The organism is Nereida sp. MMG025 (genome assembly GCF_021654165.1).
In the GTDB taxonomy this organism is placed as follows: Bacteria; Pseudomonadota; Alphaproteobacteria; order Rhodobacterales; family Rhodobacteraceae; genus Nereida.
Window position 1 is genome coordinate 392,824 of record NZ_JAKFZN010000003.1, and the last position, 113,607, is coordinate 506,430.

Sequence of the window (113,607 nt, forward strand, 5' to 3'; positions counted from 1 at the left end):
CAACCATGACCGTATTCGGGCTGACAATCATGGGCGGGATGCAGACCCTCTTGTTCCTTGCGTTCTTTGCCAGCTTTGCAGTGAAGATGCCGATGTGGCCGGTGCACACATGGCTGCCGGACGCCCACGTTCAGGCGCCAACAGCGGGATCGGTTGTTCTAGCCGCGATCCTGCTGAAAATGGGCGGTTACGGCTTCTTACGCTTTAGCTTGCCCATGTTCCCCGTCGGATCCGATATTCTTGCACCGCTGGTGTTGTGGATGTCGGCGATTGCGATTGTTTACACATCGCTGGTGGCGTTGGTCCAAGAGGACATGAAAAAGCTGATTGCCTATTCGTCCGTTGCACACATGGGTTTTGTCACCATGGGGATCTTTGCGGCGAACCAACAAGGTGTCGATGGTGCGATCTTTCAGATGATCAGCCACGGCTTTATTTCCGGTGCGCTGTTCCTGTGTGTGGGTGTTATCTATGACCGGATGCACACACGTGACATTGATGCCTACGGCGGCCTCGTAAACCGTATGCCCGTCTATGCGCTGGTGTTCATGCTGTTCACAATGGCAAATGTCGGCCTTCCCGGGACATCGGGCTTTATTGGTGAATTCCTGACGATCATGGGTGTGTTCCAAGTGAACACATGGGTCGCCATGGTCGCGGCAACGGGTGTGATCTTGTCTGCGGGCTATGCGCTCTGGCTCTATCGACGCGTGGTGATGGGCGATCTGATCAAAGAAAGCCTGAAGACCATTACCGACATGACCAAGCGCGAACGCGCGATCTTTGCGCCGCTTGTCTTTTTCACCCTGTTCCTCGGCGTTTATCCCGCGCCTGTTCTTGATGTGATCGGCCCATCGGTCGAAGCACTTGTCAGTCAATATGATACCGCGGTTGCGGCCTTTGAGGCCTCGACCCAAGTTGCAGAAAACTAAGGAGCCGCCGCGATGCTGGCCAACGATCTTGCAATCCTGACCCCTGAAATCCTGCTGGCCATCTATGCCATGCTGGCACTGATCGCGATTGTCTACACGGGCAAAGATGCAATGGCGCGCCTGTCGTTGTGGATGACAAGTGGTGTGTTCATCGGCCTTGCTGCTTGGATCGGCTTGTCGGGGCAGGGCACGAACATCGCCTTTGACGGTATGTTTGTGGATGATGCATTCTCACGCTTTGCGAAGGTCACGATCCTTTTGTCGGCTGCGGCTGTCTTGCTGATGAGCCAAGACTATATGGAGCGCCGCGACCTGCTGCGGTTTGAATATCCGTTGCTGATTGCATTGGCGGCCGTTGGCATGATGGTTATGGTCAGTGCGGGCGATCTGATGGCGCTTTACATGGGGCTTGAGCTGCAATCACTGGCGCTCTACGTCGTTGCATCGTTGCGCCGTGATAACCTGAAATCCACCGAAGCGGGCCTAAAATACTTTGTGCTTGGGGCGCTGTCGTCGGGCTTGTTGCTCTATGGTGCATCGCTGACGTATGGCTATGCGGGCACGACACTCTTTAGCGGGATCATTGAAGCGGCCAGTGGGGACGGGCCTATGTCGCTTGGTCTGGTCTTTGGCCTGGTGTTCCTGTCTGCAGGCCTTGCATTCAAAGTGTCTGCCGCACCGTTCCACATGTGGACGCCTGATGTTTATGAAGGATCGCCCACACCTGTGACGGCTTTCTTCGCAACGGCGCCCAAAGTGGCTGCGATGTGTCTGTTTGCCCGCGTGGTGCATGATGCCTTTGGCGGTTCGGTTGGTGACTGGCAGCAGATTGTTGCGTTCCTTGCCGTCATCTCGATGTTCCTTGGGGCGATTGCGGCTATTGGTCAGACAAACATCAAGCGTCTGATGGCTTATTCGTCAATCGCACATATGGGGTTTGCTTTGATGGGCTTGGCGGCTGGCACAGCTTTGGGTGTGCAAGCCATGCTGATCTACATGGCGATTTATGTCACCATGAACATCGGGACCTTTGCTTTCATTCTCTCGATGGAGAAAGAAGGTCAACCTGTCACCGAAATCGCCGCGCTCAACTCCTTTGCCAAGCGCGAACCGCTGCAGGCTTTGGCGGTGCTTGTGCTGATGTTCAGCCTTGCAGGCGTGCCGCCGATGGTTGGCTTCTTTGGTAAATACGGTGTGCTGATCGCAGCCGTTGATGCGGGACTAAGCTGGTTGGCCATCGCCGGTGTCATTGCCTCGGTCATTGGCGCGTTCTATTACCTGCGCATTGTCTACTACATGTATTTTGGCGATGATCGCGATGCTGTTGATTACAAGGCCTCGCCCGTTTTGTGGGGTATGCTGGTCGCATCCGCAGCGATCATGGTAATTGGTGTCCTGAATTTCTTCGGTATCGAAGCACCAGCGGCACAGGCGGCAGCGGCACTTGTCAACTAATCCACACGATGGCTTCGACCTTGTGATTATGGACAAGGTTGACAGTACAATGGCCGAGGCTGCGCGGATTGCGCCGCATATAAAACGCGCGACCTGGATTATGGCCCACGAGCAAACCGCAGCGCGTGGACGGGCAGGGCGCGCATGGGCCAATCCGCTTGGCAATTTTTCAGCGACATTTGTGTACCGTCCAGAGGCCACAGCCCTGCAAGCGGCGCAACGCAGCTTTATGGCGGCCAACGCCTTGTATCAGACGTTGGCCTTGCATGTGGATCCGTCGAAGCTGTCATTGAAATGGCCCAATGATGTCTTGCTGTCGGGCGGTAAAGTGGCAGGTATTTTGCTGGAAGCCTCTGGCGGCGCCAAGGTTGACTGGTTGGCGATCGGGATTGGCGTCAACCTGGCTGAAGCGCCCGAAGTGACCGACGCGGCGTTTCCCCCCGTAGCACTTTCGAAATTTTGTACCGCTCCTGATCCCGAGGACTTCTTGCGAGATCTTGCCAGCGCCTTTGCCACCCAGGAATCAAAGCTGAGCGCGCTAGGATTTGCACGTATCCGACGCGATTGGTTGGGACAGGCGGCACGTCTGGGCGAGGTGATTACCGCCAGAACGTCGCGTGACAGTTTTGAAGGCACGTTCCGCGATGTAGACGACGAGGGCAATCTTGTATTAGAGACCCCCAAAGGCACAGTGACCATCGCTGCGGCCGACGTGTATTTCTAGGAACGCGCCATGCTTCTTGCGATTGATTGCGGCAACACCAACACGGTCTTTTCCCTTTGGGACGGGCAGGATTTTGTCGCCACGTGGCGCACGTCGACAATGCACCAACGCACCGCGGATCAATATTACGTCTGGTTGTCATCGCTTCTGCATTTTCAAAAGTTGGATGTAGAGGTCACAGATGTGATCATCAGCTCAACGGTCCCGCGTGTCGTTTTTAATCTGCGTGTCTTTGCAGACCGGTATTTCGGGTGCCGCCCGTTGGTGGTGGGGCGGCCTGACTGTTTGTTGCCAACAGATCCCCGAGTGGACGAAGGCACCCAAATCGGGCCTGACCGGCTGGTCAACACAGTCGCTGGTCACAACCTTTATGGCGGTGATCTGATCGTGGTGGATTTCGGGACGGCGACCACGTTTGATGTCGTCGACAGTGACGGCGCCTATATTGGCGGTGCAATCGCACCGGGGGTGAACCTGTCAATTGAAGCCTTGCACAACGCGGCGGCGGCCCTGCCCAACATTGATATTACCAAACCTGACAAGGTGATTGGCACCAATACCGTTGGTTGCATGCAGTCGGGGGTGTTTTGGGGGTATGTCGGTTTGATCAATGGGATCTGCGCGCAGATCAAGGCGGAACACAAACGCCCGATGAAGGTTATCTCAACAGGGGGGCTGGCCCCGTTGTTCCAGCAGGGCCATGCCCTATTTGACCACTACGAAGAGTTTCTGACGATGCATGGTTTGACCGTGATTTATCAATATAACAAGGAAAACAATCCCGTATGAGCAGCAATAGGCTGATGTATCTTCCCCTCGGCGGCGCCGGCGAGGTGGGAATGAACTGTTATGTATATGGCTATGGCCCCGAGCATGATGAACGTTTGATCGTTGTCGACCTTGGCGTGACCTTTCCTGATATGGACAGCACGCCCGGTGTTGATCTGATTTTGCCAGACGTGTCGTGGTTGCAAGAGCGCCGCGATCGCATTGACGGTATTTTCATCACCCACGCCCACGAAGATCACGTTGGCGCCGTTGGCCATCTTTATGATCGTTTGAAGGCGCCGATTTACGCGCGTGCCTTCACTGCGAATATCGGTCGGCGCAAGTTGGAAGAACACGGCATTGATACGGATGTGCTGACCACTGTAAGCCCGTGGCCCGAGACTGTAGAGGCCGGCCCTTTCAAGGTGGGCTTTGTGCCGATTTCGCACTCGATCCCAGAAAGCAGTGGCCTTGTGATTGATACCCCCGCAGGGCGTATTGTGCACACGGGGGATTTCAAAATTGATACAAACCCCGGTGTAGGCGAGCCCTTTGACGCAGAGCTATGGTCATCGTTCGGGGCTGTCAAAGCATTGGTCTGCGATAGCACCAATGTCTTTAGTCACGCGGAAGGGCGTTCGGAAAGCACGCTGGCAGACCCGATTGCAGAGCTGATCCGCACGCAAGACGGTATGGTGGCCGCAACGACCTTTGCCAGCAATATTGCCCGCGTGAAAACGCTAGCTGAGGCGGGCGTGGCGGCGGGCCGTTCCGTGTGTTTGCTTGGCCGGTCTATGAGCCGCATGGTGCAAGCGGGAACCGAAACAGGTGTCCTTGCGGATTTTCCGGCGGTTATTTCGCCCGAAGACGCAACGCAAATCCCGCGCGAAAACCTGATGCTGTTGGTGACAGGCAGCCAAGGTGAACGGCGAGCGGCCTCTGCGCAACTGGCCAACGGGAAATACCGTGGCTTGCAGATGAAAGAGGGGGACACGTTTCTCTTCAGCTCAAAAACCATTCCGGGAAATGAGCGCGGTGTGATCAAGATAATCAACCAGTTCAGTGAAATGGGTGTTGATGTGGTCGATGATCATGGCGGCCTTTATCACGTCTCGGGCCATGCCAATCGCCCTGATCTGGAAGCGATGCATAAGATGGTCGGCGCCCAAGTGGTGATCCCTATGCACGGCGAACACCGCCATTTGCGCGAACATGCCAAAGTCAGCAAATCGGCGGGCTTTGACAGCATTATTGCCGTGAATGGCACGATTGTGGATTTGTCTGGCAACGCCCCAAAAATCGGTGGCTACGTTGAAACCGGTCGGACGTATCTGGATGGCTCGGTGCAAGTTGGTATGCTGGATGGTATTGTGCGGGACCGTATTCGCATGGCGTTGAATGGCCATGTGATTATCACGGTGATCATAGACGAAAATGACGACCCGCTTGGCGAGCCATGGTGCGAGCTAAAAGGTTTGCCCGAGGTCGGGGCTTCGAATGCGCCGCTGGTGGATGTGCTGGAGGAAGACCTTGGTCAATTCCTGATGCGCGCGGATGCAAAGACGCTTCGTGATGATGACAAGCTGGAAGAGCAGATGAAGCGCATTGCCCGCAAAACATCGCAGGCAGAAATTGGCAAGAAGGTCGAAGTGACCTGCGTTATCAGTCGTTTGTCGTAAACAAAAGGAGCGGCCCAAATGGGCCGCCCGTTTAATCTGGAATGGGGGCGCTGCCCCCAAACCCCCGAGGTATTTAGGACAACAATGAAGGGGATTACTCCTCTTCGTCGGAAACCTCTGGCTCTAGGGTCTCTGCCTCGTCACGTTCGGCGGCTTCTGTGATCAAGTCGACGGGATGGCCGCGGCGTTCATCAAAGCTCAGGGCAATGAAGGTTGGTGTGTGATCACCCAATCCTGCAACTTTTGGACCATTATCTTGGCGACCCCGACCACGTCCACCACGGCCGCGGCGTTCGGTTTGAGGTTTTTCCTTTGCAACGTCGACTTCGGCGTTAGCCGGTTTTTCAACAGGTTTCGGGGCGGCGGCTGTTTCTGTCTGTTCGGCGACGTCTGTGTCGTCGGATTTTTTGCGACCACGTCCGCCCCGCGTACGGCTGCGTTTTGGTTTTTCTTCGGTTTTGGCCTCGGTGGGCACATCGTCTTGCGTGGGCGATCCTTCGGGCAGGGTGCCTTTGGGAATTTCCATTTCGACGAGGCGTTCAATATCGGCGAGATTTTTTTCGTCGCGCGGGATGCAGATCATCATTGCAGTGCCCGTGTTGCCCGCACGCCCTGTGCGTCCGATACGGTGAACGTAGTCTTCTGCATGGCTTGGTACGTCATAGTTAAAGACGTGGCTGACGTTGGGAACATCGAGCCCGCGCGCAGCGACGTCCGATGCGACCAGAAAACGCAAGCTGCCATCGCGGAACGCGGCCAGCGTTTCCATGCGCTTTGATTGGTCCAAATCGCCGTGAATGGGGGCTGCATCAAGGCCGTATTTCTTCATGGATTTCGCCACGATATCTACGTCCATCTTGCGATTGCAGAAGATGATGCCGTTGCGGCACGCGTCGCCTTCGCTGTCGATCAACTGACGCAATAGCTTGCGTTTTTCGCTGTCCTGACGGTCACGGCGGGAGCCTTTGAACATAAAGACCGACTGCGTGATGTTTGTGTTGGTCGTTGCAGCGCGGGCCACTTCAACCTTGGCAGGGTTGGACAGAAACGTATTGGTGATGCGCTCGATTTCAGGGGCCATTGTTGCGCTGAAAAATAGCGTCTGGCGTGTGAATGGGGTCAGGCCGAAGATGCGTTCGATATCTGGAATAAAGCCCATATCAAGCATCCGGTCGGCTTCGTCCACGACCATAATCTTCACATCTGACAAGATCAGCTTGCCACGTTCAAAATGATCAAGAAGACGACCTGGCGTGGCGATAAGGACATCGACTCCTTTGTCGATCAACTGGTCTTGTTCCTTGAACGATACGCCGCCAATCAGCAGGGCTTTTGTCAGCTTGGTGTGTTTGGAATACGCATCAAAGTTTTCAGCAACTTGTGCGGCCAGTTCACGCGTGGGGGCCAGAACAAGGCTGCGCGGCATGCGTGCACGGGCACGGCCGCGTTTGAGCATTGAAATCATCGGCAAGGTGAAACCGGCGGTTTTGCCTGTGCCTGTCTGGGCGATGCCAAGGACATCGCGGCCTTCCAAAGCGGGTGGGATTGCACCGGCCTGAATGGGAGTAGGGGTTTCGTAACCTGTCTCTTCGACAGCCTTGAGAACCTTCTTATCGAGGTTCAGATCGCTAAATTTGGTCAAATCGTACCTTTCGCGGAGTTTGCAGCACTTAGGGCCGCAATCGTCACGCGGCCTGACAGACCGCATTGTCTGTCATTCGATATGCAGAGCGATACGCGTGGTTTGCACCAAGGTCAAGGTAACACAGATGAGCCGGTGGAAAGGTCGCAGTCCAGTTAGCTTTGTACCAGCTTGGCGTTTTTCATGATCACGCTTTGGAACGTCTCTGGATCCGTGATCGCTTCAAGGTTGCCTTGCAGTGTGATGCGCGTGCCTTCTTCAAGGCCAGCTGTTGCATCTGCCAATTCAACTTGCAAAGAGGTGCCGTGTTCGGGTGAGCCACAGAACGGGCAAAAGCCCATGTCGGACACCAGAATGAATTCGCGCGCTTCCGGTCCATCGGTCAAAGGCACGACATAGCCCGTGATCGCAAAGTCAGAAATGCCTGCTTCCAGCTTTTCCGGGAACGATTTGCGCACCTCATAGGTTGTCTCGGTCATCACTTCTTCGATTTCGACCTGGGCCAGAAGATCCCAAGCGTCATCAGCAAAAGCAGAGGTGGCGAAAACCGCAAATGGAGCGGCCAGTGCCAGGAACGAAGCTGTCGATTTCATCTTAAATCCTCAATATCTTTTGTCGCAACCTAGCAAAACATCGTTATCGGTCAACATTATAGCAGCACGCAGGCAGTTTTTTGCCCACATGTGCTTTTGCATCAGACCATCATTTCCTTGGTCGCGGTCAAAGTAACATCAGGATAGTCCCGCGCCACACGGTCAATATCCCACTGCAGACGCGTTAGAAAGACCGTGTCACCATCGTTGTCGGTGGCAATATGCTGTTTGTTTGCAGCGACAAAGGCATCAACCTTTGGTTTGTCACCCTGAACCCATCTGGCAGAGGTAAACTGGCTGGCTTCAAAGCGAACGGGCAGGCCGTATTCCATCTCGATCCGGCTGGCCAAAACTTCGAATTGTAGCGCGCCGACGACACCGACAATAAATCCTGAGCCGAATGTGGGTTTGAATATCTTGGCGGCGCCTTCTTCGGCAAATTGCATCAACGCTTTTTCAAGGTGTTTTGCCTTCATCGGGTCGCCTGCGCGGCAGGTCTGCAGAAGTTCGGGCGCAAAGGATGGAATGCCTGAGACGCGCAAAGCCTCGCCCTCGGTCAGCGTGTCGCCGATGCGCAGCTGGCCATGGTTGGGGATGCCGATAATATCGCCAGCCCAGGCTTCTTCGGCCAGTTCACGGTCTGAGGCCAGAAACAAAACAGGGTTGCTGATTGCCATGGGCTTGCCTGCCCGCACATGGGTTAGCTTCATGCCGCGTTTGAAATGCCCGCTGGCCATGCGCAAAAAGGCGACACGGTCGCGGTGCTTGGGATCCATATTGGCTTGCACCTTGAAAACAAAGCCGCTGACTTTCTTTTCGTCCGGCGCGATTTGGCGCGGCGTGGCGCGTTGGGGCTGCGGTTCGGGGCCGTAGGTCGCGATGCCTTCCATCAGTTCCTGAACCCCGAAAGAGTTGATGGCCGAGCCGAACCAGATCGGCGTCATCGTGCCTTCCAGCAAGGATTTGGCATCAAGCGGTGGCATCAATTCGCGGGCCATTTCGATTTCTTCCAAGAAGACTTCCAGCAGGTCAGCGGGCACATGCTCTGCCAATTTAGGGTCATCCAACCCCTTGATTTTCACCGCCTCGGCCACTGTGTTGCGATCTGCGCGGTCCATCAGTTGCAACTCGTCGCGCAGCAGATCGTAGCATCCGATAAAGTCGCGCCCCCGTCCAATCGGCCAAGAGGCGGGCGTGACGTCGATGGCAAGGTTTTCTTGGATTTCGTCAATAATCTCAAATGTATCGCGGCTTTCGCGGTCCATTTTGTTGCAAAAGGTCAAGATTGGCAGGTCGCGCAGGCGGCAAACCTCAAACAATTTCTGTGTCTGGCTCTCGACCCCTTTTGCCCCGTCGATCACCATCACGGCCGCATCTACCGCGGTCAACGTGCGATAGGTGTCTTCGGAAAAATCCGAGTGCCCTGGCGTGTCGACAAGATTAAACCGATAGCCCGAAAAATCAAAAGACATGGCCGAAGCGCTTACAGAAATGCCGCGGTCCTTTTCCATCTGCATAAAGTCCGAACGGGTGCGGCGCGCTTCACCTTTGGCGCGCACTTGTCCCGCCATCTGGATCGCGCCGCCATATAGCAGGAACTTTTCTGTCAGGGTCGTTTTGCCAGCGTCAGGGTGCGAGATGATCGCAAATGTCCGGCGGCGGGCGATTTCTGGAGGCAGGGTGGGAGCATTGTCTAACATGCGCGCAGCTATACCTGCGTGCGGGGTTAGGGGAAAGCCTCAAACATGCCTAGCTGCGTGAGGCCCGTTTCAGCAAATCAACGGTGTTGCCCGTCAGCATACCTTCGGAAATCTCAAAGCTGAGATGGGCCCTGGCGCTGGCGGTGTGATCATCCATTGACATGGATTGCGCCACCTCTTCGGGAAGCGTGCCTTTCACCTTCTCATCAAGGTGCAGCGACTCTGCTGCGATGCCTTCGGCAAAGATGATTTGGTGACGGTCAAAAAGTAGTTGGAAGTAGTCGACAAAGCCACCTTCCTCCTGGATGACGCTGTCACCGTTGATCAGGTATCGCGCGCGGACCAACACCTCTGCGCGTCCGGCTTTGAGCGTGTCGCGTCTTTGATAGACAAAAAGCCGATGATCGGGCGTAACCCTCAAGTCATTGATATTGTTCAGAACACCAGCCTTAATCCTGATCGGCGCCAGCGTGCCGGTGGCGCGCGCGGTTGCGGCTCCGATCCATCGCAATTCCTGGGCGCCCGCGTCGCGTGTTAAAATGCGGTCGCCGACCTTCAGATCTTCGATGCGGCGCTGTTCGCCTGTCGCAAGGGTGATATGGGTGCCGCGCAAGAACGCGATGCTGCCAAGTTGGGCAAGGCGCGACTCGGGCGTATCACGATCAATGCCGACAAGGGTGTAATCCTGTTTGCTGATTATTCGGGACATGGGCAGGACGAATACATCTTCGACGCCGCCGTCGATCAATTCGACCATAATGACCGCTTCGATCGTGGTGCCATCGGCACACATAAATGTCAGCGTGCTGTCCAAAACAACCTGTGCCCCGTGGGTGCCAAGCGTGCTGTCTTCTGCGATCGTATATTTTGAAACGCCATCATCTGTCACAACATTCAGCGCAAGCACGGTCGGGGCGGCCATGGGCGACAGGCTGAACACATCTTCCATAATCAGCTCATCTGCAAAGCTGATGGGATCGCCAAGGTTGACACCATGGCTGACCCGTAAATCGGTTGCGCGATGCACCGAATATGATTTTTGTGTCGCGCTCATCAGCGGCACTCCGTTGTTTGCGCTTACCTAAGGGTCAACGTAAAACTTCGCAATTCTTTCTGATGCTTTTTGGCAGATGATTGCGGCATTTGACGGGCATGTGTTTGACCGCAAAGCGACCTTTGGCTCTTTTCTTCCGCAGCGCGCCGTTATTTAACGATCATCGAAACAATAAGGAGCGCAACAATGGACTTGGGACTTAAAGGGAAAACGGCACTGGTGTGTGCCTCATCCAAAGGGTTGGGGCTTGGCTGTGCAGAGGCTTTGGCAGAGGCGGGAGTCGATTTGATCATGAACGCGCGTGGGTCTGAGGCACTTGAAGCAAGCGCCCAAGACATTCGGGACCGTTTCGGTGTGCGCGTCACCACCGTGGCCGCCGATGTGACAACACCCGAAGGCCAAACACAGGTGCTGTCTGCAGCATCTGATGTGGACATCCTTGTGACAAATGCAGGTGGGCCGCCCCCGGGTATGTGGTCGGATTGGGACCGCGACGATTTTGTTGGCGCTCTGGACGCAAACATGCTGACACCGATTGCCCTGATGACAGCCCTGTTGCCGCAGATGATGGAAAAAGGGTGGGGCCGTGTCGTGAACATTACCTCGCAATCCGTTAAAGCACCCATCGCCGTTTTGGGCCTGTCAAATGCTGCGCGTGCAGGGCTGACAGGCTATGTTGCAGGCACCGCCCGTCAGGTCGCGGGCCACGGTGTCACGATCAACAACCTGCTGCCTGGTATCCACGCAACAGACCGCGCGATTGCCCTTGATACAGGTGTCACCAAAGCCCAAGGCATCACGATGCAAGAAGCACAAAAGCAGCGTGAAGCCACAATTCCGGCAGGGCGCTATGGCACACGGCAGGAATTTGGCGCGGCCTGTGCCTTTTTGTGTAGTCAGCACGCAGGCTTTATCATCGGCCAGAACCTGTTGCTGGATGGTGGCGCCGTAAACGCCACATTATGACGGGCTTTTCGCTCAAAGATCATCTGTTCAACGCGGCAACAGTCAAGGGATTGGCGGACGAGATTTCATCCGCCCATCCCGATTTTGATGCCAAGCGCTTTCAATCCGATGCGCTTGCGGGGTTTGCGGAACGCGAGTTGAAGGCCCGTATTGAATGGCTTGCAGATTGCTTGCAGGCCCAAGCCCCTTCGGACTTCGCAGCTATGGCCGACTGGATTGAGGCGGCGCTACCACCCCCGTTGGATCCTGCCAAAACAGATGATGATTTTGGCCACTTCATCCATGCGCCTTATGGCGTGCTGATTGCGCGTCATGGGACGGGCCATGTCGAGCGTGCGCTAAGTGCGATACACGCCGTGACACAACGCTTCTCGATGGAGTATGCGGTCCGTTTCTTTTTGACCGATCACGCCGATCAAACCCTTGACCATATGGCCGATTGGGTCCGTGATCCCAACTACCATGTGCGCAGATTGGTGAGCGAGGGCACGCGGCCAACCTTGCCGTGGGCGCCGCGTATTGGACTGGATGTTTTGCGCCCGCTGCCGCTGCTGGATGCGTTGCATGCAGACCCCACCCGATATGTGACCCGGTCGGTTTGCAATCACCTGAATGACGTCGCCAAGGTCAATGCGAAAGCTGTCTATGACAGGCTAGATAAGTGGAGGGCAGAAGGCGATCAGAATGCGCCCGAGCTTGACTGGATGTCGCGCCACGCCTTGCGCACGCTTATCAAGCAAGGTGAGCCTGGCGCAATGGAACGGTTGGGGTATCGACCAAATGCAGAGGTCGATGTCACCATTGAAATGCCCGATGAGGCCATCATCGACGATGTGACCGAAATTGCGATCACACTTCTGGCGGACCAAAAGACGCCTGTCTTGGTGGACTACGCAATCGATTTTCGAAAAGCGGATGGTCGTCAAAAATCAAAGGTTTTCAAGGTGAAGCAATGCGTTCTTCAACCGAATGAGCCATTGCGTCTGGTCAAGCGGCACAGATTCAAGGGCGATGCCACGACCTTTCGGCTCTATCCAGGCAAGCATGATGTTCATGTTATGGTGAACGGCGTTGTGCGGGCCAGCCAGAGGTTTGATTTGCTTGAAAAGGCGTGAAACCTTGCGCGTTGTCGGGGCAGTTGTTATGTCCGCTAAAACCCGATTGTTTTGGTCGGAAATGACAAAGCCAGAGGCCCCGCCCGCGTGACCATGACCACCCCATCATACCGACTAGAGATCCTTGATCTGACGCGCAGCTTTGGAGGGCGCATCGTTGTGGACGGCGTGTCGCTCAAGGTGGCGGCAGGGCAGGTGACATGCCTTTTGGGGCCATCGGGCTGCGGAAAATCAACGACGCTTCGCATGATTGCCGGCGTCGAGATGCAAGACAGCGGCGAAATCTATGTGGATGGAAAACTGATTTGCGACACACGCACGCGCATTCCGTCTGAAAAGCGTGAAACGGGCCTGATGTTTCAGGACTTCGCTCTGTTTCCCCATCTCACGGTGGCCCAAAACGTCGCCTATGGTCTGAACGGCCCGAAAGAGGCGCAGCACGAACGCGTGAAACACCTTCTGGATCGTGTGGGCTTGTTGGCTCATTTGGACAACTACCCCCACCAGCTTTCGGGCGGTGAACAACAACGCGTCGCTTTGGCACGCGCCTTGGCCCCACGCCCCAAAGTTATGTTGATGGACGAGCCGTTTTCAGGGCTCGACAATCGTTTGCGTGATGACATCCGCGACGAAACCCTTGCAGTGCTCAAAGAAGAAGGGGCCGCGGTCCTTTTGGTCACGCACGAGCCTGAAGAAGCCATGCGCATGGCCGATGAAATCGCATTGATGCGCGATGGTCAGATCGTGCAGCAAGGGGCGCCCTATAACGTCCACAACCGCCCCGTTGATAAGCAAGCTGCAGCTTTTTTTAGTGATATCAATGTTATATCGGGTAAAGTTGAAGGGGCTTTGACGCAAACGCCTTTTGGCCGCTTCCTTGCGCCAGGGGTTCCGGACGGTGCAGACGTGGAGATCGTGATCCGCCCCCAACACATCAAAATCGAATTTGATCGCAATGGTCATGGCCCGTCCGAAACGCCTGAAAACGGCGCACCCGCACGCGGGCGGGTGGAACGGGCGCGGTTCATGGGCAAGGAAAGTCTGGTAGAGTTTCGAATGGAATTCGATGGATCGATCCTGCGGGCCAGCGTGCCGAACGTCTTTTTGCCAAAGCCTGACACACCTATGTGGCTGATGTTGCGCCGCGACCGCTGCTTCGTGTTTCCCAAAAGTTCAAGCTAGAGCGTCACGCGTCGGTTGGTGTAATCCGCAAGCGTCTTGCCTTGTTCTTCGACAAACAGGCTTGGCAAAATGCGGGCCGCGTCGATCAAATCGGCACGCAGTTCTGCGAAATCCGCAGCTGTTTCGTTCCAGACAACGCAGGTCCACACGCGCCCCCAATAATCCAGTTGAAGCGGCCGCGCGGTCATTTGCGTGCCATCATAGGACAATTCAAGTTTCTGGCGGCTGCGGATCGCTTGGCGCAGGGTTGGCAGGTGTTGAAACCCGCGTGCGGCATCTGCAAACGGGTAAATTGCAAAGCCCCATGATGCAGGCGCGCTTGTCCGTTCTTCGGGCAGGACCTGGTCAATCTTCTGGCTTAGGGTCTTTGCGGCGTCTGACAGGTCCGCGTCTGCGGCTTCCCCGACAACCTGAAGGCCTACGTGCAAAGCCTCTAATTCGGTCAGCGACAGGTTCAGCGGGGGCAGGGTGATCGCAGCCGTGACCCAATACCCCACACCGCGTTCGCCCTGCACAGGCACGCCACTGGCGGCAAGCGTCTCCATATCGCGGTAGATCGTGCGTTCGGACACATTCATTTTGCGCGCCAGATCAGCCGCACGATGCAACCGCCCGTCGCGCAATTCCGTGATGAGTTTGTAAAGCCTATCCGAGCGCATCTGGCCCCTTTCGATTCGCCTCAATTCCGACTGGTACAGCTGCACTCCTGACATTATTCTGTCACCTGACAATATAATGTCATGAAAGCTGTAAATTCCAAGCAAATATGACCCTTTCAGCGTAAGTTTTCCCTTTTCGCATCTGTGGCACAGGCGTAGAACTAAGCCTCAGAATTTACAGACGGGCCAAGCGCCCGAAAATGGAGAGATCTCTCATGTTGAACAATATCGGCCCTATGGGCTTTCTGCTGATCGCTGTTGTCGTGCTGGTCCTTTTTGGCCGCGGCAAGGTTTCATCCTTGATGGGTGAAGTTGGTAAGGGCATCACAGCCTTCAAAAAAGGCGTCAAAGATGGCACCGAAGAGCTTGAACAAGAAGCCAGCGACGTTGCCAAGGACGTGACACCGTCTGACGCGGCTGAGGAAAAAGACAAAGCCTAAGGGGCGCGCGCCATGTTTGGATTGGGTTGGGGCGAGATGATCGTCGTGGGCATTGTTGCCCTAATCGTCGTTGGCCCCAAGGAATTGCCAGTGATGTTTCGCACGATGGGCCGCTTTATGGGCAAGGCCAAGGGGATGGCGCGCGAATTCACCAGCGCCATGAATGACGCGGCGGATAGCGCAGGCGTGCGGGATATCGCCCGCGATATCCAAAACGCAACAGATGCACGCAATCTGGGCCTTGATAAGGTCAAAGAAGCCGCCACGAAGTTCGAAAGTTGGGAGCCCAAGGTAGATGCCAAAGACGGCTCTGAGACGGCCAAGCTAAGTGCGGAACGTGCCGAAGCCGCCAAGAAAATCCACGACTACAGCGCGAAAAAAGCCGCCGAACGCAAGGCCGATGACGCCCGCAAAGCCCTTGCTGATGCAGAAGCCGAATTGGCCCGTGCCAATACCTCAAAGTCGGCACCTGAGGAGCCCAAAGCATGAGCGACCATGTGAGTGATGACGAGATCGAGGACAGCGCCGCCCCGCTAATCGAACATCTGACAGAGCTGCGGACGCGCCTGATCCGCTCGGTCTTGGCCTTTGTGGTTGCGATGGTTGCGTGTTTTACGATTGCCGAACCGATCCTCAATTTTCTGGCTGAGCCGATTGCAGATATCCTGCGCGGCCGTGGCGAAGACCCCCGCCTGATCTTTACCGCGCCACAGGAGAAATTCTTTGTCCTGATCCGGATATCGGTCATTGCAGGCTTTGCGGTCAGCTTTCCGGTGATCGCCTACCAGCTTTGGCGGTTCGTGGCGCCTGGTCTGTATAAAACGGAAAAAAACGCCTTTTTACCCTTTATCGTGGCCAGCCCCGTTCTGTTTATGATGGGCGCGGCCTTCGCCCACTATGTGGTGACGCCGCTTGCGATGAACTTCTTCATCGGGTTCTCGGACGTCATCCCCTCCATCACAGCGATGGTGACTGGGGCCGAGATTGCGGCAACGGATAATGAACTCAGCACCGTCTTTCTGGGTTCTGTGCGTGAAAGCCTTGATGTGTCGCTCAAATTCATTTTTGCCTTCGGTCTGTGTTTCCAGCTGCCCGTTTTGCTGACCCTCATGGGCAAGGCAGGGCTGGTCAGCGCGGTGGGCCTGCGCGCCGTGCGCAAATATGCGATTGTCGGTATCCTAGTGCTTGCCGCCCTTGTGACCCCGCCTGATGTTGTCACGCAGGTGATCCTGTTTGTGGTGGTCTATGGTCTTTACGAGATTTCGATCTGGCTGGTACAGGGCGTCGAAAAGCGCCGTATCCAGAAGATGAAAGACGAAGGCCTATGGGACGAAGACATCTACGGTGAAGGCGCAGACGACGCTGATGACTGACCCGCTCGAGCGTATTGCCGCCGCCCTCGAAAGACTGGCGCCACCGCCCGTTGACGCGCCTGATTTCGATAGCGCCGATGGGTTTGTGTGGCATGCGGCCCCCGATAGGCTGGATGCGGTTCCACATATCAAACGGATTGATCTGTCTTTGCTTGTCGGTGTGGATCGCGCCCGAGAAACCCTTTTGGCCAACACACTCCAGTTTGCCAAAGGCCTTCCAGCCAATAATGCGCTGCTATGGGGCGCACGTGGCATGGGAAAATCAAGCCTTGTCAAAGCTGTACATGGTGCAGTGAATGCACAAAGACCTTGTAAGATCATCGAGATTCAACGCGAGGATTTACCAACAATCGCCCGATTGCTTGATATGTTGCGTGCCGCGCCCAAGCATCGGTTCATTCTCTTTTGCGACGATCTCAGCTTTAGCCATGATGACCAACACTACAAATCGCTTAAGGCGGTTCTTGATGGTGGGGTTCAAGGCAGGCCCGATAACGTGGTCCTTTATGCCACGTCCAACAGACGCCACCTGATGCCGCGTGACATGATCGAAAACGAGCGCGGAAGCGCGATCAACCCGTCCGAGGCAACAGAAGAAAAAGTAAGCCTTTCAGATCGGTTTGGTCTGTGGCTTGGCTTCCACCCGTGCGATCAGGATGCATATCTTGCCATGATCCGCGGCTATTGTGACGCTTACGGTGTTGCTATCCGCGATGCGGATCTGCGCGCTGAAGCGATCGAATGGCAAGCCACGCGCGGTGGACGATCAGGTCGTGTGGCGTGGCAGTATTTTACCGATTTGGCGGGGCGTAAGGGAATATCCCTCTAGTCTTCATTGTTGGATAAATACCTCGGGGGTGTGGGGGCAGCGCCCCCACGGCGTGACCGCGTTTGCGGGCACCCCCTTCTTTTTGTCGCACTAGTTCAAAAACGGGGTCGGGTCTGTGCTGTCCAGACCGCGGCGCACCTCGAAATGCAAAAAGCTCGGATCAGAAGCACGCACGGCTGCAATAACCTCGCCGCGCGCAACCTTGTCGCCCTTTTTCACTTTCAGATCATCGACGTTGGCATAGACCGTCAACAATCCGCCTGAGTGGCGGAGCACAAGGATCGGCACCTGATCTGTGTCGCGCGTAATGGCGGCAACTGTGCCCGCGTCGGCCGCTTTTACGGGCGTGCCCGCAGCGGCACCGATGTTGATCCCGTCATTTACACCCTTTTTGTAGTCCCGAATGATATTGCCCGAGACAGGATAGAGCATGCGGGCCTTGGATGTGGTCGCAGGCTTGGTTGCTGCGCCCAAATCAGGTGCGGGCGGTGTGGCCACAGCCACGTTTGCGGCGGGTGGCGTTTCTGCGGGCAATGGTGCGGACGCACTGGGCGGCGTTGGTGTCGGTGTGCCGGCCCCCGGCACCACGGCCGCGGCAGTTGCTGCTGGCGCATCTGGTGCAGCCACAGGGATCAACAGGAATTGACCTTCGCGCACATCCAGATCGCTGCCCAATCCATTCCATTCGGCAAGCGCACGGACATTTACACCGTAAAGCCGTGCCACAGAGAATGCAGTCTCACCGCGTTCGACACGGTGGCGGATCGGCTCAACACCGGTTTGCGGCAACTTGGCTGCGCTGCCTGCTGTGCTTTCGGCGCTATCGATGGCACTGCCTGCCAGTGCCGTCACGTCGACGCTGCTTGGCGGCTGGATAGGTCCAGTGGTCGCTGCACCCGTGGCAGGCGATGGCTCTGCCACGCGACGCGGAAGCGCCACGATTTCGCCCGCACGCAGGGTGTCACTGGTTTTGATCCCGTTAAAACGCGCCAGTTCGTCGCCGCTAAACCCGATGCGGTCTGCCACCGCTTGCAGCGTATCGCCACGCTGCGCGACGGCGACCTGATAGCCAGGGTAGCTGATGATGCCACGATCATCAGGGGCAGGGCGGGCGGATGTGGCCTGACGCGCTGCATTTGAGGTGTCGGCCCGGTTGCCTGTCACGCCCCGCAGGTCCAGATCCCACGTTTTCATCTCGTCGCATGCAGCCAAAGCCAGCATCGCGGTGCCCAAAAGAAGTCCGCGCATCACGCGGGTTTTTGGCAGAGCTTTTGATACGTCCTGCGTCGTCGTTGCGGTCATCGCCGTCATCCTCATGTCACGGTCTGGATCATTGATCGCCCAAACCTGTCCTACTCGTTCTTATCTACGGCCCCATTTTTGCGGCTCGTTCTTTTTTGTCCTGGTGTCAGGTTAGTCCCGACTGATCCCTTCCAGCAAGGGGACAAACCGCACATCGCGCAGCTCTTTGTAGTCCAGTCCCGATTCAGTGCGTTCCACGCGGATCAGGGTCTGCACCGTTTCTTCCTGTCCAACAGGCACAACCATGATACCGCCAATTTTCAGTTGCGCCAAGAGCGGACCGGGTGGGTCTTCGGCGGCAGCAGTGACGAGGATCCGATCAAAGGGCGCTTGATCGGGTAGCCCGTGGCTACCATCGGCGGTGAATACAGTCACATTGGGCAGTTCAAGCTGTTCGAAAATGCGCCGTGCATTGCTTACCAGCGCTTTGTGGCGATCAACCGTATAGACCCGCCGCGCCAGCAAACTCAGAATAGCCGCCTGATAGCCAGATCCCGTTCCGACCTCGAGCACCTTATCACGGGGTTGCACGTTCAGGGCTTGGGTCATCAGGCCAACAATCGACGGCTGGCTGATCGTCTGCCCACAGGCAATGGGAAGTGGCATATCCTCATAGGCCTTGTCGGCGAAAACACCGTCCTGCACAAAATCCGCGCGGTTGATCTGCTCCATCGCACCAAGCACACGCCCATCTGTCACGCCGCGCGAGCGCAGCGCAAAAAGGAACTGCATCTTGCGCTCGGCCTCGGTCATTTGGTGTCGAAAACCTTGGCAAGTGCGTCCAGCCTGTCATGCGCTGTCAGGTCGGCGCGCATGGGGGTGACGCTGATATAGCCTGCCAGATTGGCGTTTGCGTCTGTGCCTTCGGCCGTTGGTACGTTTTGCGGCCCGCCGCGGACCCACAGAAATTTGCGTCCCGCAGGCGAGGTTTGGGCCTCAACCCCGAAGTTCGTATCATGGCGAAAGCCTTGCCGCACAATGCGCGTGCCTTTGACATCTGCTGCCGGAACGGGTGGGAAGTTGACGTTGTAAAATGTGCGGTAGCCATCTTGTGGCGTGTCATCAAACCCATGTGCCAAAAGCTGGCGAACCACATGCGCGCCGTGCACGGCGGCCGCTTCAAACGAATTGTCGATATTCAGGTTTTGCGGGCCATAATATTGCGACATCGCAATCGCGGGCAGCCCTTGCAACGCCGCTTCGATCACCGCGCCGATGGTGCCTGAATAAAGCGTATTTTCAGCGGCGTTATTGCCGCGGTTCACACCTGACAAAACCAGATCGGGGGGCGTGTCTTTCATCACGTGATAGAGCCCCGCCAGCACGCAATCAGCGGGTGATCCTTCGGCGGCAAATCGCCGATTGGCAAGTTCTGCGATCATGGTCGGGTGAGTATAGCTGATGCAATGGCCCACGCCCGACTGTTCAAAGGCGGGGGCAACGGTCCAGACTTCACCTTGCGGCCCCGCGATCTCGGTCGCGATTGCGGTAAGAACCTCTAGGCCCGGCGCGTTGATGCCGTCATCGTTTGTAATAAGAATACGCATGGACCCCTGATAGGGGTGCGGTCCATGCGGGGCAAGCATTCGTGGCCGTGTCAGAGCCTCAAACAGACTGCGAAAGGATTTCTTTCAAAATCCGTTGCGCCTGTGCCGCAGGGTCGGCCAGTGGGCTGCGGTCTTCACCGGGGTAGAACCGCGCGCGCGTTGCGGTGGGCATTGGATCTGGCGTCACGATATGCACATGCGGGCCGGTTTTTGCTGTCTCTGCCGCCCATGCGCGGGCCAAAGCAATTTGCGCGGCCTTTGATGCGCCGTATCCTGCGCTGAACTTTTGACCGACAAGCGCATCATCAAAAAAGACGACATGGCCATCGGGTTTCATCAGCGGTGCAACCATCGGAATCAGTGCAGCGGTTGCATTTACGTTGATGTCGATGCTTTTGGACCAGTCTTTCGGACCCATCGCGTTGGCAGGGGCCAGTGGTGCCGCATGAACAGCCGTATGCGCCCAGATATCCAGCGCGCCCCACCGATCATAAATGCTGCGGCACAGCTGCGCCATCGCGTCCTCTTTTTGGATGTCCATCGGCGCAAGGGTTGCCTGCCCGCCAGCGGCCTGAATGCGATCATCCAGTTCTTCCAAGGCGCCAACGGTTTTGCCCACGGCAATAATGTGATGGGTGGCGGCCAATTCCATGGCGAGTGCAGCGCCAAGCCCACGGGAGGCGCCAGTGATCAGTGCGGTTTTTGTCATGGGGGCGTGATGCGTCGTGCTGCGTAAAAGGTCAAGCGGGGTTATGCGACGGCGCGTTGGACGGGTGCTGTAAAACTGGCTTCGCGCCAGATCGCATCAAGCGCGTCAATTTCTGCTGTGTCGTAGGCGTCTGGTGTTTTCCAATACCGTCCATCGGGGGTGGTATAGTTAAGTGCGGCTTCGCGATTCAGCGCCATTTGCATTTTCGCGGGATCATACAGCACAGGGGCAGTCTGATGGAGTGTGGACAGGGTGGCGCGTGGAAACACCAAGCGGCTGTCGGCATCTGACAGGTTTACCATCTGGCATCCCGCGATGGCGCCATGCAGCATCAATCGACTGGCTTTGGCTTCAAGCGACCGCAAGGTGATGTCTTCGCGCAGCGGGTCAGCGGCACCTGTGCCGTAAAAATGTGTATTGCCCGTCGGGGCATACACCATATCACACCCAAAAAATGCCATGACTGAGGGTTTGAGCGCAGCAAGCGCCCAGTAACCTGCGGTAAATGCCATCGTGCCGCCTGCGTAAACAAATCCGCCTTGGGCATTTTGCAGCGGCACATAGTCAGCCGCCGTCACGGTGATCTGGGTGGGCGATAGCGTTTGGGGCCGCTTATCGCGCGGGAAATCTTCTGGGTGGATCAAATGGGTCCAATCGGGGCGCACCCGCCACGCATTGTTGATCGCTACAATGTGATCAAATGCGGATACGTCCCATTCGGCGGCCTGCACCGCTTGCGGACCGCTGCCCAAAATCAATATCTTTGTCATTTGCCCGACCCTTTATGTCTTGTGACATATAGATAGACGTCAGACTTACCCTGTCCAATGAAATGAACGATCGAGTGGGGCTATTCCGCCGCCGTCTTCATTTGAAAGCCCTTTTGAATCATATCCGCAGGCTCAACGGGGTATTCGCCACTAAAACAGGCATCGCAATACTGGGGGCTTTTCGGATCGCGCCCATTGGTTTCGCCAACCGCACGGTAAAGCCCGTCTAGTGAAATGAACTTCAGGCTATCGACCTGCAAGTGGTCGCGCATCTCATCTTCGGACATTGTGGCTGCCAGCAGCTTTTCGCGTTGCGGCGTATCCACACCGTAAAAACATGGCCAAGCGGTTGGCGGACTGGCGATGCGGAAGTGCACTTCTTTGGCACCAGCGTCCAAGATCATCTCTTTGATTTTGCGGCTGGTCGTGCCGCGCACCACGCTGTCATCCACAAGGATCACGCGTTTGTCTTTGATCAACGCGCGGTTCACGTTCAGTTTCAAACGCACACCCATATTGCGGATCTGTTCGGTCGGCTCAATGAAGGTGCGGCCCATATACTGATTGCGGATGATCCCCATCGCATAGGGAATACCGCTTTGCAGGCTGTATCCGATGGCTGCGGGCGTGCCGCTGTCGGGGACAGGGCAGACCAGATCGGCTTCGACAGGGCTTTCCTTTGCCAATTCGCGGCCAATGGCTTCGCGCGTTTCATAGACACTGCGACCGCCAAGAATACTATCGGGGCGGCTGAAATACACATGCTCGAAAATGCAAAAGCGCGATTTACGTTTGCGGAAGGGGGAGCTGCTGTCCACACCTTTGTCGGTGATCACAACCATTTCTCCGGGCTCGATTTCACGAACGAATTCCGCACCGACGATATCAAGTGCGCATGTCTCCGAAGACAGGGCATAGCCGTCGCCCAGTTTGCCCAACACCAGAGGGCGCACGCCAAGTGGATCACGCACACCGATCAGTTTGGTGCGCGTCATCGCGACCACCGAAAACGCCCCTTCAACACGGCGCAATGCATCTTCCATACGCTCGGGAATGTTGCGTTGCAGGCTTCGGGCCATCAAATGCAGAATACATTCGCTATCAGACGAGCTTTGGAAGATGCTGCCGCGATCTGTCAGCTCGCGCCGCAACGCATCGGCGTTTGTGATATTGCCGTTGTGGGCAATCGCAGCGCCGCCCATCGAAAACTCGCCAAAAAACGGTTGGACATCACGGATGGATGTCTGCCCTTTGCTGCCGGCGGTAGAGTAGCGCACATGGCCAATCGCTAAGGGCCCGGGCAAGGTTTCCATGACCTTGTGGGATGTAAAGTTGTCGCGCACATAGCCAAAGCGACGCGCATTGTTGAACCCTTGTTCGGGATCGTGGGCAACAATACCGCCCGCTTCCTGACCGCGATGTTGCAAGGCGTGCAGGCCAAGCGCCACAAAATTAGCTGCGTCTTTAAGGCCGATAACACCAAAAATTCCGCATTCTTCCTTCAGTTTATCGTCATCGAAGGGATGCGCATAAAACTCGGGTGCATCGGCAAGCGAGCATGGGGCCTGCGCAGGCGCGGCGGGTGTTTTGGGCGATGACACGGCGGGCAGCTCCGAATCCGTTTCCAGTTGCGACTGTGTTTAGTCGCTGTCGCCTTTGATGTCACCAAGGGAATGGCATAGGGTGACGACATGCGGCGTTGCGGCGGGTATGGCGCTTAAATGACGTGCTGTTGGATCGTTGCGCCAAGGTCATTCAGAGCGACGGGCTTTGGCAATGTCCCGCTTAGACCAAGGTCGGTGGCCGATTTATCGCAGTGATAGGCCGTATCGGCGGACATCAGAACAATCGGTGTGCTGCGGGGCGGGTCAGCGTCCAAACCTCTGATCCAGGCCGAGGCTTCCAGGCCGGAAACCTCTGGCATATGGATATCCATCAAAATAAGCGCGTATTCAGCCGGATTGCGCACAACCTGCGCAATGCAGTGCGAGCCGTCATGTGCCAATTCATAATCATAGCCAAGCGCATCCATAAATTCAGCCATCATGAAACGCGTCTCAGGATCGTCTTCGACGATCAGAATTTTTCCACCCATTTTGCGTCCCTGTTTATTGGTTGCTTTGTCTAGCCCGCGTTTTGGCTGTGCGCTTGTGGCGATGTTGCGTCCGTACCCAACGGTAAGGTCAGTGTGAATGTGGATGACTTGCCAACCTCAGAGGTCACTTTGATCGTGCCGCCCATAAGCTCAGCCAGATCTTTGCAGATCGACAGGCCCAGACCGCTGCCCTGATGCGACCGCTTGACTGCACTTTCCAGCTGGTAAAAGCGGGTGAAGGTGGCCGCGACATCGCAACTGGCGATGCCGCATCCTGTGTCAGATACGGAAACCTTGATGGTTTCACCGTGATCTCCCAGACATATCCGCAGCCCGATCTGACCTGTTTCTGTAAATTTCACCGCGTTGTCGATCAGGTTGTTGAGGATCTGTGTGGTGCGATCAAAATCGATATCCAAGCTGCGCGGCACATCGGGGTCAAGCGTTGTGACAATTTCTATCGGCTTTTCACTCGATGCGATTGCGGCGGTCAGCTGTGTGACCCATTCGTCAAAGACCGCCTGCGTATCTACTGTGGTTTTATGGATTGTCAGCGAACCTGCATCCAAGCGCGACACATCAAGCACTTTCGTCAACTCGCCAAACAACCTGTTTGCGGCTCGGTGGCCGCTTTGGGCTTGTCGTTTCTGGCGGTCCGGGACATCCGCCCGTTCGATCAATTCAAACATGCCCATGATGGCGTTCAGCGGAGTGCGGATTTCATGGCTCATCACCGCCAGAAAACGCGATTTCGCTTCATCTGCTTTTTTGGCCTTTGTTTCGGCCATTTGGCGTACGTCCACCTCGGTCACCAAGGCCGCATTTGCTTGCTGTAGGGCTTGGCGGTTTTGATTGGCCGTTGAGCGGGCCTGTTGCAGCCGCAAACCGTTTCCAACCAATGCGAGTATCAAAAGGGATAAGACCGCAACAAAGCCGGTCATAATTTCGGGGCGTTTTGTATCGTGCAGCGCATCAAATTCGGGGTGCCGTTTGGTAAAAACCTCGAACGTCTGATCGAAAATTGTGTTCGGGTCGGATTTGAGCGCTGGCGCGGTGACCTTCCCAAAGGATTCACCTTCAAAAAGGACCACGCCGTTGAGCGTAATTTTCGTATAGTCTGGCGCGGAGATGACGGGTGTTTGGTCTGAAATAAACTGATCCAGCCATGTGTTGACCCGAAAGACAGTGGCAAGAATACCGCTGAATTCATCGTGTTGGAAAATCGGCGTGAAGATGAGGAATCCCACGCCATCACCGCCGACAAGTTCTACGGGGTTCGTCATCGTGGTTTGCCGTGTGTCGCGCGCAGCTTCCAACGCCAGACGCCTGTCTTCGCTTACTTCTGCGATATTGCGCCCCAAAGCGGAGGTGTTGGTGTTTGGCACCACGCGGCGGGCAACAAAATCATCGTCAAACACGCTTAGCGCCCAAAACCCGGGCATATCCGTAATATAGCTTACCGCGTCCTGAACAAATCCGTCGGCATAGGGCAGGTTTGCGCTGCGTTGAAGCCGGCCTGCCATGCGTTTTGTTGCGCGTGTGCGCAAGATCAAATCATGGTGCAGGGTTTCTGCGATTGCGTTCGTTTCGCCGCGCAGGGCCTCGTTGATCCTTTCTTCGCGGTCCGCATTCAGGATGACCCACGTCCCAATGGTCGCTGCAAGAAGTACCATCGCGATCAGGCCTAAAAAGGGTGACATGGGAAGGGGATAGAGCAGCCTTGTCATGATGCGCCGTAGACTTGGAGATCGGCCAAGCCGACATCTGTTTTCGGCTCATGTTCAATGTAGTCGATCAATGCACCGAGATCGTCGAGTTTTACCGGTTTGTGTAGCAGCCAATCCACCCCAGGCGCCTGTTGCAGGTGGTCGCCCTTCATGAATTGATGCGTGCCCGTGATCATGATGATCCTGCAAGCAGGTTGAATGGTTTTTGCGTAATGCGATACGCCAACCGAATTGCCATCGGTTAACAACAAATCCAAAAGCAAAAGGTCAAATTTGTTGAAGTGCAGCGCATCAAAGGCGGCGTGAACCGTGCCAACCGGGTGTGTGGAGTGCCCTTGGTCTTCTATGTAGTCACGCCAGACACTGCAAAGATCGGTGTCATCCTCCAGAATTAAAACATGCATGTGGTCGCCAATCGAAAACTATTGGTGCCAAACTACCTGCAATGTCTTAATTTCTGGTAAACGCCATGGCGCGGACCATTTTTTGAAGCTGTATAGCGGCTATTGTGCGCCGCAATCACCCACCAGGTTTTCATATTGCCCGGTGATCCATCCCAAGGCTTGTTCGGGGTCACGGTTTTCCACTTGCCCTGTCAGACGCCCGAAAACGACTGCGGAGCGGGAATTGTCAATTATTTCAAGGTCTTGGCTGGTCAGAACAACTTCATAAACAAAAAAGGCCACCGCGATCAGAAGGATGCCGCGGAACACCCCGAAGAGAAAGCCCAACCCCTGGTCCAGCCCGCCAAGAACCGAGCGCTGAACAAGGGATGAAAACAACGGCGTGATGATCGACATGACGACCAGTGCAATGGCGAATACGGCTGCAAAGGCTGCGATGATTGCAAGCTCACAGCTTTCACCGATAAAGCTGCCGATATAGGGAATTTCCTTAACCAGCGGTTCCATCTTGCCCGCAAAAAGAGACGCCAAAATCGCAGCCGCGATCCAGCCCGCAATCGAGAGCGCTTCGCGGACAAATCCGCGGCTGTAGGCCAAAAGGGCTGAGACAACGATAACCAGAGCTACGATACCGTCGATGATGGTGAAGCCTTCCATGTGCCTCGTCCTTTTCTTTTAGCGCATTTCGCGCTTATCTTTCGCCAAAGACCTGCGTCACAAATGTGGCCAGATCGGGCATTTGTTTAAGGGTCAGACTGGTGCTGCCCTGTTGTTTTGCAGCCTGCGCTGCGATGGCTTGGGTGAAACCAAGTTTTTCCGCTTCTTTCAACCGATTTTCGGTCTGTGCGGCGGGTCTGAGCCCACCTGAAAGGCTAATCTCGCCAAAAACAACACACTCGGCGGGCAAAGCGGCGTCCTCGCGGGCTGAAACCAGAGCAGCCGCGACCGCCAGATCGGCAGCAGGCTCTGAGACGCGCATGCCGCCTGCAACGTTCAGATAGACATCCAAGCCTATAAACGGCACGCCTGCGCGGGCCTCCAACACAGCCAAGATCATTGCCAGACGTCCGCCGTCCCACCCCACAACGGTACGGCGCGGTTGGCTATGGGGGGAGGGGGCGACCAGCGCCTGAAATTCGCACAGCATGGGCCGTGAGCCTTCGATGCCCGCAAAAACCACTGATCCTGCCGTGGGCTTGCCGCGCTCGGACAAAAACAGGGCCGAAGGGTTTTTGACCTCGGCCAGTCCTTTGCCAGTCATCTCGAAAACGCCGATTTCATCGGCAGGCCCAAAGCGGTTTTTCACGGCGCGCAGGATACGGAAAGGGTGGCCGCGCTCGCCTTCAAAATAAAGCACCGTGTCGACCATATGTTCGACAACGCGCGGCCCCGCAATCTGGCCTTCTTTGGTGACATGACCAACCATCACCACGGCGATGCCTTTGCGTTTGGCAAAGCTGGTCAACTCATGGGCGGCCGCACGCACCTGACTGACAGATCCAGGCGCGGCTTCAACATTATCGGCCCACATGGTTTGGATACTGTCGATGATGCACAGGTCGGGGTTTTCTTCTTCCAGCGTCGTCAGAATATCGCGCAGGTTGGTTTCTGCAGCCAGATGGACTGGGCTTTTGGTCAGCCCGAGCCGTTGGGCGCGCATGCGCACTTGGCCCGCGGCTTCCTCGCCAGAAACATAAATCACCTTCAACCCGTTACGGGCAAACCGTGCGGCGGCCTGCAGCAGCAAGGTGGATTTGCCAATTCCTGGGTCGCCGCCGACCAAGAGCGCCGATGCCTCAACCAAGCCACCGCCCAAAACGCGGTCCAATTCTCCCACGCCCGAAAGCGTGCGGGCAGGGGGCTCTTCTTGGGTTGCCAGATCGGTCAGAACCAGCGATTTGCCGCGCCGCGCGCCAAGCGACTTGCTGGCGGGACCAGACGACAGTGCCTTTTCTTCGGAAATCGTGTTCCATTCGCCGCAGTTTTCACAGCGCCCCGACCACTTGGTGAACTGGGCTGCGCATGCAGAGCATTTGAAAGAGGGGGCTTTGGCCATGTCGGACCCTTATAAGGTGGGCTTTCTTACTGCCGCATCGTCCGCGCGCTTGCAATCGACAAAGCGAGGCTGGCCAAAATGCAGGCCGTAAAGAGATAGAGCCCCCATGCGATTTCAACGCGGCCCACGCCGACACCTTTGGCCAAAACCACGTAAACCGCGATCAGGAAGATATCGGCCATCGCCAGTTTGCCCATCAACGTCAGCGCGGGCAACGCGCGGTTAGACAGAAGCTGGAACTGCACCAAAGCAAGCCCGACGATTTTGAGAAGGGGGGCGACAAGGGCAAAGAAGGTGACAACAATCGCCAAAAATATATCCGTTTGCCAAAGCGCCTGCAGCCCCGAAATAACGGAAATCTCGGACAGTTGGAAAAACGGCAAAAGACCGGCCCGCATCAGCGGGGCGAACCAAGCAATGGGAAAAGCGACCAGCAACGCAAGGTTGGCCAGTTTTAAAAAGACGTGCATGGCGGAATGTTATTCGGCCGCTGTGCTGGATGTCTCGTCTTTTGTTTTGGGCTTGAGCGCAACGACGGTTGGAACGGGCTTCATTTCGGCGGCTTCACGCTCCATGCGCAGGCCGATCTGGGGCAGAACTTCGGCCAGATCTTTTTCAAGACGCTGAATTTGTGCCTCGATCACGTTTTCATCCAACTCAACTTGCTTGATCCACTCGCGCATTTCGCTCGTGGTCTGGTGGGCTTTGAGAATTCGGTCCTGATATTCCTCAAGCTCTTGTTTGCGCTGCATCAGGAAGGTGCGGGCGCGGTCCACCTTGTCATTCGAATACACGTCGGCCAATTCGCGGCTTTCAAAGCTCATCTGGCTGGCCACTTCAAGCAACGCAGGCTCAAGATCGCCAAGGTTGGGGTGATCGCGCAAAACTTCCATGCGCTCGCGCACCGCATCAAATTCGCGGTTCAGCACAAAATTCCCTTCGCGGTCCGCTTGATGTGCGGTCCAGTAAGCACGCGCCACGTCATCCATGCTCATCTTGAATTGGCGATGGCTTGTTTCCAATGACAATATGCGCCCTGCAGAGGGCAGGAAAAAGCAAAGGAACGTCATCAGGATCGCAAAGCCGATTTGCAGGTAAATGCCGGCTTCAGGGACCACCGTATCGCCCAAGGTGGCCGTCAGCCCCAACCACGGCCAAACACCGATGGCCGCCAAAACACATGAGGAGATTGCCGCCAGTGTGCCCAGAACAATCGCAAAAATAGCAAGGCGCTGCGCGAAAATCCGCAAAGACGTCAAAGTCGATGTATTGGTCGTATTCATAAAAATCGGCCCCCAAGTATCCAAGTCACATTTTTACCTTAATTTGACTAAAGCACCGAATAAAAAGGGAAAAACGGGGAAAAAAGAAAACAGCAAATCACCATGTCGTGGTTTGGTGACGTTTGGGCAACAAATGTGCCATGGTTCAGCGGCTCATTTTTCACGAATTGCGGATGCGTATCGGCGAATCATTGCCGATTGCGCGGTAGGGCGGTCAGCGCACGGCCTCTATCGGTCCTGTGCTGCGCCCGTGGATGAACTGGTCCACATGCGGGTCTTGGGTGCTGTCCATCTCGACAACCGTGCCAGTCCATTTGATCACACCGTCATGCAGCATTGCCACGCGGTCCGCGATGGCGCGCACGCTGCTCATATCATGGGTGATGGTCATGGCCGTCGCGCCCATCTCGACCACAATCTCGCGGATCAAATCGTTGATTACGCCGGCCATAATCGGATCCAGGCCTGTGGTCGGCTCATCAAAAAAGATGATCTCGGGGTTTGCAGCGATTGCGCGGGCCAGACCGACACGTTTTTGCATGCCACCTGATAATTCGGCAGGAAACCTGTCGGCCACATCGGGCTTGAGGCCCACACGGCGCAGTTTCTCAATTGCAATATCGCGGGCCCGGGCTTTGTCCATGCCTGTTTGCGTCAGGCGGAAGGCGACGTTTTGCCAAACGGTCAAGCTGTCGAACAATGCGCCACCCTGAAACAGCATCCCGAAACGCGACAACAGGGCATCGCGGTCCCCTTTAGAGATGTCTTTGTCTGCCACGGTGATCGTGCCGACATCTGGTGTGACCAAACCAAGGATCGCTTTGAGCGTGACAGATTTGCCCGTGCCCGATCCGCCGATAATCACCATGCTTTCCCCTTTGGGGATATGCAGGTCCACGCCGCGCAGCACGTGGTTGTTGCCAAAGGCTTTATGAACATTGCTCAGACGGATCATGCGCTAAAAAACAACTCTGTCAGCAGGTAGTTGGCTGCAAGGATCATTACGCTGGCCGCCACAACTGCGGCCTTGGTCGCACGTCCCACACCTTGTGCGCCGCGTCCCGAACGCATGCCGAAATAGCACCCCATCAGGGCGATAATGAAGCCAAAGACAGCGCCTTTGACCAAACCACTGGCCACGTCCCAGAATTCAAGAAAATCGACAGTGTTCTGCAAATAGGCCGCAGGGTTAAACCCAAGCCGCGACACACCCACAAGATAGCCGCCCATGATTCCGATGATATCACCCACCAGCACCAAAACAGGCACGGTCAGGGTGGCGGCCAGCACGCGCGGCACTGTCAGATATTTCATGGGATTGGTGGACAGCGTGACAAGCGCATCAATCTGTTCGGTCACTTTCATCGTGCCGATCTCTGCCGCGATAGAGGAGGCAACACGTGCGGCCACCATCAGACCGCCAAGGACCGGGCCAAGCTCGCGCACCATGCCGATGGCGACGATAGAGGGAACCACCGCTTCGGCGTTAAACCGTGCGCCACCTGCATAAATCTGCAAAGCCAGCGCCCCGCCGGTGAACAGGGCCGTCAGGCCGACAACAGGCAGGCTGAAATAGCCGATCGTCATGCATGCGCTGATAAATTCGCGCCAGTAAAATGGGGGGCGCAGCATATGGCCGACGGTTTGGCCCGCAAACAGTGTGACCGCCCCGATGCTTGCAAGGATGGCAAGCGTGGCACGGCCAATGCTGGCAAGAAAAGCCGTCATCCCGCGTAGCGCCGCGCATAGCGCGCACCAAGAGAGGTCAGGATTTCATAGCCGATGGTGCCTGCGGCTTCGGCCAGATCGTCCACGCCTTGGTGGGCGCATAGCACATCCAATGTTGCAGGGGTGTCGCGCAGATCGGTGATATCGACAGTGATCAGATCCATCGAAACACGGCCGACAACAGGGCAGGCGGTGTCCTCATGATACATCAGCGCCTTGGGCCCCATCGCACGGATCAAACCATCGGCATAACCGCCAGACACCGTTGCGATGCGGCGATTGGACGGGGCGATATAGCTGTTGCCATACCCCACAGCTTCGCCTTCCACGACATCGCGCACCTGAACGACAGGCAGCGAAAGGGCAACAACAGGTGCCGCGTCAGCAAAGGGCATCCCCCCGTATAGGCCGATGCCCGGGCGCGTCATATCAAAGTGGTATTTCGGACCAAGCAATGTGCCACCTGTCGCCGACAAGGACAGCGGCGCCTGAACGCCCGCCGTCATTTCAAGAAAGTTGTCGCATTGAAATGCATTCATCGGGTGATCAGGCTCATCGGCGCAGGCCAGATGGCTCATCACCAATGTGGGGTTTTGCGACAACGCGATGTCACGCACGGCTGCCCATTCGCCGGCTTCAAGGCCCAAGCGGTTCATGCCTGTGTCCAACTGGATCCCAAATGGCGCATCGGGCAGGGCCTCAAGATGACGGGTCAGCTGGTTTATGCTGTTGATCATGGGCGTCAGCGACAGATCGTTGATCATGTCGGTATCGCCGCGCATATGGCCGCCGAAAATGTTGATGGTGACACCTTCGCCCAAAGCGCCACGCACCTCGGCACCTTCTTCGGCCATGGCCACAAAAAAGGTGCGCGCCCCTGCCTTGGCCAAGGCCCGCGCCACACGCGCGGCCCCAAGCCCATAGCCATTTGCTTTGATCACAGCCGCGGTTTGCGTGCCACTGCCAGACAGCGCATCAAGGCTGCGCCAGTTTTCGACCAAAGCGTCGAGCGATATTGTAAGATGTCCGGTTGCCATACGCGCCGTTTTCGCAGGTGTTGCGCCAAGGTCAAGGACCAATAAGGCGCAAGCCCCCTAGAACCCTTGTTCGCCACCGTCTTGTTGCCAAGCCTTGGCCAGATTGCCAAAGCGTGTGAACCGCCCTTCGAAGGACAGATCAACGCTGCCGATGGGACCGTGACGCTGCTTGCCGATGATGACCTCGGCCTTGCCGTGCAGGCGTTCCATCTCTTCTTGCCATGTGGCCATCTTCTCAAGATCGTGGTCACCTGGTTTTTCACGTTCTTTGTAATATTCCTCGCGGAACACAAACATCACCACATCGGCGTCCTGCTCGATCGAGCCTGATTCCCGCAGGTCGCTGAGTTGCGGGCGCTTGTCTTCGCGGTTCTCCACCTGACGGCTGAGCTGCGACAGCGCGACCACGGGGATGTCGAGTTCCTTGGCAATCGCCTTGAGGCCTTGGGTGATCTCGGACACCTCGTTCACGCGGCTGTCTTTGGCCGTCGCAGGGCGCAACAGTTGAAGGTAGTCCACAAACAAAGCGTCCAACCCATGTGTTCGTTTGAGCCGCCGCGCCCGCGCAGCCAACTGGCTGATTGGCAGGGCAGGCGTGTCATCGATGTAAAGCGGGCAGGATTCCAGCGATTTGGCGGCATCCACAAAGCGGCGGAACTCTGTTTCGGTCATGTCGCCGCGTCGGATCTGTTCGCTTGGCACCTCGGAGGCTTCGGACAGGATCCGCGCGGCCAGTTGCTCGGCGCTCATTTCAAGGCTGAAAAAGCCAACAACACCGCCATCCACGGCGCCTTGTTCGCCTTCGTGGGTTGTGCCTTTCTTGTAGGCCTTGGCGATGTTGAACGCCACGTTGGTCGCAAGCGATGTCTTACCCATCGACGGACGCCCCGCAAGGATCAGAAGGTCAGAGCGGTGCAGCCCGCCCAGTTTTTTGTCCAGATCGGTCAGCCCTGTGCTGACACCCGCCATGCCCCCGTCGCGCTGGTAGGCAGCATTGGCCACATTCACTGCATCGGTGACGGCCTTGAGGAACGACTGAAACCCTTGTTCCGCTTGGCCCGCTTCTGCCAGCTTATACAGCTTTTGTTCGGCTTCGACGATCTGTTCCTTTGGTTCGCTATCCACCTCGACCTTCTGGGCCTTGGCAGCGATATCGCGGCCCACCTGGATCAACTCGCGGCGGATCGCCAGATCATAGATCATCTGCGCATAATCACGCGCCGCGAAGCTGGCAATCGACGCCCCGCCCAGTTTGACCAGATACGCCGCACCGCCCAGTTCCTTCAGGCCTTCGTCGTCCTCCATAAAGGATTTCAGCGTCACGGGGCTGGCCAGCGCGTTTTTGGAAATCCGCGCCTTGGCCACATCGAAAATGCGCGCGTGCACCGGATCATAGAAATGCTCGGCACCGATGATGCTGGCAACGCGGTCGAAAATATCGTTGTTGGTCAGGATCGCGCCCAACAGCTGTTGTTCGGCCTCGATGGAGTGGGGCAGTAACGTGCCGTCTGCGTCCCCTTCAACAGGTGCCACTTGTCCGATTGTCGAAATCTCGTTCATCACTGCCCCTCATTTCACCGTCCCGCGTGTGATCTTTGATCTGTTTCGCGGTGTCCCCAGTGCTGTCAGTCTCTACCCAAAGAGGCGCGACAGACGCAATGTGCAAATCTTTGTGGATAACCTGAAGGCTACCACATCTGGGGCACAAAGCAAGAAAGCCCGCAATATGCTGCGGGCTTTTTCTGAAATCATTGGATTCTTTTTTTGGGCACTAAACGCGATCTTTGTTGCGCTCTTGCCACTCACGCGGGGCGTTCAAGAATGCCTCCACTTCAGTGATGGTTGTGTCATCAAACGCGCCTTGCGCTTTGGCCTCGGCCAGAACGTCCCACCATGTGCACAGGCTGATCAGCCCAACCCCATGATCGCCAAGGGTTTTCTCGGTCTCGGGGAAAATGCCGTAATAAAAGATCACGGCGGTCCAGTTGCACGATGCACCTGTTTCGCGGATCGCATCCACGAACGACAGCTTGCTGCCGCCATCGGTGGTCAGGTCTTCGACCAGCAGCACGCGCTGGCCTTCGCTCATCTCGCCCTCGATTCGCGCATTGCGTCCGTAGCCCTTGGGTTTCTTGCGCACATAGGTCATCGGCAGCGCCATGCGTTCGGCCACGAAGGCCGAAAACGGAATACCTGCGGTTTCGCCACCAGCCACGTTATCAAACGCCTCAAAACCCGCCGTGCGCATGGTTTCCACCACCAGAAAATCCATCAAGGTGCTGCGGATACGCGGATAGCTGATCAGCTTGCGGCAATCGATGTAGGTGGGCGAGGGCAGTCCACTGGCCAGTTTGAACGGCTCGGCTGCGTTGAAATGCACGGCCTTGATCTCAAGAAGCATCCGTGCGGTCAGGCGGGCGATTTCAGTGCTGTCGGGGAAAGAAGACGGGATCATTTATGCCTCTACATGCCAAAGAAGGGGAAAGCCCGGATCAAAGAGCGTCACAGGCCCTTCGCCGGTCATCAGTTTGTCAGGGTAGGCCACAGGATCGCCCTTGGTCAGGGTGATTGTGCCCTCGTTCACAGGCAGCCCGTAATAGGCAGGCCCATTCAGCGAAGTAAACGCCTCCAGCTTGTCCAACGCGCCCGCGTCCTCAAATACATGGGCCAGACAGGACATCGTGTTGGTCGCACTAAAGACACCCGCGCAGCCACAGGCCTGTTCCTTGTTGGGGTCGGTGTGCGGCGCACTGTCGGTCCCAAGGAAAAACCGTGCGTCGCCCGAGGTCGCAGCGGCCATCAGCGCCTTGCGGTGCTCTTCGCGCTTGGCGACAGGCAGGCAATAGTAGTGCGGTTTGATCCCGCCCACGAGGATATGATTGCGGTTGATAATCAGATGGTGCGTTGTGATCGTCGCGGCCAGATTGCGGTCGGCCGTTTGCACATAGTCCACCGCATCGCGGGTGGTGACATGCTCCATAATAACCTTCAGCTCAGGCACATCGCGGCGCAACGGTTCCAGAACGCGGTCGATAAAAACGGCTTCCCGGTCAAAGATGTCGATCTCTGCGTCCGTAACCTCGCCGTGACAGCACAATGGCACACCCGCCTCGGCCATCGCCTCAAGCACAGGGCGCACCTTGGCCATGTCGCGCACACCGCTGGCCGAATTCGTCGTCGCGCCGGCAGGATAGAGCTTGACCGCCGTGATGATCCCCGCCTTATGCGCCGCCACAACATCCGCCCCATCCGTCTCTTCCGTCAGATAGAGCATCATCAGCGGCTCAAAGGGCGCGCCTTCGGGCATCGCCGCATCAATTCGTGCGCGGTAGGCCGCGGCATCCGCACCCGTTACAACAGGCGGCACAAGGTTTGGCATCACGATCGCGCGCCCAAAATGGCGGGTGGTTTCGGGCAGAACGGCTTGCAACATGGCGCCGTCGCGCAGGTGCAGGTGCCAATCATCGGGGCGGCGGATCGTCAGGGTTTGTGTCATGCCTGTGCAGTTACCCAATTGTGCGCGGCGCTGCTAGTGACAAAATTGAGGCGTGCTTGCGTGCTTTCCCCACAAAAGCCCGACCACATATGCTGGACGCCCCTGTGTGAATCGTCCAATATGCTGCAAGCGCGAAATATTGCGCCAACCAAGTGTATTGCTCAAAAACCCTCGGCTCAGGGTATCGAAAAAAGGAAGTTCCATGCTTATCACTTTGCTCATCGGCGTCGCCTGCGGTTTGGCCGTCCCTCACGTAGAGGGTACAATCAAAGGGTTCATGGAAACAGTGACCCTCAAGTCGATCACCCTTGAAACCAACGAGATGGACATGCTGGCGTTGCTGGTGCTTTTGATCGGCGCGTCGATGATCTGCGGGCTGCTGGGCATCTCCACATCGGCCTTTCTGTTGGCTTTGGGCGCTTTGTTGGGGCTTTTTGGCAAACGCCTTGTCGCGGCCATCACCTCCGGCACGAAATCCTGAACTCCCAAAAGACTGTGCAAAGGCCCGCCGGTGCAAACTGGCGGGCCTTTTCGTTGCGGAGTTGGCAAATTCTTTATGGTTTCCTGCGTGTTACCGCCGAGCATTGCAAAAGATGCATGGCGGCTTTGAGCAAACTGCGTCTTCTCGCACCTGCAGCATTACGCCATATTAGGCCCAAGGGATGGCAGACACGCGAACAGGAGAGACCGACATGGCCTTTTATACCGACACAATCGACAGCGCCCCCCGCAAAAGCGTTTTGGGCAGCATCGCAACTTATATCGCGGGCGTTGGCGCGACATTGATCAAAGCACGCGAAGCATCGCTGCACATGGAAGGGCGCGTTGACAAAATGGCCGCGCTCCAAGCCAAATCTGACGAAGAACTGGCCGCGATGGGCCTGCGCCGTGACGACATCGTGCGCCACGTTTTCCGCGATCTGTATTATATCTAAGGCCCCTTGGGGCCACTGCGTTTAAAGAGTGAAATCATAAACGCCACAAAGACGCGGTCCCCTTACACGGGGCCGCGTTTTCTTTTGTAGCGCGGCGCAGTGGCTGCTAGCGTGACAGGTATGGTGTTCCACTACTTCGCACCGCGCTCGCATTCGGTGTTGTCACGGTCTCTGCGGGGCTTGCTCAAAGTGTTTGGCGGCTGCGACCTGCTGTGGCTGACTGTCCAATCCTTGCGGGCTGTGCGGGCTACATCGAGCGGGGATACATCTGCCGCGAAGGAAGCAACGGGGCAGCGGCTGCGGCTTTTGCAGCCGCGGGCCTGTCGTTAGTGCGATCCGCGTTCAGCCGTTAAGCCTGTTCGCGCAGGGCAGGTGGTAACTCGACCCCATTGTCCATAAGGCGTTGCAGGCGCTTGCGGGCCATGGGCATCTTGACATCTTGTAAAATGGCGCGGCACAGCTTGGCAGTCTGATAAGGTTTGTCCTGCGCGTCCATCCAAGCCAGCTGACGCCGCAAGCTGGGCAAATGACGGCGGCGCGCGCGCATCAGCGCATGAATGACCTTGGCGCTCAGTTTGCCTGTCCCTGCTTGGGCCAGAATACGGTAAAGCACCTGCATATCGATCAGGTCCTCTTCCATCTGCTGGCCCACATGCGGGCAGCGCACCAATGTCACATGATCTTTGGTGAACAAGGCGGCTTGGGCAAACTCATCGCGGTGCGTCGGATCAAACAGAACAAATGCCTGACCTGCCGCATCAATCATATCAGGCGCATAGCCGTAGCGGTCATCAAACGACAAACGGCGATGCTTGGCAAAGCGGTCGTCCCATCCTGTAATCCGCGGGTCCAGCGTGGCTTGGGGTTGCAGTGCGACCACCGTGCAACCAGGGGCGGCCACGCTAAAGGCGCAGGCCGCGTAACCACACATGCCAGATCCGTAAAACACCACATTTTCGAAATTGTCGAAAAAACCGTCATCGCCAAGGCGGTCGAAAAAGTCATACATATCCGCATCGCGAAACCAGGTGTCGCCTTGGGTCATCAAGCACAGATGTGACCACCCCGTAGCGCGCACCAGCTCAAAGCCGACAGGCTCACCCGTTTCATAGGTCTCGCGGATGTTCTCGACCGTCTCGAACGTGACCAAAAGGGTCTCGCCTTCGTCAATAAACAGGGCCGAGTGTTTGTCCCCAAGGCTTTCATACAGCCCATATTGCCGCCCCAGTTTGGCCATCGCCGCGGTCCAGTCGTCCAGCGACAGATCCTTCAGGTTCGGTTTAAAGACGTTCGCATCGTCTTGCATCAGGGCACTCCAATTCTAACCCGCCAGACATAAGTCGGGCTTGCCTTTGGTGCAAATTAGCCGCCAATTCAGGCGAAATTGCGAAACGATCATGTGTTTTTTAAGGGATTGTTCGCCCGACGTGCCAGCATACATGGCATTCACATCACATTCGGCTCAATCAACTGAAAAACCAATTCAGCGCGAAACGACCCGCACTTCATTGTTGCCCAAATACCTAAAAATGTAAGGTGGGTTTTAACCCACCTTGCCTAAAAGAACGCCTGCAAGCCCGTCTGCGCCCGTCCCAAGATAAGCGCATGCACGTCATGGGTGCCCTCATATGTGTTCACCGTCTCAAGGTTCACCATATGGCGCATCACCTGAAAATCTTCGGAAATACCATTGCCGCCGTGCATATCACGCGCGTGCCGCGCCACATCCAATGCCTTGCCGCAGTTGTTGCGTTTCATCAGGCTGATCAGCTCGGGCGAGGCGGTGCCGCTGTCCATCATCCGTCCCAACTGCAGCGATCCCTGCAAGCCCAGTCCAATCTCGGTCTGCATATCAGCCAGCTTCTTCTGGAACAGCTGCGTTTGGGCCAGCGGCTTGCCAAATTGCTTGCGGTCCAACCCGTATTGGCGCGCACCATGCCAGCAGAACTCGGCGGCACCCATCACACCCCAAGATATGCCGTAGCGCGCGCGGTTCAGACAGCCAAACGGCCCCTTCAGCCCCTCGACATTCGGCAAGAGCGCATCGTCGCCCACTTCAACGTCCTGCATCACAATCTCGCCTGTAATGCTGGCCCGCAGGCTCAGCTTGCCGCCCACTTTGGGTGCACTCAGCCCCTCCATGCCAGCCTCCAGCACAAACCCGCGGATCTTGCCGCCATGGGCCTCCGACTTGGCCCAGACCACGAACACATCGGCCACGGGGCTGTTGGAAATCCACATCTTGGAGCCGTTCAGCACATAGCCGCCATCGATCTTACGCGCGATGGTTTTCATTCCTGCAGGATCACTGCCTGCATCAGGTTCGGTCAAACCAAAGCAGCCCACAAGCGTGCCCGCCGCCAAACCCGGCAAATATTTCTGACGTTGCTCTTCACTGCCGTAAGCATGGATGGGATACATCACCAACGACGACTGCACCGACATCATACTGCGATAGCCCGAATCCACACGCTCCACCGCGCGGGCCACCAAACCGTAGCTGACATACCCCGCACCCAGACCGCCATATTCCTCGGGGATCGTCACACCCAACAGACCCGCATCGCCCATCTGCGCAAACAGCCCCTTGTCAAAGCTTTCTTCGCGGTAGGCATCAATCACCAAAGGCTGCAACTTATCCTGACTGAACTGCTCTGCTGCATCGCGCAACATCCGCTCGTCTTCGGTCAGTTGCTGTTCCAGCAAAAACGGGTCGTCCCATTCAAAACGGTTCAATTCGGGGCCTTTGCCCGTGGTGATTTTTGCGGGTGCATTCATAACAAGTCCTCCGTTTGGATTATGCCTAAACGCCTGCACCCTTGACGACAAGGGGTCAGAATGCAGCTATAGCACTCATGACAGATATACCCAAAAGCATCGACGCAATGGTCACCGCACTTGCCGACCAAAGCTATGTCTGCGATCGCAGCCTCGCGACTGTGGCGTTTCTTTCGCTCAAACTGGGCCGCCCGCTGTTTCTTGAGGGCGAGGCAGGGGTGGGCAAAACAGAAATTGCCAAAGCCATCGCCGCCATGTTGGGCCGCCGCCTGATCCGTCTGCAATGCTACGAAGGGCTGGATGCGGCCACAGCCGTCTATGAATGGAACTTCACCGCGCAAATGCTTGCCATCAAAGGCGAACAAGACGTCGATCTTTATTCCGACGACTACCTGATCGAACGGCCCCTGTTGCAAGCCATGCGGCCCGATCCCGCAGGTGCGCCTGTGCTGCTGATCGACGAATTGGACCGCACCGATGAACCCTTCGAGGCGTTTTTGCTCGAAGCACTTTCCGATTTCGCAGTCACGATCCCCGAATTGGGCCGCATCGCAGCACCTGAGCCCCCCATCGTCATCCTGACCTCCAATCGGACCCGCGAGGTGCACGACGCGCTCAAACGCCGCTGCCTCTATCATTGGGTCGATTATCCCAACTTCGACCGCGAGATGGAGATTTTGCAGGCCCGCGCGCCCGAGGCCGCAACCGCGCTCTCGCGCGAGGTTGTGGGCTTTGTCCAAGCCTTGCGCACCGAAGACCTGTTCAAAAAACCGGGCGTGGCCGAAACCATCGACTGGGCCAAATGCCTGCTGGCGCTCGACGTCATCAACCTGTCGCCCGAGGTCATCTCTGACACGCTTGGGGCTATCCTGAAATACCAAGACGACATCCAGAAACTGCAAGGCTCCGAGGCCAAAAAACTCCTCGACCAAGTCCGCGCCGAGATTGCCTGATGGTAGAACTCGCCGCCCTTGATCTGCCAGAAAACCCCAAACTTCTGGGCAATATCACCCATTTTGCCCGTGCTCTACGCAAGGCGGGGCTGCCTATCGGGCCGTCGGCGGTGCTCAATGCCACCCGCGCCGTGCAGGCCGCAGGGTTCACCGAAAAAGCCGATTTCTATTGGACCTTGCACGCCTGTTTTGTCACCAAACGCGATCAGTCATGGGTCTTTGCGCAGGTCTTTCGCCTCTATTGGCGCGACCCGCGCTATCTTGAACATATGATGGCCTACATGATCCCCGCTGTGCGCGGTGTGCAAGAAGAACGCCTTGCCAAACCCGCCGAAAAACGCGCAGCCGAGGCCTTGCTGGACGGGGTTGAACCGCCCGAAAAAGCGCCAGACCACGAGGGCGAAGAAACCGCGATCGAAATCGACGCCTCGCGTACGATGTCGGCCACCGAACGTCTGCGCACACTTGATTTTGAACAGATGAGCACAGCTGAAATGGCCGCAGCCAAACGGATGATCGCGCGGCTGTCGCTACCCGTCAAACCGCTGAAATCGCGGCGCACGCAGGCCGCCGTGGTGGGGGCCAAACCCGACTGGCCCCGCACCATGCGCGCGGCCATGCGCCACGGCGGCGACATCGCCGCCATCGCCCGCAAACGGCATCGCACGCGCTATCCCAACCTTGTGGCGCTCTGCGATATCTCTGGCTCCATGTCCCAATATTCGCGTGCCGTGCTGCATTTCCTGCATGCCGTGGCCAACGAAAAAGGGGCGGGTTGGGCCAAGGTCCATGCCTTCACCTTTGGCACACAACTCACCAACATCACCCGCCACATGCGCGCCCGCGACGTTGATGCGGCTCTTAAAGCCGCTGGCGCGCAAGCGCAGGATTGGGAAGGGGGCACGCGCATCGGTGACTGTTTGACCGCCTTTAACCGCGACTGGTCGCGCCGCGTGATGGGGCAGGGCGCCATCGTCCTGCTGATCTCGGATGGCCTGGACCGCGGCGACCCCGATGCGCTGGCCGCCGCCATGCAACGCCTGCACCTGTCGGCCAAACGTGTCATATGGCTCAACCCCTTGATGCGCTTCGAAGAATTCGCCCCCAAAGCCCGTGGTATCGCCGCCATGTTGCCCCATGTCGACAGCTTCCGCGCAGGCCACAACATCGCCAGCCTCGAAGGTATCGCCGCCGCCCTGAACGGCGACGCAGGCGACAAACCCCGCATGATGCAGGCCCTGTCATGACCCAATACGACGACATCCCCGCCATCGCGCTGGCCTGGCACCGCGCAGGCACCGCAGCCGCCATCGCCACTGTTATCGACACTTGGGGCAGTGCGCCGCGCCCCACAGGCTCACAGCTTGCCATCAACGTAAACGGCGAGATGGCAGGCTCCGTGTCGGGCGGCTGTGTCGAAGGCGCAGTCGTGGTCGAGGCGATTGAGGCTATTGAGACAGGCACGCCTAAACTGCTCGAATACGGGGTCAGTGATGACGATGCCTTCGCCGTCGGGCTGGCATGCGGCGGCACCATCCGCATCCTCGTCGATCCCGTCGGACCCGTGCTCGACCCGCAGATCCTCGAGGCGCTGATCACCGCGCGCGGCGCCCGCCAACCGGCCGCCCTCATCCACGACCTGACCAGCCCCGCGCGTCACCTGACTACTGACACCACCGCCCATGATGCACGTTTTCGCGCGGACAAAAGCGGCATCGACGCGGATCACTTCATCGCCATCCACAACCCGCCCCTGCGCATGATCATCACAGGCGGGGTGCACATCGCCCAAGCGCTCATTCCCATGGCCCGCGCCGCAGGATACGCCCCCACGCTGATCGACCCGCGCGAAGCCTTCGCCAGCCCCGCGCGCTTTCCCGACACAACCCTTGTCCACGACTGGCCGGATGCCGCCATGACCGCCGCCGCCCCCGATGCGCGCACCGCCGTCGTAACCCTGACCCATGACCCCAAACTCGACGATGCCGCCTTGCACATCGCCCTGAAATCCGATGCGTTCTACATCGGCAGCCTCGGCTCCACCCGCACCCACGCCAAACGCGTCACGCGCCTGCAAAACGAAGGCTTCACCGACAGCCAGATTGCCCGCATCCACGCACCCGTGGGCCTTGATATCGGTGCCAAATCGCCGGCTGAAATTGCGGTATCGATCATGGCGCAAATCACCCACACCCTGCGCCAATGACCTTCGGTGAAACCCCGACCCATATGGCGCTTGGCCATATCCTCGCCCATTCCACAGGCGGCATTCGTAAGGGCACGACCCTGACGCAAGACCACCTGGACAGGCTGATCCAGCAGGGCTTTGACAGCATCATCACCGCGCATCTTGCCCCAACGGACCTGCATGAAAACGATGCCGCTGGCCAGCTTGCCGATGCGCTGGCCGCTCGGGATATTCGGATCGCCACGCCCGCCACGGGGCGCGTCAACCTCTATGCGCAAACGGCAGGCCTTTTGCGGCTCGACACAGCAGCGATCACGCAACTGAACTTGGTAAACCCCATGATCACACTTGCCACATTGCCCCATAATGCCCGCGTGGCCGCAGGCACGATGATCGCGACCGTCAAAATCATCAGCTACGGCGTGGCAGCAGCAGATATCGCCACGACCACGGCCCTTGGGGCCAATGCGCTTACCATCGCGCGGCCCCGGTTCAAAACCGCCGCTTTGATTGAAACGCAGTTCGACATGCCGCCATCCGAAAAAGGGCGCACCGCTATTAAAACGCGACTCTCCCGTCTGGATGTCACATTGGCGCCACGCATCCTTGTGCCCCACACCACACAGGCCATCGCCCGCGCCATCGGCGCAACTCAGGCGGATATCATTCTCATTCTGACTGCGTCCGCCACTTCCGACAGTCAGGATGTCGCCCCCACAGCTGTGCGTCAGGCAGGGGGGGTGATCGATCGCTACGGCATGCCTGTTGATCCTGGCAATCTGCTTTTCCTGGGCTCCCTTGATGATACCCCGATCATCGGTTTGCCGGGCTGCGCGCGCTCACCTGCGCTCAACGGGGCCGATTGGGTGCTCGAACAAGTGATCTGCGGCCATCCGCCAACCGCAAAAGACATCGCAGCGATGGGCATCGGCGGTCTGCTCAAGGATATACCGCAGCGCGGGCGACCGCGCGAATAATCTGTCTTTCATTGTTGTTCCAATACCTTGGGGAGTTTGAGGGGCAACGCCCCTCATCATCATAAAAGACATGCCGCGCCAGCGGCACCGCTTTGCCGTATGCCCAAAGCCCGCCGCCTGCTGCATCGCAGCGACGAATTTGTTTCCCCTAGGGCAGAACACATGCTTAACTTTCATCCAAGCATACTCATAACACCTAGGGAGGAACGTCATGACACAGGTCTCCATGACCGTGAATGGAAAAGCCGTCAGCGGTGATGCCGAAGGGCGCACGCTGTTGGTGCAATTCTTGCGTGAAACACTCAATCTGACAGGCACCCATGTGGGCTGCGATACCTCGCAATGCGGGGCCTGCGTGGTGCATGTGAATGGCAAGGCGGTCAAATCCTGTGCGATTTTTGCGGCCGAAGTGGAAGGTGCCGAGGTGACAACGATCGAAGGCATGGCAAATGCCGATGGGTCCCTGTCCAAGGTGCAGCAGGCGTTTCAGGACCATCACGGCCTGCAGTGCGGCTTTTGCACACCGGGCATGGTGATGTCGGCCACAGCGCTGTTGGGCGAAAACCCCAATCCGTCTGAGGCCGAAATTCGCGCCTACCTCGAAGGCAATATCTGTCGCTGCACAGGCTATCATAACATCGTCAAATCCATCATGGCCGCCGCTGGTCAGGATACCAGCAAGATCGCGGCAGAATAAGCCGACTTGCGCCGCTGTTGCGCAATATGAAATCCGCCGAACGTCTGACGCATTGCCATACGCATAGCAGACGCTAGGCCATACATTGATTTTTCGCCCTTTCAGCAGGGCTCAACGGGAGGAATAAAATGCCAAAAGATGGAGGAATCGGCGCCGCCACACCGCGCCGCGAAGACGTCCGCTTTCTGACAGGAAACGGTAAATACACAGATGATATCAACGTGCGCGGACAGGCTTATGTCCACTTCCTGCGCTCTGATATTGCTCACGCGAAAATCAACGGGATCGATACGTCTGAAGCCGAAAAAATGGACGGTGTGATCCGCGTATTTACGGGCGCTGATTTCGAAGCTGTCGGCTCCATCCCGTGCGGCTGGCAAGTGACCGACCGCCACGGCGAAGCGATGCAGGAGCCGCGCCATCCCGTGCTGGCCCACGGCAAAGTGCGCCACGTCGGTGACCCGATTTGTGCAATCGTTGCAGAGACTTACGAGGCCGCACGCGATGCAGCTGAAGCGATTGATCTTGATCTCGAAGAGCTGCCCGCCGTTGTCGATATGAAAGAGGCGGTCAAAGACGGTGCGCCCAAAGTCCATGACGAACTGACGTCAAACCTGTGCTACGATTGGGGCTTTGTTGAGGACAATCGCGCCGCCGTGGACGAGGCGATCAAAAACGCCCATCACGTCACGACGCTTGAGCTGGTGAACAATCGTCTTGTGGCCAACCCGATGGAGCCGCGCGTGGCCGTGGGCGACTATGACCGCAGCGACGAAGAACACACGCTTTACACGACCTCCCAAAACCCCCATGTGATCCGTCTTTTGATGGGCGCATTTGTTTTGGGCATTCCCGAACACAAACTCCGCGTCGTCGCCCCCGACGTCGGCGGCGGCTTCGGGACCAAGATCTTCCACTATGCCGAGGAAGCCTTTGTTACCTTCGCCGCCAAAGAGTTGAACCGCCCCGTTAAGTGGACGGCCTCGCGCTCAGAGGCGTTCATGTCCGATGCGCATGGTCGCGACCATATCACGAAAATCGAGCTGGCCTTGGACAAAGACAACAATTTTACGGCCCTTCGCACAGAAACATACGCAAATATGGGGGCCTATCTTTCAACTTTCGCACCATCCGTCCCCACTTGGCTGCACGGCACATTGATGGCGGGGAACTACAAAACGCCGCTTATCTATGTGAATGTTAAGGCGGTGTTTACCAATACAGTGCCCGTGGATGCCTACCGCGGCGCGGGCCGGCCCGAGGCAACGTTCCAACTTGAACGGGTGGTGGACAAAGCCGCACGCGAGTTGGGCGTGGACCCGATCGCCCTGCGCCGTCAGAATTTCATCACCGAGTTTCCCTATGCCACACCTGTTGCAGTCGAATATGACACGGGCGACTACAATGCCACGATGGACAAGCTGACCGAGATCGCTGATCTGTCGGGATTTGAGGCGCGGCGCAAAGAAAGTGAAGCCCGCGGCAAGCTGCGTGGTCTGGGCCTGAATTGCTATATCGAGGCCTGCGGGATTGCCCCGTCGAACCTTGTTGGACAGTTGGGCGCGCGCGCAGGGCTTTATGATGCGGCCACAGTGCGCGTGAACGCCACGGGCAGCATCAGCGTCATGGTCGGCGCCCATAGCCACGGGCAGGGGCATGAAACCGCCTTCCCGCAGGTGGTGGCCGATATGATCGGCATTGACGCCAGCCAGATTGATATCGTGCATGGCGATACCGCGCGCACACCGTTCGGCATGGGCACCTATGGGTCACGCTCGCTTGCGGTGTGTGGATCGGCGATGGTCAAGGCCACCGAAAAGATCATCAACAAAGCCAAGAAAATCGCAGCCCATCTGCTTGAAGCCTCTGATGAGGACATCGAATTGGCCGATGGCCAGTTCACTGTCGCTGGCACAGATAAATCCGTGGCCTGGGGCGATGTCACGCTGGCGGCCTATGTGCCGCATAACTACCCGCTTGAAGATATCGAACCGGGTTTGGAAGAAACGGCGTTTTATGACCCTGCGAATTTCACTTATCCATCAGGTGCGTATGCCTGCGAGGTTGAGGTGGACCCCGATACCGGCAAGGTCACGATTGAACGGTTCGCCGCCGCAGATGACTTTGGCAACATCATCAATCCGATGATTGTGTCAGGGCAGGTGCATGGCGGCTTGGCCCAGGGGATCGGCCAAGCCCTGTTGGAAAACTGCGCCTATGACGAGGACGGCCAAATCCTGAGCGCGTCTTACATGGATTATGCGATGCCGCGCGCGGACGATGTGCCGTTCTACAGCGTCGATCATTCCTGCCAGACGCCCTGTACGCACAACCCCCTTGGCGTGAAAGGCTGTGGCGAGGCAGGGGCCATCGGATCGCCGCCATCGGTGGTGAATGCCGTGCTGGACGCCTTGAATGCCGCGGGCCATGACGTGCCCCATCTTGATATGCCGCTCACACCATCAAAGGTGTGGGATGCGATGAACAAAGGAGCGTAACCCATGTATGCTTTTGATATTGAACGGCCCACAACCATTGCCGATGCAGCCAAAGCCCTGTCGGGCGAGGCGCAAGCATTGGGTGGGGGGCAGACATTGATCCCGACCCTCAAGGCGCGATTGGCCGATCCCGGAACACTTGTGTCCTTGTCGGGTATCAGCGAAATGCAAGGGGTTTGCATGTCTGATGCGGGCGAGGTTTGCATCGGTGGTGGAACGACCCATGCTACCGTCGCGGCAGAGGCCACAGCCTATCCCGCGTTGGCAGAAACTGCATCGCATATCGGTGACCCTGCGGTGCGCAACCGCGGCACGATCGGGGGCAGCCTTGCCAATAATGACCCGTCGGCCTGTTATCCCGCAGCCGCATTGGCATCGGGCGCGACGATCATCACCAACGCGCGTGAAATCGCGGCAGATGACTACTTTCAAGGCATGTTTACCACAGCGCTGGACGAAGGCGAAATCATCACAGAGGTCCGCTTTCCAGTGCCAGAGAAAGCAAACTACCAGAAGTTTGTGCAGCCTGCGTCCCGCTTTGCATTGGTGGGCGTGTATGTTGCCAAATACGCGGATGGTGTGCGTGTCGCTGTAACCGGCGCCTCCGAAGAAGGTGTGTTTCGCTGGACCGAAGCAGAGGCGGCGCTCACGTCGAATTTCAGCGCGGAGGCGCTTGATGGGCTATCGGTAAGCGCAGATGGCATGATCGGCGATCTTCACGGCTCGGCTGACTATCGTGCGCATCTGGTCAAGGTGATGACAGGGCGGGCCGTGTCAGCCGCAGCCTAAGGTATCGACAAAACAAAACCCCAGAGACACCTCTGGGGTTTTGTATGTCTAAAACACGGCTTTGCGAAACAAAGCTGGCCAGGCTTACTTCGGGCTTACTTCGGGATCGGTCCGATAAGCATAACCATCTGGCGGCCTTCCATCTTGGGGAAGTTTTCGACCTTGCCCATCTCTTTGGTGTCTTCTGCGACACGTTCCAGCAGCTCACGGCCAAGGTTTTGGTGCGCCATCTCGCGACCACGAAAGCGCAGCGTCACTTTCACTTTGTCGCCGTTTTCAAGGAATTTGAACACGTTACGCATTTTGACGTTGTAGTCATTCACATCGGTGTTCGGACGGAATTTGACTTCCTTGATCTCGATAGTCTTTTGCTTCTTGCGTGCCTCGGACTCGCGCTTTTGTTGTTCATATTTGAACTTGCCGAAATCCATGATCTTGCAAACGGGCGGCGTTGCATTTGGCGAAATCTCTACCAGATCCAAACCGGCATCTTCCGCCATTGCCATGGCTTTTGCGGGAGAGACGACGCCAACATTGTCGCCATCGGCACCAATAAGACGAATTTCGATGGCCTTGATATTTTCGTTTACTCGGGGGCCAGTGTCGCGCTGTGGGGGCGCGTTATGAGGTCTGCGGGCTATGGGTTCGTTCCTTGAATTATGTCTGTTATCAGAGCAGAAACCTAACCTTTGTCGCCAAGCGCTTCAAGCGGCAAAAGGCAGGCAATCTGTCTGTTGGGGGAAAACACGACAGAGTTTGCCATATATGCTGCGATGCGGCGTTTCCTCTTTTATCCAAATGGTGACTATGGCATAGCATGTTCGATGCTCCCACGGGGGGTGTGTTGTTAAAAAAGGGATAAAGAGCATGAAGAAACTTCTGCTTGGTGTAGCGGCGATCGCAATCGCGGCTGTAGGATATTTTTGGTATTCGGGCACGACGCCTTCGGAGATGGCCGAACAAGCCACCGAAGCTGCTGGTGAAGCCACGAGTGCAGTTACAGAAACCGTGTCAGGTGCGGCTGAGGCTGTCACCGAAACCGCAACCGAAACAGCTGACAGCGCAACTGGTGCTGTAACCGAAGCTGTTGAAGGTGCTGTCGAAAGCGTCACGGAAGCCGCTGAAGGTGCCGTAGAAGCTGCGACAGAGGCCGCCGAAGGGGCTGCAACTGCCGTGACCGAAGCTGCCGAAGGCGCTGTAGAGACCGCAACAGAAGCTGCAGATGCGGCCGTTGATACCGCGACTGAGGCCGCTGAAGGTGCGATGGAAGCCGTTGAAGGTGCTGCAGATGCGGCAATGGACACTGCAAGCGACGCAGCAGATGCAACAATGGAAGCCGCAGAAGGTGCGATGGAAACGGCCGAAGGTGCTGTTGACGCCGCAACAGAGACCGCGACCGAGGCTGCTGACGCCGTTGCAGATACAGCGACAGAAGCAACTGAAGCTGCAACCGAAACAGCGACTGAAGCTGCTGACGCTGCAACCGACACAGCGACTGAAGCTGCTGACGCTGCGACTGAAACAGCGACTGAGGCTGCCGAGACAGCTACGCAAGCTGCTGAAGGTGCCGTTGATGCTGCGACAGACACAGCTGCAGAAGCAACCGAGGCCGCAACAGATGTGGCTGAAGACGCTGCCGACGCTGTTGAGACTGCGACAGACGAAGCGGAAGCTGCTGCCGACACTGCGACAGAGGCCGCAGAAGAAGCGCCGGGCGCAATGGCTGGCATGGCCGAATTGCTGACGGCTGATGGCTTCAATGCCGACAAGCTGATCGAAATGGTCGATGGTTCGGAACTGGGTATGGTTCAGAAAACAGCGATCAAAGCGGCGATTGAAAAGGCGGGTGAAAACCCTGACCTGATCCCGGGCGTGATTGATCAAATCAAAGGTGCGATGGGTCTCTAAGCCCTTTGTCTCTTAAACAGTAGAAGGCCGCCGCAGATATCTGCGGCGGCCTTTTTCGTAAGGTGGATTGAAATCCACCTTACCTGATGGATCAATCAAGAAATGCCTTTTCAACGACATAATGCTGCGGGTTCGAGTTCGCGCCTTCCACCAGGCCATAGTCCTCAAACATCTCCTTAAGCTCCAGATTGAACGCAAGGTTGCCGCAAATCATCGCGCGGTCACTTTCGGGGTTCAGAGGTGGAACGCCCAAATCCGCAAAGGCCTCTCCAGAGCGCATCAGATCAGTGATACGGCCCATCTTGGGGCTCTCTTCACGGGTTGTGGTTGGGTAATATTTGATCTTTTTCCAAAAGCCTTCGCCGATCAATTCATTGAGCAATTCATCGGTCTTGAGGCTTTCGATCAAATCGCGCCCGTAGCTGAGCTCTCCAACTTCACGGCAGGTGTGTGTGATGATCACCTCGTCGTAGTCTTCATAGGTTTGTGGCTCGCGCAACAGCGATGCGAAAGGCGCAAAGCCCGTACCCGTTGCAAAAAACCAGATGCGTTTGCCGGGCAACAAGGCATCATGGACCAGCGTGCCCACGGGTTTGGGGCGCAAGATAACCTGATCGCCCGCTTTGATATGCTGCAGTTTGCTTGTCAGGGGGCCGTCCTGAACCTTGATGGAATAGAACTCAAGCTCCTCGTCCCACGATGGCGAGGCAATCGAATAGGCCCGCAAAAGCGGTTTTTGCTTGCCGGTCTTTGGGTCGGCGTCGCCCATAAGCCCGATCATCACAAATTCGCCCGAACGAAACCGCAAGGACGCCGGACGCGTGCAGCGGAACGAAAAAAGGCGGTCGGTGTAGTGTTTCACCTCCGTCACGGTTTGGGCGTCGGGCAGGGTGGGGATGGCCTTGGTGGCGACTTCGGTCATATCAGCTCGTTTGTTCATAAGTGTCAGGCGGGGGGTACACCCCGTTCTCCGTTCTAGGCATTGATGTGGGTCAAGAAAAGGGGGGACTATCCGCGCAGGCGCGACTGATAGTCATGTGCGCGCCAATCAGCGCGGGCGCGCCATTGGTATTCTGGCTGACGGGCTGCAAGGGTGTCATCAATTTCGACCTCATCAAACCCCACGCGGCGTGCCATCGCATATTGATCCGCAATCACATGCCCCTTGGCACGCAGGCGTCCCATATACCCCATGCGGCGCAGTTCAACGGCGATGGAAAATCCGCGCCCGTCCGAAAAACTCGGGAAGTCCACGCGCACCATGTCAATCTCGCCAAGGCGGTCGCGCAGGGTCTCTGGATCGTCAGAGCTGGCCAGATCGATACCAGCGCAGTTGTTTGCGGGCAGGGAAGACAGGGGGCAAAAGCCGCCTGTCCAGTCATCTGTTTTGAAGCCCGTGTCTGTCACGATTGTCATATCTGTTGCTCCTTATGCCGCGCTGCCGCGGATCACTTTGCCATCCACGATATGGATGCCGCATTCTTCTTTGGTCTGGTCGCGCCAGCGTCCGGCGCGGGGGTCTTCGCCCACGCCAACGGGACTCGTGCACGGGGCGCAGCCGATGGAAGGGTAGCCTTGGGCTACCAGCGGATGGCGCGGCAGGCGATTTTCGGTCATATATTCTGCAACGTCCTCACGTGCCCAATGTGCCAAGGGATTGACCTTGAGCCGTTGTCCGCCGTCGTCTTCAAAAAACTCAAGGTCGGCGCGGCTGCCCGCCTGAAACCGTTTGCGGCCCGTGATCCACGCATCATATGGTGCCAATGCGCGTTGCAACGGCTCGGTCTTGCGCAGGGCACAGCAGGCATCGGGGTTGTGAAGGTGCAGCAGCCCTTCGTTGTCGTGAATGAACAGATCATCGCGCTTGGCCGTCACCGTTTGCACATTGCTGAGGTTGAGTTTGTCAGCCACCTCTGTCTGATATTGAAGAGTTTGAGCAAACAGCATCTCGGTGTCGATGAACAACACAGGGGTCGCGGCGTCGATACGACTGATCATGTGCAACAGCACGACGCTTTCGGCCCCAAAGCTGGAGACCAGCGCGAGTTTTCCGACCTCTGCATCGCGAAACGCACGTTCAAGAACCGACAGCGCCCCGTGGTGTTTGTAGCGCTTGTTCAGATGGGCTGCACGGATATGGGGAGGGGCGTTAAGCGGCATTTGCTTGGCTTTCGGGGTAGAGCGCTGCTTTGAACGGCGCCATTCCAACACGACGATAGGCCTGCAAGAATGTTTCGGACGGGTCCTGGCGCAGCTCAAGATAGGTGCGCACAATGCGCTCGATGGCGGGCAAAAGGCCATCTGCACTAAACCCCGGGCCGGCACGTTCGCCAAGTGTTGCGTCCTCGGTGCCGTCACCGCCAAGCGTGATCTGGTAATTCTCAACACCCGCACGATCCAGCCCCAGAATACCGATATGGCCAACATGGTGATGGCCGCAGGCATTGATGCATCCGCTGATTTTGATTTTGAGCGGGCCGATGTCATGTTCCAGTTTCAACGCGTCGAAATGCTCGGCGATGTCTTGGGCAATCGGGATGCTGCGGGCCGTGGCCAACGCGCAATAATCCATTCCGGGGCAGGCGATGATGTCGCTGATCAACCCGATATTGGCCGTGCCAAGCTCTGCCGCGCGCAGTTGCGCATAAACCTGCGGCAAGTCGGATTTGTGGACATGGGGCAGGATGATGTTCTGCTCGTGGCTGACACGCAATTCATCGTGGCCGAACCGTTCGGCCAGATCTGCCATCACCCGCATCTGATCGGCAGTGGCATCGCCCGGGGTCGCGCCATGTTTTTTCAGACTGATCGAGACGATGGCATAGTCTGGGTTGCGATGTGCGGTCAGGTTCGTATCGGCCCATGACCGAAACAAAGGATCCGTTTCATATGCCGCATCGAATGCGGATGTCGCATCAGCGCGATAAGTCGGTGGAGCAAAGGATTGTTCTATTTCGGAAAGAAAAACCTGATCGATACCGCTGAATGCCGGACGTATTTGTTCGAAACGTGCTTCTACGCGACGCGCAATATCTTCAATGCCATGCTCATGCACAGTGATCTTGATGCGCGATTTATATTTGTTGTCGCGGCGGCCCAAGCGGTTCCAAACGTTGACCGTGGCCTCTACATAGGGCAGCAAATCCTGCTTGGGCAAAAAGGCGCGCAAGACCTTGCCAATCATCGGCGTGCGGCCCAAACCGCCACCCACGATGATTTTATACCCGACCTCGCCGTTCTGCCGAACCACCTGAATGCCGATGTCATGGGCACGGATTACGGCCCTGTCGGCTTCTGATCCCGTGACTGCCAATTTGAATTTGCGGGGCAAGAATTGAAATTCGGGATGATCCGTCGACCACTGGCGCAACAGCTCGGCTGTGGGGCGCGGATCCTCAACCTCGTCTGCGGCGGCACCTGCAAAATGATCTGCGGTGACATTGCGGATCGTGTTGCCGCTGGTTTGGATAGCATGCATTTCCACCTCGGCAAGCGCGTCCAGAATGTCGGGAACGTCTTGCAGTTTGGGCCAGTTAAACTGGATGTTCTGGCGTGTTGTGAAATGGCCGTACCCTTTGTCCCATCGCTCTGCGATCATGGCCAGTTGACGCATTTGACGACCGTTCAGGGTGCCGTAGGGCACAGCGACACGCAGCATGTAGGCATGCAGTTGCAAATACAGCCCGTTCATCAGGCGCAGGGGTTTGAATTCGTCTTCTGTCAGCGATCCGTCGATACGGCGTGCCACCTGCGCGCGGAACTGTTTGTTGCGTTCAGCGACAAAGGCAGCGTCGAAGTCATTATATTTATACATTAATTCAGCTCCACTTGCTTGCCGTGTGCATAGTTGGACGGACCTTTCGTGCGGAAGGTTTCCCGAAAATGGGTGGGCTGAGGCAGGCCATTTTCAAGATGCACGTCGGCCAAATAGACCCCAACCGCGATGTCCGTTTGCGCTGACGCCGTCATCAATTGCTCATCTGCGATTGCTTCATCCTCGAACACTTCTGCTTTGGACAGGTGGCGGGTCCATGTGGCCTCTTCGGTCCAGTAAATCACGTCGCCTTCCAGCAATGCGTTGGCAGTTATCACTTTGGTAAATGGGCGGCTCATTGGGCGGCCTCCTGTTGTGGAATTGTTTGGGCCACCGAAACCGCATCGCGGGGGGCAAGACCGTAAAGCATCAGGGCAGGGCCTGTCAGTTCTGTTGCAGCCAAGACATCGGCCAATTGCGCCAGATCACAATGCACACTGCGCTGTTCCACACGGCTGACGTTTTCAACGATGGTTACAGGGGTCGTGGCGGCAGCGCCGTGCATCAGCAGACGGCCCTGGATAAAGCGGGCCGATTTTTTGCCCATGTAGATGGCCGCGACCTCGCCTTCTCGGGCAAGCGCGCGCCAGTCATGATCTGCATATCCGTGCATATCATGGCCTGTGATCAGCCTTACGGCCGCGTTGCGTTTACGTTTTGTCAGACTTTGGCCGATGCTGGCCACCGCAGCAGAGGCGGCGGTGATCCCGGGCACGATGGCCCATGTGATGCCTGCTGCGTCCAATGCGTTGATCTCTTCATCCAATCGGCCAAATACCGTTGGATCACCCGATTTCAGACGCACGACATGGTGGCCTTGGGCGGCGTGATCGACCATCAGCGCGTTGATATCCTCTTGCGCCATCGCGGGGCCGAAGCCCGTTTTGCCCGCATCAATCATGATGGCTTCGCGGCGGGCCAGTTCCAGAATATCTGCGCTGACCAGGCGGTCATGGATCACCACATCGGCAACATCCAAAGCCTTGCGTGCTTTGAGGGTAAGAAGGTCAGGATCACCCGGACCTGCGCCCACCAGATCCACGTGACCGTCCTTTGCGGGCGTGGTGTTTAGGTATTTGGACAACAATGAAGACAGGGTCGCGTGAACATCCTCTTCGCCGCCTTTTGAGAGGGCGGCAGGCCCGCTGGAAAAGTAGAAGTCTGACCAGAAGTCGCGCCGAATGCGACCCATCGGCAAGGCATCGACGGCTGAGCGAAAGCCTTTGCCGATGCGTGCCAGAACGCCGAGCGAGGCAGGGAGCTGTTCTTCGAGGTCGCGTTTGATTTTGCGTGCGAGAACAGGGGCGGCGCCTTCCGTGCCAATGGCGATTGTGACGGGGTCACGATCTACGATGGCGGGGGTGATGAATTGGCTGTCGGCGAGGTTGTCGACGATATTAACGCGTGCGCCATCGGCTTGTGCCAGACGTGCCACGCGCGCGTCCTCCGCGGCGTCTTCGTTTGCCGCGTAAAACAGCACAGCGCAGATTGCATCGCCAGGTTCCATCGCGCGGGGCAGCAAGGTAACAGTGCCTTGCTTGGCCCACGTCTGGATGTCGGGGGCCGCGTCCGGGGCGATGACCGTGATATGGGCTTGCGTTTTGCGCAACAGGCGCAGCTTGGCCAATGCCGCTTCACCGCCGCCCGATACGACGATGCGGCGGCCTTCAACGGCGACAAAGATGGGAAAGTGCTTCATTGCGGAAATCCTGCTTCAAACTTACCCGCAATATAGGATAATGTTCCTATTAAACGCCATATGGCTATGGTAATAGGAACGTATGTTCAGCCTGAGTTGGCTGATTCAAACCAGCGTTCCAAGCATGAGGGGAAATGCAAATGCCAGTCCAACTTGATGAGATTGATCGGAAAATCCTTGCGCAGTTGCAGGTCGATGCAAGCCTGAGCCTTGATGACATTGCCGTGAAGGTGGGCAGTTCCAAGACACCTGTCTGGAACAGGATTCGTAAGTTGCGAGAGGCAGGGGTGATCGGAGCGCAGGTGGCCAAGCTGGATGCGGAAGCCTTGGGGTTTGAGGCATGCTTTTTTGTGCTGATCCGCACGTCAGAGCATGAGGCTGAATGGCAGGCGGCGTTTTTGAAAGCGCTCAAAGAACGGCCAGAGGTGCAGGAAGCGCATCGATTGGCGGGCGATATTGACTATATTTTGAAGGTGCGCGTACAAAACGCGCGTGCCTATGACACGTTCTATCAGGCGTTGATTTCAGAAGTGCGCGTTTTCAATGTGACCGCTTTGTTGAGCATGGAGGAGATCAAATCGACAAGCGCGTTGCCGCTATGAAACGGTCAGTCGCTCGAGCCCGTGGAAATGGTATGCGTTTTTGTAGCCGGGTGACCCCTCGAGCCGAAGGGTCGGGCGGGCTGCAAAAAGCTCTTCCAGCGCGATTTTGAGTTCGAGCCGCGCAAGTGGTGCGCCCACACAAAAATGAATGCCGCCGCCAAAAGCCGTATGTGCCACCACGCGGCGTGTCGGGTCAAACGTTGCGGGGCGATCATATACTTTTGGATCATGGTTCGCCGCCCCAAGGAGCAAACCCACAGGATCGCCTTTGGCGAAGGAATGGCCCATCACCTCCACGTCCTCTTTCGCCCAACGGGTGAACATATGAAGGGGCGGGTCATACCGCAGGATCTCTTCGATCAGCCCCTCCGTGACATCCCTACAATCGTTTTTCAAACAGGCCAAAACGCCGTTGCCAATGGTATGCACGGTTGCTTCATGGCCTGCGTTAAGCAAAAGGATGCAGGTGGTGATCATCTCATCGGTGCTTAGATGTGCGCCGTCTTCTTCGGCGGCAATGAGTTGGGTGATCAGATCATCGCGGGGGGTGTTGCGCCTTGCGTCGATATAACCACGGATGAATGTGGCGAACGCGCTTGCGGCTTGGGCTGCGGTGTCCTCGACCCTACGATCGCGGCCCGCCATATACATCGCAACCATATCATGGGACCACGCCAAAAGCTGGTCGCACATCGTATCGGGCACGCCCAAAAGTCGAGCGATGATTGTGACGGGGATCGGCTCTGCATACTGTGCCAGCAGATCAAAAGGCCCCTCGGGGAAGGCGGCAATCCGTTGTCTACATTCGGCACGGATCATCGGTTCAAGCTCTTTGATGCGCCGCGATGTAAACGCATGCAGCACCAATTTGCGTAGCCGTGTGTGGCGGGGCGGGTCAAGCTCTAGCATGGAGTGGGCTTCGATATCGTAAAACGGACGCAGATGATCAGGCACATCAAAGGCAGGCGCCTCGCGTCCGAAACGGCGGTCTTTGAGAAGGGATTGGACCAGCGCATGAGATGTGGCCATCGGCATGCCATAGTCTTCCCAAAACACCAATTCGCCTTTTGCACGCAATCTTTCGTAAAACGCATAGGGGCTCGCGTTGAGTAGCGGGTCTTGAGGGTTTTGACGAATGCTTTGCATATCACAGGCTTGCGCGAATGTGGCTGGTCAAGGCAAGTGGGTTTTTTGTAGGTTGGCGCCTATGACACGCGTTATGACCTCTCGCTGGATGCTGATTGCTGCCGTTCTGGCCCTTGCCACTGTGCTTGCGGCAGGAGTGTATCGCATAAGCCTGTCGCAGGGGATGTCGCAGCTTTCCAAACGGGGGCAGGCCGATCTGCGCTTGGCGGCGGACCGTTTGACAACGCAGCTGCAGGCCTATGCGCAACTGGCGGTCTTGCTGACCGAACACCCGCAAGTGCGCGCAGAGCTTGCAATCGGGTATGGGGAGCCATCAAATTTCCTGCGGCAAACGGCCGATAAGACAACAAGTTTTGCCATTGCGGTTCTGGATGCGCAGGGCCGCGAAGTGACCCATACAGGCGCGCCCCGATTGCAGCTGGATCACCGCAACAAACCTTATTTCATTCGCGCTATGACAGGCGCATTGGGCAGCTATCATCTGGTTGGTGCGCAAGGGGAGCGGTTGTTTCTTTATGCGGCACCTGTGTTTTCCTCCAGTGGACCAGCGATTGGGGCTGTGTTGATTGCGGTGGATATCGAAGGGGTCGAAAGCGGTTGGCGGGGGGACACGGCGGCGGTGTTTTTCCGTGACGAACTGGATGTGGTTTTCGTGACCAACCGATCAGAACTGGTGATGCGCCGCTTTGGTGCAGGCGAGGCGACCCAAGCCCTGACAGCTGAATATGCAGATGCCGATCTCTTGCCGTTTCCGCCCGTGACACCGCAGGTGATGTCGGGCCACGAGGTTTGGGAGATGGACTTTGGACCCTACATCCCACCGCGCGCTTTGCATTTGGTGCAACCTTTGCCGGTGATCGGGATGCAGGGCGAAGCATTGATCGATGTCGCGCCGGTGATGCGGTTGGCGCAATTGCAGGCGGGGTTCGCAGCGGCGCTGTGTCTGGTTTTCGGGTTGGGTCTGGTCATGGCGATGGAGCGTCGTCGCGTGCTGGCTTTGGCCAATGCGCAGTTGGAAGGGCGTGTAACACGCCGCACAGAAGAGCTTGAGAAGCTGAACATGGACTTGCGCGCTCAGGTCGCTGAACGGCAGGAAGCCGAAGCCGCCTTGCGCCGGGCCCAAAGCGATCTGGTGCAAGCTGGCAAGATGAGCGCCTTGGGCCAGATGTCGGCAGGCATCAGCCACGAGTTGAACCAACCGCTTATGGCTATCGGATCATTTGCCGAAAACGGACGCGCGTTTCTTGACAAAGGCGATACGGCGACGGCGCGTGACAATCTTGGGCGCATCGCCGAATTGTCGCGCCGCGCCGGGCGCATCATCAAAAACCTGCGCGCCTTTGCACGCAATGAAAGCGAACCTTTGGAGGACGTGAACCTTGTGGATGTCGTATCCGAGGCACTGGCCATTGCCGAGCCACGTCTGAGCGCCGAAGCCATCAAGCTGGATTGGACCCCACCCAATCATCCCGTCATCACCCGCGCAGGCCAGGTGCGCATGCAGCAGGTGCTTGTCAATTTGATCAGCAACGCCGCCGACGCGATGGCCGATAAGGAGCGGCGGGTGCTGACGATCACCCTGTCTGGGGGGGATGGTCAGGCGGTTTTGAAGGTGCGCGATACGGGCACAGGGCTGGAGGCACCAGACAAGTTGTTTGAGCCGTTTTACACCACCAAGGATATCGGGGCGGCCAACGGGATGGGACTTGGGCTGTCCATATCATATGGGCTGATCCAGAGCTTTGACGGGCAAATCATGGGCCGCAACCATCCACAGGGCGGGGCGGAATTTACCATCCATCTGCCCTTGTCCGAAGCGAGCCTTGCAGCATGACGCGCCCTGTCTTGATCATTGATGATGACGCCGATGTGCGCGACGCGATCGGACAAACACTTGCCTTGCATGGCTTTGAGCCTCATGTGGCCAGTTCTTTTGTCGTCGCCAAAGATAAGATTACCCGCTCATTCGAAGGTGTGGTGTTGACCGACATCAGGATGCCCGGTCGGGATGGGTATCATGTGCTGGAATACACCCGTGCCATTGATGCAGATTTGCCTGTTGTCTTGCTGACAGGCGAAGCCGATGTGCCCAAGGCCGTTCAGGCGATGCAGATGGGGGCCTTTGGCTTTCTTGAAAAACCCTGTCCTGCGGATGTTTTGACCGAGACTTTGGGAAAGGCCCAAGCACACCGCACCACGGCCCTGAAGCTACGCGCCCACAAGGCTGAACAAGAGACAGGCGATGCGGCGTCGCGCATGTTGTTTGGTGTCTCTGCGCAAAGCGAACGGATGCGCGATCAGGTTCGGCGCGTGGCGGCCGCGCGCGGTGACGTGTTAATCACGGGCGAGGCGGGCAGTGGCACATCAAAGGTGGCCGAGGTCGTTCATCTTTTGAGTGCAGGATCAGGTGCCCCGTTTGTCAAACGCGTCTGCGGCGGGCTGGACCCACTGGCGTTGCACGAAGCGATACAGGCCGCGAAAGGCGGCACGCTGTTTTTGGACGAGATTTGGGCGCTGCCGCCATCGTTGCAATCGGTGCTGGCCGATTGTCGGGAAGATGTCAGGTTGATCTTGGCGGCGGTGCGCGATTTGCGCGGTTTGGTGATGGAAGGCCAGTTCAACGGTGAATTGTTTTACCGCGTTGATCCGTTGACCATTGTCATCCCGCCGTTGCGATCCAGAAAAGAAGACATCCCTGTTTTGTTCAGCCACTACCTTGATCAGGCCTGTGAACACGGTGGCTTGGCGCGCCCTGATGTTCCGCCGCATGTGTTTGTCCAGCTGATGGCCGATGATTGGGAAGGCAATGCGCGAGCACTGCAATCGGCGGCGATGCGATATGCGCTTGGGGTCAGCGATTTGGCATCAGGCGGTGAGATGGGGCTGGCCGATCAGATGGTGCAGGTTGAACGGTCTTTGCTGGATCAGGCTTTGAAACGTCATCTGGGCCGCGCGTCAGATGTGGCAAAAGCCCTCAAACTGCCGCGTAAAACGCTCTATGACAAACTGGCCAAACACGGGCTTCGGCCCGAGGATTACCGCAAAGAGTAACGGTCATCAGGCTGTGCGGTTTTCCGCACAGTGGCGCTAACATCTGTGCGAAATCCCGCACATATATGGTTTTCGCCCAATCCGAATGTTTGGCAAGACGTTGATATTAAACAGATATACGAGGTTTACGCTCTTGTGCGATAACATGCTTGTGAGGATCGCTGGCGCAAGGTTTTCTTACCGCCGGATCGTCCTGTTCTATCGGGGCGCCGTTATCAATTGATGTCTAGGGAGGACACCCAATGAAATATCTTGCCGCTGCTGCGACTGCTGTCGCGCTGACGTTTTCGGCCACCGCAGGCCAAGCTGCCTGTGATGCTGGCGAAGTGGTTATCAAGTTCAGCCACGTAACCAACACCGACAAGCACCCCAAGGGGATTGCTGCATCGTTGCTGGAGCAACGCGTAAACGATGAAATGAATGGCAAAGCCTGCATGGAAGTCTTTGGCAACTCGACACTTTATAACGACGACAAAGTGCTTGAAGCGATGTTGCAGGGTGATGTTCAGCTGGCCGCACCGTCGCTGTCGAAGTTTGAAAAGTTCACCAAGCAGTTCCGCATTTTTGACCTGCCGTTCATGTTCAAAAACATCGAGGCGGTTGATGCGTTCCAAGCCTCGGACGCGGGTCAGGCGATGAAAGACAGCATGCAGCGCCGCGGCCTGCAAGGTCTGGCGTTCTGGCACAATGGCATGAAGCAGATGTCGGCCAATGTGCCGCTTGTTCTGCCGACAGATGCAGATGGCCTGAAATTCCGCGTGCAATCGTCTGACGTTCTGGTTGCGCAGATGGAAGCCATCGGTGGCTCGCCCCAGAAGATGGCGTTTTCGGAAGTTTATGGCGCGCTGCAGCAAGGTGTTGTGGACGGTCAGGAAAACACATGGTCGAACATCTTTGGACGTAAGTTTTTCGAAGTCCAGGACGGCGTGACCGAAACAAACCACGGCATCATCGACTATCTTGTTGTGGCCTCGGTTGACTGGCTTGAAGGTCTGGACGCCGATGTGCGCGACCAGTTCCTGACGATCCTGTCAGAAGTCACAGAAGCGCGGAACGGCGAAAGCTTCAAAGTCAACGAAGCGGCGAAGAACTCGATCGTTGAAGCAGGCGGCACCATCCGTCAGCTGACACCAGAGCAGCGCCAGCAGTGGGTCGATGCGATGAAACCCGTTTGGGCGCAATTCGCAGGCGACGTCGGTCAGGAAAACATCGACGCGGCACAAGCGATCAACGCAGGCTTCTAAGCCAATTCAGGGCATCCCGTTTCAGCGGGGTGCCCTTTGCTGTTTCACTGATATTTCAACACATCCAATTGGGGGCGGGGCAATGGCATCGCACGGGACAGGTGGGCCCACCGGGTTCATAGACACGATTGAAGAGACGCTTATCGCGGCTCTTTTAGGGGCCATGACACTGGTAACATTCGCCAATGTACTGGCGCGGTTTTTTGACATCTGGGGCGGCAACGTCCTTTGGGCGCTTGAGGCAACGGTCTTTATGTTTGGCTGGTTGGTTCTGCTTGGGGCCAGTTATGCGGTAAAGAAAAACGCACATCTGGGCGTGGATGCGCTGGTCAACATCATGCCACCGGCGGGACGCAAGGTGATGGGGCTTGTGGCCGTGTCTGCCTGCTTGGTGTTTTCGCTGCTGCTTTTGAAAGGGTGCTACGATTATTGGGCGGTGTTTGCGGATTTGCCGCCTACCTCTGGCCGCTGGTTCCCCACGGGGTTCAATTTCGATGCCCGTAGCCAATCCTTCTACGAGGTCGATGACGTGCCGATGCTGCCGTTCCTGACGTTCCTCGAAGGGGCCATTAACTACGGCGATGAATACGAAAAGCTGCCCAAGGTGGTGCCGTATCTGGTTTTGCCGCTGTCGGCTGCGCTGCTGCTGCTGCGCTTTACCCAAGCGGCCTTTCGCATCTTGAACGGAACGCAGGACCGTCTGGTCGCCAGCCACGAGTTGGACGAGGACGATATTGAAGACGCGGCCAACCGCGCAGACGAAGAGAAAGTCTAACCCATGGATGTTGTTCTTCTATTCACCATGGTCATCGGCCTGCTGATGATCGGTGTGCCGATTGCCGTGGCCCTTGGTCTGTCATCCACATTGTTTCTGCTGATGTTTTCGGACACCTCGCTGTCGTCGATCGCGGGGACATTGTTTGAGGCGTTTGAGGGCCACTTTACCTTGCTGGCCATCCCGTTTTTCGTGCTGGCATCCAGCTTTATGACGACAGGCGGTGTGGCGCGGCGGATCATCCGTTTCTCCATTGCCTGTGTCGGGCACCTTCCGGGCGGATTGGCGATTGCGGGTGTTTTTGCCTGTATGCTCTTTGCCGCGCTAAGCGGGTCATCGCCTGCAACCGTTGTTGCCATCGGCTCAATCGTGATCGCAGGGATGCGGCAGGTGGGCTATACCAAGGAGTTCGCGGCAGGTGTGATCTGTGTTGCTGGCACGCTCGGCATCCTGATCCCGCCGTCCATCGTGATGGTGGTCTATGCGGCGGCTGTTGAGGTTTCGGTGGGCCGCATGTTCCTTGCCGGTGTTCTGCCGGGGCTTTTGGCGGGCCTGATGCTGATGGTCACGATTTACGTGCTGGCCAAAGTGCGCAACCTTCCCAAAGGCGAATGGCTTGGGTGGGGCGAGATTGGACGCTCTGGCCTTGATGCGTTTTGGGGGCTGTTCCTGATCGTCATCATTCTGGGCGGCATCTACGGCGGTATCTTCACACCCACAGAAGCGGCGGCGGTTGCGGCGGTCTATTCGTTCTTTATCGCCAGCTTTGTCTACCGTGATATGGGGCCTTTGGCGACAACGGGGCCTGATGCCAACACATCGCTTTTACGCAAACCGTGGGCTGTGCTGACGGCGTTCGTGCATCCAGACACCAAGCAAACCCTGTTTGATGCGGGTAAACTGACGGTGACGCTTTTGTTCGTTATCGCCAACGCGCTGATCCTCAAGCATGTGCTGACCGACGAGCAAGTGCCCCAAAGCATTGCCGCAGCTATGTTGGATGCGGGCTTTGGTCCTGTGATGTTCCTTGTGATGGTCAACATCATCCTGCTGATCGGCGGGCAATTCATGGAGCCGTCGGGCCTGCTGGTCATTGTGGCGCCATTGGTGTTCCCCATTGCGATTGAGCTTGGGATTGATCCTATCCACCTTGGTATCATCATGGTTGTGAACATGGAGATCGGGATGATCACACCGCCTGTCGGGCTCAACCTCTTTGTGACCTCGGGCGTGGCGAAAATGCCGATGATGAGCGTTGTCAAAGCGGCGTTGCCGTTTTTGGCGGTGCTCTTTGTGTTCCTGATCATGATCACCTACATCCCGTGGATTTCGACGGTTCTGCCGAATTCGCTTATGGGGCCCGAGTTGATCCTGAATTAGAGAAGGGGGCCTGCGGGCCCCCTTTTTCGTGACGGTGTCTGATTTCAGATGCTGGCTTCGAGAGCTGAAATGATCGCACCAAAGTCCGCCGCCTTAAGGCTTGCGCCCCCCACCAAAGCGCCATCTACATTCGATACATCAAAGATGTCGCTTGCGTTGTCCGGCTTGACCGACCCGCCATAAAGGATGCGCACAGAACGGCCGACACCTTCGCCAAAGCGTCGTTCCAGCCGCATGCGGATAAAGTCATGGACTTCGCCGATCTGATCGAGGCTGGCGACTTTGCCTGTGCCAATGGCCCAAACAGGTTCATAGGCGACGACCAGGTTTTCACCTGTGGCATTGTCGGGGATAGACCCCGCCAGCTGCCCAATCAGAATATCGAGTGTGTTTTGCGCCTCGCGTTGGGCCAGCGTTTCACCGATGCAGACCACTGCAGTCAGACCTGCGTCCCATGCGGCACGGGTTTTGTCGCGGATACATGCATCGCTTTCACCGTGGTCAGTGCGCCGTTCCGAATGACCCGTCAGAACAAACCGTGCGCCTGCATCGGCAACCATGGCCGCGCTGATATCGCCTGTGTGTGCGCCGTTTTCATTTTGATGGCAGTCCTGCCCACCCGTCGCGATGGCGCTGTTTCCGATGGTCTGGCCCATACGGTGCAAAAGGGTGGCAGGGGGGCATAAAAGCACGTCGACTTTGGGGTTCGTGTGTGTTGCAAGCAGTGCCTCCACTTCGGTCAGCTCTGCACCACCGCCATTCATTTTCCAGTTTCCTGCCGCCAGTTTGCGTCGCATGGGTCGCCCTTTCAAAGTCCTCCCTTTACCCTTCGCAACTGTGTGTCATTGCGTCAAGGTAGATGCTTGGGGTAGGGATGTGCCACTTACGAAAGGCCAAGCTGATGATCCCCGAAATCGACGCGCAATTGCTGTTCGAGCAAGACCCTGCAACGCTTGCAAAAGTGCGTGATGCGGCACAGACGGTTGGATTTATGACGTTGCACAACACGGGCCTGTCCGCGCAGCAGGTCGATACAGTAATTGATCAATACCGCATGTTTTTTCGTCTGCCAGATACGGCCAAAGCACGGATCGATATGGCCAAGACGGGCTCAAATAGGGGGTGGGGCGGTGCAGGATCAGAACAGGTCGATCCAGACGCAAACCCTGACTACAAACAGGTGTTTGATTGCGGAGTCGAGGTGCCAGCGGAGGATGCACGCGCAAAGGTGCAGTTCTACGCGCCAAACCAATGGCCTGATCTGCCCTTAGGGTTCCAAGAGACGATTGAGGCGTATTTTGTGCAGGCGCGCAGCATCTCCATGCGGGTTTTGTCTGGTATCGCACGCGCCATTGGCCAAGATGCTGCGTTTTTCGATGATAAATTCGACACGCCGATGGCGCTGCTACGGGGCAATTACTATCCCGAACGTCCCGCATGGGCCGGTGCAAAGGATTTCGGAATTGCGACCCACACGGACTATGGTTGCCTGACGTTTTTGGCCACCGATGGGCAACCGGGATTGGAAGTACGCAAACGCGGGGGCGGCTGGATCCCTGTGCAAGCACAGCCAGGGACGTTCATCATCAATTTCGGCGAAATGCTTGAGATGTGGACAAACGGGGCCGTAAAAGCAACGCCGCACCGTGTTGTGGGCGGTGCCTTTGAACGCATTTCCGTGCCGCTTTTCTTTAACCCAAATGACGACACAAATGTCGCGCCTTTGGGTTCGGGCAAAGTCATCCGCGCAGGCGACCATCTATCTGCGCGCTACAATGAGACCTACGTCCATCTGCAAACGCATTAGATCGCGGACCACTTACTGGCCTGCGGTAAGTGCCTCGTCAAACTTGATGCTTTCGCCGCAACCACATGCGTCGGTGACATTCGGATTGCGGAACTTGAAGCCGCTTTCCAACAACGACACCTCGTAGTCGATCTCGGTCCCGAACAGGAACATCTGCGCCATAGGGGCGATCATTACCCGTGCGCCATCCACTTCAACAACCTCGTCCAAGGCATTGATTTCCGTGACATATTCCATGGTATATTCCATGCCCGCGCAGCCGCCCTTTTTAACGCCGATGCGCAGACCTTCGTGCTGGTCTTTTTCCATCAGCTTGGCGATTTGTGCAGATGCAGCAGGGGTCAGTGTGACCGCTTGTTTGCCTGGTATTCCGAACATTTCAAATGCTCCTTACATAAATCCCAGTTCAAGCCGGGCTTCGTCAGACATCATGTCCATGCCCCACTGGGGTTCCCAAACCAGATCAACCTGAACCTGCTTGATGCCTGCCAATGGCTCAACAGCGTCAGCGACCCAACCGGGCATTTCGCCCGCAACCGGACAGCCGGGGGCTGTGAGGGACATCAGGATATGAACCTCGTTCTCGTCGTTGATTTCGATGGTGTAGATCAGCCCCAGATCATAGATATTCACAGGGATTTCGGGGTCATACACCGTGCGGCAGGCATCCACGATATTGTCATACAGCGGATGCTCTGTGTTGGAAGGTTTGATGAGGGGGGTGCCCTCCATTGGCGTCGCGTCGTTCATGGCTCAGATGTCCTGTTTTCCTGACCAAATAGATAGGGATTTACGGCCCTGTCGTCTAGGGGCGTATCTGATCATTTTAATCAGCTTTTGCCAAAACGGGTCAGTGCCACCCCCGTCAGGGTGATTGCGACCGCCATGACTTTACCCAGATCAATCCGCTCTTTCATGATGAAAACACCGATACACAGCGCAAAAATGATAGATGTTTCGCGCAATGCGGTGACCAGTGGGATGGGGGCTTGGGTGAAGGCCCATACCACCATCGCGTAGGCAACAAAAGATGCACCCCCTGCCACAAGGGCGCGCGGGATGCCCTGTTTGCGCACCGCCCGCCACGTACCACGGCGCATGATTTCAACACCAATCGCATAGGTTAACCCCGTCCCAAGGGCCGACATGGCGAAGAACCCCACCGCACTGCCAGCCGCACGCGCGCCGTATCCGTCAACCAAGGAATACCCTGCGATAAAACAGCCCGTAATCAATGCCGAGCCTGCGGCAACAGGATTGCGCAGCCCGTCCATGCCGCGCACCAGTCCAAGCGACACGATGCCAATGCCGATCAAAAACACCCCAAGCAGTTCGGCCATCGCCAAACTGACGCCCAGAAATACCACACTTACGGCCGCGACAATCAAAGGTGCAGACCCACGCGCCAAAGGATAAACTTGGCTCAGATCGCCAAGCTGATACGACAGCGGAAGAAAGGCCTGATAGCCAAGATGCAAAACAATTGAGGCCACAAGATAGGGCCATGCCTCAAGCGCAGGCATTGGAAAAAACACCAAAGCAAGCCCTGCAAAGACAGATTGGCCAAGGCCCATTGCGACCATGCCCGCAAACTTATCACTGCCCGATTTGACCATCGCGTTCCACGTTGCATGTAACAGCGCGGCAAGAACGACGACGCAAAAAACCGTCAGTGTCATTTGGTTTTGCGCTTGCGCACTGGGGCAGGGCGCACGCGTTTTTCGATCGCATCATAGACCAGCGTGGCAATGTTTTTGCCCGTCGCTGTTTCGATCCCCTCAAGTCCCGGTGAGGAATTAACCTCCAACACCTTCGGTCCATCCGATGAGCGCAACAGATCCACCCCTGACATGCCCAGACCAAACGTGCGGCTGGCACGCAACGCGACATCGCGTTCTTCTTTGCTGATGCGCACCACTTTGGCGGTGCCGCCACGGTGCAGGTTGCTGCGAAAATCATCGCCCGCCGATGTGCGTTTCATGGCGGCGACGACTTTGCCGCCGATCACCAGACAACGGATGTCCTCGCCTGCGGCCTCCTTGACGAAATCCTGCACCAAAAAGCTGGCTTTCAGGCCGCGAAAGGCATCAATCACGGATTCTGCGGCCTTTTTCGTTTCTGCCAGAACAACGCCTTTGCCTTGGGTGCTTTCCAGCAGTTTCACGATCAGCGGGGCCGTTCCCACAAGGCTGATCAAATTGGCGGTATCTTTGGGCGAGGCGGCAAAGGCGGTCGTGGGCATGCCGATCCGCGCGCGTGCCAACATCTGGTGGGCGTAAAGTTTGTCGCGGCTGGCGGTGATCCCATCTGCGCCGTTCACGCAATAGGTGCCAAGGGTCTCGAACTGACGCACGATGGCAGTGCCATAGCTGGTGATGGATGCGCCCACACGTGGAATGACGGCATCAAAGCGCGGCAGCCGTTTGCCATCATAATACACCTCGGGGCTGGTGGCATTGATCGCCATGTAGCAGCGGGTGGTGTCAATCACCTCGACACCGTGACCGCGTTTTTCGCCCTCTTCCACAAGTCGGCGGGTTGAATAGTTGTTTTCACGCGACAGCACCGCGATGCGCAGGGCGCGGTTTGGTGCAGTCTCACGGACGCGTTTGGTGTGATAGACATCGTGGCTCAGCTCTGGCTGGCAAAACCGGTCACCGGGCGCCACGGTCACCCCGTCACCAAGCGCCTGGCGCCCCAAGAGCATCCGGTAATTCATGTTAGAACGATTGGTCAGCGTGACCTCGATGGGCCATGTACGGTCGCCCATTTCCACCATCGTTTCAATCACATAGCGCATCTCGCTTTCGCCATTGGACGATGTCACCTCGCGCTGGTCTTTGATGTCGGCGGAACATGCGATCACCAGATCAGGACGGGTCGGAATGGGTTGCACCATGAACCGAACACGCGGGCGGGTGCGCCCAAAAGGTTCAATGTCAAACGCATGCAGCGCGCTGGTCTTGGCGCCCGTATCTACCTTGGCACGCAAAGCGGGCAGCCCCAGATCGGGCAGGGACAGCCATTCCTCCCAACCAACGCGGATGTCGTCTTGATCGCTCATTTTTATGACCTGCTTGGCTTCCAAGTTTTGGACTGTAGCAAGCACGATGGCCGCTCACAATGTGGATTAACTTTCAGGGTCGATAAACAAGGCGCGCAACTGGAGTTGGGTTGCCAAAACGCGCGCCTGCCATTGGGCCATATCGTCATCGTTTCGGCGCGGCCAACTCACTTGGACGACAAGACTGTCCCCGAATGTGAAAGCGGCAAGGCATGCTTGGGCTTCACACACCAACGGGATGGCCGAAAAAGGGGGCTGCTGTTCAAGAAGGCAAATGCGGACCTCTTCTTGTTCAAGGCAGGCCATTCCAGCGGGCAAATTGTCGATGGCGGGGACCTGTCCGTCCAGCGCCTTCATCACCTTTTTGATGGGGTGGACGAATTGCGATGTCGCAGCCATTGCACTGGCGATGGACAGGCGGATCGGCGCATCTGGTAACTGATCCAGCAGGGACGGCGACAGATCACCGATTGCCATCGTGCGATATGAGTTTGCGTCCTGCACCGGGGTTGGTTGGCAGAACTGCGCGGCCTTTGGCGTTGGCAATCGCGTCGGCTTGACCCCGCTGGCTGTGATCTCGTAGCCATCGACGGGCGCACAAGTGGCCGCACCCAAACCGGGTGACGGCAGCGTGCTCCAAATGGCAAGGGCCGCCAGAAATGTAAGAACAGATCGCATGGCGCTTGGCTAGGCATGTAATTTGACCTAAGTGGGGCGGGCATTGGGCATTACTGGATTTCACCATGACCACTCCCTTTTCATTTGATCTGCACCATACCGATGGCAAGGCGCGTACAGGCGTCATCCACACACCGCGCGGCGATATTCGCACGCCTGCGTTCATGCCCGTGGGCACCGCTGCCACGGTCAAAGCGATGATGCCCGAAAGCGTGGCCGCCACAGGCGCGGATATCTTGCTTGGCAACACCTATCACTTAATGCTGCGGCCCACCGCCGAACGAATTGATCGGCTTGGCGGGCTGCATAAATTTATGAATTGGGACAAGCCGATCCTGACCGACAGCGGCGGGTTTCAGGTGATGAGCCTTGCTGACCTGCGCAAGCTGACCGAAGATGGTGTGACGTTCAAATCCCACATCGATGGATCCAAACACATGCTGTCGCCCGAACGCTCGATGGAGATCCAAAAGCTGCTCGGTTCTGACATTGTTATGTGTTTCGATGAATGTCCTGCTCTGCCTGCGGATAAGACGCGTATCGCCGAAAGCATGCGGCTGTCGATGCGGTGGGCCGATCGCTCGCGCACGGCCTTTGGCGACCGCCCGGGCTATGCACTCTTTGGGATCCAGCAAGGGGGCTTGGAAGAAGACCTGCGCGCCGAAAGCGCCGAGGCGCTTCAAAGCATCGGGTTCGAGGGGTACGCAGTGGGCGGGCTGGCCGTGGGCGAAGGCCAAGAGGCGATGTTTGGCTGTCTTGACTATGCGCCTGATCAACTGCCCGTGGACAAGCCGCGCTACCTGATGGGCGTGGGCAAGCCCGATGACATTGTCGGTGCCGTAAAGCGCGGTATCGACATGATGGATTGCGTTTTGCCGTCGCGATCAGGGCGTACGGGGCAGGTGTTTACGCGCAACGGGGTGGTGAACATCAAGAACGCGCGCCACGCCGATGATCCGCGCCCATTGGATGAAAACTGCACGTGCCCTGCATGCGCAAACTACTCACGGGCTTACTTGCATCACGTGTTCCGCGCCCAAGAGATGATCTCCGGCATGCTGCTGACATGGCACAACCTGCACTATTTTCAGGAAATCATGGCAGGCATGCGCGCAGCAATTGCGGGCGGCACTTTTGACGCATGGGAGCGTGATTTCCACGCCACCCGCGCCCAAGGCGATATCGAGCCGCTTTAGGCCACGACCACAATCGCCCATCCTACGGCGGCAATTTGTGCAAGTTGCAAGACAACCGACACCCCGTGCAGCCGTTTGAACGCAGATGTCTGCCCTGCGTCGGTTGCGGCGTTAATGCGATGCATCAGGCTCTGACGTGCATAAAGTGTCGTCACTGCGACTGCCCCAAGCACCACCGCAGCCTGCCAATTCACGGCGATCAGTACCGCCCCGCAGAGCGCCGACAGCACAATCATTGCAAGGTAGTAATAGGGAAAACTGCCCCGAATGGCGCGACGGGCCTCGGCCTTGTCAAACAGCTTGAACATCAGCACGGCAAATCCGAACGAAAACAGCACCATCCCGCCAAAGGTTGTGCTGAGCAAAAGAAGAGCAATCATATCCATGCCCTGCCAGATAGGTTAGGCGCGTGGCTTGTCCAACTGCCACTGCAAATGCGTTTTGACGACGGGCCATTCGCTCTCGATAACTGAGTATACGGCCGTGTCGCGATGCCCTGTGCCTTGCGTTTTCATGTGATTGCGCAAGATGCCATCCAGCTGTGCGCCAAGCCGTTCAATCGCGCGGCGCGACTGGCTGTTCAAACGGTGGGTGCGAAACTCGACCGCGATGCAGCCAAGCACTTCAAACGCATGGGCCAACATCAAAAGCTTGGCTTGCGTGTTCCACGGCCCGCGTTGAATGTCTTTGCCCAACCACGTCGATCCAATCTCAACGCGGGCATTGTCCACGTCGATATTCATATAGGTTGTCATGCCCATCGCCTGGCCTGTCTGCTGATCCACCACCGCAAAGGCCCGCATGTCTGACAAGGCATTGCGCCGTTCAATTTCGGCGGCCATGCCGTCGACTGACGGCACCCAAGTATACCACAGACCCTGCAAATCCGCAGCCGCCTGTTGCAGATCGGCACAATGCCTCTGCGCAAGCGGTTCCAGGCGCACATAGGTGCCGGTCAAGGTCACAGGGTCAGGCCAAACACAATGTCCCATCGTCTATCTTCTTTTGTTTATAAATATCCAAAAAGAAGGCGGGCTTTTGCCCGCCTTCTTTAGAATTTTATCAGAAAATTCTGGTCTACTGAAGATCCGCTGCGCGGGCGGCGCCGATCTGTGCTTCTGCGTCCGCAACAGCGGCTTTGAGCGCCTCAAGGATGCGCTCGCCGCCGTCTACATTTTCAACGAACCAACCCTGAACAGGCTCGGCTGCTGCTGCAAATGTTGCTTTTTCCTCAGGTGTCAGCACATAAAGATCACCGCCACCTTCGACAAATGCGGCATAGGCTTCGATTGATTTCCGCTTTGGCGAGGCGAATGTCGCTTGTTGCAGGGCATAAAAGCCATCGACCACAACACGGCGCATGTCTTCTGGCATCGCCATGAACTTGTCGTTGCTCATCCACCACAGCGCACCCATGTAAGCGTGGCCGTCCAGCGTGACGTATTGCAGGCCGGCATCGGGGAACTTCATGCCCATGATGTCGGTGATGCCGTTCTTGGATCCGTCCACAACACCTGTTTGGAAGGATGTGAACAGCTCTGGCCACGGGATCGGCGTGGGCGATGCGCCCAAGGCACGGACCAGCTCTTGGGGCAGATCGGCCACAACGGTGCGAATTTTCAGACCGTCAAAATCTGCAGGGGCGGCCAGGCGGCGTTTGGTGTTGGCAAAGTTGCGCCAGCCGCCAGTGTTACCGATGGTCATCAGGCGGATTTTGTTATCGCTGTCTTCCAAAGCCATCTCGCGCATGGTGCGCACGAAATCACCCGATAAAACATGCTCTGCCACGCGGTCGTCGGCCATTAGATAGGGCAGGTCGAGGACTTGCACATACGGGAAGATGCCAGCTGCACCACCCGAGGTCGAGATATAGACGTCGATTGAGCCATCAGCCACGCCCTGCAAGCATTCTGCACCCTTGCTGCACAGCTGCGTGCCGATGAACAGCTCAACAGCAATTTTGCCGTTGGAGGCCGCTTCGACATAGTTTTTGAACACGACCAGACCGTCATAGTCCTCGTCGTTCTCGTTCGAGTTCGCTGTGGCGCGAATGGTGTATTCGGCATGGCCCGCGGCAAAGCTGGCAAGCGTTGAGCCTGCCAGCATGGCCGCGCCAATGGCGGCGGTTGTCAGGTGTTTCAGCATAGTGGTTCCTCCCTAGGATTATTGGATGCTGTGTTATTGAACGAAGCCCGTCAAGCGGGGGATCGTCATGGAAATGGCAGGCACAAAGGTGATCAGGAAGATCACAAAAACTTCGACTGCCAAAAACGGTAGAATGGCCTTGGAGATGGTTTCAACCTTTTCACGACTGACGGTTGAGGCCACAAAAAGCACCAGGCCCATCGGCGGGGTGGCCAGACCGACAGTCAGGTTCACGCTCATGATGATCGCGAAATGCACAGGATGCACGCCAAGCTCTGTAAAGATCGGACCGAGGATTGGACCAAGGATGATGATCGCAGGCCCTGCATCCAAAAACATGCCCACGATGAACAGCAGGATGTTGATCAAGAACAGCAAGACCAAGGGGTTCTCGGACAACCCCAAGATAAACTCGGTCAGGATTTGGGGGGCAAAAGACAGCGCCACAACCGTTTTGAACGCAACCGCTGCACCGACCAAAAGCAACACCGCAGACGAGGCCAGCGCAGAGCGCGCGATGACGGGCCACAGATCCTTAAGGGTCATCGCCTTGAGCACGAAAAAGCTGACGATCAACGCATAGGCCACCGCAATGGCCGAGGCCTCGGTTGGCGTCATGACGCCTGCAAGAATACCGCCCAAGATAATGATCGGCGTTTGCAGCGGGGCGACGGCTTTTTTGCATACCATGCGAAAGTCATGATCGACCCGCTTGCGGTAGCCCATCAACATGACATGCGCGGCGACCAGAAGCACAAGGAACATAGCCCACCCCGGAACGGTATCAGGCGCGATCCATGCCGCCAGCGCATACATCAGACCCGCAAAATTCAAGCGTAGCAGGGCAAAGCTGACCCAGTATTCACGGGTGCTGATTGTCTGGTTCACATGCACGATACGTTCGGCCTTGGGCAGGTCATAGCGATCGGCCATCAGACGCACCATCACCATCAACCCCACGCCAACCAAGATACCCGGGACAATGCCTGCCAGAAACAACGCCGCAACGCTTTCGCCCATGACATAGGCATAAATGATCATAATGCCCGACGGCGGAATGATCGGTCCAATCACAGAGGATGCAGCGGTGATGGCGGCTGCAAATTTGCGGCTATATCCGTTCTTTTCCATCGCAGGGATCAGCGTCGACCCAAGCGCAGAGGTGTCCGCCACAGCCGATCCGGACAGGCCCGCAAACAGGATGGATGACAAGATATTCACATGCGCCAAGCCGCCCCGCAGATGCCCCATAAAGGCTTGCGAAAATTCAACCAGACGGGTGGTGATGCCGCCGCGGTTCATGACCTCTCCGGCCAGCATAAAGAAGGGCAGAGCCATCAGTGGAAAGCTATCAATCCCATTGTAGAGGTTGCGATAAAGCACGCCTAGCTGGTTTTCCTGACCGTCCAGAACCACCAATGCGCCAGGGGCCAGCAACAGACCAAAGACAACAGGAAAGCCGATCATCAGCAGCACAAGGAATACAGGCAGAAACCAGATCAGCATTGAAGCGCCCTCCAGCAAGGGGCGTGGGCTGAAGCCCACCTTACGCGGGCGGCATGTAAGGTGGATTTCAATCCACCCGCGATGATCGAGAAACAATGCTGCATCAATCTATCGGCCCCGCGTCTTGAAGCGGTTTGATCCGATCACCACCGCCCAAAAGGGTTATGATCTGGCGCAAGATCAACTCGATGTTCACAATCGCCAAACCGACAAACCCGACAAAAAGCGAGGCGTAAGCCCATTGATTGCGAAACCGGATGTCGCGCATATCAAGCCAGTCCATCGGGATCCTTAGCGTGGCCGAGCGCCCGCGCCCCGACAGGCTGTCCACATTGGCCCACCCGAGCTGCACGCAGGTCACAATGACGATCATCGCCATGATCAGCATGCCCAAAAGCAGCAGCGCCGACATCACACGGGGGAGGGCGCGTTCCAGCATATCGATGGCCACAAATCCGCCTTGGCGATACGCCAGTGGTGCAATCAGCCCGGTCATCCAAAGCATCAAAAAGCGTGCGGCTTCTTCCGACCAGTTCAGCGCGTCGCCAAGCACGTATCGAAAAAAGACCTGAGCCAGGATAAAGACGACCATCAGGGCCAAGGCCGCAATCGCCAGAAGACGGCCAAGCGCCAAGGCGGCATCATTGAACCTTTCGATTGGCCATAACAGACCAAGCAATACACCCATCTTGCGGGTCTCCTCCCTGTGGTGCCTGCCGCGCTTTTGGTGCGCGTGTCAGGCTGTTGCGCATCTAGTGCGCGGCAAAATCTCCGTAGCGGCCCCCTTGGAACATCAAAGGCGCACCTGCGCCCATGGCAACATTTGTCACGCGCCCCACGATGATTGCATGATCGCCTGCATCATGGATGACATCTGTGTCGCATTCAAAACGTGCAATGCAGTCTTCAAGCAGCGGCACACCATGCGCATTTACGCCAAACGACAGCCCGCTGAAGGCATTTGCCTCGCGCACGAAATCCGCGGCCACATGGGTATGCGCCGTGCCAAGCACGTGGATGGCGTAGTGGGGCGCTTCGCTGAATGCCTCAAACCGGCGCGATGACTTTGCAGGCGACCAAAGCACCAATGGGGGATCAAGCGAAACGCTCGCGAAGCTGTTGGCGGTCATCCCGACAATCTGGTTTTCGCTTGTGCGCGTGGTGATCACACACACGCCCGTGCCATATTGGCCAAGCGCGTCGCGAAAGCCACGGGCGTCGTCTTGGGGCGATATGCTGGTAAACCCTGTCACGCTCAAGCGACCTCTCTGCCCAAGGCAGCTGTGTAAATCTCATACCAGGTTTGACGGTCCATATCCACTTTAAGAGCGTCTGACAGATCATTGATGCGATTGATATTATTTGTTCCCATAACAGGCAGGATTGCCGCGGGATGGGCCAGCAAAAACGCCACCGCAACCGCACTTGCATCGACCGTATATTCGCCCGCGATGCGGGTCAGAACGTCCATCACCGACTTGTTGGAAAACAGGCTGCCCCCGCCAAGCGGCGACCATGCCATAGCGGGGATCTCGTTTTCCTGCAAAAACGCCAGATCGCCGTTGACCAGAGGGTCATGGTGCAGAACGCTCAGTTCGATCTGGTTGGTGACCAGATCATTTTGCATGGCGGACTGGAGCAGTGAAAAATCCCACGGGCGGAAGTTTGACACGCCTGCCAATTTGATCTTTCCACTCTCGATCAGCTTATCCAGCACAGCGCCCGTCTCATAGTGGTCCATAAACGGATCAGGACGGTGGATCAGCAGGCAATCAATCTGCTCGATGTTCATCAGGCGCAGCGATGCCTCAACCGATGCCGTGATATGCGCGGCCGAGGTGTCGTAGTATTTCACCCGTGCGTCGGCGTATTTTCCCATCGGCGCCACGATATCGCATTTTGTGACGATCTCGATCTGGTCACGCAGGGCAGGCGCCGCTTTGAGCGTTTCGCCGAACAGCGCCTCGGCCTCATAGCCGCCATAAATATCAGCCTGATCCATCGTGGTGATGCCTTGCGCGATGCAGGCCTCGACCTTGGCTTGGACATGACTTTGCGACGTGTCTTCGTCATCTCCAAGCCGCCACATCCCATATACGATCTGGCTGAAGTCTACGGTTTCCGACAGGGCAATACGGTTCATTAGCGGCGCTCTCCTACGCCCAAAGGCGTGGCTGGTGTGGTGGATGGGACGCGGCCATAAACCTCTGGCAGCGAAACGGTATTCAGGTTCGGAAGCACACGTTGGCCGAAGGACCGACATTCGTCAATGTGTGGATAGCCCGAAAAGATAAAGGCGCGGATGCCCATCTTCTGGTATTCCTCGATCTTGGACATGACCTGATCGGTGCTGCCCACCAATGCCGCGCCGCAGCCTGAACGCGCGCGGCCCACACCCGTCCATAAATTCGGCTCAACATATCCGAATTTGTCGGCCAGTTCGCGGGCTTTGGCTTGATGTGCCACCCCAAGGCTGATGCTGTCATGGGCGCGGTCGCGGATCAGCTTGCCATAGTCGTCATCCAACTTGCTCACGATATAGTCGGCGTATTCGCGGGCCTCGGCTTCGGTGTCGCGCACGATCATATGCACGCGCAATCCGTAATCCAGCGTGCGGTTATGATCAGAGGCCACGGCATGCACATCTTTCATGCGCTGCGCCAGTTGCTCTTTTGGCTCTGGCCACATCAGATAGACATCACAAAACCGCCCGCACAGGTCCAAAGCGGCAGGGGAGTAGCCGCCGAAATATAAAAGCGGTCCGCCTGTCTGATAGGGTTTTGCGGGGTCGGTCGGCACGTTTTGAAAGGTGTAAATCTCACCTTCGTAATTGATCTCCTCACGCGTCCACGCCTGCTGCAAAATCTCGACCACCTCGCGCGAGCGGCGATAACGGTAGGTGCTGTCTGCCACCTCTCCGGGAAAATCCGATGAAATCACGTTCAACGTCAAACGCCCTTTAAGCATGTGATCGAGCGTCGCCACAGTGCGCGCCAGCATGATCGGTTGCATCTCGCCACAGCGGATTGCGGCCAGAAAATTCATGCGACCCGTCAAAGGGGCCATGCCCGCGACAAAGGACAGGGTATCTTGGCCAACTTGGTAGGACGAGGGGGCCAGAATATTGCGAAAGCCCTGCTTTTCAGCCTCAAGCGCGATGTCACGACAATGCGCCCAGGACGATCGCAAATCGCCATCAGGCACGCCTAGAAACTGATAGTCATCCGAACATAGTGCCGAAAACCAGGACACCTCGGCGCCGTTCAGATCGGCTGATGTGACAGGCACGATATGGGACATGTTTCGAATCCCTCCCAAGATGCGAATTGATCCTTGCGTAACACTGTCCATGATATGTATCAATCCTGTATCAATTAAGTGCATCAGGTTTGCTTTGGGAGGGGCAGGTCATCATGCAAAGCGCACGACTGCCCAAATACCTTGCCTTGGCTGAAATGCTGACCCGCGAAATTGCAGCAGGACATTTGCCCGATGGGTTGCCGTTACCGCCAGAGCGCGAAATGGCCGCAAACCTTGGTGTCAGCGTGGGCACATTGCGCAAAGCCTTGGATACGTTAGAGACCCAAGGCGCCTTAGACCGTGTCCAAGGGTCAGGAAATTATGTGCGGGCCAGTGGTGCAAATCGCTCGGTCTATGGAATGCTTCGTCTGGAAAAACGGGGCGGGGGCGGTTTGCCGACAGCGGATGTGCTATCCGTTGATGTCCTGCCAAAGCCCGCCCGCGCGCCTGCTTTCGGGCCAAGTGCGCAGGGCCACCGTATCCGCCGCTTGCGGCGGCTGGATGATGATCCTGTCGCCCTGGAAGAAATCTGGCTGGATGGCGATGCGGCTTTGCCTTTTGCGGCCGCCGATCTGAAAGATGCGCTTTATCTTTTTTACAAAGACGCTTTGGGCATTGTCATCGCACGGGCAGAAGACCGTGTTGGTGTTGCTCAGGTGCCTGATTGGCGGGTGGACGCGTTTTCGCCTGCGATTGGACATCGCGTGGGATATATCGAACGCGTGGGAAAGCTGGCGGACGGGCGGCCTGTCGAGTATTCGCGCACGTGGTTTGACGATACAAAAGCCGCCTATATCAACAGGATATGAAATGATGAAAACAGTGAACTACGGGCTCATTGGCTGCGGCATGATGGGGCAGGAACATATCCGCAATATCGCGCTTATTGAAGGCGCGCGGATTGTGGCGGTCTTTGACCCTGTGACCGAACTGGCGCAAGCGGCTGCTGATCTGGCAGGTGGTGCAACAGTGATGCATGATCTGGATAGTTTGCTGGCACGCAGTGATGTCGAGGCGTTGGTCATCGTCAGCCCGAACCATCTGCATCTTGACCAGCTTGAGCATATCGCGACCTATCCGCATCGCCCCATCTTGTGTGAAAAGCCGCTGTATACCGATCCCTCGCAGGCAGCACGAGTGGCAGCGTTCGCGGACAGCTATACCGCGCCTGTCTGGGTGGCGATGGAATACCGTTACATGCCGCCCGTGGCTGCGTTGTTGCAAGAAGTTAATGCCGTGACAGGCGGGATCAAAATGCTGACCATTCGCGAACATCGGTTTCCGTTTTTGCCCAAGATCGGGGATTGGAACCGGTTTAACGCCAACTCGGGCGGAACATTGGTTGAAAAATGCTGTCACTTCTTTGATCTGATGCGGCTTATCCTGCGCGACGAGCCTGTGCGCGTGATGGCCAGTGCGGGCCAATCGGTGAACCACCTTGATGAAACCTATGATGGCAAGACGCCTGACATCTGGGACAACGGCTATGTCATCGTGGACTTCGCAGGCGGTGCCCGCGCGATGCTGGAGCTGTGTATGTTTGCCGAAGGCTCGAAATTTCAAGAAGCGATCAGCGCCGTGGGGCCTGATGGCAAAATCGAATGCCTTGTCCCAGGACCACGTCGGTTTTGGCCTGATCATTTGGGTCCTGCGCCGATCAGTCAGCTGGTGGTCAGCCCGCGTGACCCTGCGGGCGAACACGTGGTTGAGATAGAGGTGGATCCCACGTTGCTTCAGGCGGGCGATCACAACGGATCGACCTTTTATCAGCACCGTAAGTTTTTTGACGTCTGCTGCGGGCGCGGTCAGATCGAGGTGACATTGCAAGATGGGGCGAAAGCCGTGGCAATGGGGCTTGCGGCACAGCAATCCGCCCGTGAAGGCCGTGTTGTCGTGCTGTGACCAAACGGAGCGGCTGACGCCGCACTTTATAGTTTGGATGAGGGGCGCTGCCCCTCAAACACCCCGAGGTATTTGCACAACAATGAAGCCTATTGCGGGCTGATACCGCGCAAGCGTTCACCGCGGCGGCGAAGCACTTCCACGGTCGTAAGCAGCGCGATGGAGATGATCACGAGAATTGTCGCGACCGAGAGGATTGCCGGGCTGATTTGTTCGCGAATACCGTTCCACATCTGGCGTGGGATGGTTTGTTGATCATGTGCTGCCACGAAGAGCACCACGACGACCTCATCAAAGCTGGTAACAAACGCAAAGAGCGCGCCAGAGATAACGCCAGGAAGGATCAGCGGCATGATAATGGTGAAGAAGGTTTTGGTTGGCGTTGCACCCAGATTGGCCGCCGCCCGCGTGAGCGAATGATCAAACCCAACAAGCGTTGCCGTCACTGTGATGATGACGAAAGGGATGCCTAACGTGGCGTGCGCCATGATGATCCCGAGGTAGGAATTTGCCAGACCTGTTTTGGAGTAGAAAAAGAACAGGCCAGTCGCGGTAATGATGATCGGCACAATCATTGGAGAGATCAAGATGGCCATGATCGCGCGGCGAAACGGCATTTCGGGGCGCGAGAGGCCAAGAGCGGCAAGGGTGCCAAGCACCGTGGCCAAAAGGGTCGAGAAAAACCCGATGATGACCGAATTTTTTGCCGCACCGATCCAGTTTGAATTGGCCCACGCATCGGCCCACCACGATCCGTCACGGGGGGCATCGGGTTCTGTCATCCCGAACGTTAAAAGCAGGTCATACCAGCGGGTTGAAAATCCCGTTGGATCGAAAGACAGCATTTTTTCGGTGAAGGTAAAATAAGGCTCTGCGTTGAATGACAGCGGGATCACAATCAGGATCGGCGAGATCAGAAACAGAAAGATCAGCCCGCAGATCACAAGGTAGGTTTTGTGCCAGATGCGTTCCAGCAGAGATGCGTGTTTTGGAAGCGCCATGGATTTATCCCAGTTTCAGATTGTCGATGCCGATCAAGCGGTCATAGAGCCAGTAAAGGATCAGGATGCCTGCCAGCAGGATTGAGGCCAAGGCCGCAGCCAATGACCAGTTCAGCGATTTTTGCATGTGAAAGGCAATGAGATTGGAGATAAGCTGCCCATCGGCACCGCCCACAAGGGCGGGGGTGATGTAGTAGCCCACGGCAAGGATGAACACGAGCAGGGCGCCCGCGCCAATACCAGGCACAGTTTGCGGGAAATAGATCCGACGGAATGCTGTCCAGGAGGTCGCGCCAAGGCTGCGTGCTGCGCGCACATAAGACGGGTTGATCGGGCGCATAACTGAATAGAGCGGAAGCACCATGAATGGCAGCAGGATGTGGGTCATCGCCACGATGGTGCCTGTTTGATTGTACATCATCTGAATGCGGTTTTCATCGGCTAGGATGCCTGTGCCGACCATCGCATCGTTGAGTACCCCTTGGGATTGCAACAGGACCATCCAAGATGTCGTGCGCACCAATAGGGACGTCCAGAAGGGCAAAAGAACGAAAATCATCAGTAGATTTGAGTAGCGCAGCGGCAGGGTCGCCAGCAGATGCGCGATCGGGTAGGCCAGCACAAAGGTCAGAAATGTGATCAGCACCGAAAGGAACAGCGTGCGCTGAAATAGGTTAACGTAGAGCGCGCGGTTTTCATTCACGCGCTCAACCGATCCATCGTCGGTGCGTGTCAGGTCAATAGCGGCGAGATAGAAGTTGGGGGTATATGCGCTGGATGCATCGCGCATTGCGGCCCAAAGTTCGGGGTCGCCCCATTCCTCGTCTATCTCAAGAAGGGCTTGTTTGAACGGGGCCTCCATCCGCGGCGCGCGGCGAGCAGATTTGGTAAAAAGCGAGCGGGAGCCCGAGCGCTCGTAGTTAATACGGGTGCCAGCCTGACCTTGGGCACGCAATTCGCGCAAGACGATCAGGTCTTGAACGATAGCGGCATAGGCCGTTTCATCCGGTTCGGTGCCGCGCGGGTTTTCATCAAACCAGTCGCGCAGGTTGACCATGATCGGGGTCTGCTCTTTGGAGATGACGTCCTCATGAATGGTGAAGCCCGGATTGTAGACGGATTGGTGCAACATCTGAACAATCGGCATCACAAAGGTCAGAACCATGAAAGCCAAAAGGGGCAGAACGAGGAAAAACGCCTTGCGTTTGGCCCGCGATTGCGAGGCGGCCAGGGCAGCTTTCAACGGTTTGCCGTCTTTGGTGGTCAGCTTTTGCGGCTGAGATTGGATTATGTCTGCGGTTGCATCGGCCATATCAAGACGTCCAGTCAAAGAGAGGTGCAGGCAAGATATTTCGGGAAATATCTTGCCCGCGGGGCGGCAAAACCTTCTGGGAAGGTTTTGCCAGTGTCGCGATTATTGGGCCAACCAAGCGTTGAAACGCTCGTTCAGCTCTGCGTCATTGTCGACCCAGAACTCGAAGTTGTTGACCAGAGCGTTACCAAGGTTGGCTTCGGCTGTTGGCATATGGGGGGCCATGTCGGTCTCGCCGTCCATGAATTTGCCCACCAAAGCGCCCGATGATTTACGTGCAGGGCCATAGGAAATCCACGATGCCTGATCGGCCAGACGCTGTGTGTCTGTCGAGAAGGCAATGAACTTCATTGCTTCTTCCACGTTGGGCGCACCTTTTGGAACGACGAACAGATCGAAATCAAGGATTTGACCGTCCCACACCACTTCAAGCGGTTGGTTTTCAGCGACCGCTGCGTTGAAGATACGGCCGTTGTAAGCTGTCGACATGGCGACTTCGCCGTCTGCCAAAAGTTGGGGTGGCTGCGCACCGGCTTCCCACCAGACGATGTCGTCTTTGATGGTGTCCAGTTTGGCGAATGCGCGATCAACGCCTTCTTCTGTTTCCAGAATTGAATAGACGTCGGCGGCAGGGACACCGTCGGCCATCAATGCCATTTCAAGCGTTGCTTTGGCTGATTTGCGCAAACCGCGTTTGCCCGGGAAGTCAGCAGTGTTGAAGAAATCGTCGATGCTGTCCGGGGCCGTTGGGTTGTTTTCAGTGTTGTAGGCGAAAACGGTCGACCATACGATGTTGGCCACAGCGCAGTCTTGCAGCGCGCCTTCGATGAAGTCGTCAGCCGCTGATGTGCCATCGGGGGCCGCAGGCAGCATCGAGTGATCGATTTCCATCAGCAGGCCTTCATCGCACAGACGCACAGCATCCGAGAATTCGACGTCAGCGACATCAACAGTCACGTTGCCGGCTTCAACTTGCGCTTTGATCGGCGTCGCGGGGTTGTCGCTGTCAACCGAATTGACAGTGATGCCCATCTGTTCCTGGAACGGCTTGTGATAGGCTTCGACTTGGCTTTTCGTGTAAGCGCCGCCCCACGACATAACAGTCACTTCAGCTGCTTGGGCTGCAAAGGCAGCACTCGTCAGGGCAGTTGCCAGAAGAATGGTTTTGGTTTTCATAGACTTTCGTCTCCCTAGTTTCCCGTTTTTAAGTTTATTCCGATGCAGATGCGACGGGTTCGCGCTGTATCGGTATTCCCCCGCGATCCCGCCTGTGTGGGCGGGGGCGGGAATATCAAATGTCAGGTCGCGTCCAACGCACGGCAGTCATCGGCATTCCAGCCGATCTCGATCTGCGTGCCGGGTGTCAGGCGCACCTGATCCGGGGCGTTGCGGGTCTTGACCACAAAGTCATCATTGCCGGCAACGCGCAGGCGCGTGCGGAATATGTCGCCCATGTAGATGAACTCCAACACGTCGGCCTTGAGCGTGTGGGCCCCATCTTCGAGGCGCGACATGTCAAATTCGACCCGTTCGGGACGGATTGATACGCGGGTGCGCTCGCCAACTTTGCTGACGTTGACTGGCTTGGCATCCACAAGGCTGCCGTCATCCAGCTGCACCAAAGCGCGGCCACCGTTCACTTCTTTAATTACGCCGTCTAACGTATTGTTTTCACCTATGAATTGGGCAACGAAGCTGTTTTGCGGGGCTTCATAAAGCTCATCAGGTGGGGCAAGTTGTTGGATGCGCCCGTCATCAAAAACGGCAACGCGGTCCGACATGGTCAAGGCCTCTGTCTGGTCATGGGTCACGTAGACAGTGGTGATCCCCAGTTCATGGGCCAGACGTGTGATCTCGAATTGCATGTGTTCGCGCAATTGCTTGTCCAACGCCCCAAGCGGTTCGTCCATCAGCACCAGTTCGGGACGAAACACCAAGGCACGGGCCAATGCGATACGCTGTTGCTGGCCACCTGAAAGCTGCGCGGGGCGTCTGCTTCCGAAGCTGCCCATTTGAACCATGTCCAACGCATCTTTGACTTGTTTCTCACGCTCCGATTTGCCGATGCCGCGCACTTCCAAGGGGAAGGCCAGATTTTCGGCGACGGTCATATGCGGGAAAAGAGCGTAGGATTGGAAGACCATGCCAATACCGCGCTTGTGGGGCGGGATATTGTTGATCTCGCGCCCATCAAGGCGGATTTCCCCGTGGGTTGCGGTTTCAAACCCCGCCAGCATCATCAGGCAGGTGGTTTTGCCTGACCCCGATGGTCCCAACATTGTCAAAAACTCGCCCTTGGGCATCGACAGGTTCAGGTCTTTGACGACCAAGGTTTCCCCGTCATAACTCTTTTGCACGTGGTCAAATTCGACGAACGTGTCTTGTCGCAATGTATCGGCCAAGAATGGCTCCCCGTTTGGCAGCGGCCCGTCTTATGCAGACCTATTGAGCAGAGGAAACAAAACTCAAAGCCTGATTGCAAGCGACTTTCCAGATTGACAGGCGTTTTTCCCCGCTTCAGTGAATTTGCCCGTTTTCTGATCGCCAGGCAGTCCATTGTGCCAATCCCTGCACCACTTTTGGAAATCTGGGTGGTGGATATTTCGCATCGGCCCCTCTAAAAGGCGGCACGAATTCCTTTTCCAGCTAAGTGCGGCACTGCCAATGAACCTTCACCAGAACGCACGATTGTCCGTCGCGCCCATGATGGACTGGACAGACAGGCATTGCCGGTATTTTCACAGGCTGCTGTCACGCAACGTGCTTCTTTACACCGAAATGGTCACGGCACCTGCGTTGGTGCGCGGGGGCGCTGTGCATTTGCTGGACTTCAATGCCAACGAACACCCCGTTGCGCTGCAGCTTGGTGGTTCGGACCCCAAAGAGCTGGCACAGGCCGCAAAACTGGGGGCCGATCACGGATATGACGAGATCAACCTGAACTGCGGCTGCCCGTCGGATCGTGTGCAATCAGGCGCGTTTGGCGCGGTCTTGATGGAAAATCCTGCACTGGTGGCCGATTGCTGTGCGGCCATGATTGCGGCGCAACCGCGCGAGGTGACGGTCAAATGCCGCATCGGTGTTGATGATCAGGACGCCGATCAGGTGCTTCCCGATTTTTTGGCCCGTGTGAGCGCGGCAGGGGTCCAGCGCTTTACCATCCATGCGCGCAAAGCATGGCTACAAGGGCTCAGCCCCAAGGAAAACCGCGATATTCCTCCGCTTAACTATAATCTGGTCCATCAGATGAAGGCGCTGTTTCCCCATCTGCATCTGTCGATCAACGGCGGCATTGCAAATCTGGATCAGGCAAAGGACCTGTTGGACCACGGGTTGGACGGTGTGATGATCGGGCGGGCGGCGTATCACGACCCCCTAACGGTTCTGGCGGATGCCGATCTTCGCATCTGGGGGCAGGGCGATGTGGCGAACACGTCCGAGGTCATCGCTGCAATGGCAGACTATGCCGGGGCGCATATCGCTGCGGGCGGAAAGCTGCATCAGATCACGCGTCACATGCTTGGGATGTTCACGGGCAAGCCCGGCGCACGCGCCTGGCGGCGGTATCTGTCAGAAAATGCACCGCGCGAAGATGCAGGGCCGCAAACGCTGCTTGAGGCTTTCGCGCTTGTGGATCAAAGCACGGCAGCATGAGTTTTGACATGTCTCTTCTGCCCCTTTTGGCCATGCTGCTCGCGCTTGCAGGATTTGCAGGTCTGCTTGCAGGGCTGTTGGGCGTGGGCGGCGGTATTATCCTTGTGCCGGGGTATCTCTATATCTTCACCCAGATGGGCTATGACGGTCCACAGATCATGCAGGTCTGTCTGGCCACGTCATTGGCCACGATCATTGTGACCTCTTTGCGGTCGGTGCAAAGCCACCACCGCAAAGGTGCGGTCCAATGGGATACGCTGAAGGCTTGGGCCCCGGGCATCGCTTTTGGTGCCATCATCGGCGTTTTGATTGCGACAGCACTCCGCTCGGTCACGTTGCAACTGATTTTTGGCTGCATCGGGCTGTGCATCGGTCTTTATATGGCGTTTGGCAAACCCACGTGGCGTTTGGGCGATACCATGCCGCGGGGGGTGGCCACATGGGTCAGTGCGCCTGTTGTGGGGTTTTTGTCGGTCCTGATGGGTATCGGGGGCGGGTCTTTTGGCGTACCATATCAAACGCTTTACGGTGTGCCGATCCACCGCGCCGTGGCCACGGCGGCGGGCTTTGGCGCATTGATCGCAATCCCGTCGGTGGTGGCGTTTTTGTTTGTGCCCATAGACCCCGCATCGCGACCGCCGTTCACCTTTGGCGCGGTCAATATCGCGGCGTTTGCACTAACCATCTCGATGACATTGATCACCGCCCCACTTGGGGCAAAGCTGGCCCACCGTATTGACCCCAAACCGTTGAAACGTATCTTTGCGGTGTTCCTGATGGTGGTGGCGGCAAATATGCTTCGCAAGTCTTTTGGCGGATGATCTGTTAAACGCGCAAGGGTTCGAGGTCTTTGCGCCCGAACGCTGCGTGGCAGACTGGGCGCGTGCAGCGTATCAGGCGGTGCAGCCCAGTCTGGCTGATCCTGCCAAGCGCGCGGCCAACCTGCGCCACGGGCAGACGTGGTTTGTGGGCGTTGACGCTTTGCCCAATTCAATCAATGGCAGGGTTGGGGACACACCGCTTGGCGGGCTGTGGCGCAGCCGTGTTCGGGATCTGCCCTTACACCCGGCGCAAGTGTCGGTGATGTACCAAGGCTACCCCAAGCGCGACGCGGATGAGAGCGCGGCGGCACACCGGTTCAGGCGCAATCGCTGCGCGGCGCATGTCGATGGTCTGTTGCCCCACGGCCCCCAAAAGCGCCGCTTCGCGATAGAGCATCACGCCTATATTGCCGCCATTCCCCTAAACAACGTGGATGCCGCGCCGACCGTTGTTTGGAAAAACAGCCACACGGTGATGCAAACCGCTTTGGTGCGGGCGATTGGCGCCCAAGACCCCCGTCAGGTTGATGTCACGGATGTCTATCAAGCGGCACGTCGCGAGGTGTTTGACACCTGTGAACAAATCCCCTTGCAAATGAAGGTGGGGCAGGTCGCGCTGATCCACAGGTTTACCTTGCACGGCACCGCACCTTGGGGGGCGTCACCACCGTGTCAGGACGGACGGCAGATCGCATTCTTCCGACCGACAACCAGCGCACATGATTGGCTAGGGTCAGAATTTTGAAGCAAAATTCTGGCCTGCGGCGCGGATATTTAGAAACAAAAGAAGATCAGCCGGCGCCTAGCGTTTCAACCGTGCCGCGCGTCCGCCGCGCCGCTGTTTGAGGACGGCCCCGCGTGACGGAAGCTCTGCCATAATCGCGCTGCGGGCTTCGGCGCTCATTTGGGACCAAGCGCCGATTTCGTCGATCGACCGCAGGCACCCTGTGCACAGCCGTGTTTCTGGATGGATCACGCAGATTTTGACGCAGGGGCTTTCGATTTCGGTGCGTTTCCACACCAGATTTGTTGGTATTTGCTCGCTCATGTTATCCCCTTAAATGCCGCAGGCGGTCCAGCGCACCTTGCAAGATATATCCGGCCGCGACGTGATCAATCACCTCTGCGCGACGTTTGCGTGTCGTATCCGCCTCAAGCAGCGCTTTTTCAGCGGCCACGGTGGAGAGCCGTTCGTCCCAAAAGGTGATCGGCATGCCTTGGAACGCGGGCAATCGGGTCAGGTTGCGGGCAAAGGCGCGGGTTGACTGGGCGCGTGCGCCTTCCGATCCGTCCATATTGCGCGGCAGACCCAATACGATCCCGCCGATGTCGCGGTGTTGGGTGATCTGTGCCAAAGCAGCCGCATCGAGGCCGAATTTCTTGCGTTTGATGGTTTCCAGCGGCGTTGCCACGCTGAGCAGGCTGTCGCTGACAGCAACGCCTAATGTGACCGTGCCAAGATCAAGCCCCGCAATCGCGCGGAAACGGGGAAGGGCTGCGGCAAAGTCTGCAATGTCGTCGTGAATGGTGATCTCATTCACTGTGCCACACCTGCACGCACGGCCGCTTCGCGGATCACCGAAAGGGCTTCTGGCGCGTCGGCAAAGCTGGTTTGGGCATTTTCCCAAATCGCGGCTGCGGCCTGCGTTTCGCCCAACACACCATAGGCGCCGATCAGTCGCGCCCAATCCGCGGGGGTGCCGCCTTCGGTGGCAAGGCGTTCGTTCAGCCCTTCAACCATGCCTTGGATCATCTCCATCCGCTCTTGAGGGCTCATGTCACGTGCGGCGGCGATTGCTTCGTCCGACGGGCCAGAGGGCAGGGGCGGCAATTCATAAGAGGCCCCTGCGCGGGCTGCCATCATTTCAATCTCGTCACGGATGGGGGCGACCCAAGGATCACCCGGCAGTGAGGTGTCCAGCAGCTCGCGCCAGATGCCAAAAGACAGATCGGGTCGCCCTGTTTGGGCAAACATCCGCCCCATGTAATACCGTGCCGGACCGTTTCGCGGATCCAGCTGCAACGCCACCCCGATCTCGCGTTCGGCCTCGGGCGAGACATATCCGCCTGCGTCCAGAACCATGAAGTCAACCAGCGTGATATGATCGGTTGCCGTTGCATCCGCGCCTTTAAGGCCGATCAACCGGCGCTGCGCATCCGTGGCCGCTGCGTAATTGCCCAATCGCGCCTCGGCGCCCGCCAAAAGCCCAAGCCCCTGTGCGTCGTCCTGACGCTCTGCCACCGCTGCACGCAACTCGGCGACAAGGGTTTCAAAGCCTTCGGGCACATCCACAGGCAATGCGCCGCGCATTTGCACTTCCGCCACCGCTTCGGCCTGTGAGGGGCGCTCTTGGCGCAGCGTATCTGCGGCCTCGACACGCACGTTATGCGGCAGATCCCCGTAGCCGGGCGCGCCTTGCCAATAATACAAACCCATCGCGCCACCAATCACCGCGAGTGCGCCAACAACGGCCGTAGTTTGTGTCAGACCCTTGGGGGCATCTTGCGCAACCGTCGCGTTCTGGGCCTTGGCATCTGCGGCCAACAAGCGACGCGAGACTTCGGTGCGGATGGCCTCTGCCTCATCCGGGGTGACGATCCCGCGTTCCAGATCACGGTCAACCTCGGCAAGTTGGGCGCGGTAGACCTCTACGTCGAAGGCTTCAGGCGCGTCCACCTCGGCAGAGGCGCGTTTGATCATCACGCTGACAATCCAAAAAGTAACCACAAGGGTTAAGGCGATGGTGATAAACCAGAACACGTGGGCGGCTCTTTCCTAGCGAAGTTGCGTCAGATGTAGCTGCCCCGCGCCCGATGAGAAAGACCCCTAGGGCGCAATGTCGCAAATTTGATGGAAAGGGCCGCGCAAAGCCGCTTTCTTTAGGCGCAGAATGCGACATAAAACACATCAACGGGGGCGCACGCGATTCACGCGCGTCCAACACGTGGGGAACCGTGACATGAAGAAATACTCCGCTTTTGCCATCGCACGTGAGGCCGCCCGCTACCATCAGGGATGGGAACGGGCATGGGCCAAACGGGCGCCCAAAGCAAAATACGATGTCATCATCGTGGGTGCGGGCGGTCACGGCTTGGCGACCGCGTATTATCTTGGCAAAAACTTCGGGATCACAAATGTCGCGGTGATCGAAAAAGGCTGGCTTGGCGGCGGCAACACGGGCCGCAATACGACCATCATACGCTCAAACTATCTGCAGGATCCGTCGGCGGCGATCTACGAAAAGGCCCGTAGCCTGTATGAAAACCTGTCTCAGGATCTCAACTACAATATCATGTTCAGCCCGCGCGGCGTGATCATGCTGGCCCAAACCCATCACGAGGTGCGCGGCTATCAACGCACAGCGCACGCCAATGCACTGCAAGGTGTGAAAACCGAATGGATCAGCCCGAGCCAGGTCAAAAAGCTGGTGCCGATCATGAACATCGAAGGGCCGCGCTATCCTGTTCTGGGCGGGTTGTGGCAGGCCCGCGGCGGCACCGCGCGCCATGATGCGGTGGCGTGGGGCTATGCGCGGGCGTGTTCGGATATGGGAATGGACATCATCCAGCAAACCGAGGTGACGGCGATCAAGCGAGAGGGCGGCAAGGTGACAGGTGTGAGCACCACACGTGGCGATATTGCCTGCGACAAACTCGGCATTGTTGTGGCCGGCCATTCGGGTGTGCTGGCGGATATGGCGGGCTTCCGGCTGCCGATTGAATCGGTGCCGTTGCAAGCGCTGGTGTCAGAGCCCATCAAACCCTGCATGGATGTTGTGGTCATGGCCAACACGGTTCACGGGTATATGTCGCAATCCGACAAAGGCGAAATGGTCATCGGTGGTGGCACAGACAGTCACAACGCCTATACCCAACGCGGCTCGTTCCATCATATCGAAGAAACGGTGCGCGCGCTGTGTGAGACATTCCCGATGCTGTCGCGTCTTAAAATGCTGCGTCAGTGGGGCGGGATCGTGGATGTGACGGGGGATCGATCACCGATCCTGTCCAAAACACCGGTGGACGGTGTGTTCATCAACTGCGGATGGGGCACAGGCGGGTTCAAGGCGATCCCCGGATCAGGGTGGGGTATGGCCGAACTTATCGCCAAAGGCCATTCACCTTTGACCGACGAATTCGGCCTTGACCGTTTCGTAGAGGGGCGTTTCATCGACGAAAGCGTCGCCGCAGGGGTGGCGCACTGATGGGGGCTTCAGTCTTTTTTGCGGTTCATCTCGCCCGCCGCCGAGCCAAAGGCGATCAGATCGCTCACGTCGATCTCGCGGCCGCCGCGGGCTTCTTTGCGCCGCGCGATACCGCGTTGTTCACGGATGAACATCACAATCACAAAGCCGATGACAACGGCTCCGAAAATAAGGGCTCCAGTGGTGCGATCCATCGCAAAATCCTCTCATTGGTTGACACATGTGTAAACCAAACTGGACACCCTGACCAGTCAAACTGTCTGACGCCCGTCAGACGCTCTGCCTACTGTATTGCCATACCCTGTTTTGGCCCCGTTTCCGAAGGTGTTTCATGCTGATTTTGCACTGTCCCAACTGCGGCGTGATGGCCGACGAAACCGAACTGACCGCTGGTGGCGAGGCGCATATCAAGCGCGAAACAGTCGGATCGGATGATGCTGCGTTCGAGCAATATTTGTTCCAACGTGAAAACCCGCGCGGTGTGCATTTTGAGCGCTGGCGCCACACGTCAGGCTGCGGCAAGTGGTTCCATGCCGCACGCTGCACCGCAAGCCTTGAGGTCTTTGGCACTTATCCCGCCCAAACGGTAGAGCCGCCCAAAGAGATTACCGATAAAATAACCGCCAAGCGACCTGGCTGGTCATGGAGAAGCTTCTCATGAGCACACGTCTGCAAACCAAAGGTCGCCTTGTAAACCGCGACCGCCAGATCAGTTTTTCCTTTAATGGCAAGCGCTTAAAGGCCTACGAAGGCGATACACTGGCATCGGCTTTGCTGGCCAACGATCAGATGCTTGTGGGGCGGTCCTTCAAATATCACCGCCCGCGCGGTGTTGTGGCTTCGGGCGCAGAAGAACCCAATGCGCTGGTAAATCTGGGCGAAGGGCATCGGTTTGAGCCGAACGCACGTGCCACCACCACAGAAGTGTTCGACGGGCTCAAAGCAGGATCGCAAAACCATTTCCCAAGCCTCGAATTTGACGTGGGCGCGATCAACCAGCACCTGTCGCGCTTTCTGCCTGCAGGCTTTTACTACAAGATGTTCATCCATCCGCGCCCCCTGTGGAAGCATGTCTACGAGCCGTTCATTCGCCAATCGGCGGGTCTTGGCAAAGCGCCTGACGCCGAAACCCGCGATCCCGATACATATGAATATTTCCACGCCCACACAGATGTGTTGATCATCGGCGGCGGTGTCGCTGGCCTGACCGCCGCGCTTGCTGCGGGTCGTGCGGGCGCACAGGTCATTTTGTGCGAACAAACCGCCGATTGGGGCGGGCGGGCTGCTGTGGACGGCGATGAAATCGACGGTATGCCGGTTGAAGAGTGGATCAAGAACGCCCTGCAAGAGCTTGAAAGTATGAAAAATATCACGCTGCGCACCCGGATGATGGGGGCGGGTGTGTATGACCACGGCTATGTGCTGTGCTACGAGCGTTTGACAGATCACATTGGCCCGTCAGAAGGGCCACGCCACAGGTTGTGGAAGGTGCGTGCCAAACAGGTGGTCACCGCGACAGGGGCCATTGAGCGCCCATTGTCTTTTGCGGGTAACGACATCCCCGGCGTTATGCTGGCCAGTGCGGTGCGCGATTATGCCATCAATTACGGGGTCAGTGCAGGTGACCGCACCGTGGTTGTCACCAACAATGATGATGCTTATCGCACCGCGATTGCGATGCTGGATGCAGGCTTGTCCGTGCCTGCGGTGATTGACGTGCGCGCCACGCCCGATACCCCGTTGATCGAACGCGTGAAATCGCGCGGTGTCAGGGTGATGCAGGGCATGGCGATTGCCAAGGTCAAGGGCGGCAAGCGGGTCACGGGGGTATCTGTCTGCAGTCAGGCCGGCGAGGGCGCAGTGCTGGAAGACATCGCCTGTGATGTGGTGGCCATGTCAGGGGGCTGGTCGCCTGTTGTGCATCTGTGGTCGCATTGCGGTGGCAAGCTGACGTGGGACGAGGCAGGCGCGTTCTTCCGCCCTGATCCGACGCGTGCGCCCCTGAGTTTTGACGGAACCCCCTTTGTGATCGCCGCGGGCTCTGCCAATGGCGAAATGGACGAAGGCGCTGTGCTGGCGGATGCCTATACGATGGGACAAGAAGCCGCCAAGCGCGTCGGTGCCACGCCAAAAGGGGCGGCCCCCACCGCAAAAGACACAGCGCAGGCCCCACTGCTGCCCGTATGGATGATGCCGCAGGGGGCAAGCTACAAGCTGCGCTCGAAAATGTGGCTGGACTATCAAAACGATGTAAAAGTCAGCGATGTGCAACTGGCCGCGCAAGAAGGCTATGAAAGCGTTGAACATACCAAGCGCTACACCACGCTTGGCATGGCCACGGACCAAGGTAAGCTGAGTAATATCAACGGCTTGGCTATCCTTGCGCAAGAGTTAAATGCGCCGATCCCGCAGGTGGGCACCACCACGTTCCGCCCGCCATATACACCCATCAGCATGGGGGCGATTGCGGGCGAGGCGAAGGGTGAAATTTTCCAACCTCTGCGCCGCACTCCGATGCATGATTGGCACGAGGCGCACGGCGTCTATTGGGAACCTGTGGGCCACTGGCGTCGGCCCTATTGCTACCCGCAAAGCGGTGAAAGCCATGAGGATGCGGTCAACCGCGAGGTGGTGAACACCCGCGAAAACCTTGGCCTTTTGGACGCCAGCACCCTTGGCAAGCTAATTGTGAAAGGGCCTGACGCGGGCAAGTTCCTCGACATGCTTTACACCAACATGATGAGCACCTTGAAACCGGGCCGTTGCCGTTATGGCCTGATGTGTTCGGAAAACGGCTTCTTGATGGATGACGGCGTTGTGGCGCGCATCGATGATGATACGTTTTTATGCCACACCACATCCGGCGGGGCCGATCATATCCACGCGCATATGGAAGAGTGGCTGCAAACCGAATGGTGGGACTGGCAAGTCCATGTGGCCAATGTCACCGAGCAATATGGCCAGATCGCTGTCGTTGGCCCCAAGGCGCGTGACGTGCTGCAAAGCCTTGGCGGTATGGATGTCAGCAAAGAGGCGCTATCGTTTATGGGGTGGGCAGATGGCACGCTTGGTGGCATTCCTGTGCGCATCTTCCGCATCAGTTTTTCAGGCGAGCTGTCGTATGAAATTGCCGTGGACGCGGGCCGCGCCCAAGAGTTATGGGAACTGCTGCATGCCAACGGGCAGCAATTTGGTGTGATGCCCTATGGCACCGAAGCCTTGCATATCCTGCGCGCCGAAAAGGGCTTTATCATGATCGGTGATGAAACGGATGGCACGGTCATTCCGCAAGACCTTGGGCTGCACTGGGCGCTATCCAAAAAGAAAGCGGATTATCTGGGCAAACGCGCGCAACAGCGCACCCATATGACCGACCCGGACCGCTGGCTACTGGTGGGCCTTGAAACCGTTGATGGCAGCGTGATCCCCGATGGCGCCTATGCGACGGGCGAGGGGACCAATGCCAATGGCCAAAAGGTTGTGCAGGGCCGGGTCACATCCACCTATTATTCCGCCAATCTCAAGCGTGGTATTGCGATGGGGCTGGTGCTGAATGGGCCTGACCGAATGGGCGAGCAGTTGACCTTCCTCAAGACGGATGGAACGGCCGTGCACGCCAGAATTGTCGATCCGGTTTTTTATGACAAAGAAGGGGTGAAGCAAGATGTCTGAGGCGGTATCGGCCCTGAAAAGTGCAGAATATCAAGGGTTTGCACGGGTAAGTGAATGTGGTTTGCGCGGCATGATCACCGTGCGGGGCGATTTGGCATCGCGCAAATTGACCAAGGCGGTTGAGGACGCAACAGGCCAACAAATGCCCAAGCCGAGAATGGTGAACACAGACGGCCCATCGGGCATTGCATGGATGTCACCTGACGAGCTGCTTGTGATGGTGCCTTACGCAGATGTCACTGGAAAACTGGCGCAAATCGACAAAGCGCTGGCAGGTGAATTTGCAATGGCCGTGAATGTCAGTGATGCACGCGCTGTATTTGCGCTGAATGGCAACGCCCGCGAGGTTTTGGCCAAACTGTCACCCGCTGATATGCGTCGCAGTGCGCTGCCTGCAGGCGAGATGCGCCGCACGCGGCTGGCACAGGTGCCGGCGGCATTTTTTGCCGATGCCGATGATGCCTTTACGGTGGTCTGTTTTCGCTCGGTCGCGCACTATGTATTTGACCTGCTGAAGGCAGCATCTGATCCGTCCAGCGACGTAGGTTATTTCTAACGCCCCCTTGACCCGCCCCCACATGCGCCTCACATCAGGTGAAGCGAAACACAAATACCAAGAGGGGCCCGACACATGGCTTTTGAACTTCCTGATCTTCCTTACGCGCATGATGCACTTGCTGATGCTGGCATGTCCAAAGAGACGCTGGAGTATCACCACGACCTGCACCACAAAGCCTATGTCGACAACGGCAACAAGCTGATTGCGGGCACCGAGTGGGAAAACAAGTCGATGGAAGAGATCATCGTGGGCACCTACGATGCAAACGCTGTGGCGCAAAACGGCATCTTCAACAACATCAGCCAACTTTGGAACCACAACCAGTTTTGGGAAATGATGGGCCCTGGCAAATCCTCCATGCCGTCCGAATTAGAAGCCGCACTGAAAGACAGCTTTGGGTCGGTTGATAAATTCAAAGAAGAGTTCAGCGCCGCAGGCGCGGGTCAGTTCGGCTCTGGATGGGCGTGGCTGGTCAAGGACACTGACGGCGGCCTGAAAGTGACGAAAACAGAAAACGGCGTGAACCCTGTGTGCTTTGGTCAAACAGCACTGCTTGGGTGTGACGTGTGGGAGCACAGCTACTACATTGATTTCCGCAACAAACGCCCTGCCTATCTGACCAACTTTCTGGACAATCTGGTGAATTGGGAAAACGTTGCCAGCCGCATGTGATTGGCAGCAACCTTGAATTTCAAAAGGGCAGGCCTTCGGGTCTGCCCTTTTTCATTTGGGAACCATGCAAGCCACTGCGCCGTTGATCTTTTGTAACCTTATGGAGGACAGCATGGCAGATCGACACCGAAGCCAAGATGGCACCCGCGATACCGATAAATATCTTTCGGACGATGAAACCCCCAACCACCAAGGGCGCTCGGATGGTAATTTGCAAAGGCAGGTTGGCACGAAAGCGGCACTCAAACGTGCTGAAAAGGGCGAAGACGAAATCACCCGCGTTCGCAAATCCGACAAGATTTCAGCAGGCGAGGACACACGCGATGACTAAGCTACACAACGGAACATGGGTTGTCATTGCAGACGGCGAAAAAGCCTTGTTTCTTCATAATCTGACCGATGGCGCGGATCCGCATCTTGAGGTGTTCCGCGAAGAAGAACAGGACAATCCCAAAGACATTGATCAATCGGCAAACAGACCCGGCCGCATGCCTGATACGGGGCAGGGCCAACGCTCTGCTTTGGATGACACCGATTGGCACGAACTGGCCAAGGACCGATTTGCCGCCGATCTTGCCGACATTCTGTATATGCAGGCGCACAAGGGCCAGTTTGATCACTTGGTCATTTGCGCACCCCCCAAAACACTGGGCGAGTTGCGTGATCAGATGCATCAAGAGGTCAGCGAAAAAGTGATCGGCGAGGTGCCAAAAACCCTCACGAACCATCCCGTGACCGAAATCGAAGAGATCATAAAAAACGACTTGGCGGCCTAGCCCGTTTTGGCAATGCATTGCCCGTCAACACAGTGACTTGACGGCGCAATGCATTGGGCGCACGACTGCGTCATGAGCGAAAGTGCAAAAGGCATCGCCGCAATGATTGTGGCCTGTGCGATGTGGGGGTTGTCCCCGCTGTTTTACGCACAGCTGTCGCATGTCCCTGCTGGCGAAGTCCTTGCACATCGAACCCTTTGGTCGCTGCTGCTTTTTATTGTCATTTTGATATTTCAACGGCGGTTGGCGGCGCTGCCCCGTGCTATCGGGACAGGGCGGCGTTTCGGAATTATCCTTCTGGCGTCAACCATGATCGCGGTGAATTGGGGGCTGTTCATCTGGTCGGTGCAGGTTGGTCGGGTGACCGAAACATCGCTTGGATATTATATCTTCCCGCTGGTCGCGGTTTTGTTCGGGATGGTGTTTTTCGGCGAACGACTGAAAGGCGCACAGATGCTTGCGGTTGGCTTGGCCAGCTGCGCAGTCGTGGTGCTGACCATCGGTTTGGGCGCGGCGCCGTGGATTGCATTGATCCTTGCGGTGACCTTTGCATTTTACGGTGTCTTGAAAAAGCGACTTGATACAGGGCCCGTGGTTTCGGTTGCGGCCGAAGTGTTGGTTCTGGCCCCCGTCGCCTTGCTTTGGCTGGCTTATACATGGCCTGCGTCAGATGCATGGCTGACCCCGCGCAGTCTGATTTTTCTGGTGCTCTCGGGGCCGATGACCGCGGGCCCCTTGATGTTGTTCAGCTACGCCACGCGCCGTGCAAGTATGGCCACGGTTGGCTTGGTCCAATACCTCAATCCGACACTGCAATTTTTCTGCGCGGTCGTGGTTTTTGCCGAACCTTTCACGCGCTGGCATGCTATTGCCTTTCCGCTGATCTGGGTTGCCTTGGCGGTCTATTCGGTCTCGACCCTGCGGACCGCATCAAAAGCCAAGCGTGATGCCGCGGTGCCAGGCTAACCGTGATCCATAGCTGCCAAAAGGGCGGGAACGGTTTTCACCACCTGAAAAAAGTCGCGGTTTTGTGGCCCTGCAAACCCTTGGGCGATGATGTGGTCAATCAAATCCTCAAGCGGTTTCCAGTAGTCTTTCACGCTCAGCAGAAAGATGGGTTTGTTGTGCAACCCAAGCTGTTTCCATGTCAGAACCTCAAAGAACTCGTCCAGAGAGCCTGCGCCACCCGGCAAAACCACGATGACATCCGCGTTCATGAACATAACCTTTTTGCGCTCATGCATGGTTTCGGTCACTACAAACGTGGAAAGATCCCGCTTGCCGACTTCCATATCCATCAAATGGGTGGGGATGACGCCAAAGGTTTCTGCGCCCGCCTCTTGGGCCGCGCGCGCGGTTGCACCCATCAAGCCCACATCGCCCGCCCCATAGACCAGACGCCATCCTTTGGCGGCAATCGCAGTCCCAAGGTCTGTCGCCGCAGCGACATAGGCAGGGTCGGTGCCGTCCCGTGCGCCGCAGTAGACGCAGATCGATAAGTGGCGGCTGATCATGGGGGCGCATCCTTCGCGTTTGATGTTTTGACCCAAGGTGTTGCGGTTGATAGACAAGTCAAAACGCCTGGGACAAACCTAGCGACGAAATCAACAAGGTTAAAGCGCCGATGACAGGACGACAGCTTGCTCTTTTCTTAGGTGGTGTCGCCGTGCTGGCCCTGACGCTGTCCCCATATGTCTTTGCCACCAAACCCGAAGGCAGCCAAACGCCAGAGGTTGCGGCCGCGGTGCCTGCGCCTGAACCAGCGGTAGCGTCCAATCCCACCAAGCCCGCGCCAGAGGCCAAGGCGCAGATCGCAGTTGATGTGTTTCGCGTCGATGCCTCAGGGCAGCTTTTGGTGGCAGGAACAGCACCAGCCTTGGCCGAGGTGGAGGTGCGTGCAGACGATGTGGCGATCACCCGTGGTCAAAGTGACAGCGCAGGTAATTTCGCCATCTTTGCAGATATCGGCCTGTCCGAAAACGCGCGTGTGTTGACCCTTCATACCCTTGGCGATGACGCGCTGACATCAGACCCTTTCATCATCGACGGGCGTGCCGCACCCGCCACCGCCGATGCACCGGCCAGCCCCCCTGCAGTTGTCGTGGCCGAGGCAGAAACGGTCCGCGTCGTGACCCCGCCCACAACCGATACACCCCCACAGGCCAAGACGGTGATCCTCGATAGCATCGGCTATGATAGCCTTGGCGATGTGCAACTGGCAGGGCGCGCGCCCCAATCGGGCAGCGTGCGGGTCTATCTCGACAATCGCGTTGTGGCCGAAACACTGGTGTCCGATGGCGCGTGGGGCAGTGATCTGCCGCAGGTGGACCCTGGCACTTACACGCTCAGAGTGGACCAGATAGATGAGGCGGGAACGGTGACATCGCGCATCGAAACGCCGTTTCAACGCGAAGCGCCCGAGGTTCTGGCCGCGATCGCTGATGCGCAAGACACCTTTGTGCGCCGCACCATCCAACCGGGTGCCACGCTTTGGGCCATCGCCGAAGAACGCTATGGCAATGGGGTGTTTTACCTCAAAGTCTTTGAGGCGAACCGCGATATCATTCGCGACCCCGATCTAATCTTCCCCGGTCAGGTGTTCCGCGTGCCAAACTAGCGCCGTGCCCTTTGCAGCTGTTCGGCCTGCCTGCGGCGCGGATATTTAGAAACAAAAGAAATTGGGGGCGCTTGGGCGCAGGGGGTTTTTATTCCTTGGTGGGCGGCTTAGGTTAGGGGGCTGTTGCTGATAGGATATCCATGCGCCGTCTTCCCAAAACCTCTAGCAATCTAAACGACGAGCAGATCAGTGGTTGGCGCACGATCAAACGTGTGGCCCCCTACATGTGGCCTGCCGAACATCCTTGGGTGAAGCGCCGCGTGGTGGCCGCACTGGCGGTTTTGGTTATGGCCAAGGTGATCGCTGTGGCCACGCCGCAGTTCTACAAATACGCGGTCGACAGCCTGACAGGCGAAGAGGGCGCGACGATGCTGGCAATCGGCGCCATCGGGCTGACCGTAGCCTACGGCATGGCGCGCTTGATGACGGTGGGCTTTCAACAGTTGCGTGATGTCATCTTTGCGCGTGTGGGCCAGCGCGCGCTGCGCCAGTTGGCGCTGGAAACCTTCACCCATATTCATCGCCTGTCGATGCGCTATCATATCACCCGCAAGACAGGCGGCCTGAGCCGCATCATCGAGCGCGGCGTCAAAGGCGTAGAGTTTCTGTTGCGCTTTTTGCTGTTCTCCATCGGGCCGCTGATCCTTGAATTGCTGATGATCGGCGTCGTTTTGGCGATCCTGTTTGACCCTTGGTATCTGGTTGTCGTGGTCGTTACGATTGCGCTTTATGTCTGGTTCACATTCGCGGTGACCGAATGGCGCGTGAAAATCCGTAAAGTGATGAACGACCAAGATACAGACGCCAATCAAAAAGCCATCGACAGCCTGCTGAATTTCGAGACCGTCAAATACTTCGGGGCCGAAACCCGCGAAGCGCAACGCTACGATGGCGCGATGCAGCAATATGAGGCGGCGGCGCTCAAGACATCATATTCACTTGCGTTCCTGAATTTCGGCCAGTCCCTGATCATCACCAGCGGTCTTGTCGGCGTCATGGTCATGGCCGCCGTGGGCGTGCAAAACGGGGCGCTGACGGTGGGCGATTTTGTCATGGTCAACGCCTATATGATCCAGATCACCATGCCGCTGAACTTTCTGGGCACAGTCTACCGCGAAATTCGTCAGGCGTTGATAGACATGGGCGATATGTTTGACCTGCTGGAACAACCCGCCGAGGTGCAAGACAAAGCAGGTGCCAAGCCTTTGCAGGTCAAAGGGGGCGAGGTTGTGCTAGATGACATTCACTTCGGCTATGATGCCGCGCGCCCCATCCTTAAAGGTGTGAGCATACACGCCAAAGCAGGCGAAACTGTTGCCATCGTCGGCCCGTCTGGATCGGGCAAGTCGACCATCGGGCGGCTGTTGTTCCGCTTTTACGATGTCGGCGACGGTGCCCTTGTGATCGACGGCCAAGACGTGCGCGATGTGACCCAAGACAGTTTGCATGCGCAGATCGGCGTCGTGCCGCAGGATACCGTTCTGTTCAACGATACCATCCTTTACAACATCGCCTATGGCCGCCCCGAGGCAAGCCGCGCCGAGATTGAAGGCGCTGCCAAAGCCGCCAAGATCCACGACTTTATCATGGGGCTGCCTGAGGGTTATGAAACAACCGTGGGCGAACGGGGCCTCAAGCTGTCTGGCGGTGAAAAGCAACGGGTGGGCATTGCGCGCACATTGCTGAAAGACCCGCCCATCTTGTTGCTGGATGAGGCGACATCGGCGCTGGATAGTGAAACCGAACGCGATATTCAGGACGCGCTGCAAGGTTTGGGGCAGGGGCGCACGGTCTTTACGATTGCGCACCGCCTATCCACGATCACAGCCGCGGATCAGATCATCGTGCTGGAAAACGGCGTGATCACCGAACGCGGCACCTTTGATGCGTTGCTGGAACGCGGCGGGCGTTTTTCAGATATGTGGCACCGTCAGCAGAACGACGAAGAAGCGGCCTAGCGCACCACCTGAATGTTCGAGAACTGGACGTCATCGACATCGGTGTCCTGCACAATCGCCAAAAGCTGTCCGTTCAGGCTGATGTGCGTGTCATCCGCGCTTTGTTCAAACAGCAGATCGTTGAAGTCGGGATCGCTGCCAAAGCCCGGGCCAAGGATCGGATTTTCACCTGCAAACCGAAGCTCTAACATCTCGTTTTTGGGATTATAGTCGGTGATTGTCACGGCAGTGGCATTGGGTGATTCAACCGACAAGCTAAAGCTGTCGATGCCATCGCCACCGCTGACCGTATCGCCATCATCAAAGAAAAGCTGGTCGGCCCCTTTGCCACCAAAGAGCTGATCTGGGCGGGCCTCAACGCCGTCGAACTGTGGCAGGATATCAAGCGCGGACAAGAGATCACCTCCCGTTCCGCCATAAAGCGTATCAGCCCCCGAGATCGAGTAAAGACTATCTGCGCCGCCGCCGCCGCGCACCAGATCATCGCCGCCATAGTCGGGATCGTTGCGCCCGCCAACGTCGCCAAAATAGTCATCGCCTTGGCCCAAAAACACTTGGTCATCACCGTCACCCGGCGATACCTCATCGTTGCCGTCACCTGCAAAGATGGTGTCGTTACTGGGGCCGTCCAGATCAACCCGATCGTCGCCACCTTGGGTGTTGATATACAGGTCTTGCGTGCTTTCCAGATCAATTACCGTGTTTGGTTCATCATCGCCAATGATGCGGGTCGGCTTGGCTGTCGGCTCAGGCTCGGCAGGGGGCTCGGATGGCGGTGTTGGTTCAGGGGGCAGGTTCTCTTCTTCGTCGGCACGGGTGGTTTCATCGTCATCAAACACATTTACAAGCCCAACAAGGCCAAGCGAGACGAGCAGGGGAAGCAAAAACAATGACATACCAATAGACCCTTTCGATGTCCCGTCAGGCTATCATCCCTAAGAGTTACTAAAAAACCCCCCGATGTGTCACATCGGGGGGCGTGGTCGAAACACTGTGTTGCCAAAACGGCTATTCTGCAGCGCGCAGGGGTGTCATTGGCGTATCGGCGGCAGACAGATCCGCATCATCCCAGATGATTTCGGGGTGTTTCAGGCGTTTGGCTTCCTTTGCCAAGGCCCAGTCCTGCGCCGCGCGGCTTTGCTTGCCAAGCGAGGCTTTTGCAAGCGCCCGTCCGCCCCAGACCGCATAAGTGCTGACCCAAACGCGCAGGGCCAGCATCGCAGGGGTAAAGACCAGTGTCAGCACAGTTGCGATGCCCAGACCAAAGACGACAGCCGTCGCCAGTTGCTTCCACCAGAGCGCTGTGGGGCTGTCGATGGAATAACCGCCGCCGATAAAATCAAGGCTCAGCCCAAACATCATGGGGGCCAGACCCGCCATTGTTGTGATGGTCGTCAGCAACACAGGGCGGATGCGGTCCTCGGCCGTGCGCACAATGGCTTCAATGCGCGGCATGTAGCGGCTGTATTCCTGATAGGTGTCGATCAGAACAATGTTATTGTTCACCACGATCCCCGCCAGCGCCACAATGCCTGTGCCCGTCATGATGATCGAAAACGGCTGGTCCATAACCAACATCCCGATCAACACACCCGTGGTGGACAAAATAACCGCCAGCAGCACAAGCACCGCGTTATAAAAGCTGTTGAACTGTGCCAGCAGGATGATGAACATCAAGCCCAATGCGCCCGCGAAGGCACTTACCAAAAAGGCACCGGACTCTGCTTGCTCTTCCTGATCGCCCGTCCATTCCCACGACAAGCTGGAAGGGAAAGGGTCTGTCTGAAGCCATTCCGTCAGGGCTTCGATGCGTTCATTGGCATTTACGGGGATCATGTTCAGATCGCCGTCGTTGAACTGTGTTTGCACCTGATCAAGTGTCACACCATCGGCCAGCCAAAACGGGGTAAAGGCCGTTTCGGCATCCGTGCGGAACACCGGACCCGTGACATCCGCACCGTCTTCGGCCGCCTTGATCACGGCCAGCGTTGTGGTGGTGTCATCTTCGGTCAGAACCAGCTTGCTCAGGCCCGGTTCCACATCTGCTTTGACGTTATACACCCGCTTTTGATCAACGCGGTCAATCTGGCCCAACTTGGCCACAGGTTTGCGGGAAATGAAGTTCGAAAGAGGCACCAATCCATCGCTGGTGCGCACCTTCAAGCTGTCTAACGTCGAGAGCACACGGTCTTTTTCAGGCAGGCGCACGCGAATTTCAATTTCTTCGTCACTTGTGTCCACCCGCATCGTGTCCAGCAAAATACCGCGTGTGACCAGTTGAACCATCGCGCCAACGGTGGCCACATCGGCCCCAAAACGGCCTGCTTTTTCCACATCGACATCGATTTCCCAATCAATGCCGGGCAGGGGCAGGGTGTCCTCGATCAAAACCAATCCAGGGGTGGCTTCAAACTGCGCGCGCGCCTGCAAGGCCGCGTCTTCCAAAGTCTCTAGGCTGTCGCCGCTGATGCGCAGATGCACTGGTTTGCCCGTCGCGGGGCCTTGGGCCAGTTCTGTGATTTCAGCCTTGATGCCTGCCAGTTTGGCCAGCTCTGCGTTAATCTCTTCCAATACGATGTTGCCATCCAGTTCGGGACGGTCGGCGCGGTCTTCCCACGGGATTGTCTCTAGTTGGATCTGGCCGATCGTATCGCGCGGGCCTTGCCCACCGCCGGGCCCGCCTGTGGCCAGCCCGCCAACACCTGCAAACGAAAAGACATTCACAACACCGGGGTGTGCCATGACAATCTCTTCAACCTCGCGCACAGCTTCGTCTTTTTCCTCAAGGCTCAGGTTGCCACGCGCCTGAACATAGACAATCGCCTGCTCGGGTTCGCTTTCCACGAAAAATTCGACACCGTTGTTGTTTTGTCCAAAGGTGATGAAGGTTGCGACGACAAAGCCCAAGACAAGGCCGATCGACACCAAAGGCATCACGGGGTTTGCAGCAATCGCGCGTGTGAACTGGCCAAACGCCGTGCGCGTGCGCCCCGATGAAATCCGTTTTTCCCCTGCTCGGGGTGTGGCAGAGCCCACCGTGATGGACACCGCAAACGCACCAATGGCAAACAGCACGATGCCAAAAACCGTCCCAAGCGCGCCGCCCATCGGCAGGATATAAGCAGGATTGAGCAACGACATGACGCCCGCGAACGTGATCAGAACCGATGGGATCACGAGGGCCACACGCAAGGCCCACGCCATATTTTCGCGCATCGCATCTGAAATACCGCCAAAGACGCGGCTCATACGGCCTGTGACACCGCCCATGACAGGCAGGTAAATCAGCGCCACAACCAGTGAGGCGGACAAAACAAAAATCAAGGTGACAGGCAGCATCCCCATGAACTCACCCGGCACACCGGGCCAGAACAGCATGGGCAGGAAGGCACAAAGCGTTGTCGCGGTTGACGATACGATGGGCCAGAACATACGTTGCGCCGCTTCGACATAGGCGTGCATGGGGCCAGTGCCTTCGCTGATGCGTTTGTCGGCGTTTTCGACCACAACAATCGCGCCGTCCACCAGCATACCCACCGCCAGGATCAGCCCGAACATCACGATGTTGGACACCGATATGCCCATGATGCCCAACAGGATGAAACACAAAAGAAACGATGTGGGGATGGCAAAACCGACCAATAGGGCAGGGCGCGGCCCAAGGGCTGCAAGAACCACAATCATGACAAGCGCAATCGCGGTCAGCACCGATCCTTCCAGCTGGCGCACCATACTATCGACCACGCGGCTTTGGTCGTTTGAAAAGCCCACCTCAATCGCGGCCTGCAATTCGGGCGGCCAGGTCGCTTGTTCGGCGGCAACTTCCTCGCGAACCATGTTAGCGGTGTCGATCAGGTTAAAGCCTTTGCGTTTGACGACCTGAAGCGCAACCGTGCTTTCGCCGTTAAATCGCGCTGTGCCCTCGCGGTCTTCGAAGGTCAGGTTGATATCGGCCAAATCGCCAAGCGTAATGACACTGTCGCCATTTGTTTTGACAGGCAGGTCATAAATATCGCGCGGTTCATCAAACGACGACGGGATCTTGATCCCGATCGAGCTGCTTGCGGTATCCACATTACCCGCCGCGACCAGCAGGTTGTTGTTGCTGACCACATTGATCAGCTCGCCTGCTGTGACGTTGTAGCTTTCCAGTTTCAGCGGATCGATGATGACCTCGACCATTTCATCGCGCTGCCCCGCCAGAGCGGCTTCCAGAACGCTGTCCTGCCCCTCGATGCGGTCTTGCAGGTCTTTGGCCACCTGCACCAGAGTACGCTCGGGCAATGGGCCTGTCAGGCTGACGATGATGATCGGGAATTCGGAAAAGTTAATTTCTTCCAGCGTATATTTTTCGGCGCCGTCGGGGAAATTTGCCTCAACCGTGTTCATGCGGTCGCGCACATCGGCCAGAATTTTCGTCTTGTCCCATCCGAATTCGAATTCCAGCACCACATTGGCATAGTTTTCAATTGCCGTGCCGGTGATCGTTTTCAGACCATCGAGATCCGAAAGCTCTGTTTCAATCGGTTTGACCAAAAGCCGTTCACTGTCCTCGGCCGAAATGCCCGGAAACGGCAGGGAAATAACGAGGGCGGGGATCTCAATATCGGGCTCGCCCTCTTTGGGCAGGCCCGTGTAGGCAAACCAGCCAACAGCAAGGCTTAGTGCAATAAATGCCAGCACCATCCGCGCGCGATCGGCGGCCCATTGAACAACACCGGTCATCCCTGTGCCTCCCTATAGGTTACATCGACGGGCACGCCGTCGGTCACGTATTCCTGCCCAAGCACGATCACATCCACCTGCGGCGGCAGGCCATCTACCCAAATGCCGTCTACCGTATCGCGGATCACGCTGACAGGCGCAAAGCGGGTGATGCCATCTTCAACGATGCGCAGACCCAAAGTGCCTTCGTCGTTCAGCGTCAGGGCAGAGCCGGGAACAAGATGCGCGTCCGCACCGTCGCTTGCGATGATCATTTCTACCGTTTGGCCGTCACGAATATGCAAATCCGCATTCGGCACTTCGATGTCCACGCGGAAGGTGCGGGTCACAGGATCGGCACTGCGCGACAGGAACGTCACGCGGCCCTGCACCTCTTCGCCGCCCGTCAGACGTGCGCCGCCAACGGCGCCAACAGCAATGCGGTCCACCTGCGTTTCAGGCACGAACCCCACCAGTTTGACCGGGTCAAGCTGAATGATCGTGGCGCACGACATGCCCGGTTGCAGCAGGGCGCCCAATTCCGCCGTGTCACTTTCCAGCAGGCCAGAGAACGGCGCCTTGATCGTCTGGCGCTCAACATCCTTTGTAGCACTGGCCACCGCCGCCTCTGCCGAGCGGACAGCAGCTTGCGCACTTTCGATGCCCCCTTGGGCCGATTGGATGCCAGCCTCTGCCGACTGGATCGCCGCCAAGGCGCTTTCATAATTCGCATCGGCCGTGGCAACCCGTGTGTCACTGGCAAAACCGCCCTCTGACAGGCGGGTGGCTGCGTTTTGGTTGATCCGTGCTTCTTCCAGCCGTGCCTGTGCTTCGCGCAAACGCGATTGGGCTTCGGGCAGGCGGGACTGTGCGGTTGGCATATTGGCGCGCGCCTCGGCCAATCGCGCTTCGGCTTCGGCCAAACGCGCCTGCGACGTTCCGGGGTCCAGCACGCACATTTCAGCCCCTTCCTCAACAAACGCACCTTTGCGCAGCGGGGCCGAGATCACACGGCCCGAAATTTCGGCTTTCACATCAACCTGACGCGCCGCTTCGGTGCGCCCGCGCACCAGCACGGCACTGTCAATGGCTTGCGCTTGGGATTTCAGGGCCACCACGGCCACGCGCTGAATACCGTCGTCTTGCGCGGCGTCACCGGTGTCTTGCGCACCTGACTGGGCCAGCGCCATCAGGGTGTCACGCTCAAACACCAGCCCATAAAGGAATGCGCAAACCAAAATGGCGGTGACGAAGGAAAAGAATTTCATAGCAGGCGTCTCTTGTTGTGTGCAGCGCAGGTATCGGCCGGTTTTGTTTTATTTATGTCAGAATACGTATCACTAAACCAATTAGTTCAAAAAAAATCGCTTTGCACGTGTATTTTTTGTGACGCCTTGGTCCGTGCACAAAAATTAAGCCGGTTTTCGCACCCTTTATGTGGATACGATTTGTGCACCCTGCGATCATACGGTAAGCCCCGTTTAACGAATTGTGCGCAACAGGCGGAGAGCGGGCATGTCCAACAACGAAAGTTTCATCGAAGAAGTCACGGACGAGCTGCGCAGTGACCAGCTTTGGGCCGCCATTCGCAAATACGGTTGGATCGTTGCACTGGCCGTGATCGGCATCGTGGGGGGCGCATCCTACAACGAATTTCGCAAAGCCCAGATCGAAAATGCTGCACAGGCCAAGGGCGATGCCATTCTGGACGCATTGAACAAAGAAGATCCCGCCGACGTCCTGACAGCACTGGACGCGGCAAAAGACACAGGACTGGCGACCCAGTTTTTGCTGGCAGGCGAACAATCCACCCAAGGCGACACCGATGCAGCCATCGCCACCTACACCGCGATTGCCGCCAACGTCGATGCGCCTGCGGTCTACCGCGATCTGGCCACCTTCAAGGCGGTTTTGCTGCAAGGAACAGACACGCCCTTGGCCGAACGCAAGATGGCGTTTGAGGCCCTAGCCCAACCGGGCGGCGCCTACCGTCTTTTGGCCCAAGAGCAGTTGGCGCTGATCGCCCTTGAAAGCGGCGATACGGATGGTGCGATCACCATGTTGCAAACGCTGCTGGAAGACACGGAAGTCACCCAAGGCTTGCGCCGCCGCGCAACACAGGCGATTGTGGCTTTGGGCGGGACACCGCTGCCGACGCCCACACAGCAAGAGCCGACTGCCCGGTAACAAGGGCGGGCCAATCGGCCCAAAAATACGGCGCGACACGCGCAGAACAGACTAAAGGAAACAGGTCTTGGTCATGTCGATATTCCAGTCCAAAACCGCGCCTCTGGCCGCGTTGCTTGCGACAACTCTGTTGGTATCGGGCTGTGCGCAACGCGAAGAAATCCTTGAAGGTGAACGCCTTGATCTGCGCACACCTGTGTCTGAACTGATCAGCGGTGACACGCTGGATGATACCGCTGGCCAAACTGGTCAGGATGGGGATGCGCAGCCTGCCGAAGGTCCGCAACCCATCGCGTTGCCTGCGCAGGTCAACCACGCGGCATGGACGCACCGCTACGGCAATGCGCTGCACCGCATTACACACCCGCAACTGTCGCAATCGCTTGCGCTTGCATGGTCGTCCAATGTGGGCCAAGGCAACAGCCGCAAACAGCGCATCACCGCTGATCCGGTCGTGGCAGATGGACGGGTCTTTACCCTCGATGCCCAAGCGACCGTGACCGCAACCTCGACCTCTGGTGCGCCGCTGTGGACGCGTGATTTGACACCGCTGTCCGAACAGGGGGGTGACGCCTCTGGCGGCGGCTTGGCGATTGATGGCGAAACGATCTTTGTCACAACAGGCTATGGCGATCTGACCGCACTGGAAACCGCGACAGGGGCCGAACTTTGGACCCAACGTCTCGAAGCGCCCGCGACGGGCGCCCCAACCGTGGCTGGCGATATCGTTTATGTGGTGGGTGCCAATTCGGTTGCCTGGGCTATCAATGCCGACAACGGCCGCGTGAAATGGCAACTGCCCGGTCTTCCAAGCGCTTCTGATCTGGTGGGCGGCCCTGCGCCCGTGGTCACCGACAAGCTGGTGGTCTTTCCCTTTGCCACCGGTGATCTGCTTGCCGCGTTCCGCGAGGGCGGCATCCGCCGTTGGGACGCGTCTGTGACAGGCGAACGCCGCGGGCGGACCTACACAATTATCAAAGACCTTACCAGCGATCCCGTCGTGGACGGCAATGTCCTTTATGCGGGTAACCAGTCGGGCCGCGTTGCGGCACTGGACGTCAACACGGGCGATCGCATCTGGACCGCGACAGAAGGGGCCTATTCCCCCGTCTGGCCCGTGGATAACGCTGTGTTTCTTGTCTCTGATCAGGCCGAACTTGTGCGCCTTGATGCCAGCACGGGCGAACGTGTCTGGGGTGTCGATCTTCCCTATTTCGACAAAGAACGGGACCGCCGCAAGAAAGCGGTTTTTGCCCACTACGGCCCCATCCTTGCGGGCGGGCGCTTGATTGTGGCCTCCGACGACGGGGTTCTGCGCAGTTTTGATCCTGTGTCTGGCGCGCTGGTCTCGACCGTATCAATCCCCGGTGGTGCAGCCAGCAACCCCGCTGTGGCAGGGGCCACGCTCTATGTGGTGTCGGGCAATGGGCAACTCCACGCTTTCCGTTAGCAGCGCCTTGGTGTAAGTGCGGCGCTTAAACGCCTCAAAGGTCCCTGAATCATGTCTTTCACCCTCGCCATCGTTGGCCGCCCGAATGTTGGTAAATCCACGCTGTTCAATCGTCTGGTGGGCAAGCGTCTGGCCCTTGTCGACGACCAACCCGGCGTCACGCGCGATCTGCGCGAAGGCGAGGCCCGTTTGGGCGATCTGCGCTTTACGGTCATTGATACCGCAGGTCTGGAAGAGGCAACCGACGACAGTTTGCAAGGCCGCATGCGCCGGCTGACAGAACGCGCGGTTGATATGGCCGACATCTGCCTGTTCATGATTGATGCGCGCACGGGCGTGACCTCAACAGACCGCATGTTTGCCGAAATTCTGCGCAAACGCTCTGCCAAAGTGATGCTGGCGGCTAACAAGGGCGAAGGGCGCGCGGCTGATGACGGTGTGATGGAAGCCTATGAACTGGGGTTGGGAGAGCCGTTGCGCCTGTCTGCCGAACATGGCGAGGGCATGGGCGATCTGCTGGCCGAACTGATCCCGTTCAGCGATGAATATGAAAGTAAAAACAAGTCGATAGAGCCTGATGTTGATGTGTCACTTGAGGAAGGTGATGAAGACCCTGATGCCTATCAGGCCCCGTCCGATGCAAAGCCATTGCAGATCGCGGTGGTCGGCCGTCCCAACGCGGGTAAATCCACCCTCATCAACCAAATTCTGGGTGAGGACCGCCTTTTAACAGGTCCAGAAGCGGGGATCACCCGTGACGCGATTAGCCTGAAGATGAAATGGGGCGACACGCCCGTGCGCATCTTTGATACGGCTGGCATGCGCAAAAAAGCCAAAGTGCAGGAAAAGCTGGAAAAATTGTCGGTCGGCGACGGTCTACGCGCCGTGAAATTTGCAGAAGTGGTGATTGTCTTGCTGGATGCGGCAATCCCCTTTGAACAGCAGGATTTGCGCATCGCCGATCTGGCCGAACGCGAGGGCCGCGCCGTTGTTGTCGCTGTGAACAAATGGGACATCGAGGACGAAAAGCAGCAAAAGCTCAAAGACCTCAAGGAAGCGTTTACGCGCCTTTTGCCGCAATTGCGCGGCGCGCCGTTGATTACGGTGTCGGCCAAAACGGGCAAAGGTCTTGAACGGCTGCGCGACGCTGTTTTGCGCGCCCATGAAACATGGAACACCCGTATCCCAACGGCCCAACTGAACCGCTGGCTGACGGGTATGATCGAGGCGCATCCGCCCCCCGCGCCAAGCGGGCGTCGCATCCGTATTCGCTATATGACGCAAGTGAAAACGCGCCCGCCGGCGTTTGTGGCGATGTGCAGCTTGCCTGAAAAGCTGCCCACCAGCTACACGCGCTATCTGGTCAATGGGTTGCGCGATGATTTCGATATGCCCGGCACGCCCATCCGCTTTACCATGCGCAGCCAGTCCAAGGACAACCCTTACAAGGACAAGAAGAAATCAACGCCAAGCCGTCTGCGCAAACACCTCAACAAACCGCCCCACGGCGGCTGACCCGCGCCAGCCAGATTATTCCAGAATAATCTGGCGCCCCGAAAGCTATTCTTGAATAGCTTTCCCCCGCAGCGCCGCGAGAAGTCCGCCAGCCACTGCAAGGCAGCCTGCGATAGCAAGCCCGCCAGTGAGGTCCAGGCCATTGGCGACAAGGATTCCGATCAGGGCCCAGACCACGGCAGCGCCATAGGTCAGCACAAACGGGGCGGTCCAGATGACGCCCAAGGCGATCAAAAGGGCCAGCGCGATGCAGATCAGGGCCCAGACCTCGGCGCCAAAAAACAGCCCGTAGCCAGCGCCAGCGACACCAAGCGAGACATTTGCCGCCGCTGTCAGCCAGCCTGCATAAAGGCCAACAGGGGCCGCAAACCACCAGATGTCTTTGCGCGGCGCGTGAAATAGCGCAACCAGCGCGCCAGCCAGCATGACCCAGATCAGGATTGTGGCCCAGATGGGCGAGGCCAGCGCCACCCAAAGCCAAGCGGCACCCACGGCGATGCTAACGATCAGGGCAGGGCGTGCAGCGTCCCATGCTGTATCATCGCTGCGTTTGAGCACCCCAAATATCGCACTGGCGGCCAGCCAGCTATAGATCACCCCCCAAAGCGCAAAAGCATAGCCTGCGGGTTGGACAGGCGGGTTGGGTTGTGCGATCGGCAGTTGCCCGTCCGTGTAGCCCGTAAACGGCGGTGTGATCAGGGGAGCCACAAAAAACGCAGCGGTTACGATCAGGGTCAGCCAGGCTTTCATACCAATAGCCCTTCTGCGGTCAGCCGCGTTTTGCCGCCCAGATAGGGGTGAAGGGCTGCTGGCAGTGTGACTGATCCGTCTGCATTCTGGCCATTTTCCAGCACGGCAATCAACGCACGTCCCACCGCAAGGCCCGAGCCATTGAGCGTATGGACAAACTGCGGTTTGCCACCCGCTTCTTTGAAACGGGTGTTCATGCGCCGCGCTTGGAAATCACCGCACACCGACACAGAAGAAATCTCGCGGTAGCTTGCCTGACCCGGCAGCCAGACCTCGATGTCATGGGTCTTGATCGCGCCAAACCCGATGTCGCCCGTGCACAGCACCACCGTGCGGTAGGGCAACTCGAGTGCTTCCAGAATGCCTTCGGCACAAGCGGTCATCCGGTCATGCTCGGCCATGCTGTCGTCAGGGTGGGTGATGCTGACCATTTCGACCTTTTCGAATTGGTGTTGGCGCAGCATCCCTGCGGTATCACGCCCCGCGCTGCCCGCCTCGGAGCGGAAACACTGCGTATGGGCCACCATGCGGCGGGGCAGGGCGCTTGCGTCAACCACCTCACCGTTCCACACATTCGTCAGCGGCACCTCTGCCGTGGGCACCATCCACCAGCCGTTTGTCGTTTTGTAGCTGTCCTCGCCAAACTTGGGCAGCTGGCCCGTGCCATACATCATCTCCTCGCGCACCAATACCGGCGCCCAGGTTTCTTCCAGCCCGTTGTGGTCCACATGGGTGTCCACCATGAATTGCGCCAGCGCGCGGTGGATCCGCGCCACTGCCCCCTTCAGCACCATGAACCGCGAGCCCGACAGTTTGGCCGCCGTCTCAAAATCCATGCCGCCGCGCACGCCTGCAATCTCGAAATGCTCAACCGCGTCAAACCCCATCTCGCGCGGCGTGCCCCACCGCTTGATCTCGACGTTGTCGGCCTCATCCGCGCCATCGGGGACAGAGGCATCCAGCAGGTTGGGCACCGACATCAGCAGGTCGGTCAGTTGCGCGTCCAGCGCCTTGGCCTCATCGCCCAACGCCGCGACCTCGGCCTTCTTGTCGCCCACCAGCGCGCGCAACCGTTCAAACTCGGCCTCATCACCCGATGCCTTGGCCGCGCCGACTTGCTTGGAGGCCGCGTTCTGCTCGGCCTTGGCATCCTCGGCCGCCTTGATCTTGGCGCGGCGCGCAGCATCAATGGCCAGCACATCCGCCGCCCGCACGTCCGACCCGCGCCGAGCCATCGCGGCATCAAACAAATCAGGGGTCTCACGGATGAATTTTATGTCGTGCATCGGGGGCCTCGGGCTAACGTGAATCATTGCCAGCGGTATAGAACGCTCAGGAGAGGATGGGTAGGGCAGCGGTCAGGTGGGGTCGTCTGGGTCAAAGCCGATGGAACGTTGCCACGCGCGCCATTGGTCGTAAATAGGATCAGCTTTGGTATTTTCAGTTGCCCAATGAGCTGGTGGTTCAGCATCCAATTTTGCTTCCCTCCATTCAGCTTTCAGCGAAAAGATAGAATATATTTGCTGTTTGGTTAACTGTGGAACATTGGGATAGACGTTAACAATTAAGCTACCGGCCAAATCGCTGTGTTTGAACGAGGTGAAGTCGTTGAATAAGGTCCCGGAAAAGTAAGACCCTTCTAATTGGTTTCTTTCCAGCTTTGCGCCCTTCAAATTGGTTGACCTAAAATTAGTACCTCGTAAAATTGTGGCTCTGATCTTGGCCCCAGTAAAATCAACTGAGTAGAATGCGCAGCGAGCCATGGTAGCCTCACCTATGGTTATCCCTATCATCCGAGACGAAGAAAAGTCGCTTTCTTCAAGTATTGAGCGAACGATCTCGGCTCCATGTAAGTCCACGTCACTAAAGGTACACATTTCAAGGTTAACAAGATCAAAGTCTACGCCAATTAGTGAGCCATAACTAAAGTCTGACCCCTTAAGCCTTACCGATGAAAAGTCTGCCCCATCCAAGCGGCTTCCTGCAAAATTTGTAAGTTCGAAAAAGCCATCCTCAAAAACCGCTCCTTGAAGGTTGCAATCGCTTAGATCCAAGCGCCATTGCTTTTTCGTAATGTTTCGATAGTCCTTTGTGAAACTTCGTCCAATTACCTCAATAGCTGTTTGGATGTCTATTCTCGGAGGCGAGCATCTTAGTGCCCAATGGGTTAGAGCATCAGGGTCTAAGTCATGATTTGGATCAATTCCTGTTCTTCGATGGATTTCATGATCAAAATCCAAACCATCGAAATTGCTAAATTCTAAATCCTTCGAAGCGGTTCTCCAGATTTCTACTGGACTGGTGCTACTTTGATCTTTCTTTGTGTTCCCACGTATGTAGGCAGTCAGTGTCTCAACAATCTGAGCTTCGTCCCTCGGGCTATCTTTCGCGATCCTTTCCAGTGAATAAATCGCACCAACTCTTACTTCTAAATTGGGACCAGTTTCTTCAAAAGCCAATGACTTTCCGCTACTGTCCCGTTGATTGCGTTTCAGGACTTTTTCTGCGCCCAATCCCTCAACCGCTTTATTGATCCGATCCGTAATGAGACCTTCGATCTCAGTTTGTGTTTGCGTCCGCGTATATTTCAGCCGCAACATCGTTAGGGGCAGCCCAATCACCGCACCTGTAACGGCCGTTATCCCGACAAACTGCGCCAGCAAAAACCTAAAGTCGCTTTTATCTTCGTAATTGATAGGAGCCGCTGTTAGCAGCAGCTTGATAATCAAAAACACCAATCCTGCCACCAGAACGACAAACACAATAGCCCAGATCACCGACAGCCCTGTAAACAGCGCGGCGGGCATCTCTTGCATCCCCAGACGCTTTTGCAGGCTCTCCGCCGTTTTGTCGTCGGGCTGTTTGCGCCCTGCGCCCCATATGGCCCCGACGAACAACAACGCCAATAGCCCCACGGTCAGCACTTGCAACCGTGTGGCATCTCCAAAGGTAAAGGCGCCGTCCAACCACACCTGCATCATCAAATCTCCGTCACCAACACCACAACCCTAACGCGCAAAAAACGGGTCAGCCAGTGGCAAATCGCAGGCGTGCGGGCGCGGTAACATCCGCCAATTTGCGCCCCTGTTGCGCGCGGCGCAAACCATAGAACGTCTGACGCATTGCCATACCGTGAGCAGACGCTAGGCCATACACCCGTTTTTGGCGTTTTCGCACCTTGCACACCCCCCATATCATGCATAGGTTCCCCCAAACTTTAGCACCCAAAAGAGGTTCCCATGGACGGCAGCGCCTTCGCACAATTTGTCCCGCTTATCCTGATCTTTGCGATCATGTATTTCCTGCTGATCCGCCCTCAGCAAAAGAAGATGAAAGAGCATCAGGCGATGGTCGCGGCCCTGCGTCGTGGCGATCAGGTGGTCACTCAGGGCGGGCTGATCGGCAAGGTCTCGAAGGTCAAGGAAGGCGAGAACGAGCTGGAGGTCGAAGTGGCCGA

General features: G+C 57.1%; 112 protein-coding genes (2 of these 112 cut by a window edge). 49 read left to right on the forward strand and 63 right to left on the reverse strand.

The window, feature by feature from the left end:
- The 5 genes in view from L1065_RS11225 to L1065_RS11245 are tightly spaced (at most 12 nt apart) and all read left to right on the forward strand, a layout consistent with a single transcriptional unit that may run on beyond the window.
- Positions 1 to 932, forward strand: partial view of an NADH-quinone oxidoreductase subunit M gene (locus tag L1065_RS11225; RefSeq protein WP_237095565.1) — the 3' portion only. 610 nt of this gene lie to the left of the window's left edge; only the last 932 of its 1,542 coding nucleotides appear in the window; the start codon falls outside the window, past its left edge; the stop codon is at positions 930 to 932.
- A gap of 12 nt (positions 933 to 944) precedes the next feature.
- The gene (gene nuoN / locus L1065_RS11230; RefSeq protein WP_237095566.1) at positions 945 to 2,387 is read left to right on the forward strand and encodes an NADH-quinone oxidoreductase subunit NuoN; all 1,443 of its coding nucleotides are present in this window, start codon (positions 945 to 947) and stop codon (positions 2,385 to 2,387) included.
- A complete protein-coding gene (locus L1065_RS11235) occupies positions 2,377 to 3,111 on the forward strand; it encodes a biotin--[acetyl-CoA-carboxylase] ligase (RefSeq protein ID WP_255766488.1) in 735 nt (244 codons plus the stop codon). Before nuoN ends, L1065_RS11235 begins: the two co-directional genes overlap by 11 nt.
- A 9-nt stretch (positions 3,112 to 3,120) precedes the next feature.
- Positions 3,121 to 3,900 carry a type III pantothenate kinase gene (locus tag L1065_RS11240; protein ID WP_237095567.1) on the forward strand — a complete coding sequence of 260 codons (780 nt, stop codon included), beginning with the start codon at positions 3,121 to 3,123 and terminating at the stop codon, positions 3,898 to 3,900.
- Positions 3,897 to 5,558: a ribonuclease J gene (locus tag L1065_RS11245; RefSeq protein ID WP_237095568.1), complete on the forward strand. Its 1,662-nt coding sequence runs from the start codon at positions 3,897 to 3,899 to the stop codon at positions 5,556 to 5,558. Before L1065_RS11240 ends, L1065_RS11245 begins: the two co-directional genes overlap by 4 nt.
- Before the next feature lie 94 nt (positions 5,559 to 5,652).
- Here the strand turns inward: L1065_RS11245 and L1065_RS11250 are convergent, their stop codons facing one another.
- The 4 genes from L1065_RS11250 to L1065_RS11265 form a co-directional block, all read right to left on the reverse strand.
- The gene (locus tag L1065_RS11250; protein ID WP_237095569.1) at positions 5,653 to 7,200 is read right to left on the reverse strand and encodes a DEAD/DEAH box helicase; all 1,548 of its coding nucleotides are present in this window, start codon (positions 7,198 to 7,200) and stop codon (positions 5,653 to 5,655) included.
- A gap of 155 nt (positions 7,201 to 7,355) precedes the next feature.
- Positions 7,356 to 7,793 carry a hypothetical protein gene (locus L1065_RS11255; protein ID WP_237095570.1) on the reverse strand — a complete coding sequence of 146 codons (438 nt, stop codon included), beginning with the start codon at positions 7,791 to 7,793 and terminating at the stop codon, positions 7,356 to 7,358.
- 101 nt (positions 7,794 to 7,894) lie between these two features.
- Entirely contained in the window at positions 7,895 to 9,493 is a 1,599-nt protein-coding gene (locus L1065_RS11260) for a peptide chain release factor 3 (RefSeq protein WP_237095571.1), read from the reverse strand.
- Between the two features lie 49 nt (positions 9,494 to 9,542).
- Positions 9,543 to 10,547 carry a Hint domain-containing protein gene (locus L1065_RS11265; protein ID WP_237095572.1) on the reverse strand — a complete coding sequence of 335 codons (1,005 nt, stop codon included), beginning with the start codon at positions 10,545 to 10,547 and terminating at the stop codon, positions 9,543 to 9,545.
- 186 nt (positions 10,548 to 10,733) lie between these two features.
- Between L1065_RS11265 and L1065_RS11270 the strand changes: the two genes are divergently transcribed.
- The 3 genes from L1065_RS11270 to L1065_RS11280 all read left to right on the forward strand — a co-directional run bounded on the left by L1065_RS11270 (position 10,734) and on the right by L1065_RS11280 (position 13,810).
- Entirely contained in the window at positions 10,734 to 11,513 is a 780-nt protein-coding gene (locus tag L1065_RS11270; protein WP_237095573.1) for an SDR family oxidoreductase, read from the forward strand.
- On the forward strand, positions 11,510 to 12,628 hold the full coding sequence (locus tag L1065_RS11275; RefSeq protein ID WP_237095574.1) for a hypothetical protein: 1,119 nt from the start codon (positions 11,510 to 11,512) through the stop codon (positions 12,626 to 12,628). Before L1065_RS11270 ends, L1065_RS11275 begins: the two co-directional genes overlap by 4 nt.
- A 93-nt stretch (positions 12,629 to 12,721) precedes the next feature.
- Positions 12,722 to 13,810 (forward strand): ABC transporter ATP-binding protein, encoded by a 1,089-nt coding sequence (locus L1065_RS11280; protein WP_237095575.1) that lies wholly within the window; start codon positions 12,722 to 12,724, stop codon positions 13,808 to 13,810.
- Here L1065_RS11280 and L1065_RS11285 read toward each other — a convergent pair.
- Entirely contained in the window at positions 13,807 to 14,469 is a 663-nt protein-coding gene (locus L1065_RS11285) for a YafY family protein (RefSeq protein WP_237095576.1), read from the reverse strand. The genes L1065_RS11280 and L1065_RS11285 overlap by 4 nt on opposite strands.
- Before the next feature lie 215 nt (positions 14,470 to 14,684).
- Between L1065_RS11285 and L1065_RS11290 the strand changes: the two genes are divergently transcribed.
- From L1065_RS11290 to L1065_RS11305, 4 genes are read left to right on the forward strand one after another with little or no spacing between them, the layout of a single operon-like run.
- Positions 14,685 to 14,909, forward strand: a complete 225-nt coding sequence (locus L1065_RS11290; protein WP_237095577.1) for a twin-arginine translocase TatA/TatE family subunit — start codon at positions 14,685 to 14,687, stop codon at positions 14,907 to 14,909.
- Positions 14,910 to 14,921: 12 nt separating this feature from the next.
- The gene (gene tatB / locus L1065_RS11295; protein WP_237095578.1) at positions 14,922 to 15,398 is read left to right on the forward strand and encodes a Sec-independent protein translocase protein TatB; all 477 of its coding nucleotides are present in this window, start codon (positions 14,922 to 14,924) and stop codon (positions 15,396 to 15,398) included.
- Positions 15,395 to 16,282: a twin-arginine translocase subunit TatC gene (gene tatC / locus L1065_RS11300; protein ID WP_237095579.1), complete on the forward strand. Its 888-nt coding sequence runs from the start codon at positions 15,395 to 15,397 to the stop codon at positions 16,280 to 16,282. Before tatB ends, tatC begins: the two co-directional genes overlap by 4 nt.
- Positions 16,275 to 17,111 carry an ATP-binding protein gene (locus tag L1065_RS11305; RefSeq protein WP_237095580.1) on the forward strand — a complete coding sequence of 279 codons (837 nt, stop codon included), beginning with the start codon at positions 16,275 to 16,277 and terminating at the stop codon, positions 17,109 to 17,111. The genes tatC and L1065_RS11305 overlap by 8 nt, the downstream gene beginning before the upstream one ends.
- Before the next feature lie 90 nt (positions 17,112 to 17,201).
- On the opposite strand, the gene L1065_RS11310 is transcribed toward L1065_RS11305, so the two are convergent.
- From L1065_RS11310 to pyrC, 19 genes are all read right to left on the reverse strand, one after another.
- A complete protein-coding gene (locus tag L1065_RS11310) occupies positions 17,202 to 18,413 on the reverse strand; it encodes a peptidoglycan DD-metalloendopeptidase family protein (protein ID WP_237095581.1) in 1,212 nt (403 codons plus the stop codon).
- Positions 18,414 to 18,524: 111 nt separating this feature from the next.
- A complete protein-coding gene (locus L1065_RS11315; protein WP_237095582.1) occupies positions 18,525 to 19,166 on the reverse strand; it encodes a protein-L-isoaspartate(D-aspartate) O-methyltransferase in 642 nt (213 codons plus the stop codon).
- A complete protein-coding gene (gene surE, locus L1065_RS11320; protein ID WP_237095583.1) occupies positions 19,163 to 19,960 on the reverse strand; it encodes a 5'/3'-nucleotidase SurE in 798 nt (265 codons plus the stop codon). The genes L1065_RS11315 and surE overlap by 4 nt, the downstream gene beginning before the upstream one ends.
- A gap of 58 nt (positions 19,961 to 20,018) precedes the next feature.
- A complete protein-coding gene (locus tag L1065_RS11325) occupies positions 20,019 to 20,669 on the reverse strand; it encodes an SDR family oxidoreductase (RefSeq protein ID WP_237095584.1) in 651 nt (216 codons plus the stop codon).
- A 41-nt stretch (positions 20,670 to 20,710) separates the two neighbouring features.
- The gene (locus tag L1065_RS11330; RefSeq protein WP_237095585.1) at positions 20,711 to 21,439 is read right to left on the reverse strand and encodes a hypothetical protein; all 729 of its coding nucleotides are present in this window, start codon (positions 21,437 to 21,439) and stop codon (positions 20,711 to 20,713) included.
- 80 nt (positions 21,440 to 21,519) lie between these two features.
- Positions 21,520 to 22,944, reverse strand: a complete 1,425-nt coding sequence (gene purF, locus L1065_RS11335) for an amidophosphoribosyltransferase (RefSeq protein WP_237095707.1) — start codon at positions 22,942 to 22,944, stop codon at positions 21,520 to 21,522.
- A gap of 212 nt (positions 22,945 to 23,156) precedes the next feature.
- Positions 23,157 to 23,534: a response regulator gene (locus tag L1065_RS11340; RefSeq protein ID WP_237095586.1), complete on the reverse strand. Its 378-nt coding sequence runs from the start codon at positions 23,532 to 23,534 to the stop codon at positions 23,157 to 23,159.
- Between the two features lie 29 nt (positions 23,535 to 23,563).
- Complete coding sequence (locus tag L1065_RS11345; protein WP_237095587.1) at positions 23,564 to 25,234, reverse strand: ATP-binding protein; 1,671 nt, start codon at positions 25,232 to 25,234, stop codon at positions 23,564 to 23,566.
- Between the two features lie 23 nt (positions 25,235 to 25,257).
- Positions 25,258 to 25,665 (reverse strand): response regulator, encoded by a 408-nt coding sequence (locus L1065_RS11350; RefSeq protein WP_237095588.1) that lies wholly within the window; start codon positions 25,663 to 25,665, stop codon positions 25,258 to 25,260.
- Positions 25,666 to 25,764: 99 nt separating this feature from the next.
- Entirely contained in the window at positions 25,765 to 26,322 is a 558-nt protein-coding gene (locus L1065_RS11355) for a CvpA family protein (RefSeq protein WP_237095589.1), read from the reverse strand.
- A 34-nt stretch (positions 26,323 to 26,356) separates the two neighbouring features.
- Positions 26,357 to 27,721: a DNA repair protein RadA gene (radA, locus tag L1065_RS11360; RefSeq protein WP_237095590.1), complete on the reverse strand. Its 1,365-nt coding sequence runs from the start codon at positions 27,719 to 27,721 to the stop codon at positions 26,357 to 26,359.
- Between the two features lie 26 nt (positions 27,722 to 27,747).
- Positions 27,748 to 28,191 carry a paraquat-inducible protein A gene (locus tag L1065_RS11365; protein ID WP_237095591.1) on the reverse strand — a complete coding sequence of 148 codons (444 nt, stop codon included), beginning with the start codon at positions 28,189 to 28,191 and terminating at the stop codon, positions 27,748 to 27,750.
- Between the two features lie 9 nt (positions 28,192 to 28,200).
- Positions 28,201 to 29,004 (reverse strand): DNA repair protein, encoded by an 804-nt coding sequence (locus L1065_RS11370; protein ID WP_237095592.1) that lies wholly within the window; start codon positions 29,002 to 29,004, stop codon positions 28,201 to 28,203.
- Between the two features lie 214 nt (positions 29,005 to 29,218).
- Entirely contained in the window at positions 29,219 to 29,959 is a 741-nt protein-coding gene (locus tag L1065_RS11375; RefSeq protein ID WP_237095593.1) for an ABC transporter ATP-binding protein, read from the reverse strand.
- The gene (locus L1065_RS11380) at positions 29,956 to 30,732 is read right to left on the reverse strand and encodes an ABC transporter permease (RefSeq protein ID WP_237095594.1); all 777 of its coding nucleotides are present in this window, start codon (positions 30,730 to 30,732) and stop codon (positions 29,956 to 29,958) included. The genes L1065_RS11375 and L1065_RS11380 overlap by 4 nt, the downstream gene beginning before the upstream one ends.
- Positions 30,729 to 31,769 (reverse strand): alanine racemase, encoded by a 1,041-nt coding sequence (gene alr, locus L1065_RS11385; RefSeq protein ID WP_237095595.1) that lies wholly within the window; start codon positions 31,767 to 31,769, stop codon positions 30,729 to 30,731. The genes L1065_RS11380 and alr overlap by 4 nt, the downstream gene beginning before the upstream one ends.
- Before the next feature lie 57 nt (positions 31,770 to 31,826).
- The gene (locus L1065_RS11390; protein ID WP_237095596.1) at positions 31,827 to 33,329 is read right to left on the reverse strand and encodes a replicative DNA helicase; all 1,503 of its coding nucleotides are present in this window, start codon (positions 33,327 to 33,329) and stop codon (positions 31,827 to 31,829) included.
- 211 nt (positions 33,330 to 33,540) lie between these two features.
- Positions 33,541 to 34,224, reverse strand: a complete 684-nt coding sequence (locus L1065_RS11395; protein ID WP_237095597.1) for an orotate phosphoribosyltransferase — start codon at positions 34,222 to 34,224, stop codon at positions 33,541 to 33,543.
- Entirely contained in the window at positions 34,225 to 35,265 is a 1,041-nt protein-coding gene (pyrC, locus tag L1065_RS11400) for a dihydroorotase (protein ID WP_237095598.1), read from the reverse strand.
- Between the two features lie 202 nt (positions 35,266 to 35,467).
- On the opposite strand from pyrC, the gene L1065_RS11405 reads away from it, so the two are divergent.
- Entirely contained in the window at positions 35,468 to 35,746 is a 279-nt protein-coding gene (locus L1065_RS11405; protein ID WP_237095599.1) for a hypothetical protein, read from the forward strand.
- 181 nt (positions 35,747 to 35,927) lie between these two features.
- Complete coding sequence (locus L1065_RS11410; protein ID WP_237095600.1) at positions 35,928 to 36,200, forward strand: hypothetical protein; 273 nt, start codon at positions 35,928 to 35,930, stop codon at positions 36,198 to 36,200.
- 349 nt (positions 36,201 to 36,549) lie between these two features.
- Here L1065_RS11410 and L1065_RS11415 read toward each other — a convergent pair whose 3' ends face one another.
- Positions 36,550 to 37,506, reverse strand: coding sequence for a phosphoadenosine phosphosulfate reductase (locus L1065_RS11415; protein WP_237095601.1), 957 nt, complete (start codon positions 37,504 to 37,506; stop codon positions 36,550 to 36,552).
- A gap of 251 nt (positions 37,507 to 37,757) precedes the next feature.
- Positions 37,758 to 38,978 (reverse strand): acyl-CoA dehydrogenase, encoded by a 1,221-nt coding sequence (locus L1065_RS11420; protein ID WP_237095602.1) that lies wholly within the window; start codon positions 38,976 to 38,978, stop codon positions 37,758 to 37,760.
- A 77-nt stretch (positions 38,979 to 39,055) separates the two neighbouring features.
- Here L1065_RS11420 and L1065_RS11425 point away from each other — a divergent pair, with 77 nt between their 5' ends.
- The 7 genes from L1065_RS11425 to L1065_RS11455 all read left to right on the forward strand — a co-directional run bounded on the left by L1065_RS11425 (position 39,056) and on the right by L1065_RS11455 (position 47,080).
- Positions 39,056 to 39,931, forward strand: a complete 876-nt coding sequence (locus tag L1065_RS11425; RefSeq protein ID WP_237095603.1) for a MoxR family ATPase — start codon at positions 39,056 to 39,058, stop codon at positions 39,929 to 39,931.
- Complete coding sequence (locus L1065_RS11430; RefSeq protein ID WP_237095604.1) at positions 39,931 to 41,178, forward strand: VWA domain-containing protein; 1,248 nt, start codon at positions 39,931 to 39,933, stop codon at positions 41,176 to 41,178. The genes L1065_RS11425 and L1065_RS11430 overlap by 1 nt, the downstream gene beginning before the upstream one ends.
- Complete coding sequence (locus tag L1065_RS11435) at positions 41,175 to 42,137, forward strand: XdhC family protein (RefSeq protein ID WP_237095605.1); 963 nt, start codon at positions 41,175 to 41,177, stop codon at positions 42,135 to 42,137. Before L1065_RS11430 ends, L1065_RS11435 begins: the two co-directional genes overlap by 4 nt.
- Complete coding sequence (locus L1065_RS11440; RefSeq protein WP_237095606.1) at positions 42,134 to 43,096, forward strand: molybdopterin-binding protein; 963 nt, start codon at positions 42,134 to 42,136, stop codon at positions 43,094 to 43,096. The genes L1065_RS11435 and L1065_RS11440 overlap by 4 nt, the downstream gene beginning before the upstream one ends.
- A 211-nt stretch (positions 43,097 to 43,307) precedes the next feature.
- A complete protein-coding gene (locus L1065_RS11445) occupies positions 43,308 to 43,793 on the forward strand; it encodes a (2Fe-2S)-binding protein (protein ID WP_237095607.1) in 486 nt (161 codons plus the stop codon).
- 128 nt (positions 43,794 to 43,921) lie between these two features.
- Positions 43,922 to 46,291, forward strand: a complete 2,370-nt coding sequence (locus L1065_RS11450; RefSeq protein WP_237095608.1) for a xanthine dehydrogenase family protein molybdopterin-binding subunit — start codon at positions 43,922 to 43,924, stop codon at positions 46,289 to 46,291.
- Positions 46,292 to 46,294: 3 nt separating this feature from the next.
- Complete coding sequence (locus tag L1065_RS11455) at positions 46,295 to 47,080, forward strand: xanthine dehydrogenase family protein subunit M (protein ID WP_237095609.1); 786 nt, start codon at positions 46,295 to 46,297, stop codon at positions 47,078 to 47,080.
- A gap of 95 nt (positions 47,081 to 47,175) precedes the next feature.
- Here L1065_RS11455 and infC read toward each other — a convergent pair whose 3' ends face one another.
- A complete protein-coding gene (gene infC, locus L1065_RS11460; protein ID WP_237095708.1) occupies positions 47,176 to 47,721 on the reverse strand; it encodes a translation initiation factor IF-3 in 546 nt (181 codons plus the stop codon).
- Between the two features lie 226 nt (positions 47,722 to 47,947).
- Between infC and L1065_RS11465 the strand changes: the two genes are divergently transcribed.
- Positions 47,948 to 48,988: a hypothetical protein gene (locus L1065_RS11465; RefSeq protein WP_237095610.1), complete on the forward strand. Its 1,041-nt coding sequence runs from the start codon at positions 47,948 to 47,950 to the stop codon at positions 48,986 to 48,988.
- A gap of 91 nt (positions 48,989 to 49,079) precedes the next feature.
- Here L1065_RS11465 and L1065_RS11470 read toward each other — a convergent pair whose 3' ends face one another.
- The 6 genes from L1065_RS11470 to cysG all read right to left on the reverse strand — a co-directional run bounded on the left by L1065_RS11470 (position 49,080) and on the right by cysG (position 54,501).
- Positions 49,080 to 49,910 (reverse strand): ferredoxin--NADP reductase, encoded by an 831-nt coding sequence (locus tag L1065_RS11470; protein ID WP_237095611.1) that lies wholly within the window; start codon positions 49,908 to 49,910, stop codon positions 49,080 to 49,082.
- A gap of 86 nt (positions 49,911 to 49,996) precedes the next feature.
- Positions 49,997 to 50,404 (reverse strand): DUF934 domain-containing protein, encoded by a 408-nt coding sequence (locus L1065_RS11475; protein WP_237095612.1) that lies wholly within the window; start codon positions 50,402 to 50,404, stop codon positions 49,997 to 49,999.
- A 12-nt stretch (positions 50,405 to 50,416) separates the two neighbouring features.
- Positions 50,417 to 51,148: a phosphoadenylyl-sulfate reductase gene (locus L1065_RS11480; RefSeq protein ID WP_237095613.1), complete on the reverse strand. Its 732-nt coding sequence runs from the start codon at positions 51,146 to 51,148 to the stop codon at positions 50,417 to 50,419.
- Positions 51,138 to 52,802 (reverse strand): nitrite/sulfite reductase, encoded by a 1,665-nt coding sequence (locus L1065_RS11485; RefSeq protein ID WP_237095614.1) that lies wholly within the window; start codon positions 52,800 to 52,802, stop codon positions 51,138 to 51,140. The genes L1065_RS11480 and L1065_RS11485 overlap by 11 nt, the downstream gene beginning before the upstream one ends.
- Entirely contained in the window at positions 52,802 to 53,101 is a 300-nt protein-coding gene (locus L1065_RS11490) for a DUF2849 domain-containing protein (protein WP_237095615.1), read from the reverse strand. The genes L1065_RS11485 and L1065_RS11490 overlap by 1 nt, the downstream gene beginning before the upstream one ends.
- Positions 53,098 to 54,501: a siroheme synthase CysG gene (gene cysG, locus L1065_RS11495; protein ID WP_237095616.1), complete on the reverse strand. Its 1,404-nt coding sequence runs from the start codon at positions 54,499 to 54,501 to the stop codon at positions 53,098 to 53,100. The genes L1065_RS11490 and cysG overlap by 4 nt, the downstream gene beginning before the upstream one ends.
- Positions 54,502 to 54,641: 140 nt before the next feature.
- Here cysG and L1065_RS11500 point away from each other — a divergent pair, with 140 nt between their 5' ends.
- A complete protein-coding gene (locus L1065_RS11500) occupies positions 54,642 to 55,103 on the forward strand; it encodes an Lrp/AsnC family transcriptional regulator (protein WP_237095617.1) in 462 nt (153 codons plus the stop codon).
- Here L1065_RS11500 and L1065_RS11505 read toward each other — a convergent pair.
- Positions 55,098 to 56,249, reverse strand: coding sequence for a cytochrome P450 (locus L1065_RS11505; RefSeq protein WP_237095618.1), 1,152 nt, complete (start codon positions 56,247 to 56,249; stop codon positions 55,098 to 55,100). The two genes, L1065_RS11500 and L1065_RS11505, sit on opposite strands and share 6 nt — an antisense overlap.
- Before the next feature lie 61 nt (positions 56,250 to 56,310).
- Between L1065_RS11505 and L1065_RS11510 the strand changes: the two genes are divergently transcribed.
- From L1065_RS11510 to L1065_RS11530, 5 genes are all read left to right on the forward strand, one after another.
- Positions 56,311 to 58,083 carry an ATP-binding protein gene (locus L1065_RS11510; protein WP_237095619.1) on the forward strand — a complete coding sequence of 591 codons (1,773 nt, stop codon included), beginning with the start codon at positions 56,311 to 56,313 and terminating at the stop codon, positions 58,081 to 58,083.
- Positions 58,080 to 59,300 carry a sigma-54 dependent transcriptional regulator gene (locus L1065_RS11515; RefSeq protein ID WP_237095620.1) on the forward strand — a complete coding sequence of 407 codons (1,221 nt, stop codon included), beginning with the start codon at positions 58,080 to 58,082 and terminating at the stop codon, positions 59,298 to 59,300. The genes L1065_RS11510 and L1065_RS11515 overlap by 4 nt, the downstream gene beginning before the upstream one ends.
- Before the next feature lie 242 nt (positions 59,301 to 59,542).
- Positions 59,543 to 60,544, forward strand: coding sequence for a DctP family TRAP transporter solute-binding subunit (locus L1065_RS11520; RefSeq protein ID WP_237095621.1), 1,002 nt, complete (start codon positions 59,543 to 59,545; stop codon positions 60,542 to 60,544).
- 82 nt (positions 60,545 to 60,626) lie between these two features.
- Complete coding sequence (locus L1065_RS11525; RefSeq protein WP_237095622.1) at positions 60,627 to 61,319, forward strand: TRAP transporter small permease; 693 nt, start codon at positions 60,627 to 60,629, stop codon at positions 61,317 to 61,319.
- 3 nt (positions 61,320 to 61,322) lie between these two features.
- Complete coding sequence (locus tag L1065_RS11530; protein ID WP_237095623.1) at positions 61,323 to 62,699, forward strand: TRAP transporter large permease; 1,377 nt, start codon at positions 61,323 to 61,325, stop codon at positions 62,697 to 62,699.
- 44 nt (positions 62,700 to 62,743) lie between these two features.
- On the opposite strand, the gene tpiA is transcribed toward L1065_RS11530, so the two are convergent.
- On the reverse strand, positions 62,744 to 63,496 hold the full coding sequence (gene tpiA / locus L1065_RS11535) for a triose-phosphate isomerase (protein ID WP_237095624.1): 753 nt from the start codon (positions 63,494 to 63,496) through the stop codon (positions 62,744 to 62,746).
- A 104-nt stretch (positions 63,497 to 63,600) separates the two neighbouring features.
- On the opposite strand from tpiA, the gene L1065_RS11540 reads away from it, so the two are divergent.
- The gene (locus L1065_RS11540) at positions 63,601 to 64,506 is read left to right on the forward strand and encodes an isopenicillin N synthase family oxygenase (RefSeq protein ID WP_237095625.1); all 906 of its coding nucleotides are present in this window, start codon (positions 63,601 to 63,603) and stop codon (positions 64,504 to 64,506) included.
- A 12-nt stretch (positions 64,507 to 64,518) separates the two neighbouring features.
- On the opposite strand, the gene L1065_RS11545 is transcribed toward L1065_RS11540, so the two are convergent.
- The 5 genes from L1065_RS11545 to L1065_RS11565 all read right to left on the reverse strand — a co-directional run bounded on the left by L1065_RS11545 (position 64,519) and on the right by L1065_RS11565 (position 68,248).
- Positions 64,519 to 64,884: an iron-sulfur cluster assembly accessory protein gene (locus L1065_RS11545; RefSeq protein WP_237095626.1), complete on the reverse strand. Its 366-nt coding sequence runs from the start codon at positions 64,882 to 64,884 to the stop codon at positions 64,519 to 64,521.
- A 12-nt stretch (positions 64,885 to 64,896) separates the two neighbouring features.
- Positions 64,897 to 65,256, reverse strand: a complete 360-nt coding sequence (locus L1065_RS11550; RefSeq protein ID WP_237095627.1) for an SUF system Fe-S cluster assembly protein — start codon at positions 65,254 to 65,256, stop codon at positions 64,897 to 64,899.
- 80 nt (positions 65,257 to 65,336) lie between these two features.
- Positions 65,337 to 66,185 (reverse strand): DMT family transporter, encoded by an 849-nt coding sequence (locus L1065_RS11555; protein ID WP_237095628.1) that lies wholly within the window; start codon positions 66,183 to 66,185, stop codon positions 65,337 to 65,339.
- Positions 66,182 to 67,570: a 30S ribosomal protein S6--L-glutamate ligase gene (gene rimK / locus L1065_RS11560; RefSeq protein WP_237095629.1), complete on the reverse strand. Its 1,389-nt coding sequence runs from the start codon at positions 67,568 to 67,570 to the stop codon at positions 66,182 to 66,184. The genes L1065_RS11555 and rimK overlap by 4 nt, the downstream gene beginning before the upstream one ends.
- Positions 67,571 to 67,636: 66 nt before the next feature.
- Positions 67,637 to 68,248, reverse strand: a complete 612-nt coding sequence (locus L1065_RS11565) for a hypothetical protein (RefSeq protein WP_237095630.1) — start codon at positions 68,246 to 68,248, stop codon at positions 67,637 to 67,639.
- 65 nt (positions 68,249 to 68,313) lie between these two features.
- Between L1065_RS11565 and tgt the strand changes: the two genes are divergently transcribed.
- A complete protein-coding gene (gene tgt, locus L1065_RS11570; protein ID WP_237095631.1) occupies positions 68,314 to 69,444 on the forward strand; it encodes a tRNA guanosine(34) transglycosylase Tgt in 1,131 nt (376 codons plus the stop codon).
- On the opposite strand, the gene L1065_RS11575 is transcribed toward tgt, so the two are convergent.
- From L1065_RS11575 to L1065_RS11610, 8 genes are all read right to left on the reverse strand, one after another.
- The gene (locus tag L1065_RS11575) at positions 69,441 to 69,830 is read right to left on the reverse strand and encodes a DUF4149 domain-containing protein (protein WP_237095632.1); all 390 of its coding nucleotides are present in this window, start codon (positions 69,828 to 69,830) and stop codon (positions 69,441 to 69,443) included. The two genes, tgt and L1065_RS11575, sit on opposite strands and share 4 nt — an antisense overlap.
- A gap of 15 nt (positions 69,831 to 69,845) precedes the next feature.
- The gene (locus L1065_RS11580) at positions 69,846 to 70,436 is read right to left on the reverse strand and encodes a GNAT family N-acetyltransferase (protein ID WP_237095633.1); all 591 of its coding nucleotides are present in this window, start codon (positions 70,434 to 70,436) and stop codon (positions 69,846 to 69,848) included.
- Positions 70,437 to 70,521: 85 nt separating this feature from the next.
- Complete coding sequence (dctP, locus tag L1065_RS11585) at positions 70,522 to 71,589, reverse strand: TRAP transporter substrate-binding protein DctP (RefSeq protein ID WP_237095634.1); 1,068 nt, start codon at positions 71,587 to 71,589, stop codon at positions 70,522 to 70,524.
- A 33-nt stretch (positions 71,590 to 71,622) separates the two neighbouring features.
- The gene (locus L1065_RS11590) at positions 71,623 to 73,095 is read right to left on the reverse strand and encodes a TRAP transporter large permease (RefSeq protein WP_237095635.1); all 1,473 of its coding nucleotides are present in this window, start codon (positions 73,093 to 73,095) and stop codon (positions 71,623 to 71,625) included.
- A gap of 103 nt (positions 73,096 to 73,198) precedes the next feature.
- Positions 73,199 to 73,783, reverse strand: a complete 585-nt coding sequence (locus L1065_RS11595) for a TRAP transporter small permease (RefSeq protein ID WP_237095636.1) — start codon at positions 73,781 to 73,783, stop codon at positions 73,199 to 73,201.
- A gap of 64 nt (positions 73,784 to 73,847) precedes the next feature.
- On the reverse strand, positions 73,848 to 74,348 hold the full coding sequence (locus L1065_RS11600) for a flavin reductase (RefSeq protein ID WP_237095637.1): 501 nt from the start codon (positions 74,346 to 74,348) through the stop codon (positions 73,848 to 73,850).
- Positions 74,349 to 74,350: 2 nt separating this feature from the next.
- Entirely contained in the window at positions 74,351 to 75,238 is an 888-nt protein-coding gene (locus L1065_RS11605) for an aldo/keto reductase family oxidoreductase (protein WP_237095638.1), read from the reverse strand.
- On the reverse strand, positions 75,238 to 76,395 hold the full coding sequence (locus L1065_RS11610) for an LLM class flavin-dependent oxidoreductase (RefSeq protein ID WP_237095639.1): 1,158 nt from the start codon (positions 76,393 to 76,395) through the stop codon (positions 75,238 to 75,240). Before L1065_RS11610 ends, L1065_RS11605 begins: the two co-directional genes overlap by 1 nt.
- A 113-nt stretch (positions 76,396 to 76,508) precedes the next feature.
- Between L1065_RS11610 and L1065_RS11615 the strand changes: the two genes are divergently transcribed.
- A complete protein-coding gene (locus L1065_RS11615; RefSeq protein WP_237095640.1) occupies positions 76,509 to 77,204 on the forward strand; it encodes a GntR family transcriptional regulator in 696 nt (231 codons plus the stop codon).
- A 4-nt stretch (positions 77,205 to 77,208) separates the two neighbouring features.
- A complete protein-coding gene (locus tag L1065_RS11620; RefSeq protein ID WP_237095641.1) occupies positions 77,209 to 78,297 on the forward strand; it encodes a Gfo/Idh/MocA family protein in 1,089 nt (362 codons plus the stop codon).
- Between the two features lie 89 nt (positions 78,298 to 78,386).
- Here the strand turns inward: L1065_RS11620 and L1065_RS11625 are convergent, their stop codons facing one another.
- The 4 genes from L1065_RS11625 to L1065_RS11640 form a co-directional block, all read right to left on the reverse strand.
- On the reverse strand, positions 78,387 to 79,298 hold the full coding sequence (locus L1065_RS11625; protein WP_237095642.1) for an ABC transporter permease: 912 nt from the start codon (positions 79,296 to 79,298) through the stop codon (positions 78,387 to 78,389).
- Positions 79,299 to 79,302: 4 nt separating this feature from the next.
- Positions 79,303 to 80,610 carry an ABC transporter permease gene (locus L1065_RS11630; RefSeq protein WP_237095709.1) on the reverse strand — a complete coding sequence of 436 codons (1,308 nt, stop codon included), beginning with the start codon at positions 80,608 to 80,610 and terminating at the stop codon, positions 79,303 to 79,305.
- Positions 80,611 to 80,712: 102 nt separating this feature from the next.
- A complete protein-coding gene (locus L1065_RS11635; protein ID WP_237095643.1) occupies positions 80,713 to 81,786 on the reverse strand; it encodes an ABC transporter substrate-binding protein in 1,074 nt (357 codons plus the stop codon).
- 122 nt (positions 81,787 to 81,908) lie between these two features.
- Positions 81,909 to 83,012: an ABC transporter ATP-binding protein gene (locus L1065_RS11640; RefSeq protein ID WP_237095644.1), complete on the reverse strand. Its 1,104-nt coding sequence runs from the start codon at positions 83,010 to 83,012 to the stop codon at positions 81,909 to 81,911.
- Between the two features lie 262 nt (positions 83,013 to 83,274).
- Here L1065_RS11640 and dusA point away from each other — a divergent pair, with 262 nt between their 5' ends.
- From dusA to L1065_RS11655, 3 genes are read left to right on the forward strand one after another with little or no spacing between them, the layout of a single operon-like run.
- Positions 83,275 to 84,264: a tRNA dihydrouridine(20/20a) synthase DusA gene (gene dusA, locus L1065_RS11645; RefSeq protein ID WP_237095645.1), complete on the forward strand. Its 990-nt coding sequence runs from the start codon at positions 83,275 to 83,277 to the stop codon at positions 84,262 to 84,264.
- A complete protein-coding gene (locus tag L1065_RS11650; RefSeq protein WP_237095646.1) occupies positions 84,261 to 85,085 on the forward strand; it encodes a sulfite exporter TauE/SafE family protein in 825 nt (274 codons plus the stop codon). Before dusA ends, L1065_RS11650 begins: the two co-directional genes overlap by 4 nt.
- The gene (locus L1065_RS11655; RefSeq protein ID WP_237095647.1) at positions 85,075 to 85,830 is read left to right on the forward strand and encodes a hypothetical protein; all 756 of its coding nucleotides are present in this window, start codon (positions 85,075 to 85,077) and stop codon (positions 85,828 to 85,830) included. The genes L1065_RS11650 and L1065_RS11655 overlap by 11 nt, the downstream gene beginning before the upstream one ends.
- Before the next feature lie 57 nt (positions 85,831 to 85,887).
- On the opposite strand, the gene L1065_RS11660 is transcribed toward L1065_RS11655, so the two are convergent.
- From L1065_RS11660 to ccmI, 3 genes are read right to left on the reverse strand one after another with little or no spacing between them, the layout of a single operon-like run.
- Positions 85,888 to 86,133, reverse strand: a complete 246-nt coding sequence (locus L1065_RS11660) for a DUF1289 domain-containing protein (protein WP_237095648.1) — start codon at positions 86,131 to 86,133, stop codon at positions 85,888 to 85,890.
- Between the two features lies 1 nt (position 86,134).
- Positions 86,135 to 86,626 carry a Holliday junction resolvase RuvX gene (gene ruvX, locus L1065_RS11665; RefSeq protein ID WP_237095649.1) on the reverse strand — a complete coding sequence of 164 codons (492 nt, stop codon included), beginning with the start codon at positions 86,624 to 86,626 and terminating at the stop codon, positions 86,135 to 86,137.
- Entirely contained in the window at positions 86,623 to 87,846 is a 1,224-nt protein-coding gene (gene ccmI, locus L1065_RS11670) for a c-type cytochrome biogenesis protein CcmI (protein WP_237095650.1), read from the reverse strand. Before ccmI ends, ruvX begins: the two co-directional genes overlap by 4 nt.
- Positions 87,847 to 88,045: 199 nt before the next feature.
- On the opposite strand from ccmI, the gene L1065_RS11675 reads away from it, so the two are divergent.
- Positions 88,046 to 89,290 (forward strand): sarcosine oxidase subunit beta family protein, encoded by a 1,245-nt coding sequence (locus tag L1065_RS11675; RefSeq protein ID WP_237095651.1) that lies wholly within the window; start codon positions 88,046 to 88,048, stop codon positions 89,288 to 89,290.
- An 8-nt stretch (positions 89,291 to 89,298) separates the two neighbouring features.
- Here the strand turns inward: L1065_RS11675 and L1065_RS11680 are convergent, their stop codons facing one another.
- On the reverse strand, positions 89,299 to 89,484 hold the full coding sequence (locus L1065_RS11680) for a hypothetical protein (protein ID WP_237095652.1): 186 nt from the start codon (positions 89,482 to 89,484) through the stop codon (positions 89,299 to 89,301).
- Positions 89,485 to 89,621: 137 nt separating this feature from the next.
- Here L1065_RS11680 and L1065_RS11685 point away from each other — a divergent pair, with 137 nt between their 5' ends.
- The 7 genes from L1065_RS11685 (at position 89,622) to rarD (ending at position 95,935) form a co-directional block, all read left to right on the forward strand.
- Positions 89,622 to 89,951, forward strand: a complete 330-nt coding sequence (locus tag L1065_RS11685; RefSeq protein WP_237095653.1) for a sarcosine oxidase subunit delta — start codon at positions 89,622 to 89,624, stop codon at positions 89,949 to 89,951.
- Complete coding sequence (locus L1065_RS11690; RefSeq protein WP_237095654.1) at positions 89,948 to 92,962, forward strand: sarcosine oxidase subunit alpha family protein; 3,015 nt, start codon at positions 89,948 to 89,950, stop codon at positions 92,960 to 92,962. Before L1065_RS11685 ends, L1065_RS11690 begins: the two co-directional genes overlap by 4 nt.
- The gene (locus L1065_RS11695) at positions 92,955 to 93,518 is read left to right on the forward strand and encodes a sarcosine oxidase subunit gamma (protein ID WP_237095655.1); all 564 of its coding nucleotides are present in this window, start codon (positions 92,955 to 92,957) and stop codon (positions 93,516 to 93,518) included. Before L1065_RS11690 ends, L1065_RS11695 begins: the two co-directional genes overlap by 8 nt.
- A 75-nt stretch (positions 93,519 to 93,593) precedes the next feature.
- Entirely contained in the window at positions 93,594 to 94,193 is a 600-nt protein-coding gene (locus tag L1065_RS11700) for a superoxide dismutase (protein ID WP_237095656.1), read from the forward strand.
- 112 nt (positions 94,194 to 94,305) lie between these two features.
- Positions 94,306 to 94,524, forward strand: a complete 219-nt coding sequence (locus L1065_RS11705) for a hypothetical protein (RefSeq protein ID WP_237095657.1) — start codon at positions 94,306 to 94,308, stop codon at positions 94,522 to 94,524.
- Positions 94,517 to 94,969 (forward strand): host attachment family protein, encoded by a 453-nt coding sequence (locus L1065_RS11710; protein WP_237095658.1) that lies wholly within the window; start codon positions 94,517 to 94,519, stop codon positions 94,967 to 94,969. The genes L1065_RS11705 and L1065_RS11710 overlap by 8 nt, the downstream gene beginning before the upstream one ends.
- Positions 94,970 to 95,041: 72 nt before the next feature.
- Positions 95,042 to 95,935, forward strand: coding sequence for an EamA family transporter RarD (gene rarD, locus L1065_RS11715; protein ID WP_237095659.1), 894 nt, complete (start codon positions 95,042 to 95,044; stop codon positions 95,933 to 95,935).
- Here rarD and L1065_RS11720 read toward each other — a convergent pair.
- Entirely contained in the window at positions 95,932 to 96,483 is a 552-nt protein-coding gene (locus tag L1065_RS11720; protein ID WP_237095660.1) for a TIGR00730 family Rossman fold protein, read from the reverse strand. The genes rarD and L1065_RS11720 overlap by 4 nt on opposite strands.
- 110 nt (positions 96,484 to 96,593) lie before the next feature.
- Here L1065_RS11720 and L1065_RS11725 point away from each other — a divergent pair, with 110 nt between their 5' ends.
- Together L1065_RS11725 and L1065_RS11730 are read left to right on the forward strand one after the other, a co-directional pair.
- A complete protein-coding gene (locus L1065_RS11725) occupies positions 96,594 to 97,586 on the forward strand; it encodes a LysM peptidoglycan-binding domain-containing protein (RefSeq protein ID WP_237095661.1) in 993 nt (330 codons plus the stop codon).
- Between the two features lie 140 nt (positions 97,587 to 97,726).
- Complete coding sequence (locus L1065_RS11730; protein WP_237095662.1) at positions 97,727 to 99,544, forward strand: ABC transporter ATP-binding protein/permease; 1,818 nt, start codon at positions 97,727 to 97,729, stop codon at positions 99,542 to 99,544.
- Here the strand turns inward: L1065_RS11730 and L1065_RS11735 are convergent.
- The 3 genes from L1065_RS11735 to L1065_RS11745 form a co-directional block, all read right to left on the reverse strand.
- Positions 99,541 to 100,440 carry a calcium-binding protein gene (locus L1065_RS11735; protein WP_237095663.1) on the reverse strand — a complete coding sequence of 300 codons (900 nt, stop codon included), beginning with the start codon at positions 100,438 to 100,440 and terminating at the stop codon, positions 99,541 to 99,543. The genes L1065_RS11730 and L1065_RS11735 overlap by 4 nt on opposite strands.
- Before the next feature lie 112 nt (positions 100,441 to 100,552).
- Positions 100,553 to 104,269 (reverse strand): efflux RND transporter permease subunit, encoded by a 3,717-nt coding sequence (locus tag L1065_RS11740; RefSeq protein ID WP_237095664.1) that lies wholly within the window; start codon positions 104,267 to 104,269, stop codon positions 100,553 to 100,555.
- Positions 104,266 to 105,516, reverse strand: coding sequence for an efflux RND transporter periplasmic adaptor subunit (locus tag L1065_RS11745; protein ID WP_237095665.1), 1,251 nt, complete (start codon positions 105,514 to 105,516; stop codon positions 104,266 to 104,268). Before L1065_RS11745 ends, L1065_RS11740 begins: the two co-directional genes overlap by 4 nt.
- A 247-nt stretch (positions 105,517 to 105,763) precedes the next feature.
- Between L1065_RS11745 and L1065_RS11750 the strand changes: the two genes are divergently transcribed.
- The 3 genes from L1065_RS11750 to der all read left to right on the forward strand — a co-directional run bounded on the left by L1065_RS11750 (position 105,764) and on the right by der (position 109,400).
- Positions 105,764 to 106,435 (forward strand): hypothetical protein, encoded by a 672-nt coding sequence (locus tag L1065_RS11750; RefSeq protein ID WP_237095666.1) that lies wholly within the window; start codon positions 105,764 to 105,766, stop codon positions 106,433 to 106,435.
- Between the two features lie 73 nt (positions 106,436 to 106,508).
- A complete protein-coding gene (locus L1065_RS11755) occupies positions 106,509 to 107,885 on the forward strand; it encodes a PQQ-like beta-propeller repeat protein (RefSeq protein WP_237095667.1) in 1,377 nt (458 codons plus the stop codon).
- Between the two features lie 51 nt (positions 107,886 to 107,936).
- Positions 107,937 to 109,400: a ribosome biogenesis GTPase Der gene (der, locus tag L1065_RS11760; protein ID WP_237095668.1), complete on the forward strand. Its 1,464-nt coding sequence runs from the start codon at positions 107,937 to 107,939 to the stop codon at positions 109,398 to 109,400.
- A 45-nt stretch (positions 109,401 to 109,445) separates the two neighbouring features.
- Here der and L1065_RS11765 read toward each other — a convergent pair whose 3' ends face one another.
- The 3 genes from L1065_RS11765 to L1065_RS11775 all read right to left on the reverse strand — a co-directional run bounded on the left by L1065_RS11765 (position 109,446) and on the right by L1065_RS11775 (position 113,128).
- On the reverse strand, positions 109,446 to 110,150 hold the full coding sequence (locus L1065_RS11765; RefSeq protein ID WP_237095669.1) for a hypothetical protein: 705 nt from the start codon (positions 110,148 to 110,150) through the stop codon (positions 109,446 to 109,448).
- A complete protein-coding gene (serS, locus tag L1065_RS11770; protein ID WP_237095670.1) occupies positions 110,147 to 111,436 on the reverse strand; it encodes a serine--tRNA ligase in 1,290 nt (429 codons plus the stop codon). The genes L1065_RS11765 and serS overlap by 4 nt, the downstream gene beginning before the upstream one ends.
- A gap of 72 nt (positions 111,437 to 111,508) precedes the next feature.
- Entirely contained in the window at positions 111,509 to 113,128 is a 1,620-nt protein-coding gene (locus tag L1065_RS11775) for a pentapeptide repeat-containing protein (RefSeq protein WP_237095671.1), read from the reverse strand.
- Positions 113,129 to 113,389: 261 nt separating this feature from the next.
- On the opposite strand from L1065_RS11775, the gene yajC reads away from it, so the two are divergent.
- Positions 113,390 to 113,607: the 5' portion of a preprotein translocase subunit YajC gene (yajC, locus tag L1065_RS11780; RefSeq protein WP_237095672.1), read on the forward strand. Its footprint extends 70 nt past the window's final position; the window shows 218 of its 288 coding nt (coding positions 1–218); the start codon lies at positions 113,390 to 113,392; its stop codon lies beyond the right edge, outside the window.

Excerpts from the sequence above, each read along its gene's own strand:
- nuoN (WP_237095566.1), top strand. The coding sequence starts at position 945 with ATGCTGGCCAACGATCTTGCAATCCTGACCCCTGAAATCCTGCTGGCC.
- L1065_RS11240 (WP_237095567.1), top strand. The coding sequence starts at position 3,121 with ATGCTTCTTGCGATTGATTGCGGCAACACCAACACGGTCTTTTCCCTT.
- L1065_RS11245 (WP_237095568.1), top strand. The coding sequence starts at position 3,897 with ATGAGCAGCAATAGGCTGATGTATCTTCCCCTCGGCGGCGCCGGCGAG.
- L1065_RS11255 (WP_237095570.1), bottom strand. The coding sequence starts at position 7,793 with ATGAAATCGACAGCTTCGTTCCTGGCACTGGCCGCTCCATTTGCGGTT.
- L1065_RS11260 (WP_237095571.1), bottom strand. The coding sequence starts at position 9,493 with ATGTTAGACAATGCTCCCACCCTGCCTCCAGAAATCGCCCGCCGCCGG.
- L1065_RS11265 (WP_237095572.1), bottom strand. The coding sequence starts at position 10,547 with ATGAGCGCGACACAAAAATCATATTCGGTGCATCGCGCAACCGATTTA.
- L1065_RS11270 (WP_237095573.1), top strand. The coding sequence starts at position 10,734 with ATGGACTTGGGACTTAAAGGGAAAACGGCACTGGTGTGTGCCTCATCC.
- L1065_RS11275 (WP_237095574.1), top strand. The coding sequence starts at position 11,510 with ATGACGGGCTTTTCGCTCAAAGATCATCTGTTCAACGCGGCAACAGTC.
- L1065_RS11280 (WP_237095575.1), top strand. The coding sequence starts at position 12,722 with ATGACCACCCCATCATACCGACTAGAGATCCTTGATCTGACGCGCAGC.
- L1065_RS11285 (WP_237095576.1), bottom strand. The coding sequence starts at position 14,469 with ATGCGCTCGGATAGGCTTTACAAACTCATCACGGAATTGCGCGACGGG.
- L1065_RS11290 (WP_237095577.1), top strand. The coding sequence starts at position 14,685 with ATGTTGAACAATATCGGCCCTATGGGCTTTCTGCTGATCGCTGTTGTC.
- tatB (WP_237095578.1), top strand. The coding sequence starts at position 14,922 with ATGTTTGGATTGGGTTGGGGCGAGATGATCGTCGTGGGCATTGTTGCC.
- tatC (WP_237095579.1), top strand. The coding sequence starts at position 15,395 with ATGAGCGACCATGTGAGTGATGACGAGATCGAGGACAGCGCCGCCCCG.
- L1065_RS11305 (WP_237095580.1), top strand. The coding sequence starts at position 16,275 with ATGACTGACCCGCTCGAGCGTATTGCCGCCGCCCTCGAAAGACTGGCG.
- L1065_RS11310 (WP_237095581.1), bottom strand. The coding sequence starts at position 18,413 with ATGACCGCAACGACGACGCAGGACGTATCAAAAGCTCTGCCAAAAACC.
- L1065_RS11315 (WP_237095582.1), bottom strand. The coding sequence starts at position 19,166 with ATGACCGAGGCCGAGCGCAAGATGCAGTTCCTTTTTGCGCTGCGCTCG.
- surE (WP_237095583.1), bottom strand. The coding sequence starts at position 19,960 with ATGCGTATTCTTATTACAAACGATGACGGCATCAACGCGCCGGGCCTA.
- L1065_RS11325 (WP_237095584.1), bottom strand. The coding sequence starts at position 20,669 with ATGACAAAAACCGCACTGATCACTGGCGCCTCCCGTGGGCTTGGCGCT.
- L1065_RS11330 (WP_237095585.1), bottom strand. The coding sequence starts at position 21,439 with ATGACAAAGATATTGATTTTGGGCAGCGGTCCGCAAGCGGTGCAGGCC.
- L1065_RS11340 (WP_237095586.1), bottom strand. The coding sequence starts at position 23,534 with ATGGGTGGAAAAATTCTGATCGTCGAAGACGATCCTGAGACGCGTTTC.
- L1065_RS11345 (WP_237095587.1), bottom strand. The coding sequence starts at position 25,234 with ATGTCACCCTTTTTAGGCCTGATCGCGATGGTACTTCTTGCAGCGACC.
- L1065_RS11350 (WP_237095588.1), bottom strand. The coding sequence starts at position 25,665 with ATGCATGTTTTAATTCTGGAGGATGACACCGATCTTTGCAGTGTCTGG.
- L1065_RS11355 (WP_237095589.1), bottom strand. The coding sequence starts at position 26,322 with ATGGAAGGCTTCACCATCATCGACGGTATCGTAGCTCTGGTTATCGTT.
- radA (WP_237095590.1), bottom strand. The coding sequence starts at position 27,721 with ATGGCCAAAGCCCCCTCTTTCAAATGCTCTGCATGCGCAGCCCAGTTC.
- L1065_RS11365 (WP_237095591.1), bottom strand. The coding sequence starts at position 28,191 with ATGCACGTCTTTTTAAAACTGGCCAACCTTGCGTTGCTGGTCGCTTTT.
- L1065_RS11370 (WP_237095592.1), bottom strand. The coding sequence starts at position 29,004 with ATGAATACGACCAATACATCGACTTTGACGTCTTTGCGGATTTTCGCG.
- L1065_RS11375 (WP_237095593.1), bottom strand. The coding sequence starts at position 29,959 with ATGATCCGTCTGAGCAATGTTCATAAAGCCTTTGGCAACAACCACGTG.
- L1065_RS11380 (WP_237095594.1), bottom strand. The coding sequence starts at position 30,732 with ATGACGGCTTTTCTTGCCAGCATTGGCCGTGCCACGCTTGCCATCCTT.
- alr (WP_237095595.1), bottom strand. The coding sequence starts at position 31,769 with ATGGCAACCGGACATCTTACAATATCGCTCGACGCTTTGGTCGAAAAC.
- L1065_RS11390 (WP_237095596.1), bottom strand. The coding sequence starts at position 33,329 with ATGAACGAGATTTCGACAATCGGACAAGTGGCACCTGTTGAAGGGGAC.
- L1065_RS11395 (WP_237095597.1), bottom strand. The coding sequence starts at position 34,224 with ATGATCCCGTCTTCTTTCCCCGACAGCACTGAAATCGCCCGCCTGACC.
- pyrC (WP_237095598.1), bottom strand. The coding sequence starts at position 35,265 with ATGACACAAACCCTGACGATCCGCCGCCCCGATGATTGGCACCTGCAC.
- L1065_RS11405 (WP_237095599.1), top strand. The coding sequence starts at position 35,468 with ATGCTTATCACTTTGCTCATCGGCGTCGCCTGCGGTTTGGCCGTCCCT.
- L1065_RS11410 (WP_237095600.1), top strand. The coding sequence starts at position 35,928 with ATGGCAGACACGCGAACAGGAGAGACCGACATGGCCTTTTATACCGAC.
- L1065_RS11415 (WP_237095601.1), bottom strand. The coding sequence starts at position 37,506 with ATGCAAGACGATGCGAACGTCTTTAAACCGAACCTGAAGGATCTGTCG.
- L1065_RS11420 (WP_237095602.1), bottom strand. The coding sequence starts at position 38,978 with ATGAATGCACCCGCAAAAATCACCACGGGCAAAGGCCCCGAATTGAAC.
- L1065_RS11425 (WP_237095603.1), top strand. The coding sequence starts at position 39,056 with ATGACAGATATACCCAAAAGCATCGACGCAATGGTCACCGCACTTGCC.
- L1065_RS11430 (WP_237095604.1), top strand. The coding sequence starts at position 39,931 with ATGGTAGAACTCGCCGCCCTTGATCTGCCAGAAAACCCCAAACTTCTG.
- L1065_RS11435 (WP_237095605.1), top strand. The coding sequence starts at position 41,175 with ATGACCCAATACGACGACATCCCCGCCATCGCGCTGGCCTGGCACCGC.
- L1065_RS11440 (WP_237095606.1), top strand. The coding sequence starts at position 42,134 with ATGACCTTCGGTGAAACCCCGACCCATATGGCGCTTGGCCATATCCTC.
- L1065_RS11445 (WP_237095607.1), top strand. The coding sequence starts at position 43,308 with ATGACACAGGTCTCCATGACCGTGAATGGAAAAGCCGTCAGCGGTGAT.
- L1065_RS11450 (WP_237095608.1), top strand. The coding sequence starts at position 43,922 with ATGCCAAAAGATGGAGGAATCGGCGCCGCCACACCGCGCCGCGAAGAC.
- L1065_RS11455 (WP_237095609.1), top strand. The coding sequence starts at position 46,295 with ATGTATGCTTTTGATATTGAACGGCCCACAACCATTGCCGATGCAGCC.
- L1065_RS11465 (WP_237095610.1), top strand. The coding sequence starts at position 47,948 with ATGAAGAAACTTCTGCTTGGTGTAGCGGCGATCGCAATCGCGGCTGTA.
- L1065_RS11470 (WP_237095611.1), bottom strand. The coding sequence starts at position 49,910 with ATGACCGAAGTCGCCACCAAGGCCATCCCCACCCTGCCCGACGCCCAA.
- L1065_RS11475 (WP_237095612.1), bottom strand. The coding sequence starts at position 50,404 with ATGACAATCGTGACAGACACGGGCTTCAAAACAGATGACTGGACAGGC.
- L1065_RS11480 (WP_237095613.1), bottom strand. The coding sequence starts at position 51,148 with ATGCCGCTTAACGCCCCTCCCCATATCCGTGCAGCCCATCTGAACAAG.
- L1065_RS11485 (WP_237095614.1), bottom strand. The coding sequence starts at position 52,802 with ATGTATAAATATAATGACTTCGACGCTGCCTTTGTCGCTGAACGCAAC.
- L1065_RS11490 (WP_237095615.1), bottom strand. The coding sequence starts at position 53,101 with ATGAGCCGCCCATTTACCAAAGTGATAACTGCCAACGCATTGCTGGAA.
- cysG (WP_237095616.1), bottom strand. The coding sequence starts at position 54,501 with ATGAAGCACTTTCCCATCTTTGTCGCCGTTGAAGGCCGCCGCATCGTC.
- L1065_RS11500 (WP_237095617.1), top strand. The coding sequence starts at position 54,642 with ATGCCAGTCCAACTTGATGAGATTGATCGGAAAATCCTTGCGCAGTTG.
- L1065_RS11505 (WP_237095618.1), bottom strand. The coding sequence starts at position 56,249 with ATGCAAAGCATTCGTCAAAACCCTCAAGACCCGCTACTCAACGCGAGC.
- L1065_RS11510 (WP_237095619.1), top strand. The coding sequence starts at position 56,311 with ATGACACGCGTTATGACCTCTCGCTGGATGCTGATTGCTGCCGTTCTG.
- L1065_RS11515 (WP_237095620.1), top strand. The coding sequence starts at position 58,080 with ATGACGCGCCCTGTCTTGATCATTGATGATGACGCCGATGTGCGCGAC.
- L1065_RS11520 (WP_237095621.1), top strand. The coding sequence starts at position 59,543 with ATGAAATATCTTGCCGCTGCTGCGACTGCTGTCGCGCTGACGTTTTCG.
- L1065_RS11525 (WP_237095622.1), top strand. The coding sequence starts at position 60,627 with ATGGCATCGCACGGGACAGGTGGGCCCACCGGGTTCATAGACACGATT.
- L1065_RS11530 (WP_237095623.1), top strand. The coding sequence starts at position 61,323 with ATGGATGTTGTTCTTCTATTCACCATGGTCATCGGCCTGCTGATGATC.
- tpiA (WP_237095624.1), bottom strand. The coding sequence starts at position 63,496 with ATGCGACGCAAACTGGCGGCAGGAAACTGGAAAATGAATGGCGGTGGT.
- L1065_RS11540 (WP_237095625.1), top strand. The coding sequence starts at position 63,601 with ATGATCCCCGAAATCGACGCGCAATTGCTGTTCGAGCAAGACCCTGCA.
- L1065_RS11545 (WP_237095626.1), bottom strand. The coding sequence starts at position 64,884 with ATGTTCGGAATACCAGGCAAACAAGCGGTCACACTGACCCCTGCTGCA.
- L1065_RS11550 (WP_237095627.1), bottom strand. The coding sequence starts at position 65,256 with ATGAACGACGCGACGCCAATGGAGGGCACCCCCCTCATCAAACCTTCC.
- L1065_RS11555 (WP_237095628.1), bottom strand. The coding sequence starts at position 66,185 with ATGACACTGACGGTTTTTTGCGTCGTCGTTCTTGCCGCGCTGTTACAT.
- rimK (WP_237095629.1), bottom strand. The coding sequence starts at position 67,570 with ATGAGCGATCAAGACGACATCCGCGTTGGTTGGGAGGAATGGCTGTCC.
- L1065_RS11565 (WP_237095630.1), bottom strand. The coding sequence starts at position 68,248 with ATGCGATCTGTTCTTACATTTCTGGCGGCCCTTGCCATTTGGAGCACG.
- tgt (WP_237095631.1), top strand. The coding sequence starts at position 68,314 with ATGACCACTCCCTTTTCATTTGATCTGCACCATACCGATGGCAAGGCG.
- L1065_RS11575 (WP_237095632.1), bottom strand. The coding sequence starts at position 69,830 with ATGGATATGATTGCTCTTCTTTTGCTCAGCACAACCTTTGGCGGGATG.
- L1065_RS11580 (WP_237095633.1), bottom strand. The coding sequence starts at position 70,436 with ATGGGACATTGTGTTTGGCCTGACCCTGTGACCTTGACCGGCACCTAT.
- dctP (WP_237095634.1), bottom strand. The coding sequence starts at position 71,589 with ATGCTGAAACACCTGACAACCGCCGCCATTGGCGCGGCCATGCTGGCA.
- L1065_RS11590 (WP_237095635.1), bottom strand. The coding sequence starts at position 73,095 with ATGCTGATCTGGTTTCTGCCTGTATTCCTTGTGCTGCTGATGATCGGC.
- L1065_RS11595 (WP_237095636.1), bottom strand. The coding sequence starts at position 73,783 with ATGGGTGTATTGCTTGGTCTGTTATGGCCAATCGAAAGGTTCAATGAT.
- L1065_RS11605 (WP_237095638.1), bottom strand. The coding sequence starts at position 75,238 with ATGAACCGTATTGCCCTGTCGGAAACCGTAGACTTCAGCCAGATCGTA.
- L1065_RS11610 (WP_237095639.1), bottom strand. The coding sequence starts at position 76,395 with ATGTCCCATATCGTGCCTGTCACATCAGCCGATCTGAACGGCGCCGAG.
- L1065_RS11615 (WP_237095640.1), top strand. The coding sequence starts at position 76,509 with ATGCAAAGCGCACGACTGCCCAAATACCTTGCCTTGGCTGAAATGCTG.
- L1065_RS11620 (WP_237095641.1), top strand. The coding sequence starts at position 77,209 with ATGAAAACAGTGAACTACGGGCTCATTGGCTGCGGCATGATGGGGCAG.
- L1065_RS11625 (WP_237095642.1), bottom strand. The coding sequence starts at position 79,298 with ATGGCGCTTCCAAAACACGCATCTCTGCTGGAACGCATCTGGCACAAA.
- L1065_RS11630 (WP_237095709.1), bottom strand. The coding sequence starts at position 80,610 with ATGGCCGATGCAACCGCAGACATAATCCAATCTCAGCCGCAAAAGCTG.
- L1065_RS11635 (WP_237095643.1), bottom strand. The coding sequence starts at position 81,786 with ATGAAAACCAAAACCATTCTTCTGGCAACTGCCCTGACGAGTGCTGCC.
- dusA (WP_237095645.1), top strand. The coding sequence starts at position 83,275 with ATGAACCTTCACCAGAACGCACGATTGTCCGTCGCGCCCATGATGGAC.
- L1065_RS11650 (WP_237095646.1), top strand. The coding sequence starts at position 84,261 with ATGAGTTTTGACATGTCTCTTCTGCCCCTTTTGGCCATGCTGCTCGCG.
- L1065_RS11660 (WP_237095648.1), bottom strand. The coding sequence starts at position 86,133 with ATGAGCGAGCAAATACCAACAAATCTGGTGTGGAAACGCACCGAAATC.
- L1065_RS11675 (WP_237095651.1), top strand. The coding sequence starts at position 88,046 with ATGAAGAAATACTCCGCTTTTGCCATCGCACGTGAGGCCGCCCGCTAC.
- L1065_RS11680 (WP_237095652.1), bottom strand. The coding sequence starts at position 89,484 with ATGGATCGCACCACTGGAGCCCTTATTTTCGGAGCCGTTGTCATCGGC.
- L1065_RS11685 (WP_237095653.1), top strand. The coding sequence starts at position 89,622 with ATGCTGATTTTGCACTGTCCCAACTGCGGCGTGATGGCCGACGAAACC.
- L1065_RS11690 (WP_237095654.1), top strand. The coding sequence starts at position 89,948 with ATGAGCACACGTCTGCAAACCAAAGGTCGCCTTGTAAACCGCGACCGC.
- L1065_RS11695 (WP_237095655.1), top strand. The coding sequence starts at position 92,955 with ATGTCTGAGGCGGTATCGGCCCTGAAAAGTGCAGAATATCAAGGGTTT.
- L1065_RS11700 (WP_237095656.1), top strand. The coding sequence starts at position 93,594 with ATGGCTTTTGAACTTCCTGATCTTCCTTACGCGCATGATGCACTTGCT.
- L1065_RS11705 (WP_237095657.1), top strand. The coding sequence starts at position 94,306 with ATGGCAGATCGACACCGAAGCCAAGATGGCACCCGCGATACCGATAAA.
- L1065_RS11710 (WP_237095658.1), top strand. The coding sequence starts at position 94,517 with ATGACTAAGCTACACAACGGAACATGGGTTGTCATTGCAGACGGCGAA.
- rarD (WP_237095659.1), top strand. The coding sequence starts at position 95,042 with ATGAGCGAAAGTGCAAAAGGCATCGCCGCAATGATTGTGGCCTGTGCG.
- L1065_RS11720 (WP_237095660.1), bottom strand. The coding sequence starts at position 96,483 with ATGATCAGCCGCCACTTATCGATCTGCGTCTACTGCGGCGCACGGGAC.
- L1065_RS11725 (WP_237095661.1), top strand. The coding sequence starts at position 96,594 with ATGACAGGACGACAGCTTGCTCTTTTCTTAGGTGGTGTCGCCGTGCTG.
- L1065_RS11730 (WP_237095662.1), top strand. The coding sequence starts at position 97,727 with ATGCGCCGTCTTCCCAAAACCTCTAGCAATCTAAACGACGAGCAGATC.
- L1065_RS11735 (WP_237095663.1), bottom strand. The coding sequence starts at position 100,440 with ATGTCATTGTTTTTGCTTCCCCTGCTCGTCTCGCTTGGCCTTGTTGGG.
- L1065_RS11740 (WP_237095664.1), bottom strand. The coding sequence starts at position 104,269 with ATGACCGGTGTTGTTCAATGGGCCGCCGATCGCGCGCGGATGGTGCTG.
- L1065_RS11745 (WP_237095665.1), bottom strand. The coding sequence starts at position 105,516 with ATGAAATTCTTTTCCTTCGTCACCGCCATTTTGGTTTGCGCATTCCTT.
- L1065_RS11750 (WP_237095666.1), top strand. The coding sequence starts at position 105,764 with ATGTCCAACAACGAAAGTTTCATCGAAGAAGTCACGGACGAGCTGCGC.
- L1065_RS11755 (WP_237095667.1), top strand. The coding sequence starts at position 106,509 with ATGTCGATATTCCAGTCCAAAACCGCGCCTCTGGCCGCGTTGCTTGCG.
- der (WP_237095668.1), top strand. The coding sequence starts at position 107,937 with ATGTCTTTCACCCTCGCCATCGTTGGCCGCCCGAATGTTGGTAAATCC.
- L1065_RS11765 (WP_237095669.1), bottom strand. The coding sequence starts at position 110,150 with ATGAAAGCCTGGCTGACCCTGATCGTAACCGCTGCGTTTTTTGTGGCT.
- serS (WP_237095670.1), bottom strand. The coding sequence starts at position 111,436 with ATGCACGACATAAAATTCATCCGTGAGACCCCTGATTTGTTTGATGCC.
- L1065_RS11775 (WP_237095671.1), bottom strand. The coding sequence starts at position 113,128 with ATGCAGGTGTGGTTGGACGGCGCCTTTACCTTTGGAGATGCCACACGG.